Source organism: Quadrisphaera setariae (assembly GCF_008041935.1).
Classification (GTDB): domain Bacteria; phylum Actinomycetota; class Actinomycetes; order Actinomycetales; family Quadrisphaeraceae; genus Quadrisphaera; species Quadrisphaera setariae.
Genome location: NZ_VKAC01000001.1, coordinates 111228 through 224803 on the forward strand (window position 1 = coordinate 111228; position 113576 = coordinate 224803).

A 113576-nucleotide genomic window follows, 5' to 3' on the forward strand; every position below is an offset into this window, starting at 1 on the left:
CCGTCAAGGTGAAGGCGCACGACGAGAACGAGACCGCTGGCATCGGCGACCTCGTGAGCATCGCCGAGACCCGGCCGCTGTCTGCCACCAAGCGGTGGCGCGTGGTCGAGGTCCTCGAGCGGGCCAAGTAAGCCCACCCCACGGTCCCATCTAGTTCCGCGAGGCTCGACCCCCGCCGGCCGGCTGGCCGGCGGCGGGCGAGGACCGGCGTGACGACAGGAGAGAAGCAGTGATCCAGCAGGAGTCGCGGCTGCGCGTCGCCGACAACACGGGTGCCAAGGAGATCCTCTGCATCCGCGTGCTCGGCGGCAGCGGACGCCGCTACGCCGGCATCGGTGACGTCATCGTCGCCACCGTCAAGGACGCCATCCCCGGGGGTGCCGTCAAGAAGGGCGACGTCGTCAAGGCCGTCATCGTCCGCACCACCAAGGAGAACCGTCGTCCGGACGGTTCCTACATCCGCTTCGACGAGAACGCCGCGGTGATCCTGCGCAACGACGGCGACCCGCGCGGAACCCGCATCTTCGGTCCCGTCGGCCGCGAGCTGCGCGACAAGAAGTTCATGCGGATCATCTCGCTCGCCCCGGAGGTGCTCTGAGCCATGGCCAAGACCCGCATCAAGAAGGGTGACCTGGTCCAGGTCATCACCGGCAAGAAGCAGTCCCGCGGTGGCGACCGCGGCAAGACCGGGCGCGTCCTCGAGGTCTTCCCCGACCGCGGCCGCGTCCTGGTCGAGGGCATCAACCAGGTGACGAAGCACGTGAAGGCCGGCCAGACCGCCCGCGGCTCGCGCACCGGTGGGATCGAGACGCACGAGGCGCCGCTGCACATCAGCAACGTCGCGCTCGTCGACCCCAAGACCAAGAAGCCCACCCGCGTGGGCATCCGCACCGAGACCGTCGAGCGCGACGGCGTGCAGCGCACCGTGCGCGTGCGCGTCGCCCGCCGCTCGGGCGAGGACATCGCATGAGCACCGAGACCGCCACCACGAAGGCGCCGCCGCGCCTGAAGACCCGTTACGCCGAGGAGATCGCCCCGGCGCTGCGCGAGCAGTTCAAGCACGACAACGTGATGCAGGTCCCGCGCCTGGTCAAGGTCGTGGTGAACATGGGTGTCGGCGAGGCTGCTCGTGACTCCAAGCTCATCGACGGCGCGATCCGCGACCTCACGCTCATCACGGGTCAGCGCCCGGCGGTGACGAAGGCGCGCAAGTCCATCGCGCAGTTCAAGCTGCGCGAGGGCATGCCGATCGGCGCCCACGCCACGCTGCGCGGCGACCGCATGTGGGAGTTCCTGGACCGCCTGGTCAGCCTCGCGCTGCCCCGGATCAGGGACTTCCGCGGGCTCTCGCCCAAGCAGTTCGACGGCCGCGGCAACTACACCTTCGGCCTCGACGAGCAGTCGATGTTCCACGAGATCGACCAGGACAAGATCGACCGCGTCCGCGGCATGGACATCACGGTCGTCACCACCGCGACGAGCGACGACGAGGGCCGGGCGCTGCTGCGCCTGCTCGGCTTCCCGTTCCGCGAGAACTGACCGAGGACTGAGGCAGACACCCATGGCCAAGACCGCTCTGATCGTCAAGGCGTCGCGCAAGCCGAAGTTCGCGGTGCGCGCCTACACCCGCTGCCAGAAGTGCGGTCGTCCGCACTCGGTGTACCGCAAGTTCGGCCTGTGCCGCGTGTGCCTGCGCGACATGGCCCACCGCGGCGAGCTGCCGGGCATCACCAAGAGCTCCTGGTAAGCACCACACACCTCATCACCTGAAGATCCACTGCGCCGCAGGCCCCGCACCGCGGGGGACCACGGCGAGGAAGGGCGGACGAGCCCGATGACCATGACAGACCCGATCGCGGACATGCTGACGCGCCTGCGGAACGCCAACTCGGCGTACCACGACGACGTCGCCATGCCGTACAGCAAGCTGAAGTCCCGCGTGGCGGAGATCCTCAAGAGCGAGGGCTACATCTCCTCCTGGCGCGTCGAGGACGCCGAGGTGGGCAAGCGCCTCGTGCTGGACCTCAAGTACGGCCCCAACCGGGAGCGCTCCATCGCCGGCCTGCGCCGCGTGAGCAAGCCCGGGCTGCGCGTGTACGCCAAGTCGACCAACCTGCCGCGCGTGCTGGGCGGCCTGGGGGTGGCGATCCTTTCGACCTCCTCCGGCCTCCTCACGGACCGCCAGGCGAGCAAGCAGGGCGTGGGTGGGGAAGTCCTCGCCTACGTCTGGTGAGGGGGTAGAGCATGTCGCGCATCGGAAGGCTCCCCGTGGCCGTGCCGGCCGGGGTGGACGTCACCATCGACGGCGCCGAGGGCCGCACCGTCACCGTCAAGGGCCCCAAGGGGACCCTCACGCACACCGTGCCCGCTCCGCTGTCCGTCGACCGCGGTGAGGACGGCGTCATCGCCGTCACCCGCCCGAACGACGAGCGGCTGTCGAAGTCGCTGCACGGCCTGACCCGCACGCTGCTGGCCAACATGGTCACCGGCGTGACGCAGGGCTTCGAGAAGCAGATGGAGATCGTGGGCACCGGCTACCGCGTGCAGGCACGCGGTTCCGACCTCGAGTTCGCCCTCGGCTTCAGCCACCCCGTGCTGGTCAAGGCGCCGGAGGGCATCACCCTCACGGTGTCCGCGCCCAACCGCTTCGCGGTGGCGGGCATCGACAAGCAGCGCGTCGGCGAGGTCGCCGCGAACATCCGCAAGCTGCGCAAGCCCGACCCCTACAAGGGCAAGGGCGTGCGCTACGCCGGCGAGGTCGTCCGGCGCAAGGTCGGGAAGGCTGGTAAGTAGTCATGGCTCTCGCCAGTAGGACGAAGCTCCTCCGCAAGGGCGCTGCCAAGACCGGCGCTGCCGCTCGCTCCCGCCGCCACCTGCGCGTGCGCAAGAAGGTCTCCGGGACCGCGGTCCGCCCGCGTCTAGTGGTCACGCGCTCGGCGCGGCACATCGCCGTCCAGGTGGTGGACGACACCCTCGGCCGCACCCTGGCGTCGGCCTCCACCATGGAGGCGGACCTGCGCGGGCACGACGGCGACAAGACGGCCAAGGCCCGTCGCGTCGGCGAGCTCGTCGCCGAGCGCGCCAAGGCCGCGGGCGTCGAGGCCGTGGTCTTCGACCGCGGCGGCAACCGCTACCACGGCCGTGTGGCCGCAGTGGCGGACGGCGCCCGCGAGGGGGGGCTCTCCCTGTGAGCACCCGTACGAACCTGAGCAACGGAAGGAACGCCTGATGCCCGGACCACAGCGCAGGGGCGCCGGCGGCCCCCCCAGCGGGACCGGCGGCCCGGGGAACGACCGCGGCCAGCGCGGCGGCAACGACCGGGGCGGGCGCGGCGGCAACGACCGCGGCGGCCGCGGCGGTGACGCCGAGCGCAGCCAGTTCCTGGAGCGCGTCGTGACCATCAACCGCGTCGCCAAGGTCGTCAAGGGCGGCCGCCGCTTCAGCTTCACCGCGCTGGTCGTGGTGGGCGACGGTGACGGCACCCTCGGCGTCGGCTACGGGAAGGCCAAGGAGGTGCCCGCGGCGATCGCCAAGGGCGTGGAGGAGGCGAAGAAGAACTTCTTCCGCGTCCCCCGCATCCAGGGCACCATCCCCCACCCCGTGCAGGGCGAGGAGGCCGCTGGTGTGGTCCTCCTGCGTCCGGCGAGCCCCGGTACCGGCGTCATCGCCGGTGGCCCGGTGCGCGCCGTGCTCGAGTGCGCCGGCATCCACGACGTGCTGAGCAAGTCGCTGGGCTCCTCCAACGCGATCAACATCGTGCACGCCACGGTGGCCGCGCTGAAGGGGCTCGAGCAGCCCGAGTCCGTCGCGGCGCGCCGCGGCCTGACGGTCGAGGAGGTCGCTCCGGCGGCCCTCCTGCGGGCCAGGGCGGCGGCTGTCTGATGGCGCAGCTCAAGGTGACCCAGGTCAAGTCGGAGATCGGTGGCAAGCAGAACCACCGCGACACGCTGCGGACCCTCGGCCTCAAGCGGATCGGCCAGTCGGTCGTCCGCGAGGACCGTCCCGAGGTGCTCGGCATGCTGCGCGCGGTGCGCCACCTCGTGATCGTGGAGGAGGTGGACGCCCGATGAGCGAGGAGTCCACGCTGAAGGTCCACCACCTGCGGCCCGCCCCCGGGGCGAAGACCGCGAAGACCCGCGTGGGTCGTGGTGAGGCCAGCAAGGGCAAGACCGCGGGCCGCGGCACCAAGGGCACGAAGGCCCGCTACCAGGTGTCCGCGCGCTTCGAGGGCGGCCAGATGCCCCTGCACATGCGCCTGCCCAAGCTGCGCGGCTTCACCAACCCGGCGAAGGTCGTGTCGCAGGTCGTCAACCTCGACCGCATCTCCGAGCTCTTCCCGCAGGGCGGGGAGATCGGGGTGGACGAGCTCGTGGCCGTCGGCGCCGTGCGCGCCGGGCAGCGGGTCAAGGTGCTCGGCACCGGTGACATCAGCGTCCCGGCCCAGGTGACGGCGCACGCGTTCTCGGCGTCGGCGGAGGCGAAGATCGCCGCTGCCGGCGGCACCACCACCCGGCTCTGACCGGGCGGAGGCGCTTGCGCCCCCCCGGGGACGCAGACCCGACGTGAGAGGGCCCGTGCCGCGCAGCAGCGCGGTGCGGGCCCTCTCCCGCTCCCGGGCCGCGGCGCTCGGAGGCGGGCGCAGCGGCGGCCCGAGGTGCCGAGCGGCCACGGGCGGCCACCGCGCCGGGTAACCTCGCCGGGTCGGCACCCGGGCCGCTCGGGGCGACCTCGAGCGGGGCGCCGGCACCGCGGGGCGCGTCATCACAGACCCGCACCGCCGTCGCGGCCCCCGCGGGACGCGGCAGGTGCCGCGCTCGCAGCCGAGCCTCGGACGAGGTGCCGGCGCAGACTGACCAGGAGGACACGTGCTAGGTGCGTTCGTGCGGGCGTTCAAGACGCCCGACCTGCGACGCAAGATCGTCTTCACGTTGGCGATCATGGCGGTGTTCCGCCTCGGGTCCTTCGTGCCGGCGCCCGGCGTCAGCTACCAGAACGTGCAGCAGTGCCTCGCCGGGCTCGACACCCAGAGCGACCTGCTCGGACTGGTCAACCTCTTCAGCGGCGGAGCGCTGCTGCAGCTGAGCGTCTTCGCGCTCGGGATCATGCCGTACATCACCGCGAGCATCATCATCCAGCTGCTGCGCGTGGTCATCCCCCGCTTCGAGGAGCTGCACAAGGAGGGGCAGTCCGGCACCGCGAAGCTCACGCAGTACACGCGGTACCTGACGATCGCCCTGGCCGTGCTGCAGTCCACGACCTACGTGGCCGTGGCCCGCTCGGGCAACCTCTTCGGCTCGAGCTCCGGCGCCTGCGCCGACGTGATCCCGAACGACTCGGTGCCCGTCCTGCTCCTCATGGTCCTCACCATGACCGCCGGCACCGGACTGGTCATGTGGATGGGCGAGATGGTGACCGAGCGCGGTGTCGGCAACGGCATGTCGCTGCTCATCTTCACCTCCGTCGCCGCCCAGTTCCCCACCTCCATCGCCGCCATCGGGCGCGAGCGGGGCTGGGGGACCATGGCCCTGGTGATCGGCCTCGGCCTGCTCATCGTCGCGGCTGTGGTCTTCGTCGAGCAGTCCCAGCGCCGCATCCCGGTCCAGTACGCCAAGCGGATGGTCGGGCGCCGCATGTACGGCGGCACGAGCACGTACATCCCGATGAAGGTCAACATGGCCGGCGTCATCCCGGTCATCTTCGCCTCGTCGCTGCTGTACCTGCCGGGTCTCGCCGCGCAGTTCGGCGATCCGACGTCCAGCTGGGTGACGTTCATCCGCAACACCTTCACGCGGGGCGACCACCCGGCGTACATCATCGCGTACGTCCTGCTCATCGTCTTCTTCACGTACTTCTACGTCGCCATCACGTTCAACCCGGACGAGGTGGCTGACAACATCAAGCGGGTCGGCGGCTTCATCCCCGGCGTCCGCGCGGGCCGTCCCACGGCCGAGTACCTCGACCACGTCCTGACGCGCATCACCCTGCCGGGGGCCCTGTACCTGGGGCTCGTGGCGCTGGTGCCCCTGGTCGCCCTCGTGGCGGTGGGGGCCAACCAGAACTTCCCCTTCGGTGGTACGTCCATCCTCATCGTCGTCGGCGTCGGCCTGGAGACGGTGAAGCAGATCGAGTCCCAGCTCCAGCAGCGCCACTACGAGGGGTTCCTCCGTTGACCAACAGCTCTGACACCCGCGCCACCGCCGTCGACGCCGGCCCCGCCGCCACGCCCTCGCGCGTGGTGCTCCTGGGGCCCCCGGGAGCCGGCAAGGGCACCCAGGCGGCGCTCCTGGCCCAGCGCCTCGGCGTGCCTGCCATCTCGACCGGTGACATCTTCCGGGCCAACACGGCGGCGGGCACCGACCTGGGGCGCGAGGCGCAGAAGTACATGGACGCCGGCGAGTACGTGCCGGACGAGGTGACCAACCGCATGGTGGCCGACCGCCTGGCCCAGCCCGACGCGTCCGCCGGCTTCCTGCTGGACGGGTACCCCCGCACCACCGCGCAGGTGCGCACCCTGGACGAGGTCCTCGCCGCGCACGCGACGAGCCTGGACGCGGTCCTCGAGATCACCGCGGACGTCGACGTCGTCGTCGAGCGCCTCCTCAAGCGCGCCAGCGAGCAGGGCCGCAGCGACGACACCGAGGAGGTCGTGCGCCGCCGGCTCGAGGTCTACGCGGAGCAGACCGCCCCCCTGGCCGCCGCGTACGCGACGCGCGGCCTGCTCGTGACGGTCGACGGCGTGGGTGCCGTGGACGAGGTCGCGCAGCGCGTGGTGGCGGCGCTGCGGGCCGCGGGTGGCGACGCGGGCAGCGCCGCCGCCGCCGGCGCCTGAGAGCCGGGTCTGCGGCGGTGCTGGGGCGCGAGCGGATCGAGTACAAGAAGCCTGACCAGGTGCTCCTCATGCGCCGGGCGGGGCTCGTGGTGGCGCAGGCCCTCGCCGCGGTGCGGGCGGCGGCCCGCCCCGGCGTGACGACGGGTGACCTCGACGCCGTGGCCGCCGAGGTCATCCGCAGCGCTGGCGCGACGCCGTCGTTCCTGGGGTACCACGGGTACCCCAGGACGCTCTGCACCTCGGTGGGGGCGGAGGTGGTGCACGGGATCCCCGGTGACCGGGTGCTGGTGGCTGGTGACGTCCTCAGCGTCGACTGCGGCGCCGTGGTGGACGGCTGGCACGGCGACGCCGCGTTCTCGGTGGTCGTCGGGGACGTCGAGCACCACGACCCCGCCGACGTCGCGCTGGTCGAGACCACCCGCCGATCGATGTGGGAGGGCATCGCGGCCCTCGCCCGGGGGCTGGCGCAGGGCCAGCGGCTCGGTGTGGTGGGTGACGCGGTCGAAGGCTCCGTGGAGGACGCCGCAGCGGGCGGCGGCGCTCCGCTGGCCGTCGTCGACGGGTACGTGGGCCACGGCATCGGCACCGCCATGCACCAGGCCCCCGAGGTGCTCAACCACCGGAGCCGCTCCCGCGGCCCGAAGCTGCGCCCGGGCCTGTGCGTCGCCGTGGAGCCGATGCTCAGCCGCGGGACCGCCGACACCGACGTCCTCGACGACGGCTGGACCGTGGTGACCTCGGACGGCGCTCGGGCCGCGCACTGGGAGCACACCGTCGCCCTGGGGGAGCGCGGCGCCTGGGTGCTCACCGCAGAGGACGGCGGCGCGGCCGAGCTAGCCGCCCGAGGCGTCCAGGTGGCTCCCCTGGCCTGAGGCGAGCAGCCGGAAGGGGAGCGATTTCACCGAGCCGGGTGCTGTGGCTTAGCATGGAGGGTCGCTCCCGTGCGTCCGCCCTCTCGTGGTCGGTCACCTGCGGAGCCCGACCGGTCCCCAACGACCGGTCGACGACCAGTTGCAAGGGCCGGAGGCGCGAGCGCGCCGCCGGTCGGTGAGCGGAGGACATGCCCAAGAAGGACGGCGTCATCGAGATCGAGGGCGCGGTGGTCGAGGCCCTGCCGAACGCCATGTTCCGCGTGGAGCTCTCGAACGGCCACAAGGTGCTCGCACACATCTCGGGGAAGATGCGGCAGCACTACATCCGGATCCTCCCCGAGGACCGGGTGGTCGTGGAGCTCAGCCCCTACGACCTCTCCCGCGGTCGCATCGTCTACCGCTACAAGTGAGCCGCTCACACCACGGTTCGCAGCTCCCCACCCGCAGCCACTCCCGCACGACAGGACGATCATGAAGGTCAAGCCGAGCGTCAAGCAGATCTGCGACAAGTGCAAGGTGATCCGCCGGCACGGTCGCGTGATGGTCATCTGCGAGAACCTGCGCCACAAGCAGCGCCAGGGCTGAGCAGAGCCCCACCGCACGACGCAGCACCAGCTCCACCCGCACCACCCAGCTCGAAGAGCAGCCCACGGCCCCCAGGGCCGACACCCCCGGCCCGGAGGCCGAGGACCCGCCGCCCGGCGGGGAGGGGCTGCCGCAGACCTCCGGATGACGGACAGGACAGCAGTGGCACGCATCGTCGGCGTCGACCTCCCCCGCGAGAAGCGGCTCGAGGTGGCGCTCACCTACATCTTCGGCATCGGCCGGACCCGCGCGCACGAGGTGCTCGCAGCGACCGGCATCAGCGGTGACGTCCGCGTCCGCGACCTCGGGGAGCCCGAGCAGGTCGCGCTGCGCGAGTACATCGAGGCGAACTTCCGGGTCGAGGGCGACCTGCGCCGCGAGGTGTCCGCCGACATCCGCCGCAAGGTCGAGATCGGCACCTACGAGGGTCTGCGGCACCGTCGCGGCCTGCCCGTGCGCGGCCAGCGCACCAAGACCAACGCGCGCACCCGCAAGGGCCCGAAGCGCACGGTCGCCGGCAAGAAGAAGGCCGGGCGCAAGTGACGCGCGGCTGAGCGGCGCCAGCGCCCGGACCTCCGGACCCGCGCAGCGCACGCCAGCCGCCCCACCGGCCCGCTCGGGCCCGCCGCTCACGAGACCCCAGACCCAGGAGAAGAGCCATGCCCCCCACCACCCGTCGCGCCGCAGCTGGCGCCGCTCGCCGTCCGCGCCGCAAGGAGCGGAAGAACGTCGCCGTCGGCCAGGCGCACATCAAGAGCACCTTCAACAACACGATCGTGTCGATCACCGACCCCTCGGGCGCCGTGATCTCCTGGGCCTCGGCCGGCCAGGTCGGGTTCAAGGGCTCGCGCAAGTCCACCCCGTTCGCCGCGCAGATGGCCGCCGAGGCCGCTGCCCGTCGTGCGCAGGAGCACGGCATGCGCAAGGTCGACGTCTTCGTCAAGGGCCCCGGCTCCGGCCGCGAGACCGCCATCCGCTCCCTGCAGGCCACCGGCCTCGAGGTCGGGCAGATCTCCGACGTCACGCCCGTCCCGCACAACGGCACGCGCCCCCCGAAGCGCCGCCGCGTCTGACCCCTCTGCCGTGGCGCGGGCCCTGAGGCCCGCGCCACGACGAGCTCCACCAGCCCCACCCCCCGGGCGGCAGACCGACGCCGCCCGGGGTGCTCGTACGCCGCTGGGTCATATGGCGGACCCGCGACAGGAAGGCACCGACAGTGCTCATCGCACAGCGCCCCACGCTCCTCGAGGAGCCGATCGCCGAGCACCGCTCGCGGTTCGTCATCGAGCCGCTCGAGCCCGGCTTCGGCTACACCCTCGGCAACTCCCTGCGCCGCACGCTGCTCTCGTCCATCCCGGGCGCGGCCGTGACGAGCATCCGCATCGACGGCGTGCTCCACGAGTTCAGCACCGTGCCGGGCGTCAAGGAGGACGTCACCGAGCTCATCCTGGGCATCAAGGGCCTGGTCGTCTCCAGCGAGCACGACGAGCCCGTGGTGATGTACCTGCGCAAGCAGGGCCCCGGCGTCGTGACCGCCGCCGACATCGCGCCCCCGGCCGGTGTCGAGGTCCACAACCCCGAGCTGGAGCTCGCCACCCTCGACGAGACCGCTCGCCTCGAGGTGGAGCTGACCGTCGAGCGCGGCCGCGGCTACGTCTCGGCCGCCCAGAACAAGGACGCCGACGCCGAGATCGGCCGCATCCCGGTCGACTCGATCTACTCGCCGGTCCTCAAGGTGACGTACAAGGTCGAGGCGACCCGCGTCGAGCAGCGCACCGACTTCGACCGCCTCGTCGTCGACGTGGAGACCAAGCCGTCCACGCGTCCCCGTGACGCGATGGCGAGCGCGGGCAAGACGCTCATGGAGCTGTTCGGCCTGGCGCGCGAGCTCAACGTCGAGGCCGAGGGCATCGACATCGGCCCCTCGCCGTCCGACGCGGCGCTGGCCGCTGACCTGGCGCTGCCGATCGAGGAGCTGGAGCTCACGGTCCGCTCCTACAACTGCCTCAAGCGCGAGGGCATCCACACCGTGGGTGAGCTCACCGCGCGCAGCGAGGCGGACCTCATGGACATCCGCAACTTCGGTGCGAAGTCCATCGACGAGGTCAAGGTGAAGCTGCAGGGCATGGGCCTGCAGCTCAAGGACAGCCCGCCCGGGTTCGACCCCGGCCTGGCGGTCGACAGCTACGGCGCGGACGACGACTCCGCGTTCGCCGAGACCGAGCAGTACTGACCCGCTGCTGGCCGCCACCGGCCAGCACCGAGCGCCCCAGGGGCGCCGGGCCCCACGGCCCGGCGTCCGGGTCGCTCAGCAGCACCGACGCACGACTGACGATCACTGGAGACGAGATGCCCACCCCCACCAAGGGTCCGCGGCTCGGCAGCGGCCCGGCGCACGAGCGCCTGCTGCTCGCCGGCCTGGCCACCCAGCTGTTCGAGCACCGCAGCATCACGACCACGGAGGCCAAGGCCAAGCGCCTGCGCCCCCTGGCCGAGCGCCTGGTGACGTTCGCGAAGCGCGGCGACCTCGCCGCCCGCCGCCGCGTCCTGTCGACGGTGAAGGACAAGGGCGTCGTGCACGCGCTCTTCACCGAGATCGGGCCGGCCATGGCCGAGCGCCCGGGCGGCTACACCCGCATCACGAGGATCGGTCCCCGCAAGGGAGACAAGGCCCCCATGGCCGTGATCGAGCTGGTCCTGGAGCCCCTGACCGCCCGTGCCGCCACGGTGCGGGAGGCCGAGGCCGCCACGGCGCGCTCCGCGCGCGGCAACCAGCCCGCCGCCGCGCCGGCCGAGGAGCAGGCCGAGCCCACCACCGAGGCGGCCCCCGCCGCCGAGGCCGGCGAGACCACCGCTGTGACCCCGGCCGAGTCGCAGGTCGACGACGCCGCCGGTTCGGCCGAGGCGCCCAAGGCCTGACGACCTCCGCGTCCACGAGGACCCCCGCACCGCGAGGTGCGGGGGTCCTCGTGCGTCCACGGGGCCGGGGCCGGTGCGGCCCCGTGCGAGCCGGCCGGGTCAGGCGAGGCGGTGGCGAGGACCCGTGGCAGGGTCTCCGGGTGTCCGACACCGAGGTCCAGCCGCCCCACGGGGCCCCGGGCGGTCCGCTGGGACCGTCGGGGGGCTCGGCCGGAGGAGCACCGCCGTCGGTGCGGGTGAGGGTCGACCTCTCCTACGACGGCACGGACTTCGCCGGGTGGGCGCGCCAGCCGGGGCTGCGGACCGTGCAGGGGGAGCTGGAGGCCGCTCTGGGACGCGTCCTGCGCCTCCCAGGGCCCCCGACGACCGTCGTGGCCGGCCGCACCGACGCCGGGGTGCACGCCCGCGGTCAGGTGGTCCATGTGGACGTCCCCGCCGCCGCCTGGGAGCAGCTGCCAGGACGGTCCGTCCGGCCGCCGGCCGAGGCGCTCGTGACGCGCCTGGCGGGCGTCCTGCCGCCCGATGCGGTGGCGGTCGCGGCCGCGGTGGCACCCGACGGCTTCGACGCCCGCTTCGCGGCGCTGAGACGCCACTACGCCTACCGCCTGTCCGACCGCCCGGGCGGCCCCGACCCGCTGCGCCGTCGCGACGTCGTCGACGCGCGACGGGCCGGTGGGAGCCCCCGAGGGCGCCTCGACGTGGCGGCGATGGACGCGGCGTCCGCAGCGCTGGAGGGCCTCCACGACTTCGCCGCGTTCTGCCGCCCTCGCGAGGGTGCGACCACGACGCGGACCCTGCTGCGCTACCGCTGGCGGCGGCAGGACCCGCAGCTGCCCGCGGGGGAGGCGGACCTCGTGGTGGCGGAGGTGGTCGCCGACGCCTTCTGCCACTCCATGGTCAGGGCCCTGGTGGGGGCGGCCCTGGCCGTGGGCGCCGGCCGCAGGCCCGTCGACTGGCCGGCGCAGGTGCTCGCCGCGGCGCGGCGCGACCCGGGCGTCACGGTGGCGCCCGCGCACGGGCTGGTCCTCGAACGGGTGGACTACCCCGAGGAGCACCTGCTCGCCGCCCGTGTGAGCCAGGCCCGCGCCCGCCGAGACGGCGGGTCCGCTGCCGCGCGCACCACCGGCGGCGCTCGGCAGGACGTGTGACGCGCCCCGTGGCAGCCTCGGGAGCATGAGCACTCCCGGGGCCCAGCCCGACCAGGACCCGATCACCGCGATGGCCGACACCGAGGACGACGCCTACACCAGTGAGCTCCTCGACGAGGGCTACTCCCCGCGCGAGAGGGAGGCCCGCGTCGGCCGCTTCGGCATGACCGCCGACGAGGAGCTGGCCGGCGAGGGTCTGGACGAGCGGCTCGCCGAGGAGGAGCCGGACCCGTCCGCCTCCCTCGTGCTGGACGGCTCCGACGAGGAGGGACAGCCCCGCGGCCGCGGGGACGCCGACGCGTCCGCGGGTCTCGCGGACGACGGTGACCTGCCGGCCGACCAGCCGGCGTCCGGCGGCCTGGACGGCGAGCTCCTCGACGACGAGGTCGGCGACGCCCGGGCGGGTCGGCTCGTGGAGCCCGACCAGGGGGCGGGCGAGGACCGCGAGAAGAGCGCCGTGGCCCTCGACGCGGGGATCGACGGCGGAGCCGCCTCGGCGGAGGAGGCCGCTGTGCACGTCGTCCCGGACCCCGAGGAGGCCTGAGCCCGCCGCTCTCACGTGCCCGCGGTCTCCGGCCGCGCGGAGGGCCCCGGTCACGGCGCGTCCGGACCGGGGCCGCGTTTTGACCCGGCGCACCGGCGCCGAGTAGTCTGCTGGCCGTCGTGCGTTCGACGTCGCCGTGAATGGTGGATCCACCTCCGGCGCACCCCGTCGAACCGCACTCCCAGCAGTACCAGCACCACCCCTCACGAACCACTGTCCACAGAGCGAAGGTCCGAGCGTGCGCACGTACACCCCCAAGCCCGGCGAGGTCGACCGCGCCTGGCACGTCATCGACGCCTCGGACGTCGTCCTGGGCCGTCTGGCCAGCCAGACCGCGCGTCTGCTGCGCGGGAAGCACAAGCCCGTGTTCGCGCCGCACGTCGACACCGGTGACTACGTCATCATCATCAACGCCGACAAGGTCGTCCTCACGGGCAGCAAGTCGGAGCAGAAGCGGGTCTACCGCCACTCGGGCTACCCGGGTGGTCTGAAGTCGGAGCGCTACACCGACCTCCTGGCCCGCGACCCCGAGCGCGCCATCGAGCGCGCTGTGCGCGGCATGATCCCCAAGAACTCCCTGGGCCGTGAGGTCCTCGGCAAGCTCAAGGTCTACGCGGGCCCCGAGCACCCCCACGCCGCCCAGCAGCCCACGCCGTACACCCTGACCCAGGTCGCGCAGTGAGCGCGCAGGAGGACCTCCGTTGAGCACCGACACCGCTCCCGTCGACGCCCCCCTCGAGGACGGCGCCTACGACGAGGACGAGCTGAGCAGCTACTCGACCACCAGCCCCGGCATCGCCGGTGGCGGCTCGAGCATCACCGCCCCGGGTGCGGCCACCGGCCGTCGCAAGGAGGCCGTGGCGCGGGTGCGCATCGTCCCCGGCACCGGCCAGTGGTCCATCAACGGGCGCGACCTCGAGTCGTACTTCCCGAACAAGGTCCACCAGCAGATGGTGAACGAGCCCTTCCGCGTCACCGAGGTCGAGGGCCGCTTCGACGTCATCGCCCGCATCGACGGCGGCGGCGTCTCCGGCCAGGCCGGTGCGCTCCGCCTGGGCATCGCGCGCTCCCTCAACGGGATCGACGTCGAGGCCAACCGTCCTTCGCTCAAGAAGGCCGGTTTCCTGAGCCGCGACGCGCGGATCAAGGAGCGCAAGAAGGCCGGCCTCAAGAAGGCCCGCAAGGCTCCCCAGTACAGCAAGCGCTGACCCGGCTCGTCCGGCTGCAGCTTCCCCGCAGCACGAGCAGGACCAGAGGCTGACATGGGTCGCTATTTCGGCACCGACGGCGTGCGCGGTCTCGCGAACGTCGACGTCACCGCGGAGCTCGCCCTCGACCTGTCGGTGGCCGCGGCGCACGTGCTCGGAGACGCAGGAGCGTTCTCCGGGCACCGCCCGCGGGCCGTGGTCGGGCGCGACCCCCGTGCGTCGGGAGAGTTCCTCTCGGCCGCGGTGGTCGCGGGCCTGGCGAGCGCCGGGGTCGACGTCTCCGACGTCGGGGTGCTGCCGACCCCGGGCATCGCCCACGTCGTCGCCGCCACCGGTGCGGACCTCGGCGTGGTGCTGTCGGCCTCTCACAACCCGGTGCCGGACAACGGCATCAAGTTCTTCGCCCGTGGCGGCCACAAGCTGCCGGACGAGGTGGAGGACGCCATCGAGGGGCGCCTGCGCGAGCCGTGGGCGCGCCCCACGGGCGCCGGCGTCGGGCGGGTCACCGCCGACGCCGGTGCCGGGGCGAGGTACGTGGACCACCTCCTCACCACGCTGCCGCACCGGCTGGACGGCCTCCGCGTCGTGGTCGACTGCGCCCACGGCGCGGCCTGGAGCGTCGGGCCGGAGGCCCTGCGCCGCGCGGGTGCTGACGTCGTCGTCATCGGCGCCGCCCCGGACGGTCTCAACACCAACGACGGTGTCGGGTCGACGCACCTGGGTCCCCTGCAGCGCGCGGTCGTCGAGCACGGCGCTGACGCCGGCATCGCCTTCGACGGCGACGCGGACCGCTGCCTGGCCGTGGACGCCACCGGCGCCACCATCGACGGCGACCAGATCATGGGCGTGCTGGCGCTGGCCCTCGCCGACCGAGGTCAGCTGCCCGGGTCGGTGCTGGTGGCCACGGTGATGAGCAACCTCGGTCTCCTGCTGGCGATGCGCGCCGCCGGCGTCGAGGTGCTGCAGACCGCCGTGGGCGACCGGTACGTGCTCGAGGCCATGCGCGACGGCGGTTACTCCCTCGGCGGTGAGCAGTCCGGGCACGTCGTCATGCTCGAGCACCAGACCACCGGCGACGGCGTCCTCACGGCGCTGCACCTGCTCGCGCGGGTCGCCGAGCTCGGCCGACCGCTGGCGGAGGTCGCCTCCGTGGTCCGGCGGCTGCCCCAGGTGCTGGTCAACGTGCCCGGCGTCGACAAGTCCCGGGCCAGCAGCGACGAGCACGTCGCCGCGGCCGTCGCCGAGGCCTCCGCCGAGCTCGGTACCACCGGGCGCGTCCTGCTGCGGCCCTCCGGCACCGAGCCGCTGGTCCGCGTGATGGTCGAGGCCGGCGACCAGGGTCAGGCGCGTTCCGTCGCCGACCGCCTCGCGGCCGTCGTGGGCGAGCGCCTGGCCCTCTGAGGGCAGCGCCGCGCCACGACGACCCCTCGGGTGCGGCTCAGCGCAGCGCCAGACCAGCTGCGAGCCCCGCGCCGAGTGCGGCGAGGCTCCCGAGCAGGTGCACCGCCGCGGTGGTCGCGGCGGCGACCCACCGGCGGGCCTGGAGCAGGCGGACCACCTCCACCACGGCGCTGCTGAAGGTGGTGAAGGACCCGCAGAAGCCGGTCGCCCCGGCCACCAGCCACAGCGGACCGCGCGACGTGGACGCGCCGTCGGGGGCGAGACCCACGAGGACGCCCAGGACGAGGGCGCCCAGGAGGTTCACCGCCAGCGTGCCCGGCGGCACGGCGGGAGGAGCCGCCCCAGCGCTCCGGACGATCCGTCCGGCCCGGCGGCGGGCCCAGCGGGCCGCCACGGCCTGGTCGAGCGCGAAGCGCGCCGGGGCGCCGACCACCCCGCCGAGCACGACGAGCAGCAGGTCCGCCCCACCCACCGGACCGGTCACCGCGCGCCCCTGCGAGGGTCCGGTCCTGCCGGTGAGCCGTCGCGCGTCCGTCCGGGGGCTGTGGCGGAGCCCACGAGGACGCCCACCGCCGCGCACGCCAGCCCTCCCGCCACGGTGGCCAGCGCGTAGCCGGTTCCGAGCGCCACCCGGCCCGAGCGCAGGTACTGGTCGACCTCGAGGGCGAACGAGCTGTAGGTGGTGAACGCCCCCAGCACCCCGGTGCCGACGGCGAGCCTGACGGCGCGCCGCCTGCCCGCGTCGGGCCCGCGGCGCGCGAGCGCCTCGAGGACGAGGCCGAGGGCGAAGGCGCCCACGAGGTTGGTGGTGAAGGTGGCCGTCGGCCACCCGGACGACGGTCCGGGCAGCCACAGCGCCAGGGCCCAGCGCAGCGGCGCCCCGACGGCGCCTCCCAGCGCCACCAGACCCAGCAGGTGCCACGGTGGGGGGCTGCCCCACCGTCCGCCCTCGCGACCCTCCCGGTCCTCGGGCGGCGCCGTCGTCCCGCTCACGACGGGCTCACAGCTTGCGCAGGCGCACGCGCGTCACCGAGTGGTCTGCGGCCTTGCGCAGCACGATGGTGGCCCGGCCGCGGGTCGGCAGGACGTTCTCCACGAGGTTGGGCTCGTTGATGCTGGACCAGATCTCCCGCGCGCGGGCGCGGGCCTGGGCGTCGGACAGGTCCGCGTACCGGCGGAAGTACGACTCCGGCCGGGAGAACGCGGTCTGCCGCAGCCGCAGGAAGCGCTCCTCGTACCAGCTGGCCACGTCCTCGGTGCGCGCGTCGACGTACAGCGAGACGTCGAAGAAGTCGCTCACCGCCAGCCCGGTGCGCCCGTCGCTGCGCGGGCGGGCGGGCTGCAGCACGTTGAGGCCCTCCACGATGAGGACGTCGGGGGAGCGCACGACCACCTCGGCGCCGGGGACGATGTCGTAGACGAGGTGGGAGTACAGGGGGGCCCGCACCTCGGGGGCCCCGGACTTCACGGCGGTGACGAAGCGGAGCAGCGCACGCCGGTCGTAGGACTCCGGGAAGCCCTTGCGCCCGAGCAGCCCGCGGCGCTCCAGCTCGGCGTTGGGCAGCAGGAAGCCGTCGGTGGTCACCAGCTCCACCCGCGGGGTGTCCGCCCAGTGCGACAGCAGCTCGCGCAGCAGGCGCGCCACCGTCGACTTGCCGACGGCCACCGACCCCGCCACCCCGATGACGAAGGGGGTGCGGGGCCCGGGCGCCACCCCGGAGCCGTCGCCCAGGAACGTCGAGGTCACGGCGTGCATCCGGGCGGCACCGGCGGCGTAGAGGTTCAGCAGCCGTGACAGCGGCAGGTAGACCTCCTCGACCTCCCGCAGGTCGATCCGCTCGCCCAGGCCCCGTACGCGCTCGAGGTCGGCCGCGGTGAGGTTCATGGGGGTGGAGGCGCGCAGCCGGATCCACGCGGCCCTGTCGAGGTCCACGAAGGGGGAGGAGCCCGGTCGTCCCGTCGCCGGGGCCGCGGAGAGGGGGCCCGTCGTCGTCGTGCCCGTCGTCCTGGCCGGCCGCGCGCCCGTCGACGGGCCGGTGGCTGGCAGGACGGGTTCCACGGGGCGCCATCATGCCCTCCGCGCGCCCCGTAGCCTTCCCGCCATGTGCGGCATCGTGGGCTACGCAGGTCCCCGTCCCACCGTCCGGCCCAGCGACCCCGCCGGCGGTGAGGCCCTGGCGGTGGTCCTGGAGGGGCTGCGGCGGCTGGAGTACCGGGGGTACGACAGCGCGGGCGTGGCCCTGGTCGTGGAGCGGGAGGTGCCCTCCGGCAGCGCTGACGGCGTCCCGCTCGGGGCGCACGAGCTGCGCGTGAGCAAGCGCGCCGGTCGCCTGGCGCGCCTCGTGGAGGCCCTCGAGGCCGACCCCGTGCCGGACGCCGCCGCGGCCATCGGGCACACCCGGTGGGCGACGCACGGCGGGCCCACCGACGCCAACGCCCACCCGCACACCAGCGCCGACGGCCGCCTGGCCGTCATCCACAACGGGATCATCGAGAACTACGCGGCGCTCAAGGCCGAGCTGCTCGAGCAGGGCGTCGTCTTCACCTCCCAGACCGACACCGAGGTCACCGCCCACCTGCTGGGCCGCGCCGCCGCGAGCCACCTGGGGCGCGTCGGCCAGCCCGACGGCCCTGCGGACCCGGCCACCGCGCTCGCGGACGCCATGCGCGAGGTGTGCGCCGGCCTGGAGGGCGCCTTCACGCTGCTGGCCGTGCACGCCGACGCCCCCGGTGTCGTCGTGGGGGCGCGCCGCAACTCCCCCCTCGTGGTGGGGCTGGGGGAGGGCGCCAACTACCTCGGCTCCGACGTCGCCGCGTTCATCGGCCGCACCCGCTCGGCCCTCGAGCTCGGGCAGGACCAGGTGGTGACCATCACCGCCACGTCGGTGGACGTCACCGGCTTCGACGGGACGCCCGTGGTGCCGCGCGCCTTCACGGTCGACTGGGACGCCGCCGCCGCCGAGAAGGGCGGCTACCAGTGGTACATGGACAAGGAGATCCACGAGCAGCCGAAGGCCGTGGCCGACACGCTGCTGGGCCGCACCGACGCCAGCGGCGCGCTGGTGCTGGACGAGCTGCGCATGGACACCGCCGTCCTGCGCCGCACCGACAAGATCATCGTCATCGCGTGCGGCACCTCGGCGTACGCGGGCCACGTGGCCAAGTACGCCGTCGAGCACTGGTGCCGGATCCCGGTGGAGGTCGAGCTCGCCAGCGAGTTCCGCTACCGCGACCCGGTCCTCACCGAGCGGACGCTCGTGGTGGCCATCTCCCAGTCGGGGGAGTCGATGGACGTCGTCATGGCCGTGCGCCACGCCCGCGAGCAGGGCGCCAAGGTCCTCGCCATCTGCAACACGCAGGGCTCGACCATCCCGCGCGAGGCCGACGCCGCGCTGTACACGCACGCCGGGCCCGAGGTGGCCGTCGCCTCGACCAAGGCGTTCCTCGCGCAGATCACGGCCTGCTACCTGCTGGGCCTGTTCCTCGCGCAGCTGCGCGGCAACATGTTCGCCGACGAGGTCCGCGCCGTCCTGCGCCAGCTGCACCAGATGCCCGACGCCGTGCAGACGGTGCTCGACCGCACCGAGGGGGTGCGCGAGCTGGCCCGCGAGCTGGCGGACTCGAAGTCCGTGCTCTTCCTGGGGCGCCACGTCGGCTTCCCGGTGGCACTGGAGGGCGCGCTCAAGCTCAAGGAGCTCGCCTACCTGCACGCCGAGGGGTTCGCCGCCGGTGAGCTCAAGCACGGCCCGATCGCGCTGGTGGAGGAGGGTCAGCCCGTGTTCGTCATCGTGCCCTCGCCCGACAGCCGCGACTCCCTGCACGCCAAGGTGGTCTCCAACGCGCAGGAGGTGCGCGCCCGCGGAGCCCGGACCATCGTCATCGCCGAGGACGGCGACGACGCGGTGCTCGGCTCGGCCGACCTCGTGGTGCGGGTGCCGCGCGTGCCCACGCTCATGGCGCCCCTGGTGACCGTGGTGCCCCTGCAGGTGTTCGCGATGGAGGTGGCCAGCGCCAAGGGCCTGGACGTCGACCAGCCCCGCAACCTCGCCAAGTCCGTCACCGTCGAGTGAGCCGATGATCGTCGGCGTCGGCATCGACGTCGTGGGCGTGGAGAGGTTCGGGCGCACCCTGGACCGCACCCCCGCGCTGCGCGACAGGCTCTTCACCCCCGCCGAGCGCGACCTGCCGCTGGAGTCCCTGGCGGCGCGCTTCGCCGCCAAGGAGGCCGTGGCCAAGGCCCTCGGGGCACCGGCCGGGCTGGGGTGGCACGACGCCGAGGTGGAGCGCTCCGCCTCCGGCCGACCGGTGCTGCGCGTGAGCGGCACCGTCGCAGCAGCCGCCGCCGCGCTCGGCGTCACCTCCTGGCACGTCTCCCTCACCCACGACGCCGGCGTGGCCTCCGCGGTGGTCGTCGCGGAGGCGCTGGGGCAGGCTGCGACCCCGTGACCACTGCGCACGCCGTCGACGCCGTCCGGCGCGCCGAGGCCGCGGCCGACCCCCACCTGGCCTCCCGCCCCGCCGGTCAGGACGGTCCGCTCATGCTGCGGGCCGCCGCCGGGCTGGCCGCGGTGGTGGCCGGTGAGGTGCGCCGCCGCCGCGGACGCCTCTACGGCGCGCGGGTGGTGCTGCTGGTGGGAACGGGCAGCAACGGCGGCGACGCCCTGCACGCCGGCGCACGCCTGGCCGCCGGAGGAGCGCAGGTGACCGCGCTGCTGGCCGGTCCCCGCGCCCACGCCGGGGGGCTCGCCTCCCTGCGCGCCGCGGGCGGACGCGTGCTGCCCGGTGCCGCCTCGTCGGGCGGGCCGGACCGGCCGGGCCACCAGGACGACGACCGCGGCCGCGCCGCCGGCGCCTCCTCCGCTGCCGAGGTCGCGCTGTCCGGTGCCGACGTCGTGCTCGACGGGCTGCTGGGCACCGGAGGCAGGCCCGGCCTGGACGCCGCGGCCGCCGGGCTGGTCGCCGCCGTCCCGCCCGCTGCGCTCGTGGTGGCTGTCGACGTGCCCAGCGGGGTGGACGCCGACAGCGGTGAGCTCCCGCGCGACGCGGCCGGGCGCCCCTCGTGCGTCCACGCCGACCTCACCGTGACCTTCGGCACCGCCAAGCCGGCGCTGCTGCTGCCGCCGGCGGCGCGCGTGGTCGGACGCGTCGTCGTCGTCGACATCGGGCTCGACCCCGCCGCGCTGGGACCGGCGGCGGTGGAGGAGCTCGACCCCGAGCAGGCCGCCCTGCTGTGGCCGGTGCCGGGGCCGCAGGACGACAAGTACTCCCGCGGCGTGCTGGGGGTGGTGGCCGGAGGCGACACGTACACCGGGGCGGCGCTGCTGTGCACCACCGCCGCCGTGCGCGCGGGTGCCGGGATGGTCCGCTACGTCGGCCCGCCGAGGCCCACCGAGCTGGTCCGGCAGCGGCTGCCGGAGGTGGTCCCCGGCGCCGGCCGCGTGCAGGCGTGGGCCGTCGGCTCCGGAGTCGACCCCGACGACGACGCCCAGGCCGGACCGCTGGCGCAGGCGCTCGCCGCTGCCGTCGACGACGGCGTGCCGTGCCTGCTGGACGCCGGTGCGCTGCCCGCGCTCGCGGCGCGGGTGCGAGCGGGCGGCCCGCTCGACCCGGAGGGCACGGCGGTGCTCCTGACGCCGCACGCGGGAGAGCTCGCCCGCCTGCTGGCCGAGCTCGGTCGTGAGGACGGCGAGCGCGTGGAGCGCTCGGCCGTGGAGGAGCGACCCCTCGAGCACGCCCTGCGCGCCGCGCGCGCCACCGGCGCCGTCGTCCTGCTCAAGGGCTCCACGACCCTGCTGGCGACGCCCGACGGCAGGGTCCGCGCGCAGACCGACGGGCCGGGCTGGCTGGGCACGGCGGGCGCCGGGGACGTCCTCGCCGGCATCGCCGGCGTGCTGCTCGCGGCCGGCCTGGCGCCCTTCGACGCCGGGGCGCTGGCCACCGCCGTCCACGGCCGCGCCGCGGCCGTGGCGAGCGCCGGTGGACCGCTGCACGCCGAGGCGGTGGCGCTGGCCGTGCCGGGCGTGGTCGCGCACCTGCTGACCCGACGGGAGTGGCCCGCGTGAGCGCTCAGCCGACCGACCAGCCGACCGACCAGCCGGCTGACGGGTGGCACGAGCACTGGACCGGGCAGGTGGTGGTGGACCTCGACGCCATCGCCGCCAACACGGCCCTGCTCGTGGAGCGCGCCGCGCCCGCCGCCGTCATGGCCGTGGTGAAGGCCGACGCCTACGGCCACGGCCTGGTGCCCGCTGCCCGCGCCGCCCTGGCGGGGGGCGCCACCTGGCTGGGCGTCGCGCAGCTGGGGGAGGCCCTGGCACTGCGCGCCGCTGGTGTCGACGCGCGGGTGCTGTGCTGGCTGTGGGTGCCCGGCGAGGACGTGGCGGCCGCCGTGGCGGCGGGGGTGGACCTGTCGGCCTCCTCGGCGCAGGCCGTGGAGGTCCTCGCCGACGCCGCCCGCGCGGCGGGCCGGCCGGTGCGGCTGCACCTGGAGGCGGAGACCGGGATGGGCCGCGGGGGCGCGGCGCCGCAGGACTGGCCCGAGGCGGTGCGCGCCGCCCTGGCGGCCCGGGAGCAGGGGCTGGCGGAGCTGGTCGGCACGTGGTCGCACCTCGCGCGCGCCGACGAGCCCGGGCACCCGAGCCTCCTGCTCCAGCGCGAGGCGTTCGAGCAGGCGCTGGCGGTCGCCGCGGAGCTGGGCGCGGCGTTCGCGCTGCGCCACCTCGCCAACTCGGCCGCGCTCCTCACCGACCCCGGCACCCGGTACGACCTCGTGCGGCCCGGCATCGCCGTCTACGGCCTCTCCCCGGGCGAGGGCGTCGGCAGCTCCGAGCAGCTGGGCCTGCGCCCCGCGATGGCGCTGCGGACCCGGCTGGCGCTCGTGAAGGACGTCGACGCCGGCCAGGGCGTCTCCTACGGGCACACCTACACCACCGAGCGCCCCACCCGGCTGGGCCTGGTGCCGCTGGGGTACGCCGACGGCGTGCCCCGCGCCGCCAGCGGCACCGGACCGGTGGCCGTGGCCGGCGGGATGACCGCGGTGGCCGGCCGGGTGTGCATGGACCAGTTCGTGGTGGACCTGGGGGGACTCCCCGGCGCCGCGCGCGCGGCCGCGGGCGACGTCGTGGAGCTCTTCGGCAGCGGCGCGCTCGGCGGGCCCACCGCGGAGGACTGGGCCCGGGCGTCCGGCACCATCGGGTACGAGGTGGTGGCCCGCGTCTCCGCGCGGCTCCCGCGCCGGTACACCGGGACCGCCGGGGTGCCGCGGAGCGACCCGGCGACCGACGACGGCCAGCACACCGGCCACGAGACCAGCGAGCAGGGAGGACCAGGGCTGTGACCGCGCGCTCGACGCAGGAGCAGGTGCTGGCGGTGCCGACCGCCGAGGACATGCACGAGCTGGGACGCGCGCTCGCGCGGCTCCTGCGCCCCGGAGACCTCGTCGTCCTCACCGGTGACCTCGGTGCCGGCAAGACGACGCTCACGCAGGGCGTCGGGGACGGCCTGGGCGTGCGCGGACCGGTGACCTCGCCGACCTTCGTCATCTCGCGCGTGCACCCCTCGCTCGTCGGGGGACCGGCGCTGGTGCACGTCGACGCCTACCGCCTCGGCTCGGCCGGCGAGGTCGACGACCTGGACCTCGACACCTCCCTGGAGGAGGCGGTCACCGTGGTCGAGTGGGGCGCGGGGCTCGTGGAGCAGCTGGCGGCCGACCGCCTGGAGGTGCAGCTCGAGCGCCCGTCCACCGAGGCCGACGGCGAGGGGCGACGGGTGGTCCTCCGAGGCGTCGGCGCCCGCTGGGAGGGCGTGGAGCTGCCCGCTCCCTGAGCACCGGGGCGCGCCAGCCGCTGGTCGTGCAGAAGACCCGCACCTCGAGCCTCGAGGTGCGGGTCTCCTGCACGACCACCGGGGCGGGCCGGTGGTCGCGGCGTCAGCGGGAGGCGCCGACCCTGCGGTCGTCGTCGTCCTCCTCCACCACGGGGGTGGTGGAGGTCGGCGCCGAGGCGGCGACCGCGGCCGCGGCTCCGTCAGCCGCCTGCTGGGCCGCGTCCTCGGCCTGGGCCTGGACGCCGGCCGTGGCGCGCAGCGGCTTCTCCGGCAGGAACAGCGTCACCAGGAAGCCGACCACCATGATGCCCGCCGCGATGAGGAAGATCGTGTCCATCGCGGAGGAGAAGCCGACCCGGAACGGGTGGGCCAGGACGTCGTCGAGGGTGTTCAGGAACGAGGTGTCGTTCAGCGAGCCGCCGCCGGAGGTGACGCTCTGCAGCGTCCTCGCCTGGTCGGGGTTCGCGGCCAGCGCCTCCTTGAAGGCGGCGGTGCTGCTCGCCTCGGTGAACGCGGTGGCGATGCGGCCGAGCATGAGGCTGAACAGCAGCGACAGGAACACGGCGGCGCCCAGCGTGCCGCCCATCTGGCGGAAGAAGGTCACCGAGGAGGTGGCCACGCCCATGTCGCGGGGGTTCACGGCGTTCTGGACGGCGAGGATCACCGACTGCATGTTGAGGCCCAGGCCCATGCCGAACAGCAGCATGATCGCCATGGTGGAGACCAGCGGCGTGTCGGCGCCCACGAAGGAGAACAGCACCAGGGCCACGGCCAGCACGGCCGTGCCGATGACGGGGAAGATCTTGTAGCGCCCGGTCGTGCTGGTGATGCGGCCGGAGACGGCTGCCGCGCTCATGATGCCGAGCATCAGCGGCAGGGTCTGCAGGCCGGCCACGGTGGGCGAGGAGCCCTTGACCACCTGCAGGTACTGCGGGAGCAGCAGCATCCCGCCGAACATGCCCATGCCCACGATGAAGCTGCTGACGATGCCGATGCTGAAGGTGCGCTCGCCGAACATGCGCGGCGGCAGCAGCGCCTCGTCGCCCATGACCCGCTCGGCGACGACGAACGCGGCGATGCCCACCGCGGCCAGGGCGTAGCAGACGACCGAGCTGGTGGAGCCCCAGCCCCACTCGCGGCCCTGCTCGGCGACGATGAGCATCGGCACCAGGGCGAGGACGAGCGCGGCGGCGCCCCACCAGTCGATGCGGTGGTCGCGGCGGACGTGGGGGATGTGCAGCACGCGGGCCACCACGAACAGGGCGACGACGCCGAGCGGCACGTTGACGAAGAAGATCCAGCGCCAGCCGGTGAGGCCGAGCAGCGAGCTCTGGCCGGCGAGGACGCCGCCGATGACCGGGCCCAGCACGCTGGAGGAGCCGAACACGGCCATGAAGAACGCCTGGTACCGGGAGCGCTCCCGCGGCGGCACGATGTCGCCGAGGATCGCGAACGCCAGGCTCATCAGGCCGCCGGCGCCGATGCCCTGCACCGCGCGGAACGCGGCCAGGGAGTACATCGACCACGCGAAGGCGCACAGCACCGACCCGAGGACGAACACCGCGATCGCGAACAGGTAGAACGGCTTGCGGCCGTAGATGTCGGAGAGCTTGCCGTACAGCGGCGTCGAGATCGTCGACGTGATGAGGAACGCCGTGGTGGCCCACGCCTGCAGGGAGTAGCCCTGCAGGTCGTCCGCGATGGTGCGGATGGCGGTGGAGACCACCGTCTGGTCGAGCGCGGCGAGGAACATGCCGAGCAGCAGGCCGGACAGGATGGTCATGATCTGGCGGTGGGTGAACGCCCCCGTGGGGGCGCTGGCCGCCGGCGGGGCGGCTGCGGTGGAGGACATCAGGGCTCCTGCGTGGGGAGGGGGCCGGTCGGGGAGGTCTGGGGGCCGAGTGCGGCGGCGGCGAGCGCCTCGCGGAAGCGGCGCAGGTCGGTCGTGAAGGTGGAGATCTCCTCGGGGGCCCAGTCGGAGAGGGCGTCGGCGAAGAGGCGAGCGCGCTGGGCGCGCAGGGCCGAGACGGCCGCGCGGCCGGCGGGCGTGGTGGCGATGAGGCAGGCGCGGCGGTCGCCCGGGTCGTCCTGGCGCTCGACCAGGCCCTCGGCCACGAGCTCGGCGACCTGCCGGCTGGTGGTGGAGGGGTCGGCGTGGACGATCTCGGCCAGGGCGGTGGTGCGCAGCGGCCCGTGGTGGGCCACCGGGAAGAGCAGGGAGTGCGCCGAGCGCGTCGCCGACTGGGCCTTGTAGAGGTGGACGACGCGCATCAGCGAGCCGAACTCCTCCACCAGCTCCTCGGCGGCCGGCGTGCGGGCCGGCGCACTCGACGTGTCGATGGATGTCACAAGCAATGATCCTACGACTGTTGTGTGCAGCGTGCAAGCAACTTTCCTCGGCGTGTCGGGTGGCGGGCGGTCGCGCCACCCGGGCGGCCTACGCTGCTGGCCGTGCTGCTGCTCGCCCTCGACACCTCCTCCGCCGTCGGCGTCGCCCTCCTGGACTCCGAGCGCGTGCTCGCCCAGGAGCAGCACCTCGACGCCCGCCGCCACGGCGAGCTGCTGGCGCCCGCCGTCCGCTCCGTGCTCGCCGCCGCTGGCGTCGACCGCCGCGACCTCGGCGCCGTGGCGGTCGGGGTCGGCCCGGCGCCCTTCACCGGCCTGCGCGTCGGCGTGGTCACCGCGCTCGCGCTCGGGGAGGCGCTCGGCGTCCCCGTGCACGGCGTGGGCAGTCTCGACGCCCTGGCCGCCAGCGCCCTGGCCGCCGCGCCGGCCAGCGCCCGCGGACCGCTCGCCGGCGGCTTCGTGGTGGCCGCGGACGCCCGCCGCCGCGAGGTGCACTGGGCGCGCGTGGCCGTCGACGACCCCTCCGACGCGCTCTCGGGCTGGCGCCGCACCGCGGGCCCGGACGTCTCCGCCGCCGCCGACGTCCCCGCCCAGGGACTGCCCGCCGTCGGGCGCGGCGCCACCCTCTACCGCGACGCCCTGCCCGGGCCCGACGTGATCGCGGGCGCCTCGGGCGACGCGCAGGACGCCGTGGCCCTGCCCCTGGACCCCGACCCGGGCGTGCTCGGCGCGCTCGTGGCGAGGCGGCTGGCCACCGGCGGTGAGCTGCTGCCCCCCCAGCCGCTGTACCTGCGCCGCCCCGACGCCCAGGTGCCGGCCTCGCTCGCCGGCCGGTGAGGCGGTGAGCGCGCCGGTCCTGCGGCCGATGCGCTGGTGGGACGTCGAGCCGCTGCTGCCCGTCGAGGCGGAGCTCTTCGGCGCCAGCGCCTGGAGCGCGGAGACCTTCTGGTCCGAGCTGGCCGCCCCGGGGCGCACCTACCTCGTCGCCGTCGAGGACGACGACGACGGCGTGCGCGACCGGGCGCTGCTCGGCTACGCCGGCCTGGCGCTCGCCGGGCCCGACGCTGACGTCCAGACGCTCGCCGTGGCGCCGCACGCGCAGCGCCGCGGCGTGGGCGGCCTGCTGCTCGACGCGCTGGTCCGCGCGGCGCGCGACGGGGGCGCCAGCGCGGTGCTGCTGGAGGTGCGCGCCGACAACGCCCCGGCGCAGGCGCTCTACGCCGCCCGCGGCTTCGAGCGGATCGGCGTGCGGCGCCGCTACTACCAGCCGGAGGACGTCGACGCCCTGGTGCTCCGGCTGCGCCTGGCCGGCACCTGACCGGCACCTGACCGCCACCTGGCCGGCGCTGGAGCCCGTTCTGGAGCTGTCGGCGACCGCTCGTAGGGTGTCGGCGTGACCCTGGCCGCGCAGACCGCCGAGTCCGCCCCCACCTCCGCGCCGCTGGTGCTCGGCATCGAGAGCTCCTGCGACGAGACCGGCGTCGCCCTCGTCCGCGGCTCGCAGCTGCTGGGACACGCGGTGGCCAGCAGCGTGGACGAGCACGTGAGGTTCGGCGGGGTGGTCCCCGAGATCGCCAGCCGCGCCCACCTCGAGGCGCTCCTGCCCACGACGCGCCGCGCCTGCGAGGAGGCGGGCGTGACCCTCGCCGACGTCGACGCCGTGGCGGTGACCGCCGGGCCGGGCCTGGCGGGCGCGCTGCTCGTGGGCGTCGCCGCGGCGAAGGCGCTCGCGCTGGCCCTCGACGTGCCGCTGCTGGGCGTCAACCACCTCGTGGCCCACGTCGCGGTCGACGTGCTGGTCTCCGGCGCCCTGCCGGAGCGCAGCGTGGCGCTGCTGGTCTCCGGGGGGCACACCGAGCTCCTCGACGTGCGCAGCCCCGGACGTCAGGGGAGCCAGGGCGTCGGCGCGATGCGGGTGGAGCTGCTCGGGCAGACCCTCGACGACGCCGCCGGTGAGGCGTTCGACAAGGTCGCGCGCCTGCTCGGGCTGCCCTACCCCGGCGGCCCGCACGTGCAGCGCGCCGCCGAGTCCGGCGATCCCGCGGCGTTCCCCTTCCCCCGCGGCCTGACGGCCGCGCACGACCTGCGCCGCCACCCGTACGACTTCTCCTTCTCCGGGCTCAAGACGGCCGTCGCCCGCCAGGTCGACGCGCACCGCCGCGCCGGAGGCGAGCTGGACGAGCGCTTCGTCGCCGACGTCGCCGCGTCCTTCTCCGAGGCCGTGGCTGACGTCCTCGCGCGCAAGACGGTGACCGCGGCCCTGGACCGCGGCGTGCAGACGGTGCTGCTGGGCGGCGGGGTGGCCGCGAACGCGCGCGTGCGCGGGCTCCTGGCCGAGCGGTGCGAGGCCGCCGGGCTGGACCTGCGGGTGCCACCGCTGCGGCTGTGCACCGACAACGGCGCCATGGTCGCCGCGCTGGGTGCGCTCGCGCTGGCCGACGGGCTCGGGCCCTCCCCGCTGGAGCTGGCCACCGACCCCGGGCTGCCGGTCTCCACCATCGTCGTCTGACCCGTCGATCGAACCAGAGAGCAGGTCCCGCGGTGCACGGCGAGTACAAGGTCCCCGGCGGCAAGCTCGTGGTGGTCGACCTCGACGTCGACGACGCAGCCCCCGGCGGGGTGCTGCGCGGCGTCCGCGTCTCCGGGGACTTCTTCCTCGAGCCCGACGACGCCCTCGAGGCCATCGACGCCGCGCTGGAGGGCGCCCCCGCTGACGCCGACGCCGCCGACCTGGCGGGCCGGGTGCGCGCCGCCCTGCCGGCCGGTGCCGTGCTCCTGGGGATCACGCCGGAGGCCGTCGCCGTCGTCGTCCGACGCGCCCTGGCGCGGGCGACCGGCTTCGCCGACCACACCTGGTCGCTCGTGCACCGGGGACCGGAGAGCCCCGAGCTGCTCATGGCCCTCGACGAGGTGCTGCTCGCCTCGGTGGCGTCGGGAGAGCGGGGGCCCACGCTGCGCGTGTGGGAGTGGGACCGCCCGACGGTGATCATCGGGAGCTTCCAGTCGCTGCGCAACGAGGTCGACGGCGAGGCGGCCGCGGCGCTGGGGGTCGACGTCGTGCGGCGGATCAGCGGCGGCGGGGCGATGTTCGCCGAGCCCGGCAACACCATCACGTGGTCCCTGACGGTGCCCGACTCCCTCGTGGCGGGGCTCAGCTTCGTGGACTCCTACGCCTACCTGGACGCCTGGGTGCTGGAGGCCCTCGGCGACCTCGGCGTCAAGGCCGAGTACCGGCCCATCAACGACATCGTCTCCGCGGCCGGCAAGATCGCCGGGGCGGCGCAGAAGCGCGTGCCCGGCGCCGTGCTGCACCACGTGACGATGTCCTACGACATCGACGCCGCCAAGATGCTGCAGGTGCTGCGCATCGGGCGCGAGAAGCTCTCCGACAAGGGCACCACCAGCGCCGCCAAGCGCGTGGACCCGCTGCGCTCGCAGACCGGGATGGCCCGCGACGACGTCATCGCCGCGATGGCCGCCTCGTTCCGCGGGCGGTACGGGCTCGTGGACGGCGACGTCACCGCCGCGGAGCTGGCGGCGGCCCGCGAGCTGGCGCAGAGCAAGTACCTCGACCCGGCCTGGACCGCCAGGGTGCCCTGACGCTACGGTGCCGCCCAGGTCATGAGCGCCAGCGCCAAGCCCCGGCTCGCTGGCCAGCAACCCCCGCGTCGTGGGGTGCTCCGGGTGATGACCGGACCAGGCGTCCGCGCCCGGTAACGACGCGCTCCTCCTCGTCGGTCCCGGGCACCGCCGCCTGGTGACGACCACCGATCGCCGAGGAGAGCGCTGTCGATGAGCACCACCACCCAGCCCACCAGCACGCCCACCAGCACGCCCACCAGCACGCCCACCAGCCAGGCCGAGCGGCTCGCCGCGGCGCGCGCCCGCCTGCAGCCCGTCTTCGACGACGTGGCGCAGGGCGTGGTGCAGCGCGAGGTCGACCACCAGCTGCCGCGCGAGCAGGTGCGCGCCCTCGTCGAGGCGGGCTTCACGCGCCTGCGCGTGCCGGTGGAGCACGGCGGCGACGGCCTCGACCTCGTGGGCTTCACGGAGCTCCTCATCGACCTGGCCGCCGCCGACTCCAACCTCCCGCAGATCTTCCGCGGGCAGGTCGCGTGGGTCGAGCACCTGCTCTCCCTGCCCGAGGGGCCCTACCGCGACGCGTGGCTCGCACGGGTGGCCGCGGGGGAGTGGACCGGCAACGCCTGGAGCGAGACCGGCGGTACCACCCTCGGGGGGCAGGCGACCAAGGTCCGCCGCGACGCCGACGGCCGCTGGCGCATCAGCGGCCGCAAGTACTACACGACCGGCACGATCTACGCCGGCTGGAGCGACGTCGTCGCCCAGCTCACCGACGAGGCCACCCTCGCCGCGCAGGAGGCCGGAGACGCCGCCGCCGGGACCGTGACGGCGCTCGTGCGGCTGGACCAGCCCGGCGTGACCGTCAGCGACGACTGGGACGGCTTCGGCCAGCAGCTCACCGGCACCGGCACGCTGGTGCTCGAGGACGCCCTCGTCGAGGACGACGACCTCGCGGCCTTCGACGACAGGTTCCGCTACCAGACCGCGCTGTACCAGCTGGTGCTGCTGGCCGTGCACGCCGGCATCGCCGCCGCGGTGGAGCGCGACACCGCCCACGAGGTGCGCTCCCGCACCCGCTCCTACAGCCACGGCCTGGCGCCGGTGGTCCGCGAGGACCCGCAGGTGCTCGCGGTGGCCGGGGAGATCTCCTCGACCGCGTTCGCCGCCCGCGCGATCGCCCTGGCCGCCGCGGCCGCCGTCCAGGGGGCCGCGGACACCGCGCACGACCGCGACAGCGAGGCCGACCTGGCCGCGAACGTCCGCGCCGAGATCGCCACCGCGCAGGCGCAGGTGGTGCTGTCCGAGAGCGTGCCGCGCGCGGCGACGCTGCTGTTCAACACCCTCGGCGCCTCGGGGACGTCGCGCGCGAAGGACCTCGACCGGCACTGGCGCAACGCCCGCACGGTCGCGTCGCACAACCCGGTGATCTACAAGACCCGCATCGTGGGCGACTGGTCCGTCAACGGCACCACCCCGCCGTTCGTCTGGGCCATCGGCACGCACACCGAGGCCACGCCCGCGCCCCAGGGCTGACCGACCGTCCGTTCCTCTCCGCACCCTCCGCGGCAGGTGCGCCGAGCGCGCCGCCACAACCGCACGTGCCGCGGAGGGTGCGTCGAGGAGGGCCCGGGCACGGCACTCGCCGCGGAGAGTGCGCGAGGAGGAGCGGGCGGAGCGGGCGGTCAGACGGTGAGGGCCAGGCCGGCGGCGAAGGCCGCGTAGGCGGAGGACGCCACCGCCAGGCGCACCGCGGTCACCCTGCGGGTGGCGAAGAGCACCAGCAGGTAGCCCACGCACAGCAGGGTGGCGACCGCCGCCAGCAGCAGCGGTCCCTGCACGTGCCAGCTGGTGAAGGCCAGGCCCAGGCCCGTGGGGATGGTCGCCTGGATGACCATCGAGCCCGCCAGGTTGCCCAGCGCGAGCGACACCTTGCCCTTGCGGACCCAGATCAGCGCGTTGAGCATCTCCGGCAGCTCCGTCGCGACGGGCGCGAGCAGCAGCGCCACCAGCGACGCCGACAGGCCCAGCTGCGGGGCCAGCGCCTCCAGCTGGCCCACGAACACCTGCGACGCGGCGAAGATGACGGCCAGCGACACGACCACCTGCACGACGACGGCGGTGGTGCTCGGGCGCTCGCGGCGCGGCTGCGCCTTCAGCGGCTCGAGGTCCTCGGCGCTGTGCGCCTCGCCGCCGGCGCGCACCTGCCGCCAGCAGTAGACGGCGTACACGCCGAAGAACACCCACCCCAGCCACGGCTTCACCGTGAAGGCCACCAGACCGAGCCCGGCGGCCAGCGCGAAGCTCACGAGGAACCAGGTCTGGTCGCGCGCCAGCGAGCGCGTGTCGAGCTCGGCCAGCTGGGCGGTCTCGGCGTCGGTCGGTCCACCGGCGGCCGCCGCGCCGCCGCCCCGGGAGGAGCCCGTGGGCGCTCCGGCGGCGCCGACCCGCTCCGCGGCGACCACGCGGTTGCCGGCGCTGCGGTGCACCGCGCGTCGGTTGGTCAGCAGCACCACGCCGACCACGGCGTAGGCCAGGCTGCCGACGACGAGCGGTCCGCCCAGCGCCGCACCGACCCCGACGTCGGCGCCGGTCTCCTGCGAGCCGAACAGCACTGCGACGAGCGTGACGACGCTCTCGGGCAGCGCGGTGCCGGCGGCGGCCAGCACGGTGCCCACGGCGGCCGAGCCGACGGCCATGCGCACGCCCAGCCACTCGACGGCGTTCACGAACCACTCGCACGCGAGGTAGATGAGGACGGCGCAGCCGAGCAGCAGGACGAGGGTGAGGAGCACGCGGTGCCTCCGCAGCAGGTCGCCGAACCCGTGCGGGCACAGCGAGAAGGCGGCGAGCCGGGGACCCGCCAGGGCCCGCGACCAGCTCACCGCCATCGGTCAGGACGAGTCGTGGTGGCCCGCGCAGCGGGCCGCCACCGACGTTATCGGCTGCTGCGGCGGGGGACCAGCACTTCGGTCACCCGAAAAAACCACGTCTGACCTGCGCGGACGCATCCGCTGAGTTCGGCTGCCCGAAACCCCGGTCGGCGGCCGGGCTCAGGAGCGCAGTGCAGCGGCCCACTCCGGGGCCCGGTGCTCGACCTCGGCGCTCGCGCCTGACAGGTCGGCAGGTTCGCGCAGCGCCTGTGGTGGGCGGGCGTGGAGGTGCGGCCGGTGGGCGGGCAGCGCAGCGGAGACGGCGAGCGCCAGCCCGAGCAGGAGCGCCGGGGCGGCGAGCGCCAGGAACAGCACGGCGACGGCGGTGGACACCGGCGGCCCTCCTCCCACGACGAGTCCGGGCGGCGTCTGCGACCCCCGGTTTCGGTGGACCGAAACTACCACCCCTCCGGGCGGTCGTGCAGGTCCGAGCGCCCGGCGTCGTCAGGTCGTGGCCGGCGTCACGTCGCCAGCCAGGCCTCCACGCGCTCCAGCGCCTCGCTGACCAGTGCTGCCGGTGCGTGCGAGGCGGCCTCGATCCCGCTGCGCGCCACGGTGGCGAGCTGGGCGTCGTCCAGGCCGAGCGCCGTGCGCGCCGTCTCGTACTCCTCCAGCAGCCCGGGGCCGAAGAGCAGGGAGTCGTCGGTGTTGACCGAGCAGGGCACCCCCGCCTCAAGGAGCTGTCGCAGCGGGTGCTCTGCCAGGGACGGCACCACGCCCAGCAGCACGTTGGACGTCGGGCACACGTCCAGGCAGACGCGCTCGGCGGCGAGCCGCTCCACGAGCGCCGGGTCCTCCACGGCGCGCACGCCGTGGGCGATGCGCCCGGCCCCGAGGTCGTCGAGGGCGGACCTCACGCTGTCAGGGCCCAGCAGCTCGCCCGCGTGCGGCGCGGACACCAGGCCGCCGGCCCGGGCCACGGCGAAGGCGCGGGCGAACGGCGCCGGCGGGCCGAGCACCTCGTCGTGCGCGAGGCCGAACGAGACCACGCCGGCCTCGGCGCGGGTCACGGCGAGCTCGGCGAGCGCCTCGGCGTCCTCCGGGGGCAGCACGCGGATGGCCGTCACCATCAGCCCGAAGCCCACGCCGAGGCGCGCCGCGGTCGTGCGGCCCTCGTCGAGGGCCACGTCGAGGATCCGCCCGGCGTCGGCCAGCTGCGGGCTCTCGTAGTGCGGCCACAGCTGCGGCTCCACCCACACCGCGCCGTCGGCGGCGGCGTCCTCGACCACCTCGCGGACCACGCGGCGCAGGTCGTCCTCGGTCTTGATGCACTGCGCCGCGGCGTCGTACAGGCCGGCGAACGCCCCGAAGTTCCCGTAACCGCGGGTCTCCGGCACGGGGATGCCGTACCCGGCCGCCAGCTCCGCCAGCGTGGACGGGCGCATGCAGCCCTCGAGGTGGGTGTGCAGGGAGGCCTTGGGCAGCAGGCGCAGGTCGCGGGCGGTCATGCGCGCAGGCTAGGCGCGCACCGGGCGTCGTGGACGGTCAGCCTCCGTGATGGCCCGAGGGCCCGTCGGAGCGGACCCGGCAGCCGGCCAGCACCCGTCGCACCACGGCCGAGGCGGCGCGCTCGGCGTCGACGCCCACGGCCACGCGGACGGTCCCGCTGGGGTCGGGCACGTGCACCACGGCGCCCCGCTCGTCCACGGACACCCGCCCGGGCGGACCGAGCTGCAGCACCTCGGGCTCGTCGACCAGCAGCAGCGCGGTGACCGGGTCGTGCGGGACGCCCCACGGCTCGTCCCAGAACTCCCACCACTGCCGCACCTGCGCCGCGAGGGCGGCGCCCAGCGGTCCCGCGGCGGCGATGCGCTCGACGTCGGCAGCCTCCAGGCGCACCTGCTGGGTGGTCTCCAGGCCGACGACGAGCGTCGGCGCGCCGCAGGTGAGGACCTCGGCCGCGGCGACGGCGTCGCTGCGCAGGTTGTGCTCGTCCTCCACCAGCCCCTCCGCGGTGAGGGCGCCGTCCCACCGACCTCCCATGACCACCAGCGAGCGCAGGTGGCCGGCCAGCTCGGGGTGGCGCCTCAGCGCCGTCGCCACACCGGTGAGCGGGCCGATGGCCAGCAGGTCCACCGAGCCCGGCGCCGCGGCGGCGGTGGCCGCGAGCCAGTCCGCAGCGTCGTCGGCCGCAGCGGCTCCGGGCGCCGGGGGCGTCGTCGTCGCCGTCGTGAGGTCCCCCAGCAGGGTGCCCTCGTGGCCGGCCCACCAGACCTCCGCGCCGGACAGCGGCGCGGAGGCACCGGCGCGCACGGGCAGGCCGCGCCCCGTCTGCAGGAGCGCTCCCGGACCGGGGACGCCCGCGAGCTCCAGCAGGCGCGACGTGGCACGGGCGCGCAGGTCGGTGTCTCCGTAGACGGTGGTGACGCCGACCAGCTCCACCTCGGGGGAGCCGAGCAGCAGGGCGAGGGCGAGGGCGTCGTCGACGTCGGTGCCCAGGTCGGTGTCGAGCACCACGCGCCGCCGCGGGGCCCGTCCGTCGGTGGAGTCGCGCGAAGGGGCGTCCGGGGTCACGGTCCCCAGCCTGTCAGCACGGCCGACGGGCGGCGCGGGCTCACCGGGTGAGGCGGTGCGGGGCGTACCGGGCCAGGACGAGCCCCTCCAGCAGGCCGACCAGCGTGTAGAGCACCACGGACGCGGCAGTGACGGCCACGATCAGCGCCCACACCTCGTCGTAGCGGAACCCGCCGATGGCCTTGAGGATCTGCGAGCCGATCCCGTTGCCGGTGGCCAGCCACTCCACCACCAGCGCGCCGGTCAGCGCACCGGGCACGGAGATGCGGGCGGCGGCGAAGATCGCCGGCATGGCCGTGGGGATGCCCACCCTGCGCATGACGGCGAGGTCCGAGCCGCCGTAGGCGTGCACGAGGTCGCGCGAGGTCGGCGGCACCGACCGCAGGCCCTGGACGACGTTCACCAGCGCGGGGAAGAAGACGACGATGCCGCCCATCACCGCGATGGAGCCGAGGCCGCGGCCGAAGACCAGCACGATGATCGGCGTCATCGCCACCAGCGGCACCGAGCGCAGCAGCATGGCGATGGGCATGAGCGACTGCTCGAGCGAGCGGGCGGCCACGAAGGCCGCGCCGACCACCAGCGCAGCGGCCATGCCGGCGACGAACCCGACGAGGGCGTGCTGCAGGGTCACGCCCAGCGGCGCCGCGATGGTGGCGCGGTTGGTCGCGGCGTCGGGGTCGGTGAGGAGGTAGGCCCACACGTCCTGCGGCGTCTTGCCGATGAAGGGGCTGATCTCGAAGGCGGCCAGGGCCCCCCACCACACCACGAGGGCGACGACCGCGGACACGAGCAGCGGTCGGAACGCGCGCCAGAGCGCCGTCCTGACGACGTGGCCGGCGGGGCGCACCGACTCTCCCGCGGCGCCGGCGGACGGCGTCGGCACGGGGCTGCCCGCGGGAGGCGGCGTGGTGAGGTCGTCGGTGCCGCGGGCCCGAGCGGGGTCGGACGTTCCGGTGGGTGCGCTCACGAGGTGCCCTCCTGTCCGGCCGACCACGGCGTGACGACCCGGGAGACGAGGCTGAAGACGAGGTAGCCCGCTCCGGCGATGGCGCCGGTGGCGATGGCGAGGCCCCAGGTGCGGGGCACGTCGAACTGCTGCTGGGCGTTGGTGAGAGCCACGCCGAGGCCGCTGTCGACCCCGCCGAGGTACTCGCCGATGATCGCGCCGAGCATGGCCGCGGGAGCGGCGATCATCAGCGCGGCGAGCAGGCTCGGCAGCGCGGAGACGAGTCGCACCTTCAGCAGCTGCTGCAGGCGGCTGCCCCCGTAGGCGGCCACGAGGTCGATGCTCGTGCGGTCAGCGGCCCGCAGACCGAGCAGGGAGCCGATGAGCGTGGTGAAGAAGACGGCCACCGCCGCCAGGAAGATCGACGTGGACCGGCCGCCGAAGACGATCTGGATGATCGGCCCGATGGCGGTCAGCGGGATGCAGTAGCTGATGACGCCCAGCTGCGTGACCAGTCCGTCGAGCTGGGGGACCACGAGGACGGCGCCGGCCAGCAGGAGCGCCAGGGCGTTGCCCCACAGGAAGCCCTGGGCGGCGCTGCTGATGGTGACGGTCGCGTTGGGGCCGTACAGGGCCCAGCCGTCCGCGCCCATCTTCGCGACGACGGCCCACGGGGTGGGCACGCCGCCGCCGTCAGCGAAGACCGTGACCGCCAGCAGGGACCACAGCGCGAGGATGCCGACGACGCCGGTGGCGCCGGCCAGCCAGCGCGGGCGTTCGAAGGAGCGCCTGGCGCGCGCCTCGAGCTCCTGGTCGGTCGAGGCGAGGACCGGCCCCTCACCCATCAGTGCCCGCCCATCGCGGCGCCACCGCGGCCGAACAACAGCCCCGACAGGTGGTCGTGCAGGGCGTGGAACTCCGGCGTCCGCATCATCTCGGGCGTCCGCGGGCGGGGCAGGTCGATCGGGACCACCTCGAGCACGCGGCCCGGTCGCGGACTCATCACGGCGACGACGTCGGAGAGGAACACCGCCTCGGCGATCCCGTGGGTGACCATGAGCGTGGTGGCGGGCTTCTCGGTCCAGATGCGCAGCAGCTCGAGGTTGAGGCGCTGGCGGGTCATGTCGTCCAGGGCGCCGAACGGCTCGTCGAGCAGCAGCACCTCCGGGCGCACCACGAGGGCCCGCGCGATGGAGACGCGCTGGCGCATGCCGCCGGACAGCTGCCCGGGCTTGGCCTTCTCGAAGCCCTTGAGGCCGACCAGCTCCACCAGCTCGTCCACGAAGGACTGGTCCGGCTTCACACCGGCCACCTCGAGCGGCAGCTTGATGTTGGAGACCACGCTGCGCCACGGCAGCAGCGCGGAGTCCTGGAAGGCGATCCCCAGCTCGTGCTGGCGGCGCACCTCCAGCGGGGTGAGGCCGTTGACCAGCGCCTGCCCCGACGTCGCCTCCTCCAGCCCGGCGAGGATCCGCAGCACCGTCGACTTGCCGCACCCGGAGGGTCCCAGCAGGGACAGGAACGAGCCCTGCGGGGTGGACAGGTTCGCGTCCTGGAGCGCGGTGACGGTGCGCCGGCCCGAGGTGAAGGTCTTGGTGAGGCCCTTGATGTCGAGGCCGGTGCTCCCGGGGGTGCGGGCGGGGCCCTGCGCCGGGGCGGTCTGGGCGGACTGCGTGCTCACGGTGCTCCTCAGCTGTCAGCTGGCGGTCTGGGGGGCCAGGGGTGCGGACGCGGCCGCGCGCACCTCGGCGCGCCAGGCGTCCTTGGCGGCGGGCTCGGCGAAGCTGGCGTCGAAGGAGGCCAGCGCCAGGGCGGTGAGCTGGCCGTCGGTGAGGCCGACGGCGTCGCGCAGCGCGCGGTAGTTGTCGTCGACGTACCCGCCGAAGTAGGCGGGGTCGTCGCTGTTGACGGTCACCACCAGGCCGGCCTCGAGCATCGCCGGCAGGGGGTGCTGCTCGAGCGCGTCGACCACCCGGAGCGCCACGTTGCTCAGCGGGCAGACGGTCAGGGGCGTGCCGGTGTCACGCAGCCGGGCGACCACCTCGGCGTCGTCGAGGGAGTGGTTGCCGTGGTCGAGCCGCTCGATCCCGAGGGTGTCGAGGGCCTCCGCGACGTCGGCGGCGGTGCCCTCCTCACCGACGTGGGCGGTGCGGTGCAGCCCCTCGGCGGCGGCCAGGGCGTAGGCGGGGCCGTAGGCGGCGGGCGGGTTGCCGACCTCGGTGGAGTCCAGGCCCACGCCGACGAAGTGCTCGCGGTGCGGCAGCCACGTCCTCAGCGCCTCGAGGGCGGCGTCGGGCCCGAGGTGGCGCAGGAAGCAGGGGACGAGGTCCACCGACACCGGGCTCGCAGCGGCGGCGGCGCTGAGCCCCCCGAAGACGGCCTCCAGCGGCACGCCGCGCTCGGTGTGGTGCTGGGGGTCGAGGAACACCTCGGCGCGGCGGACCCCGGCCCGCTCGGCGCGGACGAGGTAGGCGGCCATGAGGTCGTGGAAGTCCTGCTCGGTGCGCAGGAGCTCCGCCGCTTCGTAGTACTGGTCGAGGAACGACTGCAGGTCGGTGAAGCGACGGGCCGCCCGCAGCGCCGCGGGGTCGGTGGTGGGCAGCACCACGCCGTGGCGCCGGGCCAGGTCGACGACGAGCTCCGGCTCGAGCGTGCCCTCGACGTGCACGTGGAGCTCGGCCTTGGGCAGCAGGGCTGCGTCCATGCGGGTCCCTCCTGGGACGGGCCCCGCCCTCGGCGGCCGGTGCACGGGCGCACCGGCCGCCGAGGAGGGGGCTGGCTGTCAGGCGGGAGCGGCCGAGGCGGCGGCCTCGGGCGTCAGGGTCGGTCCGGTGACGAGGGACGGGTCCTCGGAGTAGACCTCCTCCAGGAGCGAGAGGTCGAACAATTTCTCCGCGGTGATCGTGGTGCCGGCCGTGGCGAGCGACTCGATGTTGGTGGCGATGAGCTCGTCGGTCATGGTGAACAGGCCGTTCTTCACGGTGTCGTCCGTGACGATCAGCGTGGCCTGGGCGTTGATCTCCTCGATCTGCTCCTCGAGGTTGAGCTTCAGCTCCTTGCCGTACTGCTCCACCGCCAGCTTCGCGCCCTCCTCGGGGTTGTCGAGGGCGTCGGTCCAACCGAGGACCTCGGCCTTGAGGAAGGCCTTGAGCTTGTCGCGGTCCTCCTCGATCGACTGCTGCGCCACGGTGAAGGTCTCCGTGACCAGCGGCAGGCCGTGGTCGGCGAAGGCGAACTGGACGGTCTTGAAGCCCTTGCCCTTCAGCAGGATCGGCTCGTTGGTGAGGTAGGCCATGAAGCCGTCGACCTCGCCGGTGGTCACCACGGTGGGGTCGTACTGGACCGGCACGATGGTCAGCGAGCTCGCGTCGATGCCGTTGGCCTTGAGCAGGCCCGCGAAGATCTGCTCGTTGCCGCCGGACTGCACGCCGATCTTCTTGCCCTTCATCGCCGCCGCGTCGGGGATGGGGTTGGAGTCGAGCGAGACGATGCAGAACGCGTTCTTCTGGAACGTCGCCCCGATGATCTTCAGGGGGGCGCCCTCGTTGATGGCCGGGGCGGTGATGGTGGGGGCGGACAGGCCCACGAGCGCCTTGCCGGAGGTGACGGCGGCCTCCGCGCTGGTGCCCGCGGCACCACCGGCGATGAGGTTGACGCTCGAGAAGCCGGCGTCCTGGTAGTAGCCCTTCGAGTCGGCGAAGTACTCACCGGCGAACTCGATGTTCTTGATCCACGAGAGCTGGATCGCCAGGTCGCCGTGGTCGGCGGAGCCGCCGCTGCTCGACCCGCCGCCGGAGGCCCCGGTGGAGGAGCCGCCGCAGGCGGCCAGCGCACCGGCGCCGGCCGCGCCCAGCCCCGCGAGCCCCGCCATCCGCAGGAACGAGCGGCGCCCCAGGGCGCTGCGGACCAGGTGCTGGTGGTGGGGGTCGATCGACGGCACGGGGCCTCCCGGGGTCGTGGCGCTCGCGGAACCTCCGCGGTGCGTGAGGGACCGCGAGCTGCCATCTCCTGCCAGCTCGCGGTCGACGAGCGGGGACGCTAGGAGCGCTGTGCGTCAGCAAGAGGACGCCGGCGTTACGGCGCCGTTTCCAGGCCGGCGGTCGTGTCACGGCCGCCGGACGCGGCTCCCTCCCGGCTCCCTGCCGGGTCCCGGGACGGACCTCAGGCGCGGGTGGCTGCCGCGGGGCGGCACAGCAGCACGTGCTGGCGGCCCGCCACCCGGGTGAGCACCAGGGTCGCCTGGCGCGGGCCCTCGAGGCGCAGGGAGCGGCGCAGCTGCTCCACGTCGACCGCGCTGCCCCGCTTGAGCACCTCCACGGCGCCGACGCCGCGGTCGCGCAGGCGGGTGCGCAGCGCCTTCAGCCCGAACGGCCAGACCTCCTCCACCGCGAAGGCGCGGGCCAGCGGGGTCGCCACGAGCCGCTCGGAGGTCACGTAGGCGATGGTCGGGTCCAGCAGCGACCCGCCCACCAGCGCCGCCACCTGCCCGACGAGCCCGGAGCGCACCACGGCGCCGTCCGGGTCGTACAGGTAGGTGCCGACACCCTCCGGCGAGGCCACCGCGGGCGGGACGGGCAGGTCGTCGTCGTCGACGAGGGTCGCGGTGCCGCCGCGCTCGGCGGAGCGCAGCACCAGCGCGCTCGCCGCCCGCCCCGGCCGGGCGAGCGGCCCGAACCAGCACGCCGCCTCCACCACGTCGCCGTCGACCGAGACCCACTGCACCTCGGCTGGCAGCCCGGAGCCTGCGGCGATGTCGCGGGGGACGCCGGGGGCGAGCTTGACGCCCGTGGCGGGCACGCGCCGGGCGACGTCGAGCACGGCGCTCCACGGCGGCGACGCGTGGTGGGGGTCGAGCACCCGCCTGCCGGAGGCGGTGCGGCGGGCCGGGTCGAGCCACGCCCCGTCGACGCGGTCGACGCGGCCGGGACCGCCAGCACCACCCAGCTCCGGCAGCTGGGAGATGACGTCGAGCACGTCCGCCCGCTGCACCTGCGCGTCCGGCCAGTGCCGCAGGTTCACGGTGGCGACGGCGGCGGTGGCCTCGTCCCTGTCGACGGCGAGCACGCCCAGCCCCAGGGACGCCAGGGCCATCGCGTCACCGCCGATGCCGCAGCCGAGGTCGGCCACGCGGGAGCACCCGGCGTCGCGGAAGCGCTGCGCGTGGTGGGCGGCCACCTGGAGGCGCGTCGCCTGCTCCAGGCCCTCAGCGGTGAAGAGCATGCCGTCGGCGAAGGGCCCGAACTTCGCGGCGCCCTTCGCCCTCAGCCGCGACTGCGTCATCGCGGCGGCCACCAGCTGCGCCTCGGCGCCCTCGGCGCGCAGCCGCTCGCCCAGGGCCATCGCGGTGTCGGGGCCGGCGTAGGGCGGCAGCGCCTCCAGCAGCGCCCACCCCTCGGGGCGCAGGAGCGGGGCCACGCTCGCCGCCGCTGGGGAGGAGGACGACGACTCGTCAGCGGGTCCCAGCGGCACGTCCCGATCCTCGCAGCCGCGGCGGTGGCGGGACGCCACCGGTCCGGGTGCGCCCTCCGCCGTCCGTAACACGCCCGCAACCCACGGCCGCCCCGGTGCGGGCACCATCGGCGGCGCGCAGCTCCCCTGCGCCGCCCCGGCCGCACCCGCGGCCGACGGGCGCTGTTCCGCCACCGGGTGCGAGGGCCGGTGGTCGGACGACGTGCAGCCCCCGACCGGGGCGGGCCGCGCGGACGGGAGCGAGCAGCGGTGGCACGGCCCTTCCACCTCGGGTGGTTCACGCACTTCGGCCCCGACGAGTGGGACGCCCCCTTCGCGTCCGCCGGCGGGAGCCCGTGGGACGGCGCGTTCCACACCGACCTCGCCCGGGCCCTGGAGCGGGCCTGCTTCGACCTCGTGCTGCTGGAGGACTCCCTCGCTGTCTCCGCGGAGGCCGGTGGCACCCGAGAGCTGCTGCTGCGCACCGGCGTGCGGGCCCCGCGGCACGACCCCGCCCCCCTGTCGGCCCTCCTGGCGGCCGCGACGCAGCACCTGGGCGTGGTGACGACCCTGTCGACGCTGCTCTACCCGCCGTTCCTGCTGGCGCGGCTGGTCTCGACGCTCGACTCCCTCTCCGGCGGGCGCACCGGGTGGAACATCGTCACGAGCACCGACGACGCCGAGGCGCGCAACGCCGGCCTGCCCGCCCTCCCCGACCGCGACGAGCGGTACGCCGCAGCCCAGGAGCACGTGGACGTGGTCACGGCGCTCCTGGACAGCTGGGACCCCGACGCCGTCGTCATGGACCGCGCCACCCACACCTACGCCGACCACACCCGCGTCCGGGCCGTCGACGCGCCCGGCCCGCGCCACCCGGTGGCGGGACCGCTCACCACGGTCCGGTCCCCGCAGGGGCGTCCCGTCTACTGCCAGGCCGGCGGCTCGCCCACCGGGCGGGCCTTCGCCGCCCGCAACGCCGACCTGGTGCTCGCGGTGGCCAACGGGCCGGCGGCCATGAAGGCCGCGCGCGACGACGTGCGCCGCCTCGCCGCTGAGGCCGGTCGCGACCCCGACGCGCTGCGAGTGCTCTTCCTCGTGGCGCCGGTGCTCGGCGAGACCGAGGGGGAGGCCCGGGCGGCCCTGGCGCGCTCGGCCGCCCACCCGACAGCGCTCGCGACGACGCTGGCCAAGTTCAGCGCCTACACCGGTGTGGACCTCACCGCGCTCGACCTCGACGCGCCCCTGCCCCCTCCTGCGCAGCTGCTCGCGGGCTCGGCCCGCGGCTCGCTGGGCACCCTGGCCAAGTTCGCCCAGGTCGACGACGAGGGCCGGCCCAGCACCAAGCCGCTGCGCGAGCTCGCGGCTGACGCTGGCACCAACTCCTCCCTCGACCTCGTGGGCACCCCCGAGCAGGTGGCCGACCAGCTGGAGGCGGCGGCCGAGGAGGTCGGCGGGGACGGCTTCCTCGTGACCACGCCGTTCCACCGGCTCTCGCGGCACTACGTCGTCCAGGTCACCGAGGGCCTGGTCCCGGTGCTGCAGCGGCGCGGGCTGGTGCGAAGCCGCTACACCGCCGCCACCCTGCGCGGCCACCTCACCGAGTTCTGACCAGCCCGACCAGCCCGACCAGCACCCGAGGAGACCGATGACCCCGACCGCCGTGCAGGCGGTGATCGCCGGGCTGGAGCGCGCCGGCGTCACCATCGCCAGCTACCTGCCCGACTCGCTGCTCAAGCCGCTGTACCCGGCGCTGGACGCCCACCCGGGCATCCGCACGATCCCCTGCACCAACGAGGGGGAGGGCGTGGCCGTGTGCGGCGGGGTCTTCCTGTCGGGGAAGCGCGCCGTGCTGTGCATGGAGAACTCCGGGCTGCGCGCGGCCGCCGAGCCGCTGGCGCGCATGGGCCTGGGCTCCGGCATCCCCGTGGTCATGGTCATGAGCTACCGCGGGGAGCTGGGCGAGAACAACTGGTGGGCGGTCCCGCACGGGATCACGATGGAGCCGATGCTCGCGGCGCTGCGCATCCCCTACCGCGTGGTGCGCGAGGAGGCCGGCATCGAGCAGGCCGTCGTGGACGCCTACGAGTGGTCGTACTCGGCCTACCAGCACTCGGCGGTCGTGCTCGGCGGGAGCACGGTCCGATGACCGGCCCGGTGAGCGGCCCGGTCGTGCGGGAGCCGGCGTCGGCGATGACGCGCTTCTCCGCCATGGAGGCCCTCGCGGCGCAGCTGTCCGACGAGCTGGTGGTGCTCTCCCTCGGCGGCGCCGTCGACGAGTGGTACACCGCCGCCCCGCACCTGCGCGAGGCCAGCCTGTTCCAGCAGCAGCTCGGCTGCGTGACGCCCCAGGCGCTCGGCCTGGCGGCCGGTCTGCCGCACCGGCGGGTGGTCTCCCTCGACACCGACGGCGGTCTCCTGTTCAACCTGGGCGTGCTGGCCACCCTCGGCAACGAGCGGCCGGGCAACCTGCTGGTGGTCGTGTGGGACAACGAGCGCTACCAGTCCATCGGCGGGCCGCGGACCCACACCTCCTCCGGCACCGTCGACCTCGCGGCCATCGCCCGCGGCGCGGGCGTGGTGCACGCGAGCACGGTCCGCGACGTCGGGTCGTTCGCCGCGGCGTGCGCGGCCGGCCTCGCCGACACCGCCGCCCCGCACGTCGTCGTCGCCAAGGTCGACACCTCCCCGGAGGGCCACGCGGCGGCGGGGCACCCCGTGGTGCGCCGCAAGCACAGCGACGGCCGGGAGGACACCTACCGGTTCGTGCGGCACGTCGAGGCGACCGAGGGTGTGACGATCATGGGCCCGAGCGAGCACAACTGATGCCCGGTGCCCCTGCGGTCCTCGCGCCGGCCTACGACCACGTGGTCGTCGGAGGCGGGGGAGCGGGCTGCGTGGTGGCCCGCCGCCTGGCCGAGCGCGGCGCGACCGTCCTGCTCCTCGAGGCGGGCCCAGACGACGCCGGCCGCGAGGACGTCGCCGACGCCGGCGCGTGGCCGGCGATGCTCGGGGGCGAGCTCGACTGGGGGCTCGCCTACGCGCCGTCGCCGCAGGTGGCGGGACGGCGCATCCCCCTGCCGCGCGGGCGCGTGCTCGGCGGGTCGAGCAGCACCAACGCGATGCTCTGGTACCGCGGCCACCCCGGCGACTACGACGGCTGGGGCGTGCCGGGGTGGACCTGGGCGGACCTCGCGCCGTGCCTGGCGCGCGCCGAGGGCGTGCTGCGGGTGGAGCGCCCGCACGACCCGCACCCCGTGGCCACCGCGCTGGTGGAGGCGGTGGAGGCAGCGGGCCGACAGGGCGCGGGCGGGCTCGCCGAGCTGGCCGAGCTGACGGCCGCCTCGGAGGACGACGGCGCGGGCGGGCGGGCCTCGCGGCGGTGGAGCACCTCACGCGCCTACCTGCGCGAGCTGCCGCCGCTCGCGCCGGTGCCGGTCAGCGGGTCGCTCACGGTCCTCACGGGCAGCCCGGTGCTGCGGGTCGACGTGCAGCGCGGCCGGGCCGTCGCTGTCGTCCACCTCGTCGGCGGGCGGGCGGCGCGGACGGCGGTGGCCGGCGACGGCGAGGTGGTGCTGTGCGGCGGAGCGGTCGAGACCCCGCGCCTGCTCCTGGCGTCCGGGGTCGGCGACCCCGCGGACCTCGAACGGCTCGGCGTGCCCGTGGCCAGCGCCGTGCCCGGCGTCGGCCGGAACCTCCAGGACCACCCGCTGCTGGAGGGCGTGACGCTGCGGCTGCGCGAGCCCCGCGGGCCCGTGCGCGACAACGGCGGCGGCGCGGTGTGGAACTGGCGCAGCAGCTCCCCGCGCGGCGACGCCCCCGACCTGCACTGCTTCGTCACCCAGGCGGCGTGCGCCACACCCGCCGTGGCCGCCGCCCACCACCTCGACCGGTCCGACCCCCACCTCGTGGGGCTGGGGGTCGGGCTGATGGGCTCCCGCAGCCGCGGGCACCTCGTGGTCCGCGACCTGGCCCCGGGCGGCGCCGTCGACCTGCACCCGGGCCTCCTCGCGGACCCGGCGGACCGCGCGGCCCTGCGGCAGGGCCTGCGCGACGTGCTGGAGCTGGCCGACGGGCCGGTCTTCGCGGCGCTGGGCGCACAGCGCCTGGCACCGCTGCCCCCTGCCGGCCCCACCACCAGCGACACCGACCTGGAGGAGTTCATGAGCCTGGCCTGCACCACCTTCTTCCACGCCTGCGGCACCGCTGCGATGGGCCGTGAGGACGACGAGCGCGCCGTGCTCGACCCCGAGCTCCGCGTCCGCGGTGTGGACGGCCTGCGGGTGGCCGACGCGTCCGCGTTCCCCACCGTGCCGACGTGCAACACCCTCGCACCCGTCGTCGCGCTGGCGGAGCGCCTGGCCGACCTGCTCGCACCCTGGGCGGTGCGACCGTGAGCGCGCAGGTGCGCGTGCTCGCCGCGGGCGTCGTCGTCGTGGGGGACGCCGCGCACACCGTGCTCGCCGACGGCGCCGTGGCGCTGGTCGGCGACCGCATCACCGCCGTCGGCCCGCGCGAGGAGGTGCTGGCCGCCGTCCTCGCGGAGCACCCCGGAGCTGCCGTGGAGGACCTGCCCGACCACGTGCTCCTGCCTGGTCTGGTCAACGCCCACCACCACTCGGGCCTGCTGCGCGGCACCGCCGAGGAGCTGCCCGTGTGGGAGTGGCTGAGGGTCCACATCGACCCCATGCACCGCGTGCTCACCGCCCACGAGGCCGAGGTGGCCGCCCGCCTCTGCTACGCCGAGGGCCTGCTGGCGGGCACCACCACCGTCGTCGACATGTGGCGGTTCCTGCACGGCGGCGCGCGCGCCGCGGAGCTGCTCGGCAACCGGCTGGTGGCGGTCCCGTACGCCGCGGAGCACCCGCGGCACGACTTCTTCGACACCCTCGACGACGTCGAGCGGCTCGCCGCCGACCACCACGGCGGCGCCGGCGGTCGCATCGAGGTGTGGGTGGGGCTGGAGCACCCCTTCTACGCCGTCGAGGCCGCGCAGCGGCGCGCCGTGGCCATGGCGGAGGACCTCGGCACGGGCCTCTACACGCACTGCAGCGAGTCCCGCGACGAGGTCGCGGAGTTCGAGCGCCGCTACGGCGCCCGCCCCGTGCGCGCGCTGGAGCGTCTGGGGATGCTCGACGCCCCGCGCACCGTGCTGGCCCACGCGGTCTGGCTCGACGACGACGAGATCGCCCTGCTGGCCGACCGCGGCGTCGGCGTGGTGCACAACCCGGTCAGCAACATGAAGCTGGCCAGCGGCACCGCGCGCGTGCGCGAGCTGCTCGCGGCCGGCGTCGCCGTCGGGCTCGGCACGGACGGCGAGAAGGAGAACAACAACCTCGACCTCTTCGAGGAGATGAAGACGGCGTCGCTCCTCGCCAAGCTGCGCGACCTCGACGCCGCCGCCCTGCCCAGCTGGGACGCCTTCGCGCTCGGCACCACCGGCGGCGCCCGAGCGCTGGGGCGCGAGGCGGACCTGGGCTCCCTGGAGGTCGGCAAGAAGGCGGACGTCGTGGCCGTGCGCTCCCGCACCCCGCGCATGACGCCGCTGGTCACCTCCGGACCGCTGCTCAACGTCCACCACAACCTCGTCCACGCCGTGCGCGGCTCCGACGTCGACCACGTCTGGGTGGACGGCGCCCCGGTCGTCCGCGACGGGGCGCTCGTGCACGCCGACCTCGGCGAGCTGGTCGACGAGGCCCGCACCACCGCGCCGGGCCTCTTCGCGCGCCGCGACGCCTGGGTCGCCGAGCACGGCCTCCCGGAGGTGGCGTGGTGAGCGCAGCACCCACCGCCCTGGTCGACGGCGGCCGCGCGCCGGCGGGCGCGGTGTCCGCCCCCGTGCGGGCCGTGCTCGACGCGTGGCGCTCCGAGCCCGCGGGGCTGTTCACCGCGGGGGAGTGGCACCCCGCCGCGACCGGGGAGCGCCGGACCACCCGCGACCCGGCCACCGGCGCGGTGCTCGCCGAGGTGGCCGAGGCCTCCGCCGCGGACGTGGGCCCCGCCGTCGAGGCGGCCCGCGCCGTCCTCGACGACCGGGGCGCCGGCTCCTGGTGGGCGGCCGCGCCCTCGGCGCGCGGGCGGCTGCTGTGGCGCGTGGCCGACCTCCTGGCCGAGCACGCCGAGGAGCTCGCGCAGCTGGAGGTGCTCGACCAGGGCAAGACCCTCGCCACGGCCCGCGGGGAGGTCGCCGGCGCCGCCGAGCAGTTCCGCTACTTCGCGGGAGCCGCCACCAAGGTCACCGGGACGACGTTCCGGCCCTCGGCGCCGCTGCCCCCGTACGCGACGCCGGGGACGCGCCTCGTCGCGAGCACCGTGCAGGAGCCGGTGGGCGTGGTCGCCGCGATCACGCCGTGGAACTCGCCCCTGCTCATGGCGGCCATGAAGGTCGCCCCGGCGCTCGCCGCGGGGTGCGTCGTCCTCCTCAAGCCCGCGGAGGACACCCCCCTCACGTCCGTGCGGCTCGTCCAGCTGGTGGCCCGGGCCCTCGGCGAGGCCGGGCTGCCGCGCGGGGCCGTGTCGCTGCTGACCGGCGGCGGCGCGGTCGGGGCGGCGCTCGCGGAGCACGCGGGCGTCGACAAGGTGGCCTTCACCGGCTCCACCGCCACGGGGCGCGCCCTCGTGAGGTCCGCCGGACGTCCCGGCGGCCACCTGCCCCGGCTGACCCTGGAGCTGGGTGGCAAGTCGCCCACCGTCGTCATGGCCGACGCCGACACGGCCTCCGCGGTGCCCGGCGTCGCCCGCGGGGTCTTCGCCAACTCCGGCCAGGTGTGCGTCGCCGGGTCGCGCGTCTACGTCGAGCGGGGCGCGCACGACGCCTTCGTCGAGGCGCTCGCCGAGCACGCCGCCGCGCAGGCGCTCGGGCACGGGCTGCACCCCTCCTCCCAGCTCGGCCCGCTCGCGAGCCCGGCGCACGCGGCGCGGGTGGCGCAGCGCCTGGCCGACGGCGTGGCGGCCGGAGCGCAGGTGGTGGGTGCCGGAGGTCCGGTGGAGGACGCCTCCGGCGGCGGCTGCTTCTTCGCGCCCGCTGTCGTCGTCGGCGCCGACCCCTCCTCACCGCTGGTGCGGGAGGAGGTCTTCGGCCCCGTGGTGGTCGTAGCGCCGTTCGACGACCTCGAGGAGGTCGTCGCCATGGCCGACGACACCGACTACGGCCTGGCCGCCAGCGTGTGGACGCGCGACCTGCGCACCGCGCAGCGGGTGGTCGACGGCGTGCGCGCGGGGACGGTGTGGGTGAACTGCCACGCGGTCTTCTCCCCGGAGCTCGTCACGGGCGGCCGGCGGGCGTCCGGGTGGGGCGTGGAGAACGGGATGGAGGGACTGGCGGGCTACCTCGAGGGCAAGACCGTCTGCTCGCTGGTCTGAGCGGGCGTCCTCAGCGGGGTGGGCTGGCACTCGGGTTGACCGAGTGCTGACGGCCTCACTACTGTCCTTCTTGGCACTCTCCCCGCGAGAGTGCCAGCGCCCGAGGTCGGAGCGGCACCCGCGACGACGCACCGGCCCCCCGGCGCGCGCATCCGTCCGTTCCGCACCACCAGCGAAGGGGAGGTCCGCCCGTGTCGGTCTCCATCAAGCCGCTCGAGGACCGCATCGTCGTCAAGCCCCTCGACGCCGAGCAGACCACCGCATCCGGCCTCGTCATCCCGGACACCGCCAAGGAGAAGCCCCAGGAGGGCGAGGTCCTGAGCGTGGGCCCGGGCCGCATCGACGACAACGGCAACCGCGTGCCGCTCGACGTCAAGGTCGGCGACAAGGTCATCTACTCCAAGTACGGCGGCACCGAGGTGAAGTACGGCGGCCAGGAGCTGCTCGTGCTCTCGGCGCGCGACGTGCTCGCCGTCGTCGCCTGAGCGACACCGCAGATCTGATCGACCTCTGATCACGGCTCGCCCCGGCGGCCCCACCGCCGTCCGGCGGGGGCCCCGGGGCGTTCGCCGTCCCGCACCCCGCTGACGCGCCGCCAGCCGGTCGGCGCGCCGTCAGCCACCAGCACGCCATCAGGAAGAAGGACATGGCCAAGCAGCTGCAGTTCGACGAGAACGCCCGCCGCGCCCTGGAGCGCGGTGTCGACGCCCTCGCGAACGCCGTGAAGGTGACCCTCGGCCCCAAGGGCCGCAACGTGGTCATCGACAAGAAGTGGGGCGCCCCCACCATCACCAACGACGGCGTCACCATCGCCCGCGAGGTGGAGCTGGACGACCCGTACGAGAACCTCGGCGCCCAGCTCGCCAAGGAGGTCGCCACCAAGACCAACGACGTCGCCGGTGACGGCACCACCACCGCGACCGTGCTGGCCCAGGCCATGGTCAAGGAGGGCCTGCGCAACGTGGCCGCCGGCGCCAGCCCGTCCGGGCTGAAGCGCGGCATCGACAAGGCCGTCGAGGCCGTGTCGACCCAGCTGCTCGCCACCGCCCGCGAGATCGACGACAAGAGCGAGATCGCCCAGGTCGCCACGATCTCCGCGCAGGACTCCACCGTGGGCGACCTGCTCGCCGAGGCCTTCGACAAGGTCGGCAAGGACGGCGTCATCACCGTCGAGGAGTCCAGCTCGATGAACCTCGAGCTCGACTTCACCGAGGGCATGCAGTTCGACAAGGGCTACATCTCGCCCTACTTCGTCACCGACTCCGAGCGCATGGAGGCCGTCCTGGAGGACGCGCACGTGCTGCTCTCGCAGGGCAAGATCAGCTCCGTCCAGGAGCTCCTGCCGCTGCTGGAGAAGGTCCTGCAGACCTCCAAGCCGCTGTTCATCATCGCCGAGGACGTCGACGGCGAGGCGCTGTCCACGCTCGTCGTCAACAAGATCCGCGGCACCTTCACCGCAGCCGCCGTGAAGGCCCCCGCCTTCGGCGACCGCCGCAAGGCGATCCTGCAGGACATCGCCATCCTCACCGGCGCGCAGGTGGTCAGCCCCGAGGTCGGCCTCAAGCTCGACCAGGTGGGCCTGGAGGTCCTCGGCTCCGCGCGTCGCGTGGTCATCACCAAGGACGACACCACGATCATCGACGGCGGCGGCGACCAGGCCGCCGTGGCCGACCGCGTCCGCCAGGTCAAGGCCGAGATCGAGAACACCGACTCCGACTGGGACCGCGAGAAGCTGCAGGAGCGCCTGGCCAAGCTGGCCGGCGGCGTCTGCGTCATCAAGGTCGGCGCCGCCACCGAGGTGGAGCTCAAGGAGAAGAAGCACCGCATCGAGGACGCCGTCTCGGCGACCCGCGCGGCCATCGAGGAGGGCATCGTCGCCGGCGGCGGCTCGGCCCTCATCCAGGCCGTCTCCGCCATCGACGCCCTCGAGCTGACCGGTGACGAGGCCACCGGCGCGCAGATCGTGCGCCGCTCCGCCTCCGAGCCGCTGCGCTGGATCGCCGAGAACGCGGGCCTCGAGGGCTACGTGGCCGTCGAGAAGGTGCGCGGCCTCGACGCCGGGCACGGCCTCAACGCCGCCACCGGTGAGTACGTCGACCTCGTGGCCGCGGGCGTCATCGACCCCGTCAAGGTGACGCGCTCCGCGCTGCGCAACGCCGCCTCGATCGCGTCGATGGTCCTCACCACCGACACGCTCGTCGTGGACAAGCCCGAGGAGGAGGCCCCCGCGGCCGGCGGCCACGGGCACAGCCACTGATCTGATCCCCAGCCCGGGCGACCGGGCGCGCGGAGGAGCCCCCCGGACCGCCTGGTCCGGGGGGCTCCTCCTGTTCGCCCGAGGTCGGGCGGGGGCCGGGCGGAGGGGCCGGGCCCACGACGACGAGGGCCCCGGACCAGCTGGTCCGGGGCCCTCGTCGCGGGCGTGCGCTGCCTGCGGCGTCAGCCGACCTCGGCGATGCGGGTCTCGGCCACCACCGGGTTGGGGGTGCGGCGGGAGCGCTGCGCCGCGTAGATGCGCTCGCGGTCGTCCTCGGTCAGGCCGCCCCAGACGCCGTAGGGCTCGCGGACGGTGAGGGCGTGCTGGCGGCAGTCCTCGACCACGGGGCACGCGGAGCAGATGGCGACGGCGGCGGCGTCCCGGTTGCGCCGGGCCGGGCCGCGCTCGCCCTCGGGGTGGAAGAACAGGTTGGTGTCGTGCTCGCGGCACGAGCCCTGCAGCTGCCACTCCCAGATGTCGGCGACGGGGCCGGGGAGGCGGGAGATCTCAGCCATGGGGTCCTCCGTGAGGTCTTCGGGCGGCACGAGCGGTTCGGGGGAGCGCGCAGGTGCACACCTCCCGTCGCGGGTGTGGATCCGCGACGAGGGGGGTACTCCCTGCTCAGAGCCACCGCGAGGTGGCTCCGGGCTCGTCAGGTACGACACTACAACCGCGTCAGGGGTTGTTCAAGGACCTCTGCCTGGGCCGTTGGTGTGAACAACCCGTGCTCCTCGGGCCGCCAGCGGCCCCGCGCGCCGCTCACCCGCTCGTGGCCAGGGCGGGGGGCGAGGTGGCGACGTCATGACCACCCGACCACACTGTGCGGGTGCCCACCCCCAACGCCGCCCCCTCGGGCGTGTCGCTGGGCGTCGCGGCAGCTGCGCGCCGCCTCGGCGTCGCCCCCGCGACCCTGCGGACGTGGGCCCGCCGGTACGGCCTCGGCCCCAGCGAGCACGAGTCGGGCTCGCACCGCCGCTACACCCCCGAGGACCTCGCCCGCCTCGTCGTGATGCGCCGGCTCACGCTGGAGGGCGTCCCGCCCGTCACCGCTGCCGCCACCGCCCTGAGCACCGACCCCACCGAAGCCGCGATGGCACTGGCCTCCAGCGCGGGCGAGGGCTCCGACACCGACCTCGAGGAGCCCGACGACGCGGTCGCGACCGGCGACGTGCCGGCCGTGGTGGCCCTCGCGAGCGACCTCGGTGTCTGGAGCGCGGTCCTCCCCGCCGACCGCACCCCGCTGACGCGCAGGCCTTCGCCCGCGGGCCAGGGCGCCCTCCAGCGCGCGGTGCTCGCCGGTGACTCGCCCGGTGCGGCGGCGGCCGTGCTCGCCGCCTGCTCGGCGAGGGGGCCGCTGCGCGCCTGGGAGGAGGTGGTGCAGCCGGCGCGGGCCGCTCTCGGCCGCCGGTGGGAGGCCACTGGTCCGGGCGTCGACTCCGAGGTCCTCCTGGCGGCCGCCACGCTCGAGGCGCTGCGGGCCCTGCGCCGGCCGCCGGAGCGCACCACCGCCGTCGTCCTGCTCGCCGCGGCGGAGGGCGAGGTCGACTCCCTGCCCCTGCACGTGCTCGCCGCGGCGGTCGCAGCCCACGGCGTGCGCCCCTGGGTGCTCGCGCCCGGGCTGCCCCGGGAGGCCGTGGCGGCCGCCGTGCGCCGCACCGGCCCCGCCGCCGTGCTCGTGCACGCCGAGCAGCCGGTGGCCGACGCGACGGCCCAGCTGGGCCCCCTGCCGCGCCTGCGGCACCCGGTGCGCCTGGTGCTGTCCGGACCGGGGTGGGCGGGGGCTGCGCTGCCCCCGGCGCGGCCCGTGCTGCAGGCCCCCGCGCTGCCCGCGGCGCTCGAGGTGCTGCTCGAGGCCACCGAGCCCTAGCGCTCAGGTCGGCCCGATCCGTGCCGATGACACCTCCAGGACAGCCGGCTGTTCGGGCCGGCGCACACGGAGGTGGCGACGGTGTCTGCGATGGCGACGGTGATGGTCTGCGACGACTCCCCGCTCGTGCGGGAGAACCTGCGGCGAGCGGTCGCGGGTGTGGCCGGGGTGGGGCGCGTGGTCGGCGCCAGCTCCGGCGAGGAGGTGCTCGCCCGCTGGCCGGTCGAGCGCCCCGCGCTCGTGCTGATGGACGTCCGCATGCCGGGCATCGGCGGTGTCGAGGCGGCCCGCCGCCTGCTGGCCCGCCACCCGGGTGCCGGCGTGCTCATGCTGACCGTGGCCGAGGACGTCGAGGGCGTGGCCCGCGCGGTCGCCGCCGGCGCCCGCGGCTACGTGGTCAAGGACGCCACGCGCTCGGAGCTGGTGGCCGCCGTCATCGGCGCCATGAGCGACGCGGGCGTGCGCGGTCGCGGCAGCCGCCGCACCGAGGAGGGCGCCGCTCCTTCGCTCACCGAGCGCGAGCTGCAGGTGCTCACGGGCATGGGCGAGGGCCGCAGCAACGCCGAGATCGGCAAGCAGCTCTTCCTGTCCGAGGACACCGTCAAGACCCACGCGCGGCGCCTGTTCCGCAAGCTGGACGCGGCTGACCGCGCCCAGGCCGTGGCCAAGGGCTTCCGCCTCGGCATGGTGCACTGACCCGCACCCGCCGGACGACGACGAGGCCCGGCCCCCCCGCGGGGGTGCCGGGCCTCGTCGTCCCCCACCGCTCGGGGCGGGTGCCTCAGTGCGAGGGCAGCCCCGGCAGGGCGTCCTCGTCGTCGGCGACCTCGGCGAGCATCTCGCGGATCTCCTCGGCGGGCAGGGCCACCGCCACCGCCCAGTAGTGGATGACGAGGCTGAAGAGCGCGGTCACCGCCAGGCTGCTCCACACCCCGAGCCAGCCCTCGCCGTCGCCGTAGCCCGAGGCGAAGACGACCGCGCCCATGCCGACCAGGTAGACCGGCAGCCACTGCGCCGAGCGCCAGTGCAGGTGCGGCGCGTGGCTCGTCGACCCGGTGACGCGGCTGAGCCCGAGGATCGCGTAGCCGATGAGGATGGCGACGCCCAGCTTCCAGTCGGTGTCCCACCCGGTCCACAGGATGATGAGGTTGGAGATCACGAAGGCCAGCGGCGCGAGCACGCCGGCCACGGGCAGGCGGTAGGGCCGGTCGGCCTCGGGGAGCCGCTTGCGGAAGACCGCCAGCGAGAGCGGCGCGCCCGCGTACATCAGCACGCTGGCCGAGGTGATGAGGCCGACGAGCGACTGCCAGCTGGGGAACGGCAGGAAGCACACGCAGCCGATGACGAACGACGTGAGGACGCCGACCCACGGCACGCCCCTGCTGCTGACCCGTTCGAAGAACGCCGGCACGTAGCCGTTGCGGGCCAGGCCGTAGCTGACGCGGCTGGTGGCAGCGGTGTAGATGAGGCCGGTGCCCCCGGGGGAGACGATCGCGTCGGCGTACAGCACGGCCGCCAGCCACCCCAGCCCCGCCACCGTGGCGAGCGCGGCCCACGGCCCGGACCAGAGGCCGTCTGCCGCGCCGAAGGCACCCCCGGTGGTCTGCGCCCAGGTCGACCCGATGGCGCTGGAGGGCAGCGCGAGCAGGAAGACCACCTGCAGCGCCACGTAGAGGACCACACCGATGACCACCGAGCCGATGATGGCCAGCGGCACGTCGCGCTTGGGGTTGGTGCTCTCGCCGGCCAGCTGGTCCGCCTGCTCGAAGCCCAGGTAGCTGAAGATGATGCCGCTGGTGGAGACGGCGGCGAGGACGCCCTGGACGCCGCCGGGGGCGAACCCGTCGGCGGCGGTGAAGTTGGCGGTGTGCAGCCCGCCGCCGCCCATCGCGATGGCGAAGATGGCCAGCAGGGGGATCGCGATCTTCCACCAGGTGGCGGTGCTGTTGGTCAGCGCCAGCGCCCGCACCCCGAGGAAGTTGACGGCGCTGAGCACCGCCATGAGCAGGACCGCGACGGCGATGCCGCTGGGGGTGAGCAGCCCGGCGGAGTCGAGCCACCCGGAGGCGAACGAGTAGTGCTGGGCGTAGCTGATCATCGCGGAGACCTCGATGGGCGCGACCGTGGCGGCCTGCAGCCACGAGAACCAGCCGAACGAGGCGCCGGCGGCTCCGCCGAAGGCGTAGTGGGGGAAGCGCGCCGAGCCGCCCGAGACCGGGTACATGCCGCCCAGCTCTGCGTGGACGAGCGCGAGCACGAGGACGGCGACGCCGCCGATGGCCCAGGAGATGACGGCCGCCGGCCCGGCGGTCACGAGCCCGTTCTTGGCGCCGAAGAGCCAGCCGGACCCGATGATCGAGCCCACGGAGGCCCAGAGCATCCCGATGACGCCGATCTCGCGCTTGAGCGCGCGACCTCCTCGTGCCGGTGGCGCGGTGGCGGTGGTGGTCGCCATGGTCCCCTCCCAGGGTCTGCGGGGCGTCCCCTCGGGCGTCCGCGGTGGCGCTGATGGTCCGAGCCCGCGCGGCTGTCCACAAGGCTCTGACCTGCGAGTTCGCTGGGTGTCTCCTGTTGCTTTGCCTCCCCTTGACCCGCTGGGACGGTCTCTTGACCAGCTCTTGGGGATCCCTTGGTGCTCCGGCGCTCCGGGGAGGGTCGGTGGCCGTGCGGCGGGCGTGCGCGCGGGCGCCGTCCGCGCGGGGAGGAGCAGGTGCGCAGGGCCTCTACGATCGGGGGGTGACCGATCTCCTCGGTGCTTCCACCCTCCCGCTCGACGGCCTCGGCCTCACCTTCGACGACGTCCTGCTCCTGCCGGGGCAGAGCGACGTCATCCCCAGCGCTGCGAACACCGCCTCGCGCGTGTCCAAGCGCGTCGAGGTGGCCGTCCCGCTGCTCAGCTCCGCCATGGACACCGTCACCGAGTCGCGCATGGCCATCGCCATGGCGCGCCAGGGCGGCCTCGGCGTGCTGCACCGCAACCTGTCCCCCGAGGAGCAGGCCAACCAGGTCGACCTGGTGAAGCGCTCCGAGTCGGGCATGGTCACCGATCCCGTGGTCTGCACTCCGGAGACCACCCTCGACGAGGTCGACGCGCTGTGCGCCCGCTACCGGATCTCCGGGGTGCCCGTGGTCGACGAGGGCTCCCACCTGGTGGGCATCGTGACCAACCGCGACCTCCGCTTCGAGGTCGACCGCTCGCGCACCGCCGGTGAGGTGATGACCCGCATGCCGCTGGTCACCGCCCCCGTCGGCACCTCCGGCGAGGACGCCATGGCGCTGCTGGCCAAGCACAAGGTCGAGAAGCTGCCCCTGGTCGACCGCGAGGGCCGCCTGCGCGGGCTCATCACCGTCAAGGACTTCACCAAGCGCGAGCAGTACCCGCTGGCCACCAAGGACGACGCCGGCCGCCTGCGCGTCGCCGCCGCCATGGGCGTCTTCGGCGACGCCTGGAAGCGCGCCATGCTGCTGGTCGAGGCGGGCGTCGACGTGCTCGTCGTCGACATGGCCCACGGCCACTCCCGGGCGGTGCTGGAGATGGTCGCCGCCCTCAAGGCCGAGCCGGCCGCCGCCCACGTGGACGTCGTCGGCGGCAACGTGGCGACCCGCGCCGCCGCCGCCGCCCTGGTCGAGGCCGGCGTCGACGGCGTCAAGGTGGGTGTGGGCCCCGGCTCCATCTGCACCACCCGCGTGGTCGCCGGCGTCGGCGTGCCCCAGGTCACCGCCATCGCCGAGGCCGCGGCGGCCTGCCGTCCCGCGGGCGTCCCGGTCATCGGCGACGGCGGCCTGCAGTACTCCGGCGACATCGCCAAGGCCCTCGTGGCCGGTGCCGACACCGTGATGCTCGGGTCCCTGCTCGCCGGCTGCGACGAGAGCCCGGGCGAGCTCGTGTTCATCAACGGCAAGCAGTACAAGTCCTACCGCGGCATGGGCTCCCTCGGCGCCCAGCAGACGCGCGCCGGTGGCCGTGGCTTCTCCAAGGACCGCTACTTCCAGAACGACGTCGCCGCGGCCGAGCAGTACGTGCCCGAGGGCATCGAGGGGCAGGTGCCCTACCGCGGCCCCCTCTCCGCCGTCGCGCACCAGCTGGTGGGTGGTCTGCGGCAGTCGATGTTCTACACCGGCGCGGCCACGGTGCCCGAGCTGAAGGAGCGCGGCCGGTTCGTGCAGATCACCTCCGCGGGCCTCAAGGAGAGCCACCCGCACGACGTCCAGATGGTGCTCGAGGCGCCCAACTACAGCGGCCGCTGAGCAGCCGCGACACCGACAGGAGCACCCATGGCCTACGAGATCGAGATCGGCCGCGGCAAGCGCGGCCGGCGCGCCTACTCGCTGGACGACGTCGCGGTCGTCCCCAGCCGGCGCACCCGGGACCCGGAGCTGGTCAGCGTCTCCTGGCAGATCGACGCCTACCAGTTCGAGATGCCGGTGATCTCGGCGCCGATGGACTCCGTGGTCAGCCCGGAGACCGCCATCGCCATCGGCCGCCTGGGCGGGCTCGGCGTGCTCGACCTCGAGGGCCTGTGGACCCGCTACGAGGACCCCCGCCCGCTGCTGGCCGAGGTCGCCTCGCTCAGCGACGAGGACGGCGCCTCCAGCACGTCGGTCACCCGCCGCATGCAGGAGATCTACGACGCCCCCATCGACCCCGACCTCGTGGCGCAGCGCCTGAGGCAGGTCCGTGACGCCGGCGTGGTGGTGGCCGGCGCGCTGTCGCCGCAGCGGACCGCGCAGCTGTGGAAGACCGTGGTGGACGCGGGCGTGGACCTCTTCGTCATCCGCGGCACCACCGTCTCCGCGGAGCACGTGGCTGCCAGCGAGGCCGAGGTGCCGCCGCTGAACCTCAAGCAGTTCATCTACGAGCTGGAGGTGCCCGTCATCGTCGGCGGCGCCTCCACCTACACCGCCGCGCTCCACCTCATGCGCACCGGCGCGGCCGGCGTGCTCGTGGGCTTCGGCGGGGGAGCGGCCCACACCACGCGCGGCGCCCTCGGGGTCCACGCCCCGATGGCCACCGCCATCGCCGACGTCGCCGCTGCCCGTCGCGACTACCTCGACGAGTCCGGCGGCCGCTACGTGCACGTCATCGCCGACGGTGGCATGGGCCGCTCCGGCGACGTGGTCAAGGCCGTGGCCTGCGGTGCCGACGCCGTCATGCTCGGCGCCGCCCTGGCCCGCGCCACCGAGGCGCCCGGGGGCGGCTGGCACTGGGGCCCGGAGGCCCACCACCCCGACCTGCCGCGCGGGCGCCGCGTGCGCGTCGGCACCGTCGGCTCCCTCGAGGAGATCCTCGTCGGCCCGGGCACCACGCCCGACGGCACCACCAACCTGCTCGGCGCGCTGCGCCGCGCGATGGCCACCACGGGCTACTCCGACCTCAAGGAGTTCCAGCGCGTCGAGGTGGTCGTCAGCCCCTACCAGCCGACCTGACCCGACCCGGCGCGCACACGCCCGCGACCACCGCCACCGCGGTGGTCGCGGGCGGCGGCGTCAGTGGTGGGCGTCCTTCGGCTGGTCGACCCGCAGCCAGTGGCAGAGCACGAACGCCACCGCGTACAGCGCCACGAAGGCCCACACCGTCCCAGCGTCGCCGCCCCACGGCCGGACCAGCGCGACGACGGCGGCCCCCAGGAACGCCGCGCCGCCGGCCGCCGTCGTGTAGACGGCCATCGCGGCGCCCTTGCGCTCGGTGAGCTGCGGCAGGATCGCGCCCAGCGGCACGAACCCCGCGAGCATCACCCCGAACACCACGCCGGCCAGCACGGCCAGCACGTAGCCACCGTCGGAGCCGGGCTCCACCGCGTGCGGCACGTACCACCACAGCAGCAGACCGACCGCCGACCCGAGCACGCCGAACCAGCGCACCGTCCGCACCCAGCCCCAGCGGTCGCCGATGGCGCCGAAGACGGCGTTGAAGGCGATGTTCGACGCGTAGACCACGCTGCTCATGAGCAGCCACTGGGACTGCGACCAGCCCAGCGTCCCGCCGATGACGCCCGGCAGGATGACGAACATGCCGTACTGCGGTGCGGTGTTGATGATGCGGACCAGGAAGCCCACGAGCACCCTCGGCTCCTGCGCGGCCAGCTTCACGCCGCTGCCGAGCACCGAGCCGGCGCTCTCCGACGCGGGGACGAGCCGTCGGCGGCCATGGGGCTCGCGGACGAGGAAGGACAGCGCGTACCCGAGGACGACGAGGGCGATCGAGATCCACATCGCCCCCGTCTCCCCGCCGTAGCCGCCGCCGAAGGCGGGGATCGCCGCGATGGCGACGAGCGCGCCGAGGGTGGGCAGACCGCCCGTGAACATCACGTAGAACCAGCCGACGGCCGTGCCGGCCCGCTCGCGCGGGGCCACGGCGTTGATCCAGACCAGGAACGCGAAGGCGAACAGCGGGTACCCGAAGCCCCGGACGAAGTACGTCGCGGCGATGGCGGGCAGGTTCCCCGTCTCCAGCGACAGCAGGAACAGGACCTCGAAGACCACCCACACGAGGAGGCCGAGCGTCATCACCCGGTGCGGGCCGAGCAGGTCGGACAGCGCGCCCGCCAGGTAGGAGCCGACGAGAACGGCCAGGCCGTACGCGGAGATGATCGTCGCCGCAGCGGCCTCCCGACCCCCGAGGGCCTCGGCGAGGTGGGGGGCGATGAAGTTGGTCTCCACCGCGTTGCCGGTCATGAAGACGATGACCGCGAGGAACCCCCACCGCAGGACGTGCGGGACGCCGATGCGGTCCAGCCGCGTCTCGCTCGGGTCGTTGAGGGGTGGGGCCGTCGGGCCGTCCGCCGTCGTCCGGCTGCTGCCTGCCATCGCTGTGGCCCCCTCGCCGCGCTCGCCCTCGAGGCGCGGCGCTGGCCGCTCCGCGCCCGGCCACCGTCGCACGGCGGGCGGGAGGCGGCGACCCGTGCGGGCCGCCACCTCCCGCCCGCTGGGGCGCGCGTCAGGCGTTGAGCAGCGGGCGCGAGTCGGGTGCCTCCCGGCGCGCGGCGTCGGCCGCCTCGTCGTCGGGCAGCTCCTGGCTGGCCCGCTCCGCCGCGACGCGCTCGGTGTAGCTGCGGACCTCCTCGGCGACCCGCGCGTCGTCCCACCCGAGCACCGGGGCCACGAGCTCGGCCACGGCCTGCGCGGAACCGACGCCGCGGTGGCCGTACTCGATGGACATGCGGGTGCGCCGGGCCAGGAAGTCGTCCAGGTGCAGCGCCCCCTCGTGGGTGGCCGCGTGGACGACCTCCACGCGCAGGTAGTCCTCCGCGCCCTCGAGCGGCTCGAGCAGGTCGGGCCTGTCGCGGCCCAGGTCGAGCAGGTCGAGCGCCTCCGAGCCGTACCTGTTGAGCAGGTGCAGCACCCGGTGCTCGGGGACGCCGTAGCGCGCGGCCAGGGAGGGGACCTGGTTCACCAGCGCGTGGTAGCCGTCAGCGCCCAGCAGGGGCACGTGCTCGGTCACCGAGGGCGGCACCTGCGAGCCGAGGTCGGCCTTGGCGGCGTCGACGGCGTCGGCGGCCATGACGCGGTACGTCGTGTACTTGCCCCCGGCGATGGAGACCAGCCCCGGCTGCGGGCGGGCCACGGCGTGCTCGCGCGACAAGGAGCTCGTGCCCTCGTCCTCACCGGCCAGCAGCGGCCTCAGGCCGGCGTAGACGCCGCGGACGTCGTCCCTGGTCAGCGGCGTGCGCAGCACGGTGTTGGCGTGCTCGAGGATGTAGTCGATGTCCGCGCGGGTGGCCGCCGGGTGCGCCCTGTCGAGGGACCAGTCGGTGTCCGTCGTCCCGATGATCCACCGGGTTCCCCACGGGATGAAGAACAGGACCGACTTCTCCGTGCGCAGGATCAGTCCCGTCTCGGAGGCGAACCGGTCGCGCGGGACGACGATGTGCACGCCCTTGGACGCGCGCACCCGGAACCTGCCGCGCCCTCCGGCGAGGTGCTGCATGTCGTCGGTCCACACGCCGGTGCAGTTGATGACCACCGTCGCGCGCACGTCGGTGGTCTCGCCCGTCTCGACGTCGCGCACGGTGGCACCGACGATGCGGTCGCCCTCGTGGAGCAGGGACACCACCTCGGTGCTGCTGCGCGCCACCGCGCCGTAGTGGGCGGCGGTCCTCAGGACGGCGAGGGTGTGGCGGGCGTCGTCGGCCTGGGCGTCGTAGTAGCGCATCGCCCCGACGAAGGCGTCGGGCTTCAGCCCCGGTGCGAGGCGCAGGGCCCCGCGGCGGGTGAGGCTCTTGAAGCCCGGCACCGAGCGGGCGCCGCCCATGGTGTCGTACATGGTCAGACCGGCGGCCATGTAGGGCCGCTCCCAGATGCGGTGGTTGAGCGGGTAGAGGAACGACACCGGCTTGACCAGGTGCGGGCAGATGCGCGTGAGCATGAGCTCGCGCTCCTTGAGCGCCTCGCGCACCAGCGAGAAGTTCAGCTGCTCCAGGTAGCGCAGCCCGCCGTGGAAGAGCTTGGACGAGCGCGAGGAGGTCCCCGAGGCCCAGTCGCGCTGCTCCACCACCGCGGTGCGCAGACCCCGGGTGGCCGCGTCGAGCGCCACCCCGGCGCCCGTGACGCCACCGCCGATGACGAGCACGTCGAACGGCGCCTCGCCGAGCGCCTTCCAGGCCCGCTCCCGGTACTCCGGGCCCAGCGTGCTGTCCTGCGTCGCAGCCGTCATGACGATCGCTCCCTCGCGCCCTCGGTCACAGGGGGACGGGCGCCGGGGCCCGTTCCGCTGCGGGCAGCGTAGGTCGGGCCCCGCGGGCGTGCCCGTCAGAGCGCTCGCCGGGTCACCGCGCGGGCCGAGAGCAGCTCGCGCGCGGCGCGCTCGTCGAGCACCAGGTCGGTGACCAGGCCCGCGGCCAGCGCCGCCAGCAGGCCGGGCACCTTGGCCTCGTCCGCGACGGCGCAGATGCGGCGCGGGATCCGGCGCAGGACGGGCGGCACCGGGCCGGAGGAGCGGGCGTTGAGCGGCAGCCCCTCCCACGAGCCGTCGGCCCGCAGGAACACGGTGCACACGTCTCCGACGGCCGTGGCGGTGAGGGCGGCGCGGTCGGGACCGGTGAGGTAGCCCTCCGCCCAGACGCGGCTGGGGACCGCCCCGCCGAAGGCGCCGATGCCGAAGAGGGCGACGTCGGCGGCGTGCTGCAGGCGCAGCACCCGCTGCACGCTCCGCTCGCGCCACATCGCCTGCCGGGTCTCCACGTGGTCGAAGAACGCCGGCACCGGGAAGTGGTGCACCTGCGCGTCCCAGGCGGCGGCGAACCTCCCCAGCACGTCGGTGCCGTAGCCGACGCCGCTGCTGAGGGTGTTCATGGCCCCGTTGAGCTGGACCACCTGGACGTCGGCGAGGGGGCGGGCGAGGAGGTGCTCGCTGACCGCGCTCGTGGTGGTGCCCCAGGCGACCCCCACGATCATCCCCGCGGCCACCGCGCTGTCGAGCACGCGTCCGGCCGTGCGGGCCACCAGGTGCAGCCGCTCGACGGCGCCGACCCCGTCGGGGAGGGGCACGACGCGGGTCGAGACGCCGTGGCGGTGGGCGATCTCCTGCTCCACCACCGATGCACGTCCGTGCACGGGCACCACCTGGATGGAGACGATCCCGGCCGCCCGGGCCGTCTCCAGGAGACGGGAGACGGTGGAGCGGGAGACCCCCTCCTCCGAGGCGATGGCCTCCATGGTCTCCCTGCTCAGGTAGTACTTCCGCGCCACGCGCTCGAGGCGCTCGTCGTCTCGACCCACCGCCACGCCCCCTCGTCGCCGCACAGCCGCACCCAGGGCGGGCGACGTGCACGTCTGTGCACCAGATTGCCGCAACCCTCGGCGGCGGGCCAGGGTCGACCCCGAACGGAGCCGGCCGCCGACGTCGGCGGCCCCGACGGAGAGGCCCACGATGACGTCCTCCACCACCTCGACCGGCACCCCCCGCGGCACGGGCAGCACCGGCAGCACGGCGCTCTCACCGGCGGCGCGCGACCGCGCACTGGAGCGCCTCGCCGCCGAGCAGCTCGACGTCCTCGTCATCGGCGGTGGCGTCACCGGTGCCGGCGCCGCGCTCGACGCGGCCAGCCGGGGCCTCACCGTCGGCCTGCTCGAGCAGCGCGACTGGGCCTCCGGCACGTCCAGCCGCGCGAGCAAGCTCGTGCACGGCGGCCTGCGCTACCTCGAGATGCTCGACTTCGCCCTGGTGCACGAGGCCCTGCAGGAGCGGGGGCTGCTCGTCGGGCGCCTCGCGCCGCACCTCGTGCACCCCGTGCCGTTCCTCTACCCGCTGCAGCACCGGCTGTGGGAGCGGGCCTACGTGGGCGCCGGCATCGCCCTGTACGACGCGCTCGCCGGGGTCTTCGGCCGCATCGGGGGGCGCGGCGTGCCGCTGCACCGCCACCTGTCGCACCGCGCCCTGGCGCGCGTGGCGCCCTCGCTGCGGCCGGACGCCGCGGTGGGCGCGATCCGCTACTACGACGCCAAGGTCGACGACGCGCGCTTCGTCGAGGTGCTCGTCCGCACCGCGGTGGGCCACGGGGTGGCCGCCGCCAGCAGGGTCACCGTCACCGGGTACCTGGAGGAGGGCGGCCGCGTCGCGGGGGTCACCGCCGTCGACCTGGAGACCGGCCGGGAGCTGCAGGTCCGCGCCCGGCACGTCATCGGAGCCACCGGGGTGTGGACCGAGCAGACCCAGGAGCTGTTCCGCGCCCAGGGCCTGCAGGTGCGGGCGTCCAAGGGCGTGCACATCGTCGTCCCCCGGGACGCCGTGGCCGGTGAGGACGGCTTCATCCTCAAGACCGAGAAGAGCGTGCTCTTCATCATCCCGTGGACCACGCACTGGGTGATCGGGACCACGGACACCCCCTGGGACCTCGCCAAGGACCACCCGGTGGCCAGCGCCGCCGACGTCGACTACCTGCTCGCCCAGGCCAACGCCGTGCTGCGGCGCCCCCTCACCCGTGACGACGTCCTGGGCGTCTGGACCGGGCTGCGCCCGCTCATCCAGCCGGTCTCCTCCGACGGCTCGGCCACCACCAAGGTCTCCCGCGAGCACACCACCGCCACGGTGCGCCCCGGCCTGACCGTCATCGCGGGCGGCAAGTACACGACGTACCGGGTGATGGCCCGCGACGTCGTCGACGTCGCCCTGGCCGACCGCGCCCCCGGCGACCCGGTGGCCCCGGCCGGGGAGGTCCCGGCCTCGCTCACCGACCAGCTGCCCCTGGCCGGTGCGGACGGCTACGCCGTCCGCTGGAACCAGCGCCACCGCCTGGCCGCCTCCCGCGGCTGGAGCGAGGAGCGCGTCGTCCACCTGCTGCACCGCTACGGCTCCCTGGTCGACGAGGTGATCGCCCTCGTGGACGACGACCCGTCCCTCGGCGAGCCGCTGGAGGGCGCACCCCACCACCTGCGGGCCGAGGTGGTCTACGCGGCCACCCACGAGGGCGCTCTGCACCTGGAGGACGTGCTCACCCGCCGGACGCGCCTGTCCTACGAGCAGGCCGACCGGGGCACCGCGTCCGCGCGCTCCGCCGCCGAGCTCATGGCCGGCCCCCTGGGGTGGAGCGCCGAGCAGGTCGAGCAGGAGGTGGCCACCTACCTCGAGCGGGTCGCCGCGGAGCGGGCCGCCGAGGTCGAGCCCGACGACGCCTCCGCCGAGCGCGCCCGCCTGCGCGCGCCGGAGATCCGGCCGCTTCCGGTGGCCGCCGGCGCCTGATGGCAGGAGGGTGCCAGCGGACACCCGCCGCCCACCCACGAGAGAACACCCCCCGCGCCGCGGACGCGGCGCGGGGGCCGACCGGGACAGAGAGGTCCGACCGTGTCACTCACCAGCGTCTTCTTCTCCGAGGTCTTCGGCACCGCCCTGCTCGTCCTCTTCGGCGTCGGCGTCGTCGCCAACGTCCTGCTGGCCCGCACCAAGGGACGCGGCGCCGACTGGCTGCTCATCAGCTTCGGCTGGGGCCTGGCGGTCTTCGTCGGCGTCTTCGTCGCCTGGCGCTCCGGAGCGCACCTCAACCCCGCCGTCACCCTCGGCCTGCTGGCCTCCGGCACCGACAACTACAGCACCGAGGCCAACCCGGTGGCGGTGACCTTCGCCAGCACGGTGGTGTACCTCGCCGCCGAGATGGTCGGGGCCTTCATCGGCGCCGTGCTGGCCTGGCTGGTCTACCGCAAGCACTACGACGCCGAGGAGGACGCCGGCACCGTGCTGGGCACCTTCTCCACCGGGCCGGAGATCCGCAGCTACGGCTGGAACCTCGTCACCGAGGTGATCGCCACCTTCACGCTCGTCTACGTGATCCTGCAGTTCGGCAACACCCCGACCCAGGTCGGGCCGCTCAACGTCGCCCTGCTCGTGGTGGCCATCGGCGCCTCCCTCGGAGGACCCACGGGGTACGCCATCAACCCCGCCCGCGACCTCGGCCCGCGCCTGGCGCACGCCGTCCTGCCGATCCGGCACAAGGGCGGGAACGACTGGGGCTACGCCTGGGTCCCCGTGGTGGGCCCGATCATCGGTGGCGTCCTCGCGGGCCTGGTCTCGCGGGTCTTCTGAGCCGCCCGCTCCACCTTCAGCACCAGCACCTGCAACGACGCACAGGAGGAACCGACGTGGCCAGTGTCATCGCCGCCATCGACCAGGGCACCACGAGCACCCGCTGCATGCTGTTCGACCACGACGGCAAGGTCGTGGCCGTCGGCCAGAAGGAGCACCAGCAGATCTTCCCCAGGGCCGGCTGGGTGGAGCACGACGCCGAGGAGATCTGGTCCAACACCCGCGAGGTGGTCGGGCAGGCCCTCGGCAAGGGCAACGTCAGCTCCGGCGACATCGCCGCCGTCGGCATCACCAACCAGCGCGAGACCGCGGTGGTCTGGGACCGCACCACCGGCAAGCCCGTGTACAACGCCATCGTCTGGCAGGACACCCGCACCGACAGGATCGTCCGCGAGCTGGGCGATCTGGGCGGCGGCGCGGAGCGGTACAAGGACAAGGTGGGCCTTCCGCTGGCCACGTACTTCGCCGGCCCGAAGGTGAAGTGGATCCTCGACAACGTCGACGGCGCCCGGGCGAAGGCCGAGTCCGGTGACCTGCTCATGGGCACCATCGAGACCTGGCTGATCTGGAACATGACCGGCGGGACCGACGGCGGCCTGCACATCACCGACGTGTCCAACGCCTCGCGAACCATGCTCATGGACTACCGGTCCCTGAGCTGGGACGAGGACATCGCCGCGGAGATGGGCATCCCCACCTCGATGCTCCCGCGCATCGTGTCCAACTCCGAGGAGTACGGCAAGGCCCGCGCGCAGGGGCTGCTGGCCGGGGTGCCGATCGCCGGCTCGCTGGGGGACCAGCAGGCCGCGACCTTCGGGCAGGTCTGCTTCACCAAGGGCATGGCCAAGAACACCTACGGCACCGGCAACTTCATGCTCCTGAACACCGGCGAGGAGGCGGTTCCCTCCAAGAACGGCCTGCTGACCACGCTGTGCTACCAGATCGGCGACAAGAAGCCGGTGTACGCGCTGGAGGGCTCCATCGCCGTCACCGGCTCGCTGGTGCAGTGGGTGCGCGACAACCTCCGCCTCATCGGCGGGGCCGCGGAGATCGAGGCGGTGGCGAAGTCGGTCGACGACAACGGCGGCGCCTACTTCGTGCCGGCGTTCTCGGGCCTGTTCGCCCCGCACTGGCGCTCCGACGCCCGCGGCGCGATCGTCGGCCTGACCCGCTACGTCAACCGCGGCCACCTGGCCCGCGCGGTGCTGGAGGCCACGGCGTACCAGACCCGCGAGGTGCTCGAGGCGATGAACGCCGACTCCGGCGTCGACCTCACCGAGCTCCGCGTGGACGGCGGCATGATCGCCAACGAGCTGCTCATGCAGTTCCAGGCGGACGTGCTGGGCGTGCCGGTGGTGCGCCCGAAGATCGCCGAGACGACGGCGCTGGGGGCGGCGTACGCCGCCGGCCTCGCCGTGGGCTTCTGGGCCGACGAGGACGAGCTGACCGCGCAGTGGGCCGAGGACAAGCGCTGGGAGCCGGCCATGGACCGCGCCCAGGCCGACAGGTACTACCGCAAGTGGGGCAAGGCCGTGCAGCGCACCCTCGACTGGGTGGACGACGACGACGACTGACGAGCCACACCCCGCGTGATCACGGGCGATCGGCCGCCCCCCCGCCGGGGTGGCCGATCGCCCGTGGTCACGGACGGGGCTGGTCAGGAGCCGGGGAGCAGGGAGACCTTGACGGACGTCGAGCCGGAGCCGACGAGGTCGAGGCCCTCCTGGAACTGCGACAGCGGCAGCTGGTGGCTGCAGATGTCGTCCATGGGCAGCACGCCGGACTCCAGGATCGAGATGGCCTTCGGCCAGGTGTGCGGGCCCAGGTGGGCGCCGCGCACGTCCAGCTCCTTGTCGTCGCTGATGATCGACCAGTCGGCGCTGGCCTCGGACCCGAAGACGCCGTACTCGACGTAGGTGCCGAGCTTGCGCAGCAGGTTCAGGCCCTGCTTGACCGCCGCGGGGTGGCCGGTCCCCTCGATGTACACGTCGGCGCCGAAGCCGCCGGTGAGGCCGCGGACCACCTCGTAGATGTCGTCGGTGGTGATGTCGAGCGCGGTGTCGGCGCCGGAGCGCTTCGCCAGGTCGAGCTTGGAGGCCACGGCGTCCAGGGCCACGACGTGCGCGGCGCCCTTGGCCTTCGCCCCGGCGATCATGCCTAGCCCGATGGGGCCGCACCCGGCGACCACCACGACGTCCTCGAACTGGATGTCGGCGCGCTCCACGGCGTGCAGGGAGCACGACAGCGGCTCCACGAACGCCGCGTGCGCCGGGGGGAGGTCCTTGGAGATCCGGTGGACGATCGCCTCGGGCGGGAACGTCATGAACTCCGCCATCGCGCCGGGCGTGCGGCGCTTGAAGCCGTAGAGGTCGTGCACGGCGCACATGTGGTACGCCCCGCGCAGGCAGTAGCGGCACCTCCAGCACGGCACGATCTGCTCGGACGTGACGCGGTCGCCCACCGCCACGCCCCACCGCTGCGCCGCCTCCGAGCCGATCTCCTCGACCACCCCGACGAACTCGTGGCCGGGGACGACCTCCGTCTCGGCCCAGGCGGGGCGGTTCTCGTCGCCCCAGAACTTCGCGGCGCCGTGGTAGCACTTGAGGTCGGAGGCGCAGATGCCCACGGCCTCGACGCGCACCAGCGCGCCGCCGTCGGGGAGCGACGGCTTCGCGACCTCCTCGAGCCGGTAGTCCTCCGGTCCGTGGCACACCACGGCCTGCATCGTCTCGGCCACTCGGAGACCTCCTCGTCGACTGTCCGCGCCGCTGGCCGCAGACCGGCCGGGCGCCCTCCGCGGTCGACCCTAGGCGGCCCGCCCCCATCCAGCACTCTCCCGATCCAGCGCCGGTCCGACAGGTCTCCCACCGGCACTCGGGCGGGAGAGTGCCGGTGGGAGGGGCCCCGGACCGGCACTCGGGCGGGAGAGTGCCGGTCCGGGGCGGGAGGGGACGAGGGCAGGGTCAGGCGACGTCGGAGCCGGCGGCCTCCCGCTCGGCGTCCTCGAGGGAGCGCTGGCCGTCGGCGCCGTCGCTCTCGTAGGCGGTGATCGCGTCGACCTTCGCCGCCGACGCGCTCGAGGTGTCGAAGGTGTAACCCAGCCACTCGCGGGCCAGGCGGCGGGCCAGCTCGACGCCGACCACGCGCTGCCCGAAGCAGAGCACCTGGGCGTCGTTGCTCAGCACCGCGCGCTCCACCGAGAAGCTGTCGTGAGCGGTCACCGCGCGGATGCCGGGGACCTTGTTGGCGCTGATGGCCACGCCCAGGCCCGTGCCGCACACGAGCAGCGCCCGGTCGGCCTTCCCGTCCCTGATGAGGCGCGCCGCGGCGACGGCGATGTGCGGGTAGGCGGTGTCACCGTCGGCGTCCACGCCGACGTCGGTGACCTCGGAGACGCGGTCGTCGCCCTGCAGGTCCCTCTTGAGGACCTCCTTGTAGTCGAACCCGGCGTCGTCGCTGCCGACGACGATCCTCAGCTTGTCGGTCTGCTGGTCAGCCACGTCGTGCTCCTCGTCCTTCTCGTCCCTGCGGGTCCTGTGCTCGTCCCGTACCCGGAGCGGGCCGGCTCACCGCTCCGTCAGCGGCCCGCCAGCACGCCGGCCACCACCCGGGCCACCATCCCCAGACTGGTTGCGCCGGCGTCCGGGGTGCCCTTGCTGCGCTCGGCCAGCGGCCGGGCGCGCCCGACCTTCGGCGTCAGGTCCTTCGTGGCGTCCGCCGCCTGGACCGCCCTCTCCGCTGCCGCCGCCCACGCGTCGCGCAGGCGCTCTCCGCTGCCCACGCCCGCGTCGAGGGTGTCGCAGAAGGGGCCGAGCGCGTCCAGCATCGTCTTGTCGCCGGGCTTCGCGCCGCCCAGCTCCCCGAGCCTGTCGTACCCGGCGCGGACCCCCGCGGCCACGGTCGCCCCGTCCGGGGCGGCCTCGTCGCCGACGCGCTTCGCCATCGCGCCCAGCAGCTCGCCCCACAGCACCCCCGACGTCCCGCCCGCGCGCGCCGCCCACTCGTCGCCCGCGGCCTGGAGCACCGTGCCGGCGCCGGCGCCGCCGTCCGCGGCGGTGCGGGCGGCGTCGCGGGCGGCCGCCGAGCCGCGGACCATGCCGCGCCCGTGGTCGCCGTCGCCGGCCACGGCGTCGATGCGCCCGAGCTCGTCCTCGGCGGTCGCCATCGCGTCCGCGACGGCGGCCAGGGCGTCCACCACCGCCGCGGCCGCGGCGCGCGAGCCCTCGTCAGCCGGGCCGGTCGACAGGGGAGGCGCCTCGGCGTCTGCCGCGGCCTCGTCGTCGCTCCGGACAGCACCCTCAGCAGCAGCGTCGTCCTGACCGCCAGCAGCTGCCTCGACGAGCCGCCCCTTCCGGTAGGCGGGGGTGTCGGCGGGCGCGCCCCACAGGCGCTCCAGCTCCTCGTCGAGCCAGGTGAGGGTCAGGGAGCACCCGGCCATGTCCAGGCTCGTCACGAGCTCGCCGACCTCGGGCTCGACCACCTCCAGCCCCCGCTCTCGCAGGAGGCGGGCGACGTCGTTCCAGACGACGAACAGCTCCTCGTACTTGGTGTTCCCCAGGCCGTTGAGCAGCGCCGTGACGCGGGCCCCCCGCACGTCCAGGCCCTCCGGGACGTCCCCGAGCACGCCGTCGACGAGGGTCCGCGCCAGCTCCGCGGCGGTGGGCATGTCCACCTCGTCGATGCCCGCCTCGCCGTGGATGCCCAGGCCCACGCTCATGCGACCCTCGGGGACGGTGAACAACGGGCCGTCGGCCCCGGGCAGCGTGCAGCCGCTGAAGGCCACGCCGAGGGTGCGGGTGCGCTCGTTGGTCTTGAGGGCCACGCGCTCGACGTCGTCGAGGGACATGCCCTCCTCGGCGGCGGCGCTGGCGCACTTGAACACGGGCACGTCACCGGCGATGCCGCGCCGCCTCCCGTCGGCCCCCTGGCCCTTGCTGGCGACGTCGTCGGTGACGGCCACGTACCGGGCGGGGATGCCCTCGGCCTCCAGCCGCTCCACCGCCAGGCCGAAGTTCAGCACGTCACCGGCGTAGTTGCCGGTGGTCAGCAGCACGCCGGCGCCGCCGGAGGCGGCGCGTCCCACGGCGGCGGCCTCGGCGGCCGAGGGGGAGGTGAAGACGTTGCCCATGACCGCGCCGTCGGCGTAGCCGGGACCGACGATCCCCGCGAAGGCCGGGTAGTGCCCCGAGCCTCCGCCGACGACGACGGCGACCTTGCCCTCCCGGGTGCGGCGCCGGCGGACCACCCCGCCGGGCACGTCCACCACGTAGGAGGAGAACGCGTCGCAGAATCCTGCCTTCGCGTCCTCGGCGAAGGCTGACGGGTCGTTGAACAGGCGGGTCATCGTCGTCTCCACGCGTCCGGTGCGGTCCCGGGCGAGCAGTGCCGTCGGCTGCTCCCTGCGGCTGCTGGTTGCGCCGCTGGTGCCGCACCTGCGCGCTCCGGGTGTGCTGCTGTGCACCGTGCCACTCCCCGCGCCGCAGCACGACCGGGGGGTCCCGCCGCGGTCGTAGCCTGGAGGGGTGCTGCGCACGGCCCTGAGACCCGCCAACCTCGGGCTGCTCCTGCTCATGGTGGCCGCCGCCGTCGTCTTCTCCCTGCTGGGGGAGTGGCAGCTGGGGCGCTCCCAGCAGCACGCGCGCGTCTCGCCCACCGAGACCGTGGTGCCGATCGGCGAGGTGATCCAGCCCGCGGCCGACTTCACCGGCCACGCCGACCACCAGCGCGTGTCGGTGAGCGGCACCTGGGCCGACCTCCCCGTGGAGGAGGTGCCGGACCGCCCCCTCGACGGGCGCGGCGGCACCTGGGTGGTCGCGGCGCTGCAGGAGAGCACCACGGGCGGCCTGCTGCCGGTGCTCCTGGGCTGGCAGCCCGCGGGCCAGGCCCCGCCGGAGGCGCCCACCGGCGCCGCGCAGCTGACGGGCCGCCTCATGGCCTCCGAGCAGCCCACGGGGGTGGCTGCGGACGGGCAGCTGCGCGCGCTGAGCTCGGGTGACCTCGTCAACGTCTGGCCGGGGCGCCTCTACACCGGCTACCTCGTGGCCGACGCGGGCTCCGCCGGCCAGCCGCGGGGCCTCGTCGCCGTTCCCAGTGAGGCCCCGGTGCCCCGCCTGGACCCGCAGAACCTCTCCTACGCGTTCCAGTGGTGGCTGTTCGCGGCGTTCGCCCTGGTCATGTGGGTCAAGATCGTCAAAGACCGCCACGGTGACGAGCTGGAGGACCGCCGCCTCGCCGAGCTCGAGGCCGCCGGCGAGGGGTACGACGACGACGGCGGGGGTGCCGCCGGCGACCCGCCGGACCCGGCGCCCCGGCCCGTCAGAGCAGGTCTGCGGGCCTGGGAGGATGTCGCCGTGCCCGAAGCCCGTCCGCTGACGCAGCCCGACGCCCCGCAGGTGCCCCGGTGAGCGCCACCGCCCCGCGCTCCGGCGCCAGCGCTTCCCCTCCCCGGCTCCGCCGCGACCCCGGGGCCTCCCTGACCCGCTACCGGGTCATGGCGATCGCCACCGGCGTCATGCTGCTGGTGCTGTGCGTGGAGATGGTCCTCAAGTACGGCTTCGGCATCGCGGGTTCCGTCGGCACGTTCCTGGCCACCGCCCACGGCTGGGTCTACTTCGTCTACCTCTTCACCGTGGCCGACCTGTGGAGCAAGCTGCGCTGGCCGCTGGGGCGCCTCGTCGTCCTGCTCCTGTGCGGCGTGGTGCCGTTCCTGTCGTTCTGGGCCGAGCGCCGGGTGGTCGCCGACGTGCGCGCCGGCCGCTCCGGCCCCTCCGTGCCCTCGACCCCTGGAGCTCGTGCGTGACCGACCAGACCGCTGCCACCCCGCCCGCCGAGGTGGCCGCCGAGGCCAAGCACCGCCCCGTGCTGGTGGTCGACTACGGCGCCCAGTACGCCCAGCTCATCGCGCGCCGCGTGCGTGAGGCCGACGCCTACTCGGAGGTCGTGCCCAGCACCGCCTCCGTGACCGACATCCTCGCCAAGGACCCGGCCGCCGTGATCCTGTCCGGCGGGCCGAGCTCGGTGTACGCCGACGGCGCCCCCCAGGTCGACCCGGCGCTGTTCGAGGCCGGCGTGCCTGTGCTGGGCATCTGCTACGGCTTCCAGGCCATGGCCTCCGCCCTCGGCGGCACCGTCGCCCAGACCGGCCTGCGCGAGTACGGCGGCACGCAGCTGCGCGCCTCCACCGACGGCTCCACCCTGCTCGACGGCCAGCCCGCCGAGCAGAGCGTCTGGATGTCGCACGGCGATGCGGTGACCGCCGCGCCCGAGGGCTTCTCCGTGGTCGCGCAGAGCGCCGGGGCCGAGGTCGCCGCGTTCGAGGACGACGAGCGCCGCCTCTACGGCGTGCAGTGGCACCCCGAGGTCGCCCACTCCAGCTTCGGGCAGCAGGTGCTGGAGAACTTCCTGCGCCGCGGAGCGGGTGTCCCGGCTGACTGGACCGCCGGCAGCATCATCGACGAGCAGGTCGAGCTCATCCGCGCCCAGGTGGGCAGCGGACGCGTCATCTGCGGCCTCTCCGGCGGGGTCGACTCCGCCGTCGCCGCCGCGCTCGTCCAGAAGGCCGTCGGCGACCAGCTGACGTGCGTCTTCGTCGACCACGGCCTGCTGCGCGCCGGCGAGGCCGAGCAGGTCGAGCGGGACTACGTGGCCGCCACCGGCGTCAACCTCAAGGTCTGGGACGCCTCCGAGGCCTTCCTCGCGGCGCTCGCCGGCGTCACCGATCCGGAGACCAAGCGCAAGGCGATCGGCCGGGAGTTCATCCGCGCCTTCGAGGCCGCGGCCCGCGAGGTCATCGAGGACGCAGCGGAGGCGTCGACAGCCGCTGGTTCCGGTGCTGACGGCGACGGCGAGGTGCGCTTCCTCGTCCAGGGCACCCTGTACCCCGACGTCGTGGAGTCCGGTGGCGGTGAGGGCGCCGCGAACATCAAGAGCCACCACAACGTGGGCGGCCTCCCCGACGACCTGCAGTTCGAGCTGGTCGAGCCGCTGCGCGCGCTCTTCAAGGACGAGGTCCGCGCGGTGGGCGCGGAGCTCGGCCTGCCCGCCGAGATCGTCGGGCGCCAGCCCTTCCCCGGCCCCGGCCTGGGCATCCGGATCATCGGCGAGGTGACGCGAGAGCGCCTGGAGGTCCTCCGCGCCGCCGACGCGATCGCCCGCGAGGAGCTCACCGCCGCCGGCCTCGACTCGACCATCTGGCAGTGCCCCGTGGTGCTCCTCGCCGACGTCCGGTCCGTGGGCGTGCAGGGCGACGGGCGCACCTACGGGCACCCGATCGTCCTGCGCCCGGTGAGCAGCGAGGACGCCATGACGGCTGACTGGACGCGCATGCCGTACGACGTGCTGGCCCGGATCTCCACGCGCATCACCAACGAGGTGGCCGAGGTCAACCGCGTGGTGCTCGACGTGACGAGCAAGCCGCCGGGCACCATCGAGTGGGAGTGAGGCGCAGATGAGCGACACGCGTTCCGGCCTGGGCGGGCTGCTGCTGCGCCCCTCCGTCGTGGCCGCGGCTGGACTGGTGGGCGGCTTCGCCGCCGCCCGCGCCACGAAGCGCGAGGTCGGCGGCACGCTGTTCGGCCTGGCCGGCACCTGGTGCGGGAAGCAGTGGGCCAAGAGCACGGGCCCGCTGGGCGCCGCCGTGCTCGGGGCGCTGTACACGGCGGCGATGGGCGGCTCGCACCCGCTGGCGAAGCGCATCGGCGCCTGGCCCTCGGTGCTGCTCGTGGCCACCGGCGTCGCCGTGGCCAGCGAGGCCGCCGAGGCGTGGGGCCGCAGCCGGGGCCTGCCGAAGGGCGACTGACCTCCCGGTGCTCTGCAGGCGGTCCGGCGGTCCAGGTGCTGGCTCTGGACGGCGGGACCGGCTGCCGGGCAGCATCCGGTGCGTGAGGTACCGCACCGCTGTGCTCAACCCGCGCGGGAACGCCACCGGGCTCGAGGTCCCCGCCGACGTCGTCGAGGCGCTCGGAGCGGGGAAGCGGCCGCTGCTGCGCGTCACTGTGGTGCGCGTCGACGGGTCGTCGGAGCCGTACTCGTGGACGACGACGCCCGGCACGATGGGCGGCGTCGTCATGGTGCCGCTGTCCTCGGAGCACCGCACCGCCGCTGGCCTCGCCGCGGGTGACGAGGTGGACGTCGACGTGGAGGTGGCGTCCGCGCCCGCTCCGCTCGCCGTCCCGGACGACCTGGCCGCGGCCGTGGAGGGCGCCGGGGCCACGGCCTTCTTCGACCAGCTGGCGCCCAGCCACCGCAAGGAGTGGGTGCGCTGGGTGGAGGAGGCCAAGAAGGCCGAGACGCGGGCGTCCCGCGTCGCGCAGGCCGCTGAGGCGCTGGCCGCGGGCAGGTCCCGCCGCTGACCCGGGCGCCGTCCCTGCTTGACGGTGGAGGACGGCGCCGCCCCCGGGCCCTGACGCCGTCCACCCGGCGTGCCCCGGACGAGGTGCCGCCCCAGCGGTCGAACTTCCGCCCCATGACGCGAAAGAGCGCCCCATGACGCGCTCTGATGGGGCGGGAGCCCGGCTGATGGGGCGAGAGCCCGGATGTCAGCGGGTGAAGCGGTCGGCCGCGGAGCGCAGGCGCCGGGCGAGGGACGCGCGGCGGCCCGTGCCGTCCTCGGGGTCCGCCTGCTGCCCGGCCGGCCATCCCTGCTCTGTGGGGACCCCGGTCCACTCCTCGGCGGCCGACGTCGGCCGGAGCTGCTCGACCGGCTCGGAACCCTCGGCGTCCCCGGTCGAGGCGGTCTGGCCGGGGTGCGCGCCCGGGCCGCTGGACGGGGTGGGCGCAGGAGCAGCCAGGGCGGGTGCTGCGGCGTCCGTCGTCGTCGGGGAAGTGCCGGAAGGGGTGCTCGTGGGCGGCGGGGACCCGTGACGGAGGGGCAGGTGCGGCAGGTGCACGTGGGGGAGGTGCGGCAGCGACGGCTTCCGCACCGGGACACCCCGAGTGCTACCGGCGACCAGCGGCAGCAACCAGCGGGCGCGGGGGTCGGCGTCGATGAGCACCGCGCGCGCCAGCAGGCTCAGCGGCACCGCCAGCAGCGCTCCGAGCCCGCCCAGCACGAAGCCCCAGAACACCACCGACAGGAACGTCAGCGTGGCCGACAGACCCACGGCGTTCCCGACGATCTTCGGCTGGATGAGCCCCTGGATCACCACGTTGATGACCGTGTAGATGACCACCACGAGCAGGGCGTTCTCCGGGCCGTTGGCCAGCAGCGCGAGCAGCGCCGGCGGGGCCACGCCCAGCAGGAAGCCGATGTTGGCGACGTAGTTGGTGACGAACGAGACCAGTCCCCACAGCAGCGCCAGCGGCACGCCGAGCCACACCAGGGCCACCACGTCGAGCACCGCCACGATCGCACCGAAGACGGTGGAGACCACGAGGTAGCGCCGGGTGCCCGAGGCGAAGGTGCGCATCGCCTCCACGGCGTCGCGGTGCTGGTGGGAGGCCTGGTCGAGCAGCTTGGGGAACGGGGCGGCGTCGAGCGCGAGGAAGAACAGCAGGAGCAGCACGAAGGCGAAGTCCGTCAGGCCGGAGGCCAGCCCTGACACGAGCGTCTGGGCGTACCCCAGCAGCTCGTACGGGTTCGCGCTGTTGACCATCCGGATGAGCTCGGCCTGGTTGAACCCCAGGCCCGTGATGAGGTCGAGCAGCTGGTCGCGCAGGACGGTGAGCTGCCCCACGTACTCCGGCAGCGTGGTGGCCAGCTCCACCGCTGCCCACGCCAGTGACGCCGCCAGCGCCGCGACGATGAGGTAGACGACCACCATGTTGGCCGCCACACCGGTCCAGGTGGCCGCCCACTGCGGCACCCACGGCGAGGAGCCGAGCCGCTGGATCCGCGCACCCAGCGGGTGCACGACGATCACGAGCACCAGCGCCAGGAACGCGGGCCCGATGCTGCCGGAGAAGGCCTTCAGCCCCGCGATGACGACGACGACCGCTGCGAACGCCACGAGCAGCCGCAGGCTGCGCGAGCCGGCGGTGGGGTCGGGCGCCGGTGCCACGGCGACGTCGGGCGGCTCGGAGGAGCCCGGGACGCCGGGGGCGCCGTGAGCCGGCAGCTGGCTCACGGACGGCTCACAGGCCGAGCGCCCGGGCGGCGGCGCGGGCGCAGTCCTGCGGGGACTGGTCCACGGAGACGACCACGCCGTCCTCGTCGGTCCCCAGCGGCTCGAGGGTGTCGAGCTGGGAGCCGAGGAGCGAGCTGGGCATGAAGTGGCCGGTGCGCCCACCGATGCGCTGCGCGAGCAGCTCCGGCGGCCCGTCGAGGTGGACGAAGCGCACCCGGGCGCGCGAGCCGCGCAGCAGGTCGCGGTAGGAGCGCTTCAGCGCCGAGCAGGTGACCACGGCGTCCTCGCCGGCGTCGGAGCGCTCGCTCGCCCAGTCGCGGATGGCCCCCAGCCAGGGCCAGCGGTCGTCGTCGGTGAGCGGGTGGCCGTTCTCCATCTTGGCGATGTTGGCCCGCGGGTGGAACTCGTCGGCCTCGGCGAAGACCCACCCGAGGTCCTTCGCGAGCAGCTGGGCGACGGTGGTCTTGCCGCTGCCGGACACCCCCATCACCACGAGGAGCTGGCTCACGAGCCGCCCCCGGCGTCCGACGCGGCAGGGGTGCGCAGCGGCTCGATGCGCCACCACGAGCGGGTGCTCTGGCCGCGCTCGAGCACGCGCAGGTCGGTGCCGGTGCGCAGCGCGTCGGGCGGGCACGTCATGGGCTCCACGGCCAGGCCCACGCGGTCGTCCTCGGGCTCCGGGCGGTCAGCGGTGTGCACCTGGACCCAGGGGCAGTCCTGCGGGTCCCAGTGCATCGCGACGCCGGTGCCGTCGGCCGCGAGCACCCGCGCGCTGCCGGCGGTGGGCCCGCTGAGCCGGGCGTAGGCGTCGTCGACGGAGCGGCCGCGCAGCGGGGCGCCGCCGCGGAAGTCGAGGTCGCTGCCGTCGACAGGACGCAGCTGCTCGCGGCCCTCGGCGTCGAGCACGGGCAGGAGGCGCTCGGGGTCCACCACGAGCGTGGCGCCCGCGGACAGCTCGAAGGTCCAGTCGTCCACGCGACCCGGGCCCGCCACGAGGTAGGGATGGATGGAGGTGCCGTAGGGCGCGGGGACCCCACCGACGCCGGTGGCCTCCAGCTCCCAGGTCAGGCCCGCGTCAGGGCCCTCCTCGACGAGGCGGTAGCTGACGCGCAGGTCCACGTGGCCGGGGTAGCCGGCCTGCGGCCACACGGTGGTGCCGAGCACGACGGAGTCGGACGAGCGCTCCACGAGGTCCCACGGCTGCCAGCACACGAGGCCGTGCAGCGCGCACGCGCGGTCAGGCTCGGTGAGCGCCAGCCGCTGCTCGACGCCCTGCCAGCTCCAGCGGCCGTCACCGGTGCGGTTGGGCCACGGCGCGAGCACCGACCCGCGGTAGTGCTTGCGGGGGACCGCCGCGTCGAAGGGCACCACGAGGTCGCGGCCGTCGTCGGTGAAGGACCGCAGCGCACCACCGACCTCGGTGACCACCGCCTTCAGCGCGCCGGCGCTGATCTCGTGCTGCTCGCCGGACGCGGGGACCGTCATGGGGCGAGGTTAGAGGCAGGTCAGGACACCGGGCCGACCGAGGGCCCTCCACCCCTCACGGTGACCGGCCGAGCGGCCGTGCCCGCTCGCACGGCGTCCACCAGGTGCTCGTCGGCCTCCACGACGGCGCCCGGCCACACGACGGCGCGCTCGAGGGCGCCGCGGACGACCGCGCCCGGGCTGACGGCGCTGCCGCCGCCGGTGGCCAGGAGGTTGGCGCGCAGGTAGTCGGCCGGGGTGCCGCAGTCCAGGGCGCTGCCGGCGGGCACCACCGCGAGGTCCAGGCCGCCGTCGTCCGCAGGGCGCGCGGCCAGGTCCCGCCAGAGCACCTCGTACAGGCCCGACGGCTCCGGTCGCAGGCGCTCCAGCAGGTGGGCGGGCAGCACGCAGGAGCCGACGTAGCGCACCCCGGTGCCGTCGGGGGCGCGGAAGTCGGCGCGAGCGCCGGGGGCCGCGGGCTCGCACAGGAGGCGGCAGCGCTGGCCGTCCCAGCCGCGGACCAGGTCGGCGAGCAGGGCGGGGCCCCGGGGCATCCACGCGTCGGCGTTGGTGACCAGCGCTGAGCGGCCGTCGAGCCAGGGCAGCAGCGCTCCCAGCGCCCCCGCCGTGCCCAGCGCCGGAGGCGGTTTCGACGGGCCCGTCGCCGGAGGCGCAGCGGGGCGGACGCCGGCGCGCTCGTCGTCGTCCTCTCCTGCGGCCGGGAGGAGGTCCTCGCGGCTCACGTGGGCCCTGCCGGACGCGGCCCGCGCCACCAGCTCCGCGAGCGCGTGCGCGTTGACGGCCACGCGGGCCGGGGTGGGGTGGTCGTCGCCGAGGGCCGCGGCCAGGCGGTCCAGGGCGCTGTCCAGCAGCGGCACGCAGCCGACCGGCACCAGGGCCTTGGGCAGCTGGTCGGTGAGGGGGCGCAACCGGGTGCCGGCCCCGGCGGCGAGCACCACGCCCGCCAGGCCGTCCGCGGAGGTGGGACGGCTCAGGGCAGGAGCCGTCCGCCGCGGGCGCCCTCGGCCAGGGCCTCGGCCATCCCCTCCAGGATCGACCGGGTGGCGGAGTCGGCGTCGCGGGAGGCCTCTCCTGGGGTGAGCCACGCGAAGCCGCGGGCCTCGCCGCCGGGCTCCACGTCGGGGCGCTGGTCGACCACCACCCGGTAGACGACGTCCACCCGGCGCACCCGCGGCTCCACCAGCGCCGTCACCGGGACGCCCACCCGCACGCGCAGCCCGGTCTCCTCGCGGACCTCGCGCTCCACCCCGGGCGCCGGTGCCTCGCCGCGGTCGAGCAGGCCGCCGGGCAGCGACCACCCGCCGCGGTGGGGCTGGCGCAGGAACAGCACGGAGCCCTCGTGCTCCACGGCGCACACCGCGCCCACGGTGTAGCTGGGGGTCCCGGCACGCACGAGCGCGCGGCGCACGGGAGCGGGCGTGACGCGGAACGCGCGCAGCAGCGCGGTCTGCGCGCTGCCACGCAGCCCCGGGGGCACGCGCTCCAGCAGCGCGCCCAGCGGACCGGACCGGTGCCCCTGATCGCCCATCCCCGGAGCCTAGGCGCAGGGCGGGCAGCGGCTCGGGGGGCTGCTCCTGCCGGGTGGTGACCACCCCGGGGAGCGCGGTGGGAGGCCCGAGACGCTCGCCGTCGCGTCACGGGCGCCGATGGAGCAGACGGAATCCGCCACATCTGCACCTCCTGTTCATCCGTTAGCCCGCGGGCATCCAGGTCCGAGGAGGAGAGTTGACTCCCGTGAGCAGTGCTGCACCGCTCGTCGGCGGGGTCCCGTCTGTCATCGGACACCGCGGCGCCAGCGGGTACCGGCCCGAGAACACCCTGGCCTCCTACGAGCTGGCGGCCCGCCTGGGGGCGGACCGCATCGAGCCGGACATCGTGCCGACGCTCGACGGAGTGCTGGTGCTGCGGCACGAGAGCGAGGTCACGCACTCCACCGACGTGGCCGGCCGCCCCGACCTCGCCGCGCGCCGCACGACCCGCGTCGTGGACGGCGTCGAGGTCACCGGGTGGTTCACCGAGGACCTCACCTTCGACGAGCTGCGCTCGCTGCGCGCCGTGGAGCCGCGTCCGCACCTGCGGCCCACCACCACCGTCTACGACGGCCTCTACGAGGTGCCGACCTTCGCCGAGCTGCTCGAGCTGGCCGCGCAGCTGCGGCTGGAGCTCGGGCGCAACGTCGTGGTGACCGCCGAGGTGAAGGACCCCTCCCGCTACGCGGCCGACGGGTTCGACATCGCCGCGCTGGTGATCGCCGAGCTGCGCCGGCTGGGCCTGGACGAGCCGGACGCGCCCGTGGCCGTCCAGTGCTTCGAGGCGGCGTTCCTGCGCCGCCTGCGGGCCGAGGGCCTGCGGGTGCCGCTGGTGCAGCTGGTCGAGGACGACGACGCCGGCCGCGCCGCGTGCACCCCGTGGGGCCTGCGCGAGGTGTCCACGTACGCCGAGGTGCTCGCCCCCTGCAAGGACATGGTGCTGCCGGTGGGCGAGGACGGGACGCTCGGCCCGGTCACCCCGCTGGTCGCCGACGCGCACCGCGCGGGGCTGGCCGTGCACGTGTGGACCCTGCGCAACGAGAACGCCTTCCTGCCCGCGTCGCTGAAGGTGGGGCTCTCCGAGGCCGCTCCCGGGCGCGCGCTGGTCGAGCACCTGGCGTTCCTGGACGCCGGGGTGGACGGGATCTTCACCGACCACCCCGACACCGCGTTCGAGGCCCGTCGCCTGTGGGCCGCCGGCAAGGCCGTGCCGGGCGCGCGCCGCGGCGGCTCCGCCGGTCCGCGTGCGGCGTCGGCGCCGTCCACGCCCTCGGGGCAGCGCCTCGCCGGCTGACGCTCCGCTCCACCTCCTCGCAGCCGAGCGTCCGGCTGGGGCTCCGGGGGCTCCCTGGGCCGCGACCGGGTGACCGGCTGCGGTCCCAGGGGCCTCCGGATGGTCAAGGGTGGTCAAGCCAGGTCAAGGGATCGTCATGGCGTGGTGGCCGAGATGTCCGTAACCTCCCGGTCTGTGACGATCTCGCGACGCGCCTCCGCCGCACTCGCCGCCACAGCCCTCGTGCTCGGGACGCCCGCCGCCTCGTGGGCGTCCGACCCCGCGGCCCCCGTGGTGCCCGTCGCTCCCCAGCAACCGGCGCCCGTGCCGGTCGAGGGCGGCGTGCGGCTGACGCTGCTGCACGCCAACGACCTCGAGTCCTCGCTCCTGCCCGAGACCGACGAGGCCGGCGCGGAGCAGGCCGGCGCCGCCCGCTTCGCCGCCCTCGTCGAGCGCCAGCGCGCCGCGGCCGAGGCGCGCGGACCCGTGCTGACCCTCGCCGGGGGAGACCTGTTCCTGCCCGGCCCGCAGCTCGACGCGAGCCGCCTGGACGGCACCGGCGAGGTCTACGACGCCCTCGCCTTCGACGCCGCCGGCTTCGACGCCAGCGCCATCGGCAACCACGACTTCGACCTCACGCCCGACTTCCTGGCCGACTACCTCGACGCCGTCGGCGACGACGCGCCGTTCGTGGCCGCCAACCTCGACCTGTCCGGCGAACCCCGCCTCCAGGCCGAGGTGGACGACGGCACCGTGGTCGCCTCGACCGTGGTCGAGTCCGCCGGGGAGCGCTTCGGCGTCATCGGGCTCACCACGCCCGAGCTGCCCGAGCTGACCAGCCTCGGCGAGGTGCGGGTGGACCCCGACCTCGCGGGGGTCGCCAACGCGCAGGCAGCCGCGCTGGAGGCGGCCGGGGTGACCAAGGTCGTGCTGGTGTCGCACCTGCAGGACGTCGACAACGAGGTCGCGCTCGTGCCGCAGCTGCGCGGGGTCGACGTCGTCGTCGCCGCGGGTGGGGGCGAGGTGATGGCCTCGCCCGGCGACGCGCTGCTGCCCGGTGACGCGGTGAGCACCGACGCCGCGGGCGCGCCGCTGCCGTACCCCGCGGTGGTGGGCGCGGCCGACGGCGCGCGGGTGCCCGTGGTCACCACGAGCGGGCTCTACCGCTACGTCGGCCAGCTCGTGGTCGACTTCGACGCCGAGGGGCGCCTCGTGGCCGTCGACGACGTCGCCAGCCGCCCGGTGCCCGTGACCTCGAACGGGCCGGACGCGGTGGCGCCGGACCCCGACGTCGTCGCCGAGGTGGAGGAGCCCGTGGCGGCCTACGTCGACGGGCTCGCCTCCCAGGTGGTCGCCCGCACCGAGGTGCCGCTGGACGGCCGGCGCGACGCGGTGCGCTCGCGTGAGACCGGGCTCGGCTCGCTCGTGGCCGACTCGCTGCTGGCGGCCGGGCGCGCCGGGGCCGAGGCCGCGGGCGTGGCGCCGCCCGTGGTGGCGCTGCAGAACGGCGGCGGCATCCGCAACGACTCGGTGCTGGCGGCCGGTGACGTGTCCGCGCTGGACACCTACGACGTCACGCCCTTCGCCAACTTCGTGGCGGTGGCGCCGGAACTGCCGGTGGAGGCGCTCGTGGCCGCCGTCGACCACGGCGCGGGGGCCGGTGCGGGCTCGTTCGCCCAGGTGGCGGGCTTCTCGTACACGGCCGACCCGGACGCGCCGCCCGGCGCCCGCGTGCAGACCCTGACCCTGGCCGACGGGACGCCCGTGGTGGTCGGCGGGCAGCGGGTGCTCGACGGGACGATCTCCGTGGCCTCGATCGACTTCCTCCTGCGCGGCAGCGACGGCTACGACGCCCTCGACGGCGCGGCGTTCGAGGTGCTGCCCACCACCCAGCAGCAGGCGCTGCAGAGCTACCTGCGCGACGACCTCGGCGGGACGGTGACGGCGGCGCGGTACCCGGAGGCGGGCACCGGCCGCATCACGCAGGTCTGACGGTCCCGGCTCCCTCCGAGCGCGTCCACGGGTCGCCGCCGGAGGGAGCCGGGTGTCGGTGGTCGGACGTAGGCTCGTCGGACGATGAGCACGCTCTTCGACGACCTTCCCCTCCCGGTCCCGCAGACCCCCGCCGGGTCGCCCTCGGACGACGGGCGCCCGGGCGTGCTCGCCGACAGGCCGGTGGTCCGGATCGACCCCGCGGCGCTGCTGGAGGGCCTCAACCCCGCCCAGCGCGAGGGCGTGCTCCACGAGGGTTCGCCGCTGCTGCTGGTCGCCGGCGCCGGCTCGGGCAAGACGCGCGTGCTCACCCACCGCATCGCCCACCTCGTGGCCGCCCGCGGCGCCCGGCCGGGCCAGGTGCTGGCCATCACCTTCACCAACAAGGCCGCCGGCGAGATGAAGGAGCGGCTCGAGGGGCTGGTCGGCCCCGCCGTCCGCTCGATGTGGGTCTCCACCTTCCACTCCGCGTGCGTGCGGATCCTGCGCCGCGAGGCGGAGGCGGCCGGGCTGCGCTCGTCCTTCTCGATCTACGACGCCGACGACTCCCGCCGGCTGCTCGCGCTCGTCGTCCGCGAGCTCGACCTCGACCCCAAGCGCTACGCCCCGCGGGCGCTGTCCACGCAGATCAGCAACCTCAAGAACGAGCTGGTCACGCCGGAGGCGCACGCCGCGAAGGCCGCCGACGGCACGCACGCCGAGCGGATCCTCGCCGAGGTCTACGCGCTCTACCAGGCACGGTTGCGGCAGGCCAACGCCCTCGACTTCGACGACCTCATCATGACCACCGTGCGCGTGCTCCAGGGCGTGCCCGCGGTCGCGGAGCACTACCGCCGCCGCTTCCGCCACGTGCTGGTCGACGAGTACCAGGACACCAACCACGCCCAGTACACCCTGGTGCGCGAGCTGGTCGGCGGCCCGGGCGCGACGTGGGGACCCGAGGGGCAGCCCGACGGCGTGCCGCAGGCCGAGCTGACCGTCGTCGGCGACGCCGACCAGTCCATCTACGCCTTCCGCGGCGCGACGATCCGCAACATCGTCGAGTTCGAGGAGGACTACCCAGACGCCAAGACCGTCCTGCTGGAGCAGAACTACCGCTCCACCCAGACGATCCTGTCCGCCGCCAACGCCGTCATCGCCAAGAACGCCGACCGCCGCCCCAAGAACCTGTGGACGGCCGAGGGCGCCGGCGAGCAGATCGTCGGGTACGTCGCCGACGCCGAGCACGACGAGGCCGCCTTCGTCGCCTCCGAGATCGACAGGCTCGTCGACGACGAGGGCGTGCGCTACGGCGACGTCGCGGTCTTCTACCGGACCAACGCGCAGTCGCGGGCGCTCGAGGAGGTGTTCGTGCGCGTCGGGCTGCCCTACAAGGTGGTGGGCGGCACGCGCTTCTACGAGCGCCGCGAGGTGCGCGACGCGCTCGCCTACCTGCGGGCGCTGGCGAACCCGGACGACGTCGTCAGCCTGCGGCGCATCCTCAACGTGCCCAAGCGGGGCATCGGCGAGCGCGCCGAGGCGTGCGTGGCGGCCCTGGCCGAGCGGGAGCGGATCGGCTTCCCGGCGGCGCTGGAGCGGGCGGTGGAGGCACCGGGCCTGGCCGCGCGCTCGCTGACGTGCATCCGCGGCTTCACCGACCTCATGGACGAGCTGCGCACCGTCGTCGAGGGCGGCGCCGGGCCGTCCACGGTGCTCGAGGCCGTGCTCGACAGGTCCGGGCTGCTGGCCGAGCTGCGCGCCAGCCTCGACCCGCAGGACGAGTCCCGCGTGGAGAACCTCGCTGAGCTGTCGGCCGTGGCGGCCGAGTACGAGCAGGCCAACCCCGGGGGGACCCTGGCCGACTTCCTCGAGACGGTCTCGCTGGTGGCCGACGCCGACCAGATCCCCGGCTCCGCCGTGGCCGACGGCGCGGACGAGGAGGCCGGTGAAGACTCCGGAGTGGTCACGCTGATGACCCTCCACACCGCCAAGGGCCTCGAGTTCCCCGTCGTCTTCCTCACCGGCCTGGAGGACGGCACCTTCCCCCACCAGCGGTCGCTCGCCGACGACGACGAGCTCGCCGAGGAGCGGCGCCTGGCGTACGTGGGCATCACCCGCGCTCGGCGCTACCTGCGGATCTCGCGCGCCGCGTCGCGCAGCGCCTGGGGGCAGCCGCAGTACTTCCCGCCGTCGCGCTTCCTCGACGAGATCCCGCACGAGCTGGTGCGCTGGGAGCGCGCCGAGGCCTCGGGTTCCTCCGGCTGGGGCGGTAGCGGCGGTGGAGGCCGCGGCGGCTCGAGCTACAGCGCCGGCGGCTACGGCAGCAGCCACTCCTCTGCGCAGGCCAAGCTCGCGGGCACGCCGGGCGTGCGCACCGCGGGGACGCGCCCCGTCATCTCCCTGTCCGTGGGGGACCGGGTCACCCACGACTCCTTCGGCATGGGCACGGTCGTGGCCGTCGAGGGCAGCGGCGACAAGACCGTGGCCCACGTCGACTTCCGCAGCGAGGGCACCAAGCGCCTGCTGCTGCGCTACGCCCCCGTCCAGAAGCTCTGACCCTCCTCCGTGATCATGGGCGTTGTGCGCAGTCCGTCGCGCACCACGCCCGTGATCACGGTTGGGTCTGAGGGGGTCCTCAGCACTGACGCACCTCTAGGACCGCATCAGCGCGGCAGGATGACGGGGTGACCGTGCTGCGCCTGGCGCTCCTGCAGTCGGCCGGCGTCCTGGGGGACGTCGCCGCCAACCTCGCCGAGCTCGACGAGCGCGCGGCGGAGGCCGCCGACGCTGGAGCCGGTCTGCTGCTGACGCCGGAGATGTTCCTCACCGGCTACGAGCTGGGCGCGCAGCGGACGGCGGAGATGGCCGACCGCGCAGCCGGCGGGCTGGTGCCGGCCGTCGCCGAGGTGGCCCGCCGGCACGGGATCGCGCTGCTGGTCGGCATGCCCGAGCGCGTCGACGGGCAGGTGGTCAACAGCGCCGTCCTCGTCAGCGCCGACGGCGAGGTGCTCGGCCACCACGTCAAGACGCACCTGTTCGGCCCGGACGAGCGCGACGCCTTCGTGCCGGGCGACCGGCCGGTGTCGCTCTTCGACGTCGGCGGGGTGAGGGTCGCCGTCCTCATCTGCTACGACGTGGAGTTCCCCGAGGCGGTGCGCGCCGCCGCCGCGGCCGGGGCGCACCTCGTGGCGGTGCCGACCGCCCAGATGGAGCCGTTCTCCTTCATCGCCGACGTGATCATCCGGGCGCGGGCCTGGGAGAACCAGGTCTACGTGGCGTACGCCAACCACTGCGGGCGCGAGGTCGACCTCGCCTTCGTGGGGCTGAGCAGCATCGTCGCGCCGAGTGGGCGCGTGCTGGCGGCGGCGCCGCCCGGTGACGTCACGTCGAGCTCGCTGCTGCTGGCCGACGTCGACACCGCCGTCGTCGAGGCGGGTCGCCGCGACAACCCCTACCTGGTCGACCGCCGGCTCGACATCCACCCCGGCCCCGCCACCACCTGAGCCCACCCCCTTCGGGCGCGTGCCGCGGAGGACGCGGGAGGGGTGGCTCCAGTGGCGCATTTGCCGCGGAAAGTGCGGTTCCCGCGGCCAGAGGTGTCGCACTTGCCGCGGAAAGTGCGAGAGGGGGCGGGGAGCGCCAGGGTCAGCGGTAGGGCGGCACCCAGCCGGCGAGGCGGTGCGCGCCGGAGGTCACGCTCGGCGGGACCTCGACACCAGCCGGGACGTCGTCACCGGTGCGGGGAGCGCCCACGGCGGTGTGCAGGGGGAGCACGCCGGCCCACACGGCGTCGTCCTCCGCCTCGTCCTCGCTGGCCCCGGCGGCGCGGACCTTGACGCTGGCCTCCTCCAGCGGCAGGCGCAGGACCAGCGTCGCCGCGAGCTCGCGCCGCGTGGGAGGGCGCACCTCGTCCCAGCGCCCGGGCATGAGGTGCTCGGACAGGACGCGCAGCGCCTCCTCCTTCTCCTCGTCCGGCACCACGGTCGGCACGCCGTAGACGACGGCGCAGCGGTAGTTCATCGAGCTGTCGAACACCGTGCGGGCGTAGACCACGCCGTCGAGCACGGTCACCGTGGCGGTCACGGTCTGCCCGGCCGCTGCGGCGCGCAGCAGGCCGCCGCCGGTGGAGCCGTGCAGCAGCAGCGACTCGCCGTCGCGAGCCGACGCGATCGGCAGGACGACGGCCGCCGGCGTCGGCGCCTCGCGCACCACGGCGACGTGGGCGACGAGCGCGCTGTCGAGCACGTCGTGCAGCGCCGCCCGGTCGGTGACCTGGCGGTGGCCGTAGCGGGTGAAGCGGGTGCGGTCGGTGACCTGCAGCGGCTCCCCGGGCGACGGTGCGGGCGTGGCGCTGGCGGTGGAGGTGCTCACGGGAGCAGACTGGCTGACCAGTGGCCTGCGCGAGCAGGCCACTGCCGGTGGCCACCAGCAGTCCACTCCGCGGCTGGTCGCCGGCGACGAGCAGCAGCCCGAGGAGGCCGGAGTGCGCACCCCCGTCGAGCTCGACCTCCCGCTCGCCCTCCACCGGGGCGGTGCCGCGCGACTGCACGGCCAGCTCGCCGACGCGCTGCGGACCGCCGTCCGCGAGCACCGGCTCCCTCCGGGTGCCCAGGTGCCGGCCACCCGCCGCCTGGCCGAGCAGCTGGGCGTCTCGCGCGCCACCGTCACCGCCGCCTACGAGCAGCTGGTGGGGGAGGGCTTCCTCGAGGCCCGCCACGGCAGCGGCACGCGCGTCAGCCAGCACGTCGGAGCCCTGCCGGCGCCCCGCGCCGCTGACCTCGGTCCGCGGCGGCGCGCAGCGCAGCGCCCCGGGGCGGTGGACCTGCGGCCCGGTCGCCCCGACACCTCCCGGCTCGCCGACGCCGCGTGGCGCAGCGCCTGGAGGGAGGCCGCACTGGCCGACGTCCCCGACGACGAACCGCCTCCCGCTGGTCTGCCCGCGCTGCGCGAGCAGGTCGCCGCGCACCTGCGCGCGGCGCGGGGCGTGGACGCCGACCCCGCCGACGTCGTCGTCACCGCCGGCACCGGCGACGGTCTCGCCCTCGTCGTCCACGCCCTGCGCGGCCGGCGCGCACCGCGCTCCCCGCAGCGCCGCCGCGACCTGCGCGTCGTCGTCGAAGACCCGGGGTACCCCTCCTCAGCGCGCTGCCTGCTCCGCCTGGACGCAGAGCTCCTCCCCGTGGACGTCGACGACGACGGCCTGCGCGTGGACCGCCTGCCCCCCCGCGGTCCCGAGCCCTTCGACGCCGTGCTCTTAACGCCGAGCCACCAGTACCCCTGGGGCGGCGTGCTGCCTCTGGAGCGCCGCGTCGCCCTGCTGGCGCGGGCCCGGGAGGCGGGCGCCGTCGTCGTCGAGGACGACTACGACGGCGAGTTCCGCTACGGCGCGGCGCCGCTGCCCGCCCTCGCGTCGCTGGCCCCCGACCTGGTGGTGCACCTCGGGACGTTCTCCAAGGTGCTCTCGCCGTGGCTGCGCGCGGGCTACCTCCTGGCGCCGCCGGCGCTGCGCGAGGCGCTCGCCGAGGTGCGCGAGGACCTCGGCGCCCCCGTGAGCGGCGTCCTCCAGCGCGCGCTGGCTGGCCACCTGGCCGGGGGCGGGCTGCGGCGCCACGTCGCGAGGGTGCGCCGCGACCACGCCCACCGCCGCGACCTCCTGCGGCAGATGCTGGCCGAGCACCCCCACCTGCGGGCCCGCGGGGCGGCGGCGGGCCTGCACGTGGTGGTCGAGCTGCCCGCGGGGACGGACTCCGCCGCCGTCGTCGCGGCCGTGGAGGCCCAGGGGCACCTGCTGGCGGACCTCGCCGCGTACGCGGTGGCCCGCACCGACCTGCCGCCCGCCGTCGTCCTCGGCTACGGCGCCGCGACCGTCGCCGAGCTGCGGGGGGCCGTCACCGCGCTGGCCCGCGCCGTGCCGGCGGACGGTGGGTGTGACGCCCACCTCCTCGATCGACGTGCGGAGGAGGGGTAGGGGTGTGCCATGAGCACCCCTGAGGGGCGGCGGCCGGTGGTGGTCGGGCACCGCGGCGCGAGCGCGCGACGCCCCGAGCACACCCGCGCCGCCTACGAGCTGGCCGTCGCCGAGGGGGCCGACGGGGTGGACGTCGACCTCGTGGTCACCGCCGACGGCGAGCTGGTGGTCCGGCACGAGGCCGAGCTGAGCGACACCACCGACATCGCGGACCGCCCCGAGCTGGCCCACCTGCGCACCACGCGCGTGGTGGACGGGGTGTCCCTGACGGGCTGGTTCTCCCAGGACCTCACGCTCGCGCAGGTCCGCCTCCTGAGGACCCGCGAGCGGCTGCCGGAGCTGCGACCCGCCAGCGCCGCCCACGACGGCGAGCAGCCGGTGATGACGTTCGCGGAGGTGCTGGCCCTGCGCGAGGAGCTCTCGGTGCGCGCGGGCCGCGAGGTGGCGGTGTGGCCGGAGCTCAAGCACCCCGGGCACTTCGCGGCCGCGGGGCTGGCGCTGGAGCCGCGGCTGCTCGCGGCGCTGGGGTCGTCCGGGCTGCTGGACGACGGGAGGGACGACGACGAGCCGCGCAGCGGCAGCAGGGCCGCTGCCGCTGCTGCCGTCGTCGTCCAGTGCTTCGAGGTGGCGCCGCTGCAGCGGCTGCGGGCGGCCGCTCCGCGGCTGCACCTGGCCCAGCTGACGCAGCCCACGGGCGCCCCGCCGGACCTGCGGCTGGCGGGCGACCACCGCGACTACGCCGACCTGTGCACCCCCGACGGGCTGCGCGAGCTGCGCGGGTGGGCCGACGTGCTGGCCCCGCACCTCGTGCAGGTGGAGCCGCGCGACGCCCGCGGCCGGTCCGGTGCTCGCAGGGGCAGCCGGCTGGTGGACGACGCGCACGCCGCCGGGCTGGCCGTGGTGCCGTACACGGTGCGGCCGGAGAACACCTTCCTGCCCGCCGAGCTGCGCAGCGGTGACGGACGCGACCTCGCCGCGCGCGGCGACGTGGCGGCGCTGCTGCGCCAGCTGCGCGACGACGGGGTCGACGGCCTGTTCACCGACGACCCCGCCGCCGCGCTCGCGGCCTTCGGGTGACCCTCAGCCGGCCTTGACGGCCAGCACCTGGCAGGGCGCCTGCAGCAGCACGGTCTGGGCGTCGCTGCCGAACAGCAGCTTGCCGGTGGGGGTGCGCCTGCGGATGCCGATGACCACCAGCGACGCGCTCAGCCGCTCCACCGCCTCGAGGATGTCGGCCGCGCCGCCGGCCTGGTCGCCCAGGCGGTGCTCCAGCTCGTACGGCACGCCGGACTCCTCCAGGAGCGCCTTCACCTCGGCGAGGTCGTCCTCGGTGGCGTAGCCGGGGTCGGAGTAGGCGTCGCCCTTGGAGGTGTTGAGCACGTGGAGGGACTCCCCGCGCAGGTCGGCCTCCTCCAGCGCCGCCACGAGCGCGGCGCGCCCCTCGGGCTTGGGCACGTAGCCCACGACGATCGTCACCAGGTACCTCCGCTGTCGGGGTCGTTGCGGTGCGGGCGGTCGAGCTGCTCCGGCGCGTGCGGCTTCGTGGCCGCGGCCACGAGGTCGTCCTCGCGCTGCGCCTCGGCGTAGACGGCGGCGTCGAGCCGCGCCTGGCGGCGCTTGAGCCACTGCGACCCGACCAGCGCCAGCACCACGAGCACGTACACCACGGCGGCGAACGGGCTGGTGACCAGCGCCGTCGCGTCGCCCTGGCTGATGGCGAGGGTGCGGCGCAGCTGCTCCTCGGCGATCGGGCCGAGGATGAGGCCCACGATCGCCGGGGCGATCGGGAAGCCGTAGGAGCGCATCGCCCAGCCGATGCCGCCGAGCACGAACAGCAGCACGAGGTCCTCGATCGACGCGCCCACCGCGTACGTGCCGAGCGCGGCGAAGGTGAGGATGCCCGCGTACAGGTACGGGCGGGGCAGGCGCAGCACCTTCACCCACAGGCCCACCAGCGGCAGGTTCAGCACGAGCAGCAGCACGTTGCCGATGTAGAGGCTGGCGATGAGCGCCCAGACGAGCTGCCCCTCCTCCTGGAACAGCTGAGGGCCGGGCTGGATGCCGTAGCTCTGGAACGCCGCCAGGATGATCGCGGCGGTCGCGGAGGTGGGCAGGCCCAGGGTCAGCAGCGGCACGAGCACGCCCGCGGCGGAGGCGTTGTTGGCGGCCTCCGGACCGGCGACGCCCTCGATGGCGCCGTGCCCGAACTCCTCCTTGTGCTTGGACAGCTTCCGCTCCGTGGCGTAGGAGAGGAACGTGCCGAGGTCGGCTCCACCGGCGGGGATGGTGCCGATGGGGAAGCCGATGGCTGTGCCGCGCAGCCACGGCTTCCAGGAGCGCATCCAGTCGCTGCGCGTCATGCCCCTGCCGGCGATCGGCACCAGCGGGATGGGCCCGCGCCGCAGCCGCGAGGCCACGTGGAGCGCCTCGCCGACGGCGAAGAACCCCACCGCGACGACGACGACGTCGATGCCGTCCGCCAGTGTCGGCAGCCCGAGCGTGAAGCGCTGCTGTCCGGTGAGGCTGTCGGTGCCGATGACGGCGATGAACAGGCCGAGGGCCAGCGAGGCGAAGCCGCGCGCGGGGGAGGCCCCCAGCATCGCGGCCACCGTGAAGAAGGCGAGCACCGCGAGGGCCACGTAGTCCGCCGGCCCGAGCTTCACCGCGATCCGCGCCACGGTGGGCGCCACCAGCGACAGCGCGACGGTGGCGATGGTGCCCGCCACGAACGAGCCGATCGCGGCGGTGGCCAGCGCGGCGGCGCCGCGCCCGGTCTTGGCCATCTTGTTGCCCTCGAGCGCGGTGACGATCGAGGCGGACTCGCCGGGGGTGTTGAGCAGGATCGACGTGGTCGACCCGCCGTACATCCCGCCGTAGTAGATGCCGGCGAACATGATGAACGCCGCGGTGGGCTCCAGCGTGTACGTCAGCGGCAGCAGCAGCGCCACGGTCATGGCCGGCCCGATGCCGGGCAGCACGCCGACGGCGGTGCCGAGCATCACGCCGATGAGCGCGTAGAGCAGGTACATCGGCTGCAGGGCGGTGGAGAAGCCCTCGAGCAGCCCGGCGACGTCACCCAAAGCCGACGACCCCCTCGAGCGGGCCCGCGGGCAGGTAGACCCCGAGCACCTGCGTGAAGACGATGTGGACCACCGTGTTGAGCACGGCGGCGACGAGCAGGGCGCGCCACCACGGGCGCGCACCGAGGGCCCACGCGGTGCCGCCGAACATCAGCGACGCGGCGATCGGCCAGCCCAGCGGCTCGACGAGGACGACGAGCGCGGCGAACGCACCGGTCAGCTTCGCGACGGCCACCCAGTCGGCGCCGCCGGAGGTGTCGACGTCCTCGCCGCCCTCCACCTCGCCGCGGTCCCCCCGCAGCTGCGCCACGAGCAGGGCGACCGCCGAGAGCACGAGGATCGCGCCCACGGCGTAGGGGAAGGCCCGCGGACCCACGGCGTTGGACGACGCGGGGACGGCGATGGTGTGGGCCTCGACGAGCGCGAACACGCCGAGGCCGCCCAGCACGGTGGTGACGACCAGCTCGCCGACGGGCAGCCGGCGCCCCCGGCGCGCGGGGGCCGCACCCGCCCCGGCCGCGGCCGGGGTCTCGGGGGGTGTGTCCAACGTGCTCACGAGGTCAGCCCGATCTCCTTGAGGACCCCGGCGATGCGCGTCTGCTCCTCGCCGAGGAAGGTCTCGAACTCCTCGCCGGACAGGTAGTCGTCGGTCCAGCCGTTGGTGGCCACGAGGTCGGTCCACGCCTTCGAGCCGTGCATGTCGTCGACGAGCGCCTCGAGCTTCTCCTCGGCCTCCTCGGAGATGCCGGGGGGCGCCACCACGCCGCGCCAGTTGGTGAACTCGATGTCGTAGCCGGCCTCCTTGAGCGTCGGCGCGTCGACGCCGTCCACCCGCTCGGCCCCGGAGACCGCCAGCGCTCGCAGCTCGCCGGCCTCCACCTGCTTCGCGTACTCCCCGACACCGGAGATGCCCGCGCTGACCTGGTTGCCCAGCAGCGCCGCGAGCGACTCGCCACCGCCGGAGTAGGCGATGTAGTTGAGGTCGCTGGCCGGCACACCGGCCTCCTGGGCGAGCATCCCGGCGAGGATGTTGTCGGTGCCGCCGGCAGAGCCGCCCGCGATGGAGACCCCGCGGCCCTCGCTCTTCATGGCCGCCACGAGGTCCGCGATGGTCTGGTAGGGGCTGTTCGCCGGGACGACGATGATCTCGTCCTCGCTGGTCAGGCGCGCCAGCGGCGTGGTGTCCTCCAGCGTCGCCTGGCTCTTGTTGGTCTCGACGGCGCCGACCATCACCAGGCCCATGACCATGAGGAAGTCCTCGCTGCGCTCGTTCTTGAGCTCGGCCAGGCCCACCGTCCCGCCGGCGCCGCCGACGTTGGAGACCTGCACGCTCTTCGCGAGGTCGTCGGCCTCGATGGCGCTGCCCATGGCGCGGGCGGTCTGGTCCCAGCCGCCGCCCGGGTCAGCCGGGGCCATGATCTCGAGCCGGTTGACCGACTTGGCCGCGCCGTCACCGCCGGAGCCGGCGCTCGCGGTGCCCGAGGCGCAGGCCGCGGTGGCGAGCAGGGCCGCGGCGCCGACGCCGGCGAGCGCGGCGCGCAGGGCGCGGGAGCGGGGGCTGCGGGTGGGGGTGGTGCTGGGCACGTGGCGACCTCCTCGTCGTCCGCCCCGTCCTCGGGGCGGAGAGCCGTGCGGCTCGATGACGACGAGGGTGTTCCCGCGTCCAGCGGATGCCCAGCATGCGGCCGTAGTGGTGGTACCGGCCGTTGCGGTGGTTCTGGTCGTATCGGTCACGCGGATCCGGGGCTCCGCTCGTTCCCCGGGCGCCCGCGGTCGGTGATGATGGCCGCATGCGCCGGCCGATGCCGCTCGGCCCGCAGCTCCTCGCGCTGCAGGCCCTCATCGTGCTGTCCTGCGTGGTGCTGGCCGGCTTCGCCGCGGTCTCGCTGCAGCAGCGCCAGATCCGCGACGCGTACGGCGACCAGATGATGGCGGTCGCCCGCAACGCGGCGACCCTGCCGGACGTCATCGAGGCCTACGAGCAGCCCGGCGGTCCGGGGGACGACCTCCAGGACCTCGCGGACCTCCTGCAGCAGGCCTCGAAGGTGTCGTTCGTGGTGTTCCTCGACCGCGACGGGATCCGCCTGAGCCACCCCGACCCGTCGCTCATCGGATCGCCCAGCACGACGAGCGCCGCGGAGGTCCTGGAGGGGAAGCCGTTCCTCGGCACCCAGACCGGGACCCTCGGGCCGTCGCTGCGCGCCAAGGTGCCCGTCGAGGACGCGTCCGGCCGGATCCTCGGCGCGGTGTCGGTGGGGATCGTCGAGTCCGAGCTCGACGACGACTTCACCGAGGACGTCCCGTGGCTGGCCGCGTGGCTCGGCGGCGCCGCCGTGCTCGGGTCGGTCGGCTCCTACCTGCTCACGCGCCTGGTGCGCCGCCGGATCTCCGGTCTGGAGCCCGACGAGATCGCTCGCCTGCTGCAGGCCCGGGAGGCGATGCTCCACGGCATCCGCGAGGGCGTGCTCGCCGTGGACGAGCGCGGCAGGGTGGTGCTCGTCAACGACGAGGCCTGCCGCCTCCTCGACCTCGACGGTCGGCAGGCGGGCGGCGGCGTGGTCGGCTCGCGCGCCACCGACGTGCTCGACCCCGCCGCCCTGGAGCTCCTCGAGGCCGACGCCGACGCCGTGGACGCCCCCCTGCTCGTGGGGGAGCGCGTGCTGCTGGCCAGCCGCACCCCGGCCCTGGTGCAGGGCCGGCGCGTGGGCCGGGTGCTGACCGTGCGCGACCGCACCGAGCTGTCGGGCGCCGTGCGCGAGCTCGACGGGCAGCGCAGCCTCACCACCACCCTGCGCGCTCAGGCCCACGAGTTCAGCAACCACCTGCACGTCCTCCGCGGCCTGCTGGAGCTCGGCCGCACGGCCGACGCCGCGGCCCTCATCGACAGGCTCGGCGGCGGTGGCCGCCTGATGTCGGGCGCGGGCCTCGGCGGCGTCGAGGACGGCGCCGTGTCGGCCCTCCTCATGGCCAAGGCCGCGCTCGCCCGCGAGCGGGGTGCCGAGGTGGTCGTCGCGCCGGCCACGCGGGTGCCCGAGGGCGCTGGCGACGACGTCGTCACGGTGCTCGGCAACCTGGTCGACAACGCCCTCGACGCCGCCGGGCAGGCCGGTCGGGTGGTCGTGGAGGTGCGCAGCACCGTCGCCGGCGGTTGGGTGCTCACCGTCGACGACGACGGCCCGGGCGTGCCCGAGGCGCAGCGCGAGGAGGTGTTCCGGGTGGGGGTGACCACCAAGGCCGGCGGTGACGGCCGCCACGGCCAGGGCATCGGCCTCGCGCTGGTCGCGCGCATCGCGGCGCGCCGCGGCGGCTCCGCGGCGGTGACCCGCTCCGAGCTGGGCGGCGCGCGCTTCGAGGTGGTGCTCGGTGCGGCGGCGCGCTCGTCGTCGTCCTCCTCCGAGCTGGCGGGGGCCGGGGCGTGAGCGGGGACCTCGACCCGCCCGCGACGGTCAGGGTGCTGGTGGTCGACGACGACGTCGCCGTCGCGTCGCTGCACCAGGCGTACGTGGGCACGGTGCCCGGGTTCGCCTGCGTGGGCGTGGTGCACCGCGGCGCCGACGCGCTGCGGGCCGTGGAGTCCCTCGCGCCCGACCTCGTGCTGCTCGACGTGCACCTGCCCGACGTCCCCGGCACGGAGGTGCTGCGCGCGCTGCGGGCGGGCGGCTCCGACGTCGACGTGGTGGTGGTCACCGCTGCGCGCGAGCTGGAGGTGGTGCGCACGTCGATGGCCGGCGGGGTCGTCGACTACCTCGTCAAGCCGTTCTCGCTGGCGCTGTTCACCGAGCGCATGCAGGCGTACGCGGCCCACCGGAGGGCCCTCGCGCGCACCGGCGCCACCGGCGGTCTGGGACAGGACGACGTCGACCGGCTGCTCCACCCCGCAGGTGCGGCGGTCTCGGCGCCGCGCACCCCCGAGCAGCTGCCCAAGGGGCTCTCCCACCGCAGCCTGGAGCTGGTGGTGCAGGTGCTGCGCTCGGCCACCGAGCCCGACCTGTCGGCGGGGGAGGTGGCGGCGCGCTGCGGCATGGCCCGCGTCAGCGCCCGCCGCTACCTGGAGCACCTGGAGCAGACCGGGCGCGCGGTGGTGCGGCCGCGGTACGGCGTGGCTGGTCGCCCCGAGAACGGCTACGCCTGGGTGCCGCGCTGAGCGGGCGCCCGCAGAGGCGGGCCCCGGGGGTGTGACCTGGGCCGCTCTCGCGGGCTCGTTAGGCTCGCGGGTGCACCCCGCGTGCAGGTCGAGCGGCTCACCAGCAGGTTCCGCCGGCCCGCGGGGCACCCGCAGCGGCCGACGATGGAGGCGCAGCCCCAGTGGACCTGTACGAGTACCAAGCGCGCGACCTGTTCGAGTCCCACGGCGTCCCGGTGCTGCCGGGCCTCGTGGCCACCACCCCCGAGGAGGCCCGCGCGGCCGCCGAGCAGCTGGGGGCGGGCGTCGACGGCAAGGTCGTCGTCGTCAAGGCCCAGGTGAAGGTCGGTGGCCGCGGCAAGGCCGGCGGCGTCAAGGTCGCGAAGTCCGCCGACGAGGCCGAGGCCCGCGCCCGCGACATCCTGGGCATGGACATCAAGGGCCACACGGTCCACAAGGTGATGATCGCCGCCGGGGCGGACATCGCCACCGAGTACTACGTCTCCCTGCTGCTCGACCGCGCCGAGCGGCGCTACCTGGCCATGGCCAGCGTCGAGGGCGGCATGGAGATCGAGCAGCTCGCGGTGGAGCGCCCCGAGGCGCTCGCCCGCGTGGCCGTCGACCCCGCCGTCGGCATCGACGCCGCCAAGGCGACCGAGATCACCACCGCCGCGGGCTTCGGCGACGACGTCGCGGCCCAGGTGGCCGACGTCCTCGAGAAGCTCTGGACCGTGTACCGCGAGGCCGACGCCACGCTGGTCGAGGTCAACCCGCTGGTGCTCACCGGTGACGGCCGCGTGGTGGCCCTGGACGGCAAGGTGTCGCTGGACGACAACGCCTCCTTCCGCCACCCGGAGACCGCCGCCCTCGCCGAGGAGGAGGCCGCCGCCGGCGACCCGCTCGAGGCCAAGGCGCGCGCCAGCCACCTCAACTACGTCAAGCTCGACGGCGAGGTCGGCATCATCGGCAACGGCGCGGGACTCGTCATGAGCACCCTCGACGTGGTCGCCCAGGCCGGGGAGGAGTTCGGCGGCGTCAAGCCCGCCAACTTCCTCGACATCGGCGGCGGCGCCTCGGCGCAGGTCATGGCCAACGGCCTCGACGTGATCCTGGGCGACCCGCAGGTCAAGAGCGTCTTCGTCAACGTCTTCGGCGGCATCACCGCCTGCGACGCGGTGGCCGACGGCATCGTGCAGGCGCTGGGGATCCTCGGCGACGAGGCCACCAAGCCGCTCGTCGTGCGCCTCGACGGCAACAACGTGGTGGAGGGCCGGCGCATCCTCGCCGAGGCCGCGCACCCGCTGGTGACCGTGGTGGACACGATGGACGGCGCGGCCCGCAAGGCCGCCGAGCTGGCCTCCCGCTGACGGCCCGGCTGAGCAGCTGAGAGAGGAACAGACATGGCGATCTTCCTGACCAAGGACTCCAAGGTCATCGTGCAGGGCATGACCGGCTCCGAGGGCCGCAAGCACACCCAGCGCATGCTGACCTCCGGCACCACCATCGTCGGTGGCGTCAACCCCAAGAAGGCCGGCGAGACCGTGGACTTCACGGCCCCCGACGGGTCCACCGTCGCGGTCCCGGTGTTCGGGTCCGTCGCGGACGCCGTGGCGCAGACCGGCGCTGACGTGACGGTGATCTTCGTGCCGGCCGCCGGCACCAAGGCCGCAGCCGTCGAGGCGATCGACGCCGAGGTCCCCCTCGTCGTGGTCATCACCGAGGGCGTGCCGGTCAAGGACACCGCGGAGCTGTTCGCGCACGCCCAGGCCAAGGGCACCAGCCGGGTCATCGGCCCGAACTGCCCCGGCCTCATCACCCCGGGCGCGTCCAACGCGGGCATCATCCCCGCCGACATCACCCCCGCCGGGCGCATCGGCCTGGTCAGCAAGTCCGGCACGCTGACCTACCAGATGATGTACGAGCTGGCCGACTTCGGCTTCTCCACGGCCGTGGGCATCGGCGGTGACCCGATCATCGGGACGACCCACATCGACGCCCTCGCCGCCTTCCAGGCCGACCCCGACACCGACGCCATCGTCATGATCGGCGAGATCGGCGGCGACGCCGAGGAGCGCGCGGCGGCCTTCATCAAGGAGAACGTCACCAAGCCGGTCATCGGCTACGTGGCGGGCTTCACCGCCCCCGAGGGCAAGACCATGGGCCACGCCGGCGCCATCGTGTCGGGCTCCTCGGGCACCGCGCAGGCCAAGAAGGAGGCCCTCGAGGCCGCCGGCGTGAAGGTCGGCCGCACGCCGTCCGAGACCGCCGCCCTGGCCCGCGAGGTCATGCAGTCGCTGGCCTGAGCCCGCGCTGACGGCGGCGCCGGCCGCCGACGCGCACGACGGGCGCTCAGCCCCTCCTCGGAGGGGGCTGAGCGCCCGTCGTCGTCCTGGGGGTACCGGCGGTCAGCCGCCCTGGGTGGGCGCCGGCATCCCCGGCAGGAAGCTCTGCACGCTCTGCTCGTACTGGGCGCGGCACTCCTGCTGCCCGGCGCGCGTCACCGCGGTGTCGCGGCACTCCTGCCACTGCGAGCTCGCCTGCCAGAACACCAGCGTGGCCGCCTGCACGAGCAGCAGCACCCCCGCCAGCGCCATGCCCGCGCCGAGGGTCACGTACGACGGCCACGGCAGCCGGGCCCGCGCCGCCGACACCAGCGCCAGCACCCCGAAGGTCACGCCCGCCAGCACGAACACCGGCCCGGCCGCGCTCCACGGCAGCGGCAGGTACACCGTGGCCACCAGACCCGCCAGCACGCTCAGCGAGAACCGCATCCCCAGCCTCGCGGTGCGGACCTGGCCCTCCGGGTCCGGCGGGCGCCGCTCGGAGGGGCGGTGGGGGACCGACGGCGGCAGCTGGCGCCGCCGTTCCCGCGGGTCCGGAACGCCGTCGCCGCCGGGGCCGCCGGGCACCCGGCCGGTGCCGCGCTGCGAGCCCGGGGGCGCGTACGGGTCGCTCATCCCTGAGTGCTCCTGCTCTCATCGACCTGCCGTCGCCTGGGCGGAGTGCCCGCGACGAGCATCGATATCGTCTCCGACCGTGACCCCGTCCAGCACACCCCCCTCGCGCTCGCGGCTGGTGGTGCTCGCCTCCGGGTCCGGGACCCTGCTCCAGGCCCTGCTCGACGCCGCCGCCGCACCCGGCGCTCCGTTCGAGGTGGTGGCGGTCGGCGCCGACTCCGCCCGCCGTGCCGCCCCCGCCCTGGCCCGCGCCGAGCTCGCCGGCGCGGCGACGTTCGCGGTGGAGGTGCGCGACCACCCCGACCGCGCCTCCTGGGACGCCGCGCTGACCGCCGAGGTGTCCCGGCACCGCCCTGACCTGGTGGTCAGCGCCGGGTTCATGCGCGTCCTCGGCGCCTCGGCGCTGGGGGCCTTCGGCGGCCGCATCGTCAACACCCACCCCGCCCTGCTGCCCTCCTTCCCCGGGGCGCACGGCGTCCGGGACGCCCTCGCCCACGGGGTGAAGGTCACCGGCTGCACCGTCCACCTCGTCGACGACGGCGTCGACACCGGCCCGGTGCTGGCCCAGCGCGCCGTCGACGTGCTCGACGACGACGACGAGACCGCGCTCCACGAGCGCATCAAGACCGTCGAGCGGGCGCTGCTCGTCGACGTCGTGACCCGCATGACCACCGGCGGCTGGACCGTCGAGGGAAGGAAGGCCCGGTTCTCGTGACCCAGCAGAAGACCCCGGCGGACGGCCGCAAGCCCGTCCGCCGCGCCCTCGTCAGCGTCTCCGACAAGTCCGGGCTGGTGGAGCTCGCTCGCGGGCTGCACGAGGCCGGCGTCGACATCGTCTCCACCGGTTCCACCGCCCACAGGGTGGCCGCGGCCGGCATCCCCGTGACGCCCGTGGAGCGCATCACGGGCTTCCCCGAGAGCCTCGGCGGCCGCGTCAAGACGCTGCACCCCAGCGTCCACGCCGGCCTGCTCGCCGACGTGCGCGACCCCGACCACCGCCGCCAGCTCGAGGAGCTGGGCATCGAGGCGTTCGAGCTGGTGGTGGTCAACCTCTACCCCTTCGAGCAGACCGTCGCCTCCGGCGCCGGTCCCGAGGACTGCGTGGAGCAGATCGACATCGGCGGCCCGGCGATGGTGCGCGCGAGCGCCAAGAACTCCGCGTCGGTGGCCGTCGTCGTCGACCCCGCCGACTACGAGGCCGTGCTGGAGGAGGTGCGCGTCGGCGGCACGACGCTCGCGCAGCGGCGCCGCCTGGCCGGCAAGGCGTTCGCCGCGACCGCCGCCTACGACGTCGCCGTCGCCTCGTGGTGGGCCGCCACGCTGGTCACCGAGGAGTCCGACGACACGACCCGCCCGGTGTTCCCGGGCTTCGTCGGCGCCACCTGGACCCGCTCGCAGGTGCTGCGCTACGGCGAGAACCCCCACCAGGGCGCCGCGGTCTACACCGCTCGCACCGGCGGGCTCGCGGGTGACGACCTGGGCCTGGCCCGCGCCGAGCAGCTGCACGGCAAGGCGATGAGCTACAACAACTACGTCGACGCGGACGCCGCCCGTCGCGCCGCCGCCGACTTCGCCGAGCCGGCCGTGGCGATCATCAAGCACGCCAACCCGTGCGGCATCGCCGTCGGTGCGGACGTCGCGGCCGCCCACGCCGCCGCCCACGCCTGCGACCCCGTCTCCGCCTTCGGCGGCGTCATCGCCACCAACCGTCCCGTGACGCTGGCGATGGCGCAGCAGGTGGCCGAGGTGTTCACCGAGGTGGTCGTCGCCCCCGACTTCGACGACGACGCGCTCGAGGTGCTGCGCGGCCGGAAGAACGTGCGCCTGCTGCGCGCGCCGCTGCCGGCGGCGGGGGTCGCGCGGCCGGAGTTCCGCGCCGTGTCCGGCGGGCTGCTGCTGCAGCAGGCCGACGTGCTCGACGCCGCCGGCGACGACCCGTCGGGCTGGACGCTGGCCACCGGTGAGGCGGCCTCGCCGGAGGTCCTGGCCGACCTCGCGTTCGCCTGGCGGGCCCTGCGCTCGGTGAAGTCCAACGCGATCCTCCTGGCGCGCGGTGGTGCGTCGGTGGGCGTGGGCATGGGCCAGGTCAACCGCGTCGACTCCTGCCGCCTCGCGGTGGAGCGGGCCAACAGCCACGGGGAGGAGCGCGCCCGCGGCGCCGTCGCCGCCTCCGACGCGTTCTTCCCCTTCGCCGACGGCCTGCAGGTGCTGCTCGACGCCGGCGTGAGCGCCGTCGTCCAGCCCGGCGGGTCGGTGCGCGACGACGAGGTCGTCGCCGCGGCGCGGGCCGCCGGCGTGACGATGTACCTCACGGGAGCGCGCCACTTCACCCACTGACGCCAGCTCCTCGGACCGCAGCCGGACGCTCGGCTGCGGTCCGAGGGGGCTCCGGAACCGCGAGCGGACACCCGGCTGCGGTCGAGGGGGGGGTCAGCGGGCCCCGGGGAGGACGCGCGGCTCCAGGCGCTCCTCGACCGCACGGGCGCTGCCGTCGTCGTCCTGGTCCGGACCACCGGTGGCTCGGGTGACGGTGTAGGCGCCCTTGCCGCGGACCTCGCTCACCGCCTCCACCAGCTCGGTGCCGCGGTAGACCAGGCCGACGCCGTCGTCGGTGCAGTGCGTGGTGGGCAGCACCCCCTCGGCGACGAGCCGCTGGACGAGGGGACGGCGCTCGGCCTCGGAGTCGTAGTGGACGCCGTTGCCGTAGGGCAGCAGCGCGAGGCCGTCCGTCACCGCCCGCAGGGACGGGCCGAAGGAGTCGGTGGTGCCGCCGACGTGCCAGCAGATGGAGCCCGCGCTCACCCCGCCGAGCACCACGCCCGCCCGCCAGACGCGGCGGAACACCTCGTCGAGGCCGTGGGCGCGCCACACCGCGAGCAGGTTGACCACCGAGCCGCCGCCCACCCAGACGACGTCGGCCTCGAGGAGCAGCGCCTCGGGGTCGTCGACGCTGGGCATGCTGAAGAGGTTGACGTGGCGCAGGTCCCAGCCGGCGACGGCGGCGGCCTCGTCGAGCTCGGCGTTCCACCAGCGCTGGTCTCCCGAGGCGGTGCCGAGGTGCACGAGCTTGGGGCGTCCGGTGGTGCCGGACAGCTCGACGGCGTGCTCGACGAGCGGTGCGAAGGCCACCCGGCTGCGGCGTCCGGCCTTCATGCCGCCGGACGTGGCGACGATCGTGGGTGCGTCAGCAGGCATGTCGCGCACGGTAGCCGCCGGTGACGCGGTGGACGCAGCGCCCACGATCACGGCGGGGAGGTGTTCCGGACTCCCCTGATCACCGTGATCACGGGAGTCCGGAACACCTCCCAGGCGGGTCGCCGCACCCGTCGTGGTCAGCCGAAGACGCCCGCCGGGTCGAACCGGCGGCGCGCCTCCCCGAGGCGCGTGCGCTGCTCGGGGGTGCGCAGGTCGGCGCGGGACAGGTGGGTCACGGGGGTCCTCCAGGGGTGGCGGCCGGACGTCGGTCCGGGCCGTGCGGGCTGGTGGTCCGCTCCGCTGCGAGTGCTGGGGTGCGTCTCGTGGAGGACGTTCTCAGGGAGCCCTTGCTGACCGCTCGGAGCGCGCTCGTCGCCGCTGACCCGACCCCGATCGCGCTGGTCAGGGGCGCGGCAGCTCTGGGGTCAGGAGGCGCGGGTCAGCAGGTGGGCCTTCTCGACGGCGGCGAGGGCGAGGGTCTTGTAGCCCTCCCGTTCGAAGAGCACGGTGATCCGGTCCCCGTCGGCGCTCATGACGACGCCAGGGCCCCAGGTGGCGTGCTCGACGGCGTCGTCCACCGCGTAGGAGCCGGCCCCGGAGGCGCCGCCTTCCGCAGCGCTGGCCCGCTCGGCGTGCACGGCGGCCGCCGAGCCGGAGCTGCAGGTGTCGCAGCTCCCGCACGGCTCGGCCAGGCGCTCGCCGAAGTACGCGAGCAGGAACTGCCGGCGGCACCCGGTGGTCTCGGCGTACCCGCGCAGCATCTCCAGGCGCGACCTGTCGGTGCGCCGGCGCTCCTGCGCCGTCTCGACGGCGCCGCGCACCGCCGCCCCGACGGCCGTGCCCCCATCAGCCCAGGCGGCGCCCTCTCGGCTGACGCGCACCGCTCCCGCCTGCTCCAGCAGGTTGAGCACCCCCGTCGTGCGGGTGGCGGTCAGCCCGGCCGCGGCGCGCACCTCCGCCGCCGGCACGGGCTCGCCGCCGCCGTCGTGGACCGCGCCGGCCACGTCGGCCAGCGCCTGCTCGTCAGGCCCGCCACCGGCGTGGAAGCGCTGCAGGCCCAGGTCCTCGGGGCGGTAGCACAGCGTCGCCAGCGACGGCTCGCCGTCGCGGCCCGCCCGGCCCACCTCCTGGTAGTAGCTGTCCAGGGAGTCCGTGACCGACGCGTGCAGCACGAAGCGCACGTCCGGCTTGTCGATCCCCATGCCGAACGCCGACGTCGCCACCACCACGTCGAGGTCGCCCTGGGTGAACGCCTCGTGCACCCAGTGCCGGTCCTCCGCGGACAGCCCCGCGTGGTAGGCCTCCACGTCCAGGCCCAGGTGCGAGAGGTCGTCGGCGTAGGCCTCCGCATCGCGCCGGGTGGCCACGTAGACGATGCCGGGCTTGGCGGCCGTCGCGGCGCGCTCGACCACCACGGCGCGCTTGGCGTCGGCGCCGTCGGTCTCGCGCACCACCTCCAGGTAGATGTTCGGCCTGTCGAAGCCCTGCACCACCACGGCCGGGTCGCGCATGCCGAGGCGGGCCACCACCTCGCGGCGCACCGGCGGGGCCGCGGTGGCGGTGAGCGCGCAGACCACCGGACGGCGCTGGCCGCCATCGTCGTCGTCCTCCTCTGAAGGGGCGGCGAGCTCGGCGACCACGTCGCCCAGGCGCAGGTACTCCGGCCGGAAGTCGTGGCCCCACGAGGAGACGCAGTGCGCCTCGTCCACCACGAACAGGCTCGGCCGCAGCGCCCGCAGGCGCTCGCGCACGTCGTCGCGGGCCAGCTGCTCCGGCGCCAGGAAGACGAACTCGGCGTCACCGGTGCTCAGGGCGTCCCACGCGGCGCCGTTCTCGCGCGCCGACTGCGAGGAGTTCACGGCGACGGCGTCGTGCACGCCCGTGCGGGCCAGCGCCTGCACCTGGTCGCGCTGGAGCGCGATGAGCGGGGAGACGACCACCGTCGGCCCCGGCAGCCACAGCGCCGCCAGCTGGTAGACGGCCGACTTCCCGCGGCCCGTGGGCATCACGGCCAGCACGTCCTGGCCGGCGAGCAGCGCCTCCACCGCCTCGCCCTGCCCGGGACGCAGCGCCGAGAAGCCGAAGCGCTCGCGGGCGGTGCGCTCGACGTCGGCGAGGGTGGGCCGCTGCTCGCGGACCCGGGAGGTGCTGGCGCTCACCAGCCAGTGCTACCCCGTGCGGTGATCGACACGCCCCGCCCGGGCGCGAGCCGCGCCTGCACCGCCCGATGGGCCCACGCGCGGCTAGCCTGGGCGGGTGGAGCCAGCACGGACGGACAGCGGTCCGCCCGATCCGCACCCCGGTCCGGCCTCGGACCCCGCCCCGGCGGCGGACCAGCGGCCAGCACGGCGCGAGAAGACGCCGTGGCCTCCGCCGGCCGCCCTCGTCTGGGGCTTCGGCGCGGGGCTGCTGGCCGTCCTCCTCGCCGCCGCCCTGGTCTCGTTCTGGCTGGCGGGCCTGCTCCTGTCGGGTCTGCTGCTGGTGCTCGCCGTGCTGCACCTCGTGATGCCCATCGCGTCGCTGGGGCCCCTCGCCGTGCGGACGCCCTGGGTCGACGCGGCCACCTGCCTGGTGCTGGCCGTCGGCGTCGCGGTGCTGGCCGTGGTCGCTCCGCGCGGCCCGGTCGGCTGAGCCGCGACGCGCCGGGCCGTCAGATTTGACGGAACCCGGTCGCGCGAGACACGCTGCGCCCGCCCATCCAGAGCGGCTGAGAGACCTGGCTCGTCGACGCCGCAGCAACCGACCGACCGTGCGCCGTGAGGCAGCTCGGGGAGCGGTGCTCCCGCCAGGACCGATGAGGAGTCGAGGAGACACCTGATGAGCACCTCTCTGCCACGCCCCGCCTCCGAGCTCGCGCCCGTGGAGTTCGCCTACTGGGTGCCCAACGTCTCGGGCGGCCTCGTGGTCTCGAACCTGCCGCAGCGCACCTCCCACGAGCCGGCCTACAACATCGAGACCGCGAAGGCCGCCGAGAAGGCGGGTTTCACCTACGCCCTCTCCCAGGTGCGCTACGCCGCCTCGTACGGCGCGGACGCCCAGCACGAGTCGACGTCCTTCTCCCTCGCGCTGCTGCTGGCCACGGAGAAGCTCAAGGTCATCGCCGCCGTGCACCCCTACTTCTGGCCGCCGGCGGTGCTGGCCAAGTGGGCCGCCACCGCGCAGGCGCTGACCGGAGACCGCCTCTGCCTCAACGTGGTGTCGGGGTGGTTCAAGAAGGAGGCGCTCGACCTGGGCGCCCAGTGGCTCGAGCACGACGAGCGCTACGAGCAGTCCGAGGAGTTCATCCAGATCCTCCGCGGCGCCTGGACCACCGACCACTTCGCCTTCCAGGGCAAGCACTTCCAGGTCGGCGACCTCAACTTCCGCCCCCAGCCCGACGTGCTCCCCGAGATCTTCCAGGGCGGCAACTCCACCGCGGCCCGCCAGATGGCCGGCCGCGTCTCCGACTGGTACTTCATGAACGGCAACACCCCCGAGGGCGTCGCCGAGCAGGTCGCCCAGGTGGGCGGGTACGCCGCCGAGAACGGCCGCGCGATCAAGTTCGGTCTGAACGCCTTCGCCGTGGTCCGCGAGACCGAGGCCGAGGCCGTCGAGGTGCTCGACGCGATCATCGCCAACGCCGACGCCGACAAGGTCAACGACTTCGGGAACGCCGTCAAGGAGGCCGGCCAGGCCGCCAAGGACGGCAAGGGCATGTGGGCCGACAGCGAGTTCAAGGACCTCGTCCAGTACAACGACGGGTTCCGCACCGGCCTCATCGGCACCCCTGAGCAGGTCGCGCGCCGCGTGCTGGCGTACCGGCTCATCGGCGTGGACCTCGTGCTGCTGGGCTTCCTCCACGTCAAGGAGGAGGTCGAGGCGTTCGGCGAGAGCGTCATCCCGCGGGTGCGCGAGCTCGAGGCCGAGCTGGCGGCGCTGCCCGAGGGCACCGACCCGGTCGCCCACCTGGGCCTGACCGAGGAGCTCGCCGCCGCGCTGGAGACGCTGTCGCGCCCGGGGGCCGTCGTCCCCGTCTGACGCCTGGCCCGCGCGGCCTGACCGTCCGCCCCTCCAGCGGGGGGCGGGTCCCCGGCATCATGGAGCCCGACCGGTGCGCCCGCACCGGTCGGGCTCCGCTGCGTCCGCAGGCTCCGGCGCCAGGCAGCCAGGGGTCGGAGGGCTGAGCGATCGGCGGCGTGCTCGAGGGGTTCGCCGTGGTCGGCGCGGTCGTGCTGGTGGGCTGGTTCCTGGGGCGGCGCGGCACCCTCGGCGCCGACGCGCAGCGGGTGCTGGCGCGGCTCGTCTACGCGGTGGGCACCCCGGCGCTGCTCGTGCGGACCCTGTCGACCACAGACGTCACCGCCGTGCTCGGTCAGCCGCTCGTGGTGTCGGCCGCGGCCGCGCTGACCGCGGCGGCGGTGTCGCTGCTGCTCTCCCGGCTGCGCCGGCGCAGCGTGGAGGAGGGCGTGGTCGCGGCCTTCTCGTCCAGCTACGTCAACGCCGTCAACCTCGGCCTGCCGATCGCCGTCTTCGTGCTCGGGAACGGCGCGGTGGTCGCACCGGCGCTGCTCTTCCAGATCGTCGTCCTCGCCCCGCTGGGGGTGGGCGTGCTCGACGCCCGGCGCCACCGCGCCGAGCGCCGCACCTCCGCTGGACCTCAGGACGACGACGGCGGGGGCGTCTGGGCGCGCACCCTGCTGCGCCTGGCGCGCAACCCCCTCGTGGTGGGCGCGGCCGTCGGGCTGGTGCTCGGTCTGCTGCGGCTGCCACCCCCGGAGCCGCTGTCCTCGGTGCTCGACCTGCTGGCCGGCACGGCGGTCCCCTGCGCGCTGCTGGCGTTCGGCCTGTCCCTGTCCACGGGCCCCGGGCCGCAGTGGGCCGACCCGGACGCCTGGCTCGCGGTGGCCCTCAAGCTGGTCCTGTCCCCGCTGGTCGCATGGGTGGTGGGCGGCCCGCTGCTGGGTCTGAGCGGTGACGCGCTGCTCGCGGTGGTGCTGGTGGCGGCGCTGCCGACGGCGCAGAACGTCTTCGTCTACGCCACGCGCTTCGGCGCCGCGGAGCGGCTGGCCCGCGACAGCGTGCTCCTCAGCACGCTGATGAGCGCACCCGTGCTCGCCGCCGTGGTGCTGCTGCTCGGCTGAGGCGGCAGCTGTCCGTCGGCCGCCGTCAGCGGCCGACCCGGTCGGCGCGCTCGCGCAGCACCTCGCGCGCCAGCGGCAGGGCCTGGTCGGTCCACAGCCGCCGGTGGAGCGCCACCGCGGACCGGGTGCGCCGCAGCGCGGCGGCGAGCAGGCGCAGGTCCTCCGCGGTCGCGAGGCCCTCGGTGAGCAGCGAGGCGCCGCGCTCCACGGCCTCCAGCTCCAGCACCACCGCCTCGCAGGACGCCCGGACGACGGCGGTGCGCAGGCCCAGGGGAGCGGTGCGCAGCACCGGCAGCACCACGAGCTGCTGCACGGTGAGGTCGGTGCGGAGGCCGGCGCAGGTCTCCGCCAGGTGCTCTGCCAGGGCGCGGGCCCGTCGGGCGGAGGACCCACCCGCCGCGGGGGTGGTGCTCGCGGCCGAGCCCGGCAGTGAGGCGTCCGACCGCTCCGCCAGGGCCGAGGCGGCCAGCGCCGCTACCGCCAGATCCACGAGCAGGCCGCGGGCCGCTGCCGGCCACGCCGCGGCGGCGGAGGTGGCGGCGTCCTGCGCTGCGCCGCCGACTACCGGCGTGCGTCGCGGGGCCGGCGCGGGGACGGCCGCCGCGACCGGCGCGACCGGAGCCGCGGCGGGGGCTGAGCAGCCAGTGGCGTGCTGCGGCACAGAGCGTCGGGCGGGCCGATGCGGCAGCAGCCGCAGGAGCGGGGCGGGGGTGGTGAGGGCCATGCGGCAGACACTGTCCGCGGGCGCTTGCGGTGCGCTTGCAGCTCGCCCGCCGACCAGGGGGCGGCTGTCAGGTCAGCCGCAGGTGGAGCGCTGCGCGCGCTCGGTGAGCAGCCGCCGCGCCAGCGGCGCCGCTCCCGCCGCCCACAGGCGCTCGTGGTCGACCATGGCGCTCCACAGCGCCCGCGTGCTGATCCCGAGCTGCTGCAGCGCCCCGACGCCCGCGGTCTGCGCGAGCAGGGCGCTGGCCCCGGGGTCGATGCCGCCCACGACCTCGAGCACGCGGTCCGCCGAGGTCAGGGACGCGGCGAGCAGCTCGGCGCCCGCCCCGCCGTCCGCGGCGACCAGGACGGGGGCGATGACGTCGCGCTGGCGGGCGACCTGCTCGCGCACCGCTGCGGCGGCGGCGGCCAGGTGGAGCCCGAGCGCCCGGGTGCGCACACCCGTGGCGAGCTCACCGGAGACGGCGACCCGCACGGCGAGCACGTCGACGGCCTGCGCGAGCAGCGCCAGCTCGTCGAGGAGCGGCCGGGCCTGCGGCCGCGGTCGCCGCGGCGCTGGCACGGGGGCCGGTCCGGACGTCGTCATGGGACGAGCATGCACGCTGGCACTGACAGCGCGCTGGGTTCGCGTCCAGATCGTGATCGAGGGTCTGCCGCAGGGGGAGGTGTCGATCTCCTGACCAGCGCAGACGCCCGTCAAGGGTCGACGGTCCTGATCGTGTCAGACCTTCGCCACCGCGCGCGGCGGTCGCCGGACGCCCTCGCGGCGAGCGGTGTCACACCGGCAGGTGCCGGTCCCACCAGCGCTGCAGGTGCTCGAACCTGGCGGTCCGGTGGCTCGGGCGCCCCGAGCGGGTGAGCTCGTGGCCCTCGCCGGGGAAGAGCAGCAGCTCGGTCTCCACGCCCTGCCGGCGCAGCGCCGTCCACCACCGCTGGCCCTGCTCGACCGGACAGCGCCAGTCCTGCTCGGAGTGGATGACCAGGGTGGGAGTGCGCACCGACGCCACGTGCGCCATCGGCGACTGCTCCCGCATGGCCTCCTCGGACCCGTGCAGCTGGTCGGGGAAGTACCAGCCGATGTCGGCCGACCCCACGAAGCTGGTCGCGTCGAGGTACCCGCGCTCCACCACGGCCGCCGCGAACCGCCGCGTGCGCGTGGTGAGCAGCGCCGTCATGTACCCGCCGTAGCTGCCGCCCGCGACGCCCACCCGCTCAGCGTCGAGGGGGAGCGAGGGGTCGGCCAGCACGCCGTCGAGGAGGGCCTCCACGTCGTCGGCGTCGACGGTGCCCAGCGCCCCCAGGACGGCCTCTCCGTGCGCCAGGCCGTAGCCCGCCGAGCCGCGGGGGTTGCCCATCACCACGGCGTACCCGGCGCCCGCGGCCACCTGCGCCTCGTCGAACAGGCCCCACCCGTACTGGGCGTGCGGTCCGCCGTGGACCATGAGCAGCACCGGGTGCGGTCCCGCGCCGAAGCGCGCCTCGTCCGGCAGGACCACCCAGCCGTGCACCGGGTACCCGTCCCGGCTGGGGTGCTCCACCTCCCGGAGGGGGCGCAGGCGCCCCGTCGCGCGCAGCGGACCGCCGGCGTCCGTCAGCCGCAGCGGGCCGCCGTCGTCGTGGGGGGTGACGCGGACCAGCTCGCCGCGGCTCGCGGGGTCGGCCACGACCGCCACCAGCGTCGAGCCGTCGGGCGCGGCCGCCGCGCCGGTCACCTGCAGCTGCCCGTCGAGCAGCACCTCGCGGGAGCCGTCGGGGCGCACCCGCAGCAGCCGCAGCGCGCCGCGGTGGCGCTCGGCCACGAGGGCGCCGGCGGCGTCCACGAGCAGGAAGCCGGCCGGGTCGCCGAGGTCGACGTCCGGCGGTGTCAGCCGGAGCGGCGCGCCCGCGCCCGGCGGCACCGCGCTGCCGGGGCCGCCGGGGTCCGGGTCGGCGGTCAGGACAGCGGTGTGCAGCGACTCCGGCTGCGCGACCGCGCCCAGGCCGCGCTCGTCCAGCACCGTCGCGAGCAGCCACAGCCGCCGGCCGTCGGGGTCCGCGGCCACGCGGCTGACCGCGAGGTCACCGCCGACCACCGCGTCGAGCTGGTGCTGCCGGTGCGCCGTGGCCTCCACGCGGTGCACGCCTCGGCGCAGGTCGTGGCCGGCGCCCTCGTGGCGCGCGGACACCACGAGCAGCGCCAGGCCGTCCGCGGTCCACGTCACGCAGGTGTCGTCGGCGTCGCCGTCGGTCACCTGCCGCGGGGTGGGCCGCTGCGGTGCGGGCACGCGCTCACTGGCGTCCAGCGCCGTGCGGTCGACGTCCAGGACGAACGCGTGCTGGCGGCGGTCGAGGGTGAAGCCCACCCCGTCGACGCGGTGCGCGGGGGTGGTGACGAGGCGCGGCGGCTCGGCGTCCGGGCCGCGCAGGTGCTCCGGGCCGGTGGCGGTGCCGTAGCGGCCCGGCTCCGGCACGCGGGCGGTGAAGGCCAGCGCCGCCCCGTCGGGGGACCACGCGGGAGCACCCGCGCCCAGGGGCAGCTGCTGGGAGGTGGTCAGCGCCAGCGGCTCGCCGCCGTCGAGCTCGACGAGGTGGAGCTGGGGACGCCCCCCGGGCCCGGCGCGCAGGAACGCCACCCAGCGCCCGTCGGGGCTCACCGCGGGCGCGGTGTCCCGGTGCCCGCGGGTCAGCCGGTGCAGGGGAGAGCTGCCGTCGGTGGCGACCCTCCACAGGTCACCGGCCTCCTCGTCGGTGGCCGGGTCCGGAGCGGTGACCGACACCACGGCGGTGCGGCCGTCGGGGGTGAGCGAGGGGCTGGAGCAGCCGGCGAGCAGGGGCAGGTCTGAGGGCAGCATCGCCCTCGACGCTACGCCCGTCTCCCCCGCGGGGGTCAGGCGCCGCCCGCGAAGCCGTGCTGGCGCCACGCCTCGTGGACGACGACGGCGACGGCGTTCGAGGCGTTCAGCGAGCGCCGCTGCGCGAGCATCGGGATGCGCAGCCGGTCGGTGACGCGGCCGTCGGCCAGGACGTGGTCGGGCAGGCCCACCGACTCCCGGCCGAACAGCAGCGCGTCGCCCTCCTCGTAGGTGACGTCGGTGTACCAGCGGGTGGCCGAGGACGTCAGCGCGTACGCCCGGCGCGAGCCCAGGTCGGCCAGGGCCGCCCACAGCGCCTCGACGTCGTCGTGCACCGTCGTGCGGGCGAGGTCGTGGTAGTCCAGCCCGGCGCGCCGCAGCTTGGAGTCCTCCAGGTCGAAGCCCAGCGGGCGCACGAGGTGCAGGTGCGCGCCGGTGGTGGCGGACAGCCTGATGGCGGCGCCGGCGTTGCCGGGGATCTCGGGCTCGACGAGGACGACGTGGAACACCCCCGCAGCCTCTCGCACCGCGCCGACCGGTGGGAGACCGCAGCCGGGCGCCCGCGCGCGGTCCCCACCCCCTCCGAGACCGCAGCCGGGCGTCCGGCTGCGGTCCGCGGTCCCGTCCGGGCGCACCTGGGGGGTGCTCCCGGCTGAGACCTCGGTAGGTTCGGGGGGAAGACTTCTGGTACCGGCTGCTCCGACGGAGGACAGGGACGCGCATGGCGAAGATCAAGGTCGAGGGCAAGGTCGTCGAGCTCGACGGCGACGAGATGACCCGGATCATCTGGCAGTTCATCAAGGACCGCCTGATCCACCCCTACCTCGACGTCGACCTCGAGTACTACGACCTCGGCATCGAGCACCGCGACGCCACCGACGACCAGGTGACGATCGACTCCGCCAACGCCATCAAGAAGCACGGCGTCGGCGTGAAGTGCGCCACCATCACCCCCGACGAGGCGCGGGTGGAGGAGTTCGGCCTCAAGAAGATGTGGCGCTCCCCGAACGGGACCATCCGCAACATCCTCGGCGGCGTGATCTTCCGCGAGCCGATCATCATCAGCAACATCCCGCGGCTCGTCCCGGGCTGGACCAAGCCGATCATCGTCGGCCGCCACGCCTTCGGCGACCAGTACCGCGCCACCGACTTCACGTTCCCCTCCGCGGGCACGCTGACGGTGACCTTCACCCCGTCCGACGGCTCCCAGCCGATCGAGCACGAGGTCTTCCAGGCCCCCGGCGCCGGCGTGAGCCTGTCGATGTACAACCTCGACAGCTCCATCCGCGACTTCGCGCGAGCCTCCATGAACTACGGCCTGGCCCGGAACTACCCGGTCTACCTGTCGACGAAGAACACGATCCTCAAGGCCTACGACGGCCGCTTCAAGGACATCTTCGCCGAGGTCTTCGAGACCGAGTTCAAGGACCAGTTCGCCGCGGCGGGCATCACCTACGAGCACCGCCTCATCGACGACATGGTCGCCTCCGCCCTGAAGTGGGAGGGCGGGTACGTCTGGGCCACCAAGAACTACGACGGCGACGTCCAGTCCGACACCGTCGCGCAGGGCTTCGGCTCCCTCGGCCTCATGACCTCCGTCCTGGCCACGCCGGACGGGCGCACGGTGGAGGCCGAGGCCGCGCACGGCACGGTCACCCGCCACTACCGCCAGCACCAGGCGGGCAAGCCGACGTCCACCAACCCGATCGCCTCGATCTACGCGTGGACGCGCGGTCTCGACCACCGCGGCAAGCTCGACGGCACCCCCGCGGTGCGCGAGTTCGCCGAGAAGCTCGAGCAGGTCGTCATCTCCACCGTCGAGAGCGGCAAGATGACCAAGGACCTCGCCCTGCTCGTGGGCCCGGAGCAGCCGTTCCAGAGCACCGAGGAGTTCCTCGCGACGCTGGACGAGAACCTCGCGAAGGCCCTCGCCTGACCTTGGGCCAGTGCGCTCGTCGAGCGCGGTGATCACCGGCGGTGCCCCGTAGGGTGCCGCCGGTGATCGCTGTCCGGGGCTCCTCGCCGGGCCGCCGCCCCTCCGTCCGGGGCGGCCGCGCCTCTCGCCCCTCGGTCGCCCCCTCGCTCGCACGGGTGTGGGCGCGGTGGGCGTGGCTGCGCGGGAGCGCCGTCGTCGTCGTCGCCGTGGTGGCGGCGGGGGCCGCGATGGCCACCGCGGGCGCCACCACGGCCAGCGTCGGCCCCGTCGACGCGCGGCTGGTGCTGCAGCCCTCGCTGACCGGCGGCACGCAGGTGCAGGTGCCGCCGCTGGGGGAGCTGGCCCTGGCCACCCACGACGGCCCGCTGCGGCTGCGCGTGGAGGTGGAGGGCCTGCGGCTGCCCGAGGCCCGCTCGCTGCTGGCCCGCGGCACCACCGCGGCGTCGGTGGGCGACGAGCTCACGCGGGACGTCCGTGCGGCGCTGGTGGCGCTGGTGGTGAGGTCCGTGCTCGTGGCGCTGGCCGCGGCGGCGCTCGCGAGCCTGCTGGTCTTCCGCCGTGCCCGGGCGGTGCTCGTGGGGACGGGCGCGGTCCTCGTCGTCCTGCTGGCCAGCGGGGGAGCGGCGGCCGCGACGGCCAACAGCCGGGCGCTGGCCGAGCCCCGGTACTCCGGGCTTCTCACGCGGGCGCCGGCGCTCGTCGGGGACCTCACCAGCGTCGGCAGCCGCTTCACGGCGTACCAGACGCGCGTGGCCGCGCTGACCGGCAGCGTCTCCCGGCTGTACTCGGCGCTGTCGGGCCTGCCGGCCGGCGCCGCTGCGGGCGACGACGACGTGCGCGTGCTGTGGGTCTCCGACGTGCACAACAACCCCGAGGCGTACCGGCTCATGGCCACGCTGGTGCAGGAGTTCGACGTGGCCGGTGTGGTCGACACCGGCGACTCCAGCGACTTCGGCAGCGCCGCCGAGACGCCGCTGCTGGCGCCGGTGGCGTCGCTGGGGGTGCCGTACCTGTGGGTCCGCGGCAACCACGACTCAGCCACCACGCAGGCAGCGGTCGCGGCGCTGGAGGAGGGCACCGACGGACGGGTGAGGGTGCTGGACGACGGCGCGACCGCCGAGATCGCCGGCGTGCGGTTCGCCGGCACCGGCGACCCGCGCTTCAACCCCTCCAGCCTCGTGGTCAACGAGGCGGCCCGCGAGCAGCTGACGGTGGCCGGGGAGGCG

At 75.0% G+C, this 113576-nt stretch carries 112 protein-coding genes and 1 riboswitch (2 of these 113 cut by a window edge); of the genes, 72 read left to right on the plus strand and 40 right to left on the minus strand.

What is annotated here, in order from left to right; all coding sequences use genetic code 11:
• The 25 genes from rpsQ to glmM form a co-directional block, all read left to right on the plus strand.
• Positions 1 to 131 carry the 3' end of a 30S ribosomal protein S17 gene (rpsQ, locus tag FMM08_RS00590; RefSeq protein ID WP_147924414.1) on the plus strand. The gene continues 160 nt to the left of window position 1, outside the view, so only the last 131 of its 291 coding nucleotides appear in the window; its start codon lies beyond the left edge, outside the window; it ends in the stop codon at positions 129 to 131.
• 98 nt (positions 132 to 229) lie between these two features.
• Positions 230 to 598: a 50S ribosomal protein L14 gene (gene rplN / locus FMM08_RS00595; protein ID WP_109773081.1), complete on the plus strand. Its 369-nt coding sequence runs from the start codon at positions 230 to 232 to the stop codon at positions 596 to 598.
• A 3-nt stretch (positions 599 to 601) separates the two neighbouring features.
• Positions 602 to 970 carry a 50S ribosomal protein L24 gene (gene rplX / locus FMM08_RS00600; protein WP_147924415.1) on the plus strand — a complete coding sequence of 123 codons (369 nt, stop codon included), beginning with the start codon at positions 602 to 604 and terminating at the stop codon, positions 968 to 970.
• Positions 967 to 1539, plus strand: coding sequence for a 50S ribosomal protein L5 (rplE, locus tag FMM08_RS00605; RefSeq protein WP_147924416.1), 573 nt, complete (start codon positions 967 to 969; stop codon positions 1537 to 1539). Before rplX ends, rplE begins: the two co-directional genes overlap by 4 nt.
• A gap of 22 nt (positions 1540 to 1561) precedes the next feature.
• Positions 1562 to 1747 (plus strand): type Z 30S ribosomal protein S14, encoded by a 186-nt coding sequence (locus tag FMM08_RS00610; protein WP_109773078.1) that lies wholly within the window; start codon positions 1562 to 1564, stop codon positions 1745 to 1747.
• 87 nt (positions 1748 to 1834) lie between these two features.
• Positions 1835 to 2233: a 30S ribosomal protein S8 gene (rpsH, locus tag FMM08_RS00615; RefSeq protein ID WP_147924417.1), complete on the plus strand. Its 399-nt coding sequence runs from the start codon at positions 1835 to 1837 to the stop codon at positions 2231 to 2233.
• An 11-nt stretch (positions 2234 to 2244) separates the two neighbouring features.
• The gene (rplF, locus tag FMM08_RS00620) at positions 2245 to 2793 is read left to right on the plus strand and encodes a 50S ribosomal protein L6 (protein WP_147924418.1); all 549 of its coding nucleotides are present in this window, start codon (positions 2245 to 2247) and stop codon (positions 2791 to 2793) included.
• Between the two features lie 2 nt (positions 2794 to 2795).
• Positions 2796 to 3191, plus strand: a complete 396-nt coding sequence (gene rplR, locus FMM08_RS00625) for a 50S ribosomal protein L18 (protein WP_147924419.1) — start codon at positions 2796 to 2798, stop codon at positions 3189 to 3191.
• A gap of 37 nt (positions 3192 to 3228) precedes the next feature.
• Entirely contained in the window at positions 3229 to 3882 is a 654-nt protein-coding gene (gene rpsE, locus FMM08_RS00630; RefSeq protein WP_147924420.1) for a 30S ribosomal protein S5, read from the plus strand.
• Positions 3882 to 4070, plus strand: coding sequence for a 50S ribosomal protein L30 (gene rpmD, locus FMM08_RS00635; RefSeq protein WP_147924421.1), 189 nt, complete (start codon positions 3882 to 3884; stop codon positions 4068 to 4070). The genes rpsE and rpmD overlap by 1 nt, the downstream gene beginning before the upstream one ends.
• Positions 4067 to 4519, plus strand: a complete 453-nt coding sequence (gene rplO, locus FMM08_RS00640; RefSeq protein ID WP_147924422.1) for a 50S ribosomal protein L15 — start codon at positions 4067 to 4069, stop codon at positions 4517 to 4519. Before rpmD ends, rplO begins: the two co-directional genes overlap by 4 nt.
• Positions 4520 to 4865: 346 nt before the next feature.
• Positions 4866 to 6170, plus strand: coding sequence for a preprotein translocase subunit SecY (gene secY, locus FMM08_RS00645; protein ID WP_147924423.1), 1305 nt, complete (start codon positions 4866 to 4868; stop codon positions 6168 to 6170).
• 62 nt (positions 6171 to 6232) lie between these two features.
• Positions 6233 to 6829 (plus strand): adenylate kinase, encoded by a 597-nt coding sequence (locus tag FMM08_RS00650; protein WP_147924814.1) that lies wholly within the window; start codon positions 6233 to 6235, stop codon positions 6827 to 6829.
• 17 nt (positions 6830 to 6846) lie between these two features.
• Entirely contained in the window at positions 6847 to 7701 is an 855-nt protein-coding gene (gene map, locus FMM08_RS00655) for a type I methionyl aminopeptidase (protein ID WP_147924424.1), read from the plus strand.
• A gap of 188 nt (positions 7702 to 7889) precedes the next feature.
• A complete protein-coding gene (gene infA, locus FMM08_RS00660) occupies positions 7890 to 8111 on the plus strand; it encodes a translation initiation factor IF-1 (RefSeq protein ID WP_109773068.1) in 222 nt (73 codons plus the stop codon).
• A gap of 61 nt (positions 8112 to 8172) precedes the next feature.
• A complete protein-coding gene (gene rpmJ, locus FMM08_RS00665) occupies positions 8173 to 8286 on the plus strand; it encodes a 50S ribosomal protein L36 (protein WP_109773067.1) in 114 nt (37 codons plus the stop codon).
• Positions 8287 to 8448: 162 nt separating this feature from the next.
• Positions 8449 to 8829, plus strand: coding sequence for a 30S ribosomal protein S13 (rpsM, locus tag FMM08_RS00670; protein ID WP_147924425.1), 381 nt, complete (start codon positions 8449 to 8451; stop codon positions 8827 to 8829).
• Between the two features lie 116 nt (positions 8830 to 8945).
• Positions 8946 to 9359, plus strand: a complete 414-nt coding sequence (rpsK, locus tag FMM08_RS00675; protein WP_139710024.1) for a 30S ribosomal protein S11 — start codon at positions 8946 to 8948, stop codon at positions 9357 to 9359.
• A gap of 143 nt (positions 9360 to 9502) precedes the next feature.
• Complete coding sequence (locus FMM08_RS00680; protein WP_147924426.1) at positions 9503 to 10519, plus strand: DNA-directed RNA polymerase subunit alpha; 1017 nt, start codon at positions 9503 to 9505, stop codon at positions 10517 to 10519.
• 116 nt (positions 10520 to 10635) lie between these two features.
• Positions 10636 to 11205, plus strand: coding sequence for a 50S ribosomal protein L17 (gene rplQ, locus FMM08_RS00685; RefSeq protein ID WP_147924427.1), 570 nt, complete (start codon positions 10636 to 10638; stop codon positions 11203 to 11205).
• A 230-nt stretch (positions 11206 to 11435) separates the two neighbouring features.
• Positions 11436 to 12353 carry a tRNA pseudouridine(38-40) synthase TruA gene (truA, locus tag FMM08_RS00690; protein ID WP_147924815.1) on the plus strand — a complete coding sequence of 306 codons (918 nt, stop codon included), beginning with the start codon at positions 11436 to 11438 and terminating at the stop codon, positions 12351 to 12353.
• 25 nt (positions 12354 to 12378) lie between these two features.
• On the plus strand, positions 12379 to 12897 hold the full coding sequence (locus FMM08_RS00695; RefSeq protein ID WP_147924428.1) for a DUF5709 domain-containing protein: 519 nt from the start codon (positions 12379 to 12381) through the stop codon (positions 12895 to 12897).
• A 238-nt stretch (positions 12898 to 13135) separates the two neighbouring features.
• A complete protein-coding gene (gene rplM / locus FMM08_RS00700) occupies positions 13136 to 13579 on the plus strand; it encodes a 50S ribosomal protein L13 (protein WP_147924429.1) in 444 nt (147 codons plus the stop codon).
• Between the two features lie 19 nt (positions 13580 to 13598).
• Entirely contained in the window at positions 13599 to 14105 is a 507-nt protein-coding gene (gene rpsI / locus FMM08_RS00705; protein WP_147924430.1) for a 30S ribosomal protein S9, read from the plus strand.
• A gap of 54 nt (positions 14106 to 14159) precedes the next feature.
• Positions 14160 to 15506 carry a phosphoglucosamine mutase gene (glmM, locus tag FMM08_RS00710; RefSeq protein WP_147924431.1) on the plus strand — a complete coding sequence of 449 codons (1347 nt, stop codon included), beginning with the start codon at positions 14160 to 14162 and terminating at the stop codon, positions 15504 to 15506.
• 37 nt (positions 15507 to 15543) lie between these two features.
• On the opposite strand, the gene FMM08_RS00715 is transcribed toward glmM, so the two are convergent.
• The 3 genes from FMM08_RS00715 to coaA are packed head-to-tail and all read right to left on the minus strand — an operon-like array spanning position 15544 to position 17565.
• A complete protein-coding gene (locus tag FMM08_RS00715; RefSeq protein ID WP_255471908.1) occupies positions 15544 to 15990 on the minus strand; it encodes a CrcB family protein in 447 nt (148 codons plus the stop codon).
• Positions 15987 to 16499, minus strand: a complete 513-nt coding sequence (locus FMM08_RS00720) for a fluoride efflux transporter FluC (protein ID WP_147924432.1) — start codon at positions 16497 to 16499, stop codon at positions 15987 to 15989. The genes FMM08_RS00715 and FMM08_RS00720 overlap by 4 nt, the downstream gene beginning before the upstream one ends.
• Before the next feature lie 7 nt (positions 16500 to 16506).
• On the minus strand, positions 16507 to 17565 hold the full coding sequence (gene coaA, locus FMM08_RS00725; RefSeq protein WP_255471909.1) for a type I pantothenate kinase: 1059 nt from the start codon (positions 17563 to 17565) through the stop codon (positions 16507 to 16509).
• A 43-nt stretch (positions 17566 to 17608) separates the two neighbouring features.
• On the opposite strand from coaA, the gene glmS reads away from it, so the two are divergent.
• From glmS to tsaE, 5 genes are all read left to right on the plus strand, one after another.
• Entirely contained in the window at positions 17609 to 19576 is a 1968-nt protein-coding gene (gene glmS / locus FMM08_RS00730) for a glutamine--fructose-6-phosphate transaminase (isomerizing) (RefSeq protein ID WP_147924433.1), read from the plus strand.
• A gap of 4 nt (positions 19577 to 19580) precedes the next feature.
• Positions 19581 to 19952: a holo-ACP synthase gene (locus FMM08_RS00735; protein ID WP_147924434.1), complete on the plus strand. Its 372-nt coding sequence runs from the start codon at positions 19581 to 19583 to the stop codon at positions 19950 to 19952.
• Positions 19949 to 21568 carry a bifunctional ADP-dependent NAD(P)H-hydrate dehydratase/NAD(P)H-hydrate epimerase gene (locus FMM08_RS00740; protein WP_147924435.1) on the plus strand — a complete coding sequence of 540 codons (1620 nt, stop codon included), beginning with the start codon at positions 19949 to 19951 and terminating at the stop codon, positions 21566 to 21568. The genes FMM08_RS00735 and FMM08_RS00740 overlap by 4 nt, the downstream gene beginning before the upstream one ends.
• 68 nt (positions 21569 to 21636) lie before the next feature.
• A complete protein-coding gene (gene alr, locus FMM08_RS00745; protein WP_147924818.1) occupies positions 21637 to 22842 on the plus strand; it encodes an alanine racemase in 1206 nt (401 codons plus the stop codon).
• Between the two features lie 50 nt (positions 22843 to 22892).
• A complete protein-coding gene (gene tsaE / locus FMM08_RS00750) occupies positions 22893 to 23330 on the plus strand; it encodes a tRNA (adenosine(37)-N6)-threonylcarbamoyltransferase complex ATPase subunit type 1 TsaE (RefSeq protein WP_147924819.1) in 438 nt (145 codons plus the stop codon).
• 103 nt (positions 23331 to 23433) lie between these two features.
• On the opposite strand, the gene FMM08_RS00755 is transcribed toward tsaE, so the two are convergent.
• Entirely contained in the window at positions 23434 to 25182 is a 1749-nt protein-coding gene (locus FMM08_RS00755) for an MDR family MFS transporter (protein WP_147924436.1), read from the minus strand.
• Entirely contained in the window at positions 25182 to 25679 is a 498-nt protein-coding gene (locus FMM08_RS00760) for a MarR family winged helix-turn-helix transcriptional regulator (RefSeq protein WP_222710253.1), read from the minus strand. Before FMM08_RS00760 ends, FMM08_RS00755 begins: the two co-directional genes overlap by 1 nt.
• A 102-nt stretch (positions 25680 to 25781) precedes the next feature.
• Between FMM08_RS00760 and tsaB the strand changes: the two genes are divergently transcribed.
• The 5 genes from tsaB to FMM08_RS00785 all read left to right on the plus strand — a co-directional run bounded on the left by tsaB (position 25782) and on the right by FMM08_RS00785 (position 30791).
• Positions 25782 to 26513, plus strand: a complete 732-nt coding sequence (gene tsaB / locus FMM08_RS00765; protein WP_147924437.1) for a tRNA (adenosine(37)-N6)-threonylcarbamoyltransferase complex dimerization subunit type 1 TsaB — start codon at positions 25782 to 25784, stop codon at positions 26511 to 26513.
• Between the two features lie 28 nt (positions 26514 to 26541).
• Positions 26542 to 26994 (plus strand): ribosomal protein S18-alanine N-acetyltransferase, encoded by a 453-nt coding sequence (gene rimI, locus FMM08_RS00770; RefSeq protein ID WP_147924821.1) that lies wholly within the window; start codon positions 26542 to 26544, stop codon positions 26992 to 26994.
• A gap of 75 nt (positions 26995 to 27069) precedes the next feature.
• Positions 27070 to 28185: a tRNA (adenosine(37)-N6)-threonylcarbamoyltransferase complex transferase subunit TsaD gene (gene tsaD, locus FMM08_RS00775; RefSeq protein ID WP_255471911.1), complete on the plus strand. Its 1116-nt coding sequence runs from the start codon at positions 27070 to 27072 to the stop codon at positions 28183 to 28185.
• A 32-nt stretch (positions 28186 to 28217) separates the two neighbouring features.
• Complete coding sequence (gene lplAB, locus FMM08_RS00780; protein ID WP_147924438.1) at positions 28218 to 29276, plus strand: lipoate-protein ligase LplAB; 1059 nt, start codon at positions 28218 to 28220, stop codon at positions 29274 to 29276.
• A 17-nt stretch (positions 29277 to 29293) separates the two neighbouring features.
• A riboswitch (SAM riboswitch) is annotated at positions 29294 to 29402 on the plus strand.
• A 66-nt stretch (positions 29403 to 29468) separates the two neighbouring features.
• Entirely contained in the window at positions 29469 to 30791 is a 1323-nt protein-coding gene (locus FMM08_RS00785; RefSeq protein WP_147924439.1) for an acyl-CoA dehydrogenase family protein, read from the plus strand.
• Positions 30792 to 30940: 149 nt separating this feature from the next.
• On the opposite strand, the gene FMM08_RS00790 is transcribed toward FMM08_RS00785, so the two are convergent.
• From FMM08_RS00790 to FMM08_RS00835, 10 genes are all read right to left on the minus strand, one after another.
• The gene (locus FMM08_RS00790) at positions 30941 to 32146 is read right to left on the minus strand and encodes a sodium:calcium antiporter (RefSeq protein ID WP_147924440.1); all 1206 of its coding nucleotides are present in this window, start codon (positions 32144 to 32146) and stop codon (positions 30941 to 30943) included.
• 162 nt (positions 32147 to 32308) lie between these two features.
• On the minus strand, positions 32309 to 32521 hold the full coding sequence (locus FMM08_RS00795; RefSeq protein WP_147924441.1) for a hypothetical protein: 213 nt from the start codon (positions 32519 to 32521) through the stop codon (positions 32309 to 32311).
• Positions 32522 to 32649: 128 nt separating this feature from the next.
• Positions 32650 to 33636, minus strand: a complete 987-nt coding sequence (gene add / locus FMM08_RS00800) for an adenosine deaminase (protein WP_147924442.1) — start codon at positions 33634 to 33636, stop codon at positions 32650 to 32652.
• 37 nt (positions 33637 to 33673) lie between these two features.
• On the minus strand, positions 33674 to 34702 hold the full coding sequence (locus FMM08_RS00805; RefSeq protein WP_187279448.1) for a nucleoside hydrolase: 1029 nt from the start codon (positions 34700 to 34702) through the stop codon (positions 33674 to 33676).
• Positions 34703 to 34742: 40 nt separating this feature from the next.
• Complete coding sequence (locus FMM08_RS00810) at positions 34743 to 35672, minus strand: ABC transporter permease (RefSeq protein WP_222710255.1); 930 nt, start codon at positions 35670 to 35672, stop codon at positions 34743 to 34745.
• Positions 35669 to 36496: an ABC transporter permease gene (locus FMM08_RS00815; RefSeq protein WP_147924444.1), complete on the minus strand. Its 828-nt coding sequence runs from the start codon at positions 36494 to 36496 to the stop codon at positions 35669 to 35671. Before FMM08_RS00815 ends, FMM08_RS00810 begins: the two co-directional genes overlap by 4 nt.
• Positions 36496 to 37332 (minus strand): ABC transporter ATP-binding protein, encoded by an 837-nt coding sequence (locus FMM08_RS00820; RefSeq protein WP_147924445.1) that lies wholly within the window; start codon positions 37330 to 37332, stop codon positions 36496 to 36498. Before FMM08_RS00820 ends, FMM08_RS00815 begins: the two co-directional genes overlap by 1 nt.
• Before the next feature lie 15 nt (positions 37333 to 37347).
• Positions 37348 to 38355 (minus strand): adenosine deaminase, encoded by a 1008-nt coding sequence (add, locus tag FMM08_RS00825; protein ID WP_147924446.1) that lies wholly within the window; start codon positions 38353 to 38355, stop codon positions 37348 to 37350.
• A 78-nt stretch (positions 38356 to 38433) separates the two neighbouring features.
• Positions 38434 to 39522, minus strand: a complete 1089-nt coding sequence (locus FMM08_RS00830; protein ID WP_147924824.1) for an ABC transporter substrate-binding protein — start codon at positions 39520 to 39522, stop codon at positions 38434 to 38436.
• 290 nt (positions 39523 to 39812) lie between these two features.
• A complete protein-coding gene (locus tag FMM08_RS00835) occupies positions 39813 to 41120 on the minus strand; it encodes a class I SAM-dependent methyltransferase (RefSeq protein WP_222710256.1) in 1308 nt (435 codons plus the stop codon).
• 249 nt (positions 41121 to 41369) lie between these two features.
• On the opposite strand from FMM08_RS00835, the gene FMM08_RS00840 reads away from it, so the two are divergent.
• The 8 genes from FMM08_RS00840 (at position 41370) to groL (ending at position 50715) form a co-directional block, all read left to right on the plus strand.
• Positions 41370 to 42707, plus strand: a complete 1338-nt coding sequence (locus FMM08_RS00840) for an NtaA/DmoA family FMN-dependent monooxygenase (protein ID WP_147924447.1) — start codon at positions 41370 to 41372, stop codon at positions 42705 to 42707.
• A 37-nt stretch (positions 42708 to 42744) separates the two neighbouring features.
• A complete protein-coding gene (locus FMM08_RS00845; protein WP_147924448.1) occupies positions 42745 to 43245 on the plus strand; it encodes a thiamine pyrophosphate-binding protein in 501 nt (166 codons plus the stop codon).
• An 8-nt stretch (positions 43246 to 43253) separates the two neighbouring features.
• Positions 43254 to 43922: a thiamine pyrophosphate-dependent enzyme gene (locus FMM08_RS00850; protein ID WP_222710257.1), complete on the plus strand. Its 669-nt coding sequence runs from the start codon at positions 43254 to 43256 to the stop codon at positions 43920 to 43922.
• On the plus strand, positions 43922 to 45493 hold the full coding sequence (locus FMM08_RS00855) for a GMC family oxidoreductase (RefSeq protein ID WP_147924449.1): 1572 nt from the start codon (positions 43922 to 43924) through the stop codon (positions 45491 to 45493). The genes FMM08_RS00850 and FMM08_RS00855 overlap by 1 nt, the downstream gene beginning before the upstream one ends.
• A gap of 8 nt (positions 45494 to 45501) precedes the next feature.
• Positions 45502 to 46872: an amidohydrolase gene (locus FMM08_RS00860; RefSeq protein WP_187279505.1), complete on the plus strand. Its 1371-nt coding sequence runs from the start codon at positions 45502 to 45504 to the stop codon at positions 46870 to 46872.
• A complete protein-coding gene (locus FMM08_RS00865; RefSeq protein ID WP_222710258.1) occupies positions 46869 to 48458 on the plus strand; it encodes an aldehyde dehydrogenase family protein in 1590 nt (529 codons plus the stop codon). Before FMM08_RS00860 ends, FMM08_RS00865 begins: the two co-directional genes overlap by 4 nt.
• Positions 48459 to 48649: 191 nt before the next feature.
• Positions 48650 to 48943 (plus strand): co-chaperone GroES, encoded by a 294-nt coding sequence (groES, locus tag FMM08_RS00870; RefSeq protein WP_139709973.1) that lies wholly within the window; start codon positions 48650 to 48652, stop codon positions 48941 to 48943.
• A gap of 161 nt (positions 48944 to 49104) precedes the next feature.
• Positions 49105 to 50715 (plus strand): chaperonin GroEL, encoded by a 1611-nt coding sequence (groL, locus tag FMM08_RS00875; protein WP_147924451.1) that lies wholly within the window; start codon positions 49105 to 49107, stop codon positions 50713 to 50715.
• Positions 50716 to 50897: 182 nt separating this feature from the next.
• Here the strand turns inward: groL and FMM08_RS00880 are convergent, their stop codons facing one another.
• On the minus strand, positions 50898 to 51230 hold the full coding sequence (locus FMM08_RS00880; RefSeq protein WP_147924452.1) for a WhiB family transcriptional regulator: 333 nt from the start codon (positions 51228 to 51230) through the stop codon (positions 50898 to 50900).
• 311 nt (positions 51231 to 51541) lie between these two features.
• Between FMM08_RS00880 and FMM08_RS00885 the strand changes: the two genes are divergently transcribed.
• On the plus strand, positions 51542 to 52582 hold the full coding sequence (locus FMM08_RS00885) for a MerR family transcriptional regulator (protein WP_187279449.1): 1041 nt from the start codon (positions 51542 to 51544) through the stop codon (positions 52580 to 52582).
• Between the two features lie 90 nt (positions 52583 to 52672).
• A complete protein-coding gene (locus FMM08_RS00890; protein ID WP_147924454.1) occupies positions 52673 to 53278 on the plus strand; it encodes a response regulator transcription factor in 606 nt (201 codons plus the stop codon).
• An 85-nt stretch (positions 53279 to 53363) separates the two neighbouring features.
• On the opposite strand, the gene FMM08_RS00895 is transcribed toward FMM08_RS00890, so the two are convergent.
• Positions 53364 to 55037, minus strand: a complete 1674-nt coding sequence (locus FMM08_RS00895) for an APC family permease (protein WP_147924455.1) — start codon at positions 55035 to 55037, stop codon at positions 53364 to 53366.
• Between the two features lie 281 nt (positions 55038 to 55318).
• Between FMM08_RS00895 and guaB the strand changes: the two genes are divergently transcribed.
• The gene (gene guaB / locus FMM08_RS00900; RefSeq protein WP_147924456.1) at positions 55319 to 56830 is read left to right on the plus strand and encodes an IMP dehydrogenase; all 1512 of its coding nucleotides are present in this window, start codon (positions 55319 to 55321) and stop codon (positions 56828 to 56830) included.
• Between the two features lie 27 nt (positions 56831 to 56857).
• The gene (locus FMM08_RS00905) at positions 56858 to 58009 is read left to right on the plus strand and encodes a GuaB3 family IMP dehydrogenase-related protein (RefSeq protein WP_147924457.1); all 1152 of its coding nucleotides are present in this window, start codon (positions 56858 to 56860) and stop codon (positions 58007 to 58009) included.
• A 60-nt stretch (positions 58010 to 58069) separates the two neighbouring features.
• On the opposite strand, the gene FMM08_RS00910 is transcribed toward FMM08_RS00905, so the two are convergent.
• The 3 genes from FMM08_RS00910 to FMM08_RS00920 all read right to left on the minus strand — a co-directional run bounded on the left by FMM08_RS00910 (position 58070) and on the right by FMM08_RS00920 (position 62305).
• Positions 58070 to 59389 (minus strand): RbtT/DalT/CsbX family MFS transporter, encoded by a 1320-nt coding sequence (locus FMM08_RS00910; RefSeq protein WP_147924458.1) that lies wholly within the window; start codon positions 59387 to 59389, stop codon positions 58070 to 58072.
• A 130-nt stretch (positions 59390 to 59519) separates the two neighbouring features.
• Positions 59520 to 61235, minus strand: a complete 1716-nt coding sequence (locus tag FMM08_RS00915; RefSeq protein WP_147924459.1) for a glycerol-3-phosphate dehydrogenase/oxidase — start codon at positions 61233 to 61235, stop codon at positions 59520 to 59522.
• A 95-nt stretch (positions 61236 to 61330) separates the two neighbouring features.
• Positions 61331 to 62305 (minus strand): sugar-binding transcriptional regulator, encoded by a 975-nt coding sequence (locus tag FMM08_RS00920; protein WP_222710259.1) that lies wholly within the window; start codon positions 62303 to 62305, stop codon positions 61331 to 61333.
• Positions 62306 to 62450: 145 nt separating this feature from the next.
• Here FMM08_RS00920 and FMM08_RS00925 point away from each other — a divergent pair, with 145 nt between their 5' ends.
• The 3 genes from FMM08_RS00925 to glpK all read left to right on the plus strand — a co-directional run bounded on the left by FMM08_RS00925 (position 62451) and on the right by glpK (position 66670).
• Positions 62451 to 64259 (plus strand): glycerol-3-phosphate dehydrogenase/oxidase, encoded by a 1809-nt coding sequence (locus FMM08_RS00925; protein WP_147924460.1) that lies wholly within the window; start codon positions 62451 to 62453, stop codon positions 64257 to 64259.
• A gap of 102 nt (positions 64260 to 64361) precedes the next feature.
• Positions 64362 to 65096 (plus strand): MIP/aquaporin family protein, encoded by a 735-nt coding sequence (locus FMM08_RS00930; protein ID WP_147924461.1) that lies wholly within the window; start codon positions 64362 to 64364, stop codon positions 65094 to 65096.
• 56 nt (positions 65097 to 65152) lie between these two features.
• Positions 65153 to 66670: a glycerol kinase GlpK gene (gene glpK, locus FMM08_RS00935; RefSeq protein WP_147924462.1), complete on the plus strand. Its 1518-nt coding sequence runs from the start codon at positions 65153 to 65155 to the stop codon at positions 66668 to 66670.
• A gap of 83 nt (positions 66671 to 66753) precedes the next feature.
• Here glpK and FMM08_RS00940 read toward each other — a convergent pair whose 3' ends face one another.
• From FMM08_RS00940 to FMM08_RS00950, 3 genes are all read right to left on the minus strand, one after another.
• On the minus strand, positions 66754 to 67821 hold the full coding sequence (locus FMM08_RS00940) for a zinc-binding dehydrogenase (RefSeq protein WP_147924829.1): 1068 nt from the start codon (positions 67819 to 67821) through the stop codon (positions 66754 to 66756).
• 238 nt (positions 67822 to 68059) lie between these two features.
• Positions 68060 to 68596 carry a ribose-5-phosphate isomerase gene (locus FMM08_RS00945; RefSeq protein WP_147924463.1) on the minus strand — a complete coding sequence of 179 codons (537 nt, stop codon included), beginning with the start codon at positions 68594 to 68596 and terminating at the stop codon, positions 68060 to 68062.
• Between the two features lie 77 nt (positions 68597 to 68673).
• Complete coding sequence (locus FMM08_RS00950; RefSeq protein WP_147924464.1) at positions 68674 to 70440, minus strand: dihydroxyacetone kinase family protein; 1767 nt, start codon at positions 70438 to 70440, stop codon at positions 68674 to 68676.
• Positions 70441 to 70618: 178 nt separating this feature from the next.
• Between FMM08_RS00950 and FMM08_RS00955 the strand changes: the two genes are divergently transcribed.
• From FMM08_RS00955 to FMM08_RS00975, 5 genes are all read left to right on the plus strand, one after another.
• Complete coding sequence (locus FMM08_RS00955) at positions 70619 to 71500, plus strand: SURF1 family protein (RefSeq protein WP_147924465.1); 882 nt, start codon at positions 70619 to 70621, stop codon at positions 71498 to 71500.
• On the plus strand, positions 71497 to 71895 hold the full coding sequence (locus FMM08_RS00960; RefSeq protein ID WP_255471914.1) for a DUF3817 domain-containing protein: 399 nt from the start codon (positions 71497 to 71499) through the stop codon (positions 71893 to 71895). The genes FMM08_RS00955 and FMM08_RS00960 overlap by 4 nt, the downstream gene beginning before the upstream one ends.
• Positions 71892 to 73535, plus strand: a complete 1644-nt coding sequence (gene guaA / locus FMM08_RS00965; RefSeq protein ID WP_255471915.1) for a glutamine-hydrolyzing GMP synthase — start codon at positions 71892 to 71894, stop codon at positions 73533 to 73535. The genes FMM08_RS00960 and guaA overlap by 4 nt, the downstream gene beginning before the upstream one ends.
• A gap of 7 nt (positions 73536 to 73542) precedes the next feature.
• On the plus strand, positions 73543 to 73893 hold the full coding sequence (locus FMM08_RS00970) for a hypothetical protein (RefSeq protein WP_147924466.1): 351 nt from the start codon (positions 73543 to 73545) through the stop codon (positions 73891 to 73893).
• Between the two features lie 82 nt (positions 73894 to 73975).
• Positions 73976 to 74446 (plus strand): YdeI/OmpD-associated family protein, encoded by a 471-nt coding sequence (locus FMM08_RS00975; protein WP_147924467.1) that lies wholly within the window; start codon positions 73976 to 73978, stop codon positions 74444 to 74446.
• Between the two features lie 186 nt (positions 74447 to 74632).
• Here FMM08_RS00975 and FMM08_RS00980 read toward each other — a convergent pair whose 3' ends face one another.
• The 5 genes from FMM08_RS00980 to FMM08_RS01000 are packed head-to-tail and all read right to left on the minus strand — an operon-like array spanning position 74633 to position 79172.
• Complete coding sequence (locus tag FMM08_RS00980; RefSeq protein WP_222710260.1) at positions 74633 to 76159, minus strand: AI-2E family transporter; 1527 nt, start codon at positions 76157 to 76159, stop codon at positions 74633 to 74635.
• Between the two features lie 7 nt (positions 76160 to 76166).
• On the minus strand, positions 76167 to 76646 hold the full coding sequence (locus FMM08_RS00985) for a gluconokinase (protein ID WP_147924833.1): 480 nt from the start codon (positions 76644 to 76646) through the stop codon (positions 76167 to 76169).
• A 17-nt stretch (positions 76647 to 76663) separates the two neighbouring features.
• Positions 76664 to 77644 carry an aldose 1-epimerase family protein gene (locus tag FMM08_RS00990; protein WP_147924468.1) on the minus strand — a complete coding sequence of 327 codons (981 nt, stop codon included), beginning with the start codon at positions 77642 to 77644 and terminating at the stop codon, positions 76664 to 76666.
• Positions 77645 to 77664: 20 nt separating this feature from the next.
• Positions 77665 to 78582, minus strand: coding sequence for a sugar phosphate nucleotidyltransferase (locus tag FMM08_RS00995; RefSeq protein WP_147924469.1), 918 nt, complete (start codon positions 78580 to 78582; stop codon positions 77665 to 77667).
• 32 nt (positions 78583 to 78614) lie between these two features.
• Positions 78615 to 79172: an NUDIX hydrolase gene (locus FMM08_RS01000; protein ID WP_147924470.1), complete on the minus strand. Its 558-nt coding sequence runs from the start codon at positions 79170 to 79172 to the stop codon at positions 78615 to 78617.
• A gap of 206 nt (positions 79173 to 79378) precedes the next feature.
• Between FMM08_RS01000 and FMM08_RS01005 the strand changes: the two genes are divergently transcribed.
• From FMM08_RS01005 to FMM08_RS01020, 4 genes are all read left to right on the plus strand, one after another.
• Complete coding sequence (locus FMM08_RS01005) at positions 79379 to 80467, plus strand: glycerophosphodiester phosphodiesterase family protein (protein ID WP_187279450.1); 1089 nt, start codon at positions 79379 to 79381, stop codon at positions 80465 to 80467.
• 174 nt (positions 80468 to 80641) lie between these two features.
• Positions 80642 to 82438, plus strand: coding sequence for a bifunctional metallophosphatase/5'-nucleotidase (locus FMM08_RS01010; RefSeq protein WP_147924472.1), 1797 nt, complete (start codon positions 80642 to 80644; stop codon positions 82436 to 82438).
• Positions 82439 to 82522: 84 nt separating this feature from the next.
• On the plus strand, positions 82523 to 84973 hold the full coding sequence (pcrA, locus tag FMM08_RS01015) for a DNA helicase PcrA (RefSeq protein WP_147924473.1): 2451 nt from the start codon (positions 82523 to 82525) through the stop codon (positions 84971 to 84973).
• A gap of 137 nt (positions 84974 to 85110) precedes the next feature.
• On the plus strand, positions 85111 to 85920 hold the full coding sequence (locus FMM08_RS01020; protein ID WP_147924834.1) for a carbon-nitrogen hydrolase family protein: 810 nt from the start codon (positions 85111 to 85113) through the stop codon (positions 85918 to 85920).
• 142 nt (positions 85921 to 86062) lie between these two features.
• Here FMM08_RS01020 and FMM08_RS01025 read toward each other — a convergent pair whose 3' ends face one another.
• A complete protein-coding gene (locus tag FMM08_RS01025) occupies positions 86063 to 86788 on the minus strand; it encodes a pyridoxamine 5'-phosphate oxidase family protein (RefSeq protein WP_222710261.1) in 726 nt (241 codons plus the stop codon).
• On the opposite strand from FMM08_RS01025, the gene pdxR reads away from it, so the two are divergent.
• Positions 86763 to 88385, plus strand: a complete 1623-nt coding sequence (gene pdxR / locus FMM08_RS01030; RefSeq protein ID WP_187279452.1) for a MocR-like pyridoxine biosynthesis transcription factor PdxR — start codon at positions 86763 to 86765, stop codon at positions 88383 to 88385. The genes FMM08_RS01025 and pdxR overlap by 26 nt on opposite strands.
• A gap of 9 nt (positions 88386 to 88394) precedes the next feature.
• Positions 88395 to 89462, plus strand: coding sequence for a glycerophosphodiester phosphodiesterase family protein (locus FMM08_RS01035; protein ID WP_147924475.1), 1068 nt, complete (start codon positions 88395 to 88397; stop codon positions 89460 to 89462).
• A 3-nt stretch (positions 89463 to 89465) separates the two neighbouring features.
• On the opposite strand, the gene FMM08_RS01040 is transcribed toward FMM08_RS01035, so the two are convergent.
• The 4 genes from FMM08_RS01040 to FMM08_RS01055 are packed head-to-tail and all read right to left on the minus strand — an operon-like array spanning position 89466 to position 93049.
• Complete coding sequence (locus tag FMM08_RS01040; RefSeq protein ID WP_147924476.1) at positions 89466 to 89861, minus strand: universal stress protein; 396 nt, start codon at positions 89859 to 89861, stop codon at positions 89466 to 89468.
• Positions 89858 to 91465 (minus strand): tripartite tricarboxylate transporter permease, encoded by a 1608-nt coding sequence (locus FMM08_RS01045; RefSeq protein WP_187279453.1) that lies wholly within the window; start codon positions 91463 to 91465, stop codon positions 89858 to 89860. The genes FMM08_RS01040 and FMM08_RS01045 overlap by 4 nt, the downstream gene beginning before the upstream one ends.
• Entirely contained in the window at positions 91458 to 92021 is a 564-nt protein-coding gene (locus FMM08_RS01050) for a tripartite tricarboxylate transporter TctB family protein (protein ID WP_147924477.1), read from the minus strand. Before FMM08_RS01050 ends, FMM08_RS01045 begins: the two co-directional genes overlap by 8 nt.
• Positions 92018 to 93049, minus strand: coding sequence for a Bug family tripartite tricarboxylate transporter substrate binding protein (locus FMM08_RS01055; protein ID WP_147924478.1), 1032 nt, complete (start codon positions 93047 to 93049; stop codon positions 92018 to 92020). Before FMM08_RS01055 ends, FMM08_RS01050 begins: the two co-directional genes overlap by 4 nt.
• 206 nt (positions 93050 to 93255) lie before the next feature.
• On the opposite strand from FMM08_RS01055, the gene FMM08_RS01060 reads away from it, so the two are divergent.
• The 4 genes from FMM08_RS01060 to sucD all read left to right on the plus strand — a co-directional run bounded on the left by FMM08_RS01060 (position 93256) and on the right by sucD (position 97891).
• A complete protein-coding gene (locus FMM08_RS01060; protein WP_147924479.1) occupies positions 93256 to 94884 on the plus strand; it encodes an ATP-binding protein in 1629 nt (542 codons plus the stop codon).
• A complete protein-coding gene (locus FMM08_RS01065) occupies positions 94881 to 95609 on the plus strand; it encodes a response regulator transcription factor (protein ID WP_147924480.1) in 729 nt (242 codons plus the stop codon). Before FMM08_RS01060 ends, FMM08_RS01065 begins: the two co-directional genes overlap by 4 nt.
• Positions 95610 to 95770: 161 nt before the next feature.
• On the plus strand, positions 95771 to 96955 hold the full coding sequence (sucC, locus tag FMM08_RS01070; protein WP_147924481.1) for an ADP-forming succinate--CoA ligase subunit beta: 1185 nt from the start codon (positions 95771 to 95773) through the stop codon (positions 96953 to 96955).
• Between the two features lie 33 nt (positions 96956 to 96988).
• A complete protein-coding gene (gene sucD, locus FMM08_RS01075) occupies positions 96989 to 97891 on the plus strand; it encodes a succinate--CoA ligase subunit alpha (protein WP_147924482.1) in 903 nt (300 codons plus the stop codon).
• 102 nt (positions 97892 to 97993) lie between these two features.
• Here sucD and FMM08_RS23515 read toward each other — a convergent pair whose 3' ends face one another.
• Positions 97994 to 98545: a cytochrome d ubiquinol oxidase subunit II gene (locus tag FMM08_RS23515; protein ID WP_147924483.1), complete on the minus strand. Its 552-nt coding sequence runs from the start codon at positions 98543 to 98545 to the stop codon at positions 97994 to 97996.
• Between the two features lie 64 nt (positions 98546 to 98609).
• Between FMM08_RS23515 and purN the strand changes: the two genes are divergently transcribed.
• Positions 98610 to 99260, plus strand: coding sequence for a phosphoribosylglycinamide formyltransferase (gene purN, locus FMM08_RS23520; RefSeq protein WP_147924837.1), 651 nt, complete (start codon positions 98610 to 98612; stop codon positions 99258 to 99260).
• The gene (purH, locus tag FMM08_RS01090; protein WP_147924484.1) at positions 99257 to 100882 is read left to right on the plus strand and encodes a bifunctional phosphoribosylaminoimidazolecarboxamide formyltransferase/IMP cyclohydrolase; all 1626 of its coding nucleotides are present in this window, start codon (positions 99257 to 99259) and stop codon (positions 100880 to 100882) included. Before purN ends, purH begins: the two co-directional genes overlap by 4 nt.
• A gap of 93 nt (positions 100883 to 100975) precedes the next feature.
• Here the strand turns inward: purH and FMM08_RS01095 are convergent, their stop codons facing one another.
• Both FMM08_RS01095 and FMM08_RS01100 read right to left on the minus strand, forming a co-directional pair.
• Positions 100976 to 101740 (minus strand): Type 1 glutamine amidotransferase-like domain-containing protein, encoded by a 765-nt coding sequence (locus tag FMM08_RS01095; RefSeq protein WP_147924485.1) that lies wholly within the window; start codon positions 101738 to 101740, stop codon positions 100976 to 100978.
• Between the two features lie 425 nt (positions 101741 to 102165).
• Entirely contained in the window at positions 102166 to 103899 is a 1734-nt protein-coding gene (locus tag FMM08_RS01100) for a RecQ family ATP-dependent DNA helicase (protein WP_147924486.1), read from the minus strand.
• Between the two features lie 97 nt (positions 103900 to 103996).
• Between FMM08_RS01100 and FMM08_RS01105 the strand changes: the two genes are divergently transcribed.
• From FMM08_RS01105 to FMM08_RS01115, 3 genes are all read left to right on the plus strand, one after another.
• Positions 103997 to 104371 (plus strand): DUF3017 domain-containing protein, encoded by a 375-nt coding sequence (locus FMM08_RS01105; RefSeq protein ID WP_147924487.1) that lies wholly within the window; start codon positions 103997 to 103999, stop codon positions 104369 to 104371.
• A 186-nt stretch (positions 104372 to 104557) separates the two neighbouring features.
• Positions 104558 to 105757, plus strand: coding sequence for a dimethylsulfone monooxygenase SfnG (gene sfnG / locus FMM08_RS01110; RefSeq protein WP_147924488.1), 1200 nt, complete (start codon positions 104558 to 104560; stop codon positions 105755 to 105757).
• Between the two features lie 158 nt (positions 105758 to 105915).
• On the plus strand, positions 105916 to 106860 hold the full coding sequence (locus FMM08_RS01115; protein WP_147924489.1) for an AEC family transporter: 945 nt from the start codon (positions 105916 to 105918) through the stop codon (positions 106858 to 106860).
• Positions 106861 to 106885: 25 nt separating this feature from the next.
• Here FMM08_RS01115 and FMM08_RS01120 read toward each other — a convergent pair whose 3' ends face one another.
• The 4 genes from FMM08_RS01120 to FMM08_RS01135 all read right to left on the minus strand — a co-directional run bounded on the left by FMM08_RS01120 (position 106886) and on the right by FMM08_RS01135 (position 110923).
• Positions 106886 to 107584: a hypothetical protein gene (locus FMM08_RS01120; RefSeq protein WP_147924490.1), complete on the minus strand. Its 699-nt coding sequence runs from the start codon at positions 107582 to 107584 to the stop codon at positions 106886 to 106888.
• Between the two features lie 72 nt (positions 107585 to 107656).
• The gene (locus FMM08_RS01125; RefSeq protein WP_147924491.1) at positions 107657 to 108169 is read right to left on the minus strand and encodes a hypothetical protein; all 513 of its coding nucleotides are present in this window, start codon (positions 108167 to 108169) and stop codon (positions 107657 to 107659) included.
• Between the two features lie 190 nt (positions 108170 to 108359).
• The gene (locus tag FMM08_RS01130) at positions 108360 to 110414 is read right to left on the minus strand and encodes an alpha/beta hydrolase family protein (RefSeq protein ID WP_147924492.1); all 2055 of its coding nucleotides are present in this window, start codon (positions 110412 to 110414) and stop codon (positions 108360 to 108362) included.
• Between the two features lie 35 nt (positions 110415 to 110449).
• Entirely contained in the window at positions 110450 to 110923 is a 474-nt protein-coding gene (locus tag FMM08_RS01135) for a tRNA (cytidine(34)-2'-O)-methyltransferase (RefSeq protein WP_147924493.1), read from the minus strand.
• Between the two features lie 212 nt (positions 110924 to 111135).
• Here FMM08_RS01135 and FMM08_RS01140 point away from each other — a divergent pair, with 212 nt between their 5' ends.
• Together FMM08_RS01140 and FMM08_RS01145 are read left to right on the plus strand one after the other, a co-directional pair.
• Entirely contained in the window at positions 111136 to 112350 is a 1215-nt protein-coding gene (locus FMM08_RS01140; protein ID WP_147924494.1) for an NADP-dependent isocitrate dehydrogenase, read from the plus strand.
• Between the two features lie 62 nt (positions 112351 to 112412).
• Positions 112413 to 113576: the 5' portion of a metallophosphoesterase gene (locus FMM08_RS01145; protein WP_147924495.1), read on the plus strand. 528 nt of this gene lie beyond the right edge of the window; only the first 1164 of its 1692 coding nucleotides appear in the window; the start codon lies at positions 112413 to 112415; the stop codon falls past the right edge of the window.

Bases quoted from the DNA above. Each gene is read 5' to 3' on its own strand.
- FMM08_RS00880 (WP_147924452.1), bottom strand. From the start codon at position 51,230: ATGGCTGAGATCTCCCGCCTCCCCGGCCCCGTCGCCGACATCTGGGAG.
- FMM08_RS00695 (WP_147924428.1), top strand. From the start codon at position 12,379: ATGAGCACTCCCGGGGCCCAGCCCGACCAGGACCCGATCACCGCGATG.
- rpmJ (WP_109773067.1), top strand. From the start codon at position 8,173: ATGAAGGTCAAGCCGAGCGTCAAGCAGATCTGCGACAAGTGCAAGGTG.
- FMM08_RS00755 (WP_147924436.1), bottom strand. From the start codon at position 25,182: ATGTCCTCCACCGCAGCCGCCCCGCCGGCGGCCAGCGCCCCCACGGGG.
- FMM08_RS01060 (WP_147924479.1), top strand. From the start codon at position 93,256: ATGCGCCGGCCGATGCCGCTCGGCCCGCAGCTCCTCGCGCTGCAGGCC.
- rplE (WP_147924416.1), top strand. From the start codon at position 967: ATGAGCACCGAGACCGCCACCACGAAGGCGCCGCCGCGCCTGAAGACC.
- FMM08_RS00895 (WP_147924455.1), bottom strand. From the start codon at position 55,037: ATGGCGACCACCACCGCCACCGCGCCACCGGCACGAGGAGGTCGCGCG.
- FMM08_RS01125 (WP_147924491.1), bottom strand. From the start codon at position 108,169: ATGACGACGTCCGGACCGGCCCCCGTGCCAGCGCCGCGGCGACCGCGG.
- rpsE (WP_147924420.1), top strand. From the start codon at position 3,229: ATGCCCGGACCACAGCGCAGGGGCGCCGGCGGCCCCCCCAGCGGGACC.
- rimI (WP_147924821.1), top strand. From the start codon at position 26,542: ATGCGCTGGTGGGACGTCGAGCCGCTGCTGCCCGTCGAGGCGGAGCTC.
- tsaE (WP_147924819.1), top strand. From the start codon at position 22,893: ATGCACGAGCTGGGACGCGCGCTCGCGCGGCTCCTGCGCCCCGGAGAC.
- FMM08_RS00950 (WP_147924464.1), bottom strand. From the start codon at position 70,440: ATGACCCGCCTGTTCAACGACCCGTCAGCCTTCGCCGAGGACGCGAAG.
- pcrA (WP_147924473.1), top strand. From the start codon at position 82,523: ATGAGCACGCTCTTCGACGACCTTCCCCTCCCGGTCCCGCAGACCCCC.
- rpmD (WP_147924421.1), top strand. From the start codon at position 3,882: ATGGCGCAGCTCAAGGTGACCCAGGTCAAGTCGGAGATCGGTGGCAAG.
- add (WP_147924442.1), bottom strand. From the start codon at position 33,636: ATGACCGCCCGCGACCTGCGCCTGCTGCCCAAGGCCTCCCTGCACACC.
- FMM08_RS00905 (WP_147924457.1), top strand. From the start codon at position 56,858: ATGGCCTACGAGATCGAGATCGGCCGCGGCAAGCGCGGCCGGCGCGCC.
- add (WP_147924446.1), bottom strand. From the start codon at position 38,355: ATGGACGCAGCCCTGCTGCCCAAGGCCGAGCTCCACGTGCACGTCGAG.
- FMM08_RS00925 (WP_147924460.1), top strand. From the start codon at position 62,451: ATGACGTCCTCCACCACCTCGACCGGCACCCCCCGCGGCACGGGCAGC.
- rplX (WP_147924415.1), top strand. From the start codon at position 602: ATGGCCAAGACCCGCATCAAGAAGGGTGACCTGGTCCAGGTCATCACC.
- FMM08_RS00845 (WP_147924448.1), top strand. From the start codon at position 42,745: ATGACCCCGACCGCCGTGCAGGCGGTGATCGCCGGGCTGGAGCGCGCC.
- FMM08_RS00815 (WP_147924444.1), bottom strand. From the start codon at position 36,496: ATGGGTGAGGGGCCGGTCCTCGCCTCGACCGACCAGGAGCTCGAGGCG.
- FMM08_RS00940 (WP_147924829.1), bottom strand. From the start codon at position 67,821: ATGCAGGCCGTGGTGTGCCACGGACCGGAGGACTACCGGCTCGAGGAG.
- FMM08_RS00985 (WP_147924833.1), bottom strand. From the start codon at position 76,646: ATGGGGGTGTCCGGCAGCGGCAAGACCACCGTCGCCCAGCTGCTCGCG.
- FMM08_RS00735 (WP_147924434.1), top strand. From the start codon at position 19,581: ATGATCGTCGGCGTCGGCATCGACGTCGTGGGCGTGGAGAGGTTCGGG.
- glmS (WP_147924433.1), top strand. From the start codon at position 17,609: ATGTGCGGCATCGTGGGCTACGCAGGTCCCCGTCCCACCGTCCGGCCC.
- rplF (WP_147924418.1), top strand. From the start codon at position 2,245: ATGTCGCGCATCGGAAGGCTCCCCGTGGCCGTGCCGGCCGGGGTGGAC.
- FMM08_RS01130 (WP_147924492.1), bottom strand. From the start codon at position 110,414: ATGCTGCCCTCAGACCTGCCCCTGCTCGCCGGCTGCTCCAGCCCCTCG.
- rpsK (WP_139710024.1), top strand. From the start codon at position 8,946: ATGCCCCCCACCACCCGTCGCGCCGCAGCTGGCGCCGCTCGCCGTCCG.
- FMM08_RS00830 (WP_147924824.1), bottom strand. From the start codon at position 39,522: ATGGCGGGGCTCGCGGGGCTGGGCGCGGCCGGCGCCGGTGCGCTGGCC.
- FMM08_RS01095 (WP_147924485.1), bottom strand. From the start codon at position 101,740: ATGCCTGCTGACGCACCCACGATCGTCGCCACGTCCGGCGGCATGAAG.
- FMM08_RS00890 (WP_147924454.1), top strand. From the start codon at position 52,673: ATGGCGACGGTGATGGTCTGCGACGACTCCCCGCTCGTGCGGGAGAAC.
- FMM08_RS00790 (WP_147924440.1), bottom strand. From the start codon at position 32,146: ATGGCGGTGAGCTGGTCGCGGGCCCTGGCGGGTCCCCGGCTCGCCGCC.
- groL (WP_147924451.1), top strand. From the start codon at position 49,105: ATGGCCAAGCAGCTGCAGTTCGACGAGAACGCCCGCCGCGCCCTGGAG.
- infA (WP_109773068.1), top strand. From the start codon at position 7,890: ATGCCCAAGAAGGACGGCGTCATCGAGATCGAGGGCGCGGTGGTCGAG.
- FMM08_RS23515 (WP_147924483.1), bottom strand. From the start codon at position 98,545: ATGAGCGACCCGTACGCGCCCCCGGGCTCGCAGCGCGGCACCGGCCGG.
- FMM08_RS00915 (WP_147924459.1), bottom strand. From the start codon at position 61,235: ATGACGGCTGCGACGCAGGACAGCACGCTGGGCCCGGAGTACCGGGAG.
- rpsH (WP_147924417.1), top strand. From the start codon at position 1,835: ATGACCATGACAGACCCGATCGCGGACATGCTGACGCGCCTGCGGAAC.
- FMM08_RS00855 (WP_147924449.1), top strand. From the start codon at position 43,922: ATGCCCGGTGCCCCTGCGGTCCTCGCGCCGGCCTACGACCACGTGGTC.
- rplQ (WP_147924427.1), top strand. From the start codon at position 10,636: ATGCCCACCCCCACCAAGGGTCCGCGGCTCGGCAGCGGCCCGGCGCAC.
- FMM08_RS00970 (WP_147924466.1), top strand. From the start codon at position 73,543: ATGAGCGACACGCGTTCCGGCCTGGGCGGGCTGCTGCTGCGCCCCTCC.
- FMM08_RS00785 (WP_147924439.1), top strand. From the start codon at position 29,469: ATGAGCACCACCACCCAGCCCACCAGCACGCCCACCAGCACGCCCACC.
- FMM08_RS00990 (WP_147924468.1), bottom strand. From the start codon at position 77,644: ATGACGGTCCCCGCGTCCGGCGAGCAGCACGAGATCAGCGCCGGCGCG.
- FMM08_RS01035 (WP_147924475.1), top strand. From the start codon at position 88,395: ATGAGCACCCCTGAGGGGCGGCGGCCGGTGGTGGTCGGGCACCGCGGC.
- FMM08_RS01000 (WP_147924470.1), bottom strand. From the start codon at position 79,172: ATGGGCGATCAGGGGCACCGGTCCGGTCCGCTGGGCGCGCTGCTGGAG.
- FMM08_RS01140 (WP_147924494.1), top strand. From the start codon at position 111,136: ATGGCGAAGATCAAGGTCGAGGGCAAGGTCGTCGAGCTCGACGGCGAC.
- FMM08_RS00610 (WP_109773078.1), top strand. From the start codon at position 1,562: ATGGCCAAGACCGCTCTGATCGTCAAGGCGTCGCGCAAGCCGAAGTTC.
- FMM08_RS00910 (WP_147924458.1), bottom strand. From the start codon at position 59,389: ATGGCAGGCAGCAGCCGGACGACGGCGGACGGCCCGACGGCCCCACCC.
- rplO (WP_147924422.1), top strand. From the start codon at position 4,067: ATGAGCGAGGAGTCCACGCTGAAGGTCCACCACCTGCGGCCCGCCCCC.
- sfnG (WP_147924488.1), top strand. From the start codon at position 104,558: ATGAGCACCTCTCTGCCACGCCCCGCCTCCGAGCTCGCGCCCGTGGAG.
- FMM08_RS01120 (WP_147924490.1), bottom strand. From the start codon at position 107,584: ATGGCCCTCACCACCCCCGCCCCGCTCCTGCGGCTGCTGCCGCATCGG.
- sucD (WP_147924482.1), top strand. From the start codon at position 96,989: ATGGCGATCTTCCTGACCAAGGACTCCAAGGTCATCGTGCAGGGCATG.
- rplR (WP_147924419.1), top strand. From the start codon at position 2,796: ATGGCTCTCGCCAGTAGGACGAAGCTCCTCCGCAAGGGCGCTGCCAAG.
- glmM (WP_147924431.1), top strand. From the start codon at position 14,160: ATGGGTCGCTATTTCGGCACCGACGGCGTGCGCGGTCTCGCGAACGTC.